The organism is Stenotrophomonas rhizophila (assembly GCF_003751305.1).
Taxonomy (GTDB): Bacteria; Pseudomonadota; Gammaproteobacteria; order Xanthomonadales; family Xanthomonadaceae; genus Stenotrophomonas; species Stenotrophomonas rhizophila_B.
Genome location: NZ_RJKV01000002.1, coordinates 1,140,236 through 1,255,171 on the forward strand (window position 1 = coordinate 1,140,236; position 114,936 = coordinate 1,255,171).

Consider the following 114,936-nt stretch of genomic DNA (forward strand, 5'->3'; position numbering starts at 1 on the left):
GGTTGGCGCCCTGCGCGGCCAGCACGTCGAGCACCTTGCCCAGCTTGGCGATGTCGCGCACCTTCAGGCTGACCGTGTTGCTGGCCTGGTAGCCGGTGATCTTCGGCGCTTCGTTGTCGGCGTAGCGGTACTGCGGGCTCAGGTTGACGCCGCTGGTCTGCACATCGCGCTCGGCGATACCGGCAGCCTTGATCGCGGCGAGCACTTTGGTCATCTGCGTGGCGTTCTCACGCATGGCGCTGTTGCCGTCCACGGCCTGGGTAACCACACCGGCCGAAAGCGTGGCCACATCCGGCACGCGCTTGGCGTCGGCATTGGCCGAGATGTTGAGCAGCGTGCCATCGGCCGGTGCGGCGATGGCGGGCAGCGACTGGGCGTGGGCGGTCATCGAAGCTCCCAGGGCAAGGGACAGGGCGAGCAGCAACGGGGACAGGGACGGGCGGCGCATGTACATCTCCTTGTGAAGACGTTGAGGTTGGTGTCGGGGCGATGAACGCGTCGTGAGGTTTGACGGGGTTGATCACGATTCGGCGGTGTTGCTCGCGATTCAGACAGTAGGCTCAGGTTATGCTTCCTCGATGCTTTATCTCGCCTCTCGATCCCCCCGACGAAATGAACTGCTGACGCGCCTGGACCGACCGTTCCGGGCGCTCGACCTTCACGTGCCCGAAGTCCGTGCACCCCACGAGTCCGCCGCCGATTACGTGCAGCGGGTGGCCGCCGACAAAGCGCGCGCCGGCCTGGCCCTGGTCGCGGAGGATCCGGAGGCGGTCGTACTGGGTTCGGACACCGAAGTGGTGCTCGATGGCCGCGTGTTCGGCAAGCCGGTGGATGCCGCCGACGCCTGCGCGATGCTGCGCACCCTGGCCGGGCGCACCCACCAGGTGATGACCGCCGTGGCGCTGGTCGCTGCGGGCCGGGAGCAGGGCGTGCTGGTGGTCTCGGAGGTGACGTTCGCGGCGATTGATGAGGATCGGATCGCGGCCTACGTGGCCAGCGGCGAGCCGATGGACAAAGCCGGTGCCTATGCGATCCAAGGGGGCGCTGAACGATATATCCGCCATCTGGCGGGAAGCTATTCGGGTGTGATGGGTTTGCCCCTGCAACAGACCGAGCAGTTGCTGCAGACGTTTGAACTGAAGGGAGTCGCCCATGTCTGAAGAAATCCTGGTCAATGTCACCCCGCGGGAAACCCGCGTCGCCGTCATCGAAAACGGCATGCTGCAGGAACTGCACATCGAACGTGGCTGGCGCCGCGGCGTGGTCGGCAACATCTACAAGGGCAAGGTGCAGCGGGTCATGCCGGGCATGCAGGCGGCCTTTGTCGAGGTCGGGCTGGAGCGCGCGGCGTTCCTGCACGCCAACGATGTGATCCGCCCGGCGCCGGTGGCCAGCCCGGATACCGAAGGCACCACGTTGCCGCCGCCGTCGTCGGTGCCGATCGTCGAGCTGCTGCGCGACGGCCAGGACATCGTGGTGCAGGTGGTCAAGGACCCGATCGGGACCAAGGGCGCCCGCCTGACCACCCAGATCAGCATTCCCTCGCGCTACATGGTGCTGCTGCCGCAGTCCAAGGTGGTCGGCGTGTCGGCCCGGATCGAGGACGAGGCCGAGCGCGCCCGCCTGAAGACCCTGGTGACCGAGCTGTCGGCCCAGCACGGGGGCTACGGCTACATCGTGCGCACCAATGCCGAAGGCCAGCCGGCCGAGGCGATCGCCGAAGACGTGGCCTACCTGTCGCGGGTCTGGAACGTGGTGGAGCGCCGTGGCCGCGATGCCGCCCCGCTCAGCGTGATCTATGAAGACCTCAGCCTGCCGCTGCGCTCGGTGCGCGATCTGATCCGCAAGGACGTGGACAAGGTCAAGGTCGATTCCAAGGAGACCTTCAACCAATTGCAGGCGTTCGTGGCCAAGTACATGCCGGTGCTGGCCGAGAAGCTGGAGCTGTACAGCGGTGATCGCCCGATCTTCGACATGTTCGGGGTCGAGGACGAGATCGGCCGCGCGCTGGACAAGCAGGTCCCGCTGAAGTCCGGTGGCTATCTGGTGATCGACCAGACCGAGGCGATGACCACGATCGATGTGAACACCGGTTCGTTCCTGGGCCAGCGCAACCTCGAAGAGACCGTGTTCCGCACCAATCTGGAGGCCGCGCAGGCGGTGGCGCGCCAGCTGCGGCTGCGCAACCTGGGCGGCATCATCATCATCGACTTCATCGACATGGACGATGCCGAGCACCGCCGCCAGGTACTGCGCACGCTGGAGAAGGCGCTGGCCCGCGACCACGCCAAGACCACCGTCTACGACTTCTCGCCGCTGGGCCTGGTCGAGATGACCCGCAAGCGCACCGTGGAAAGCCTGGAGCGCCAGCTCTCCGAACCGTGCCCGGAGTGCAGCGGCCGCGGCTCGATCAAGACCGCCGAAACCGTCACCTACGAGATCTTCCGCGAGATCACCCGCGCGGTGCGCCAGTTCGATGCGGCGCGTCTGCTGGTGATCGCCTCGTCCAAGGTCGTGGCCCGCATCACCGACGAGGAATCCTCGGCGGTAGCCGAACTGGAGGAATTCCTCGGCAAGAGCATCCGCTTCCAGGCGGATGAGCAGTACCTGCAGGAGCAGTTCGATGTCGTACTGCTCTGATCGCGGCCGGTCCGGCATTCCCACGTTCCGATGAGCACACCGCTGCGCCTGCGCCTGCGCCGGATCCGCCGCCATGCTGTGTATGCGGTGGCGATCCTGCTCGTGGGCGTGGCCCTGCTGGTCGGCACTGCCAGCCAGCTGCTGCCGCTGGCTGAGCGTCACCCGGACAAAGTGGCAGCGTGGTTGAGCGCGCGCGCGGGCCAGCCGGTGCGTTTCGATGCGCTGGATACCGCCTGGACCCGGCGCGGCCCGTTGCTGCAGCTCAAAGGGCTGCGCATTGGTGAAGGTCAGGGCCTGCGCATCGGCGAGGCCGAAGTGCTGGTGTCCATGTATGCCGGCCTGCTGCCGGGCCACTCGCTGACCGAGCTGCGGTTGCGGGGTCTGGCATTGGTGCTGCAGCGGGCAGACGATGGCCGCTGGTCTGTCCAGGGCCTGCCGCAGCCCAGTGCGGGTGACCCGCTGGAAACACTGCGCCGCTTGGGCGAACTGCAGGTGATCGGTGGGCGCTTGAGCGTCGATGCCCCCTCGCTGGGCGTGAAGGCCGATCTGCCGCGGATCGATCTGCGCCTGCGCGTCAATGGCCAGCGCCTGCGCGTCGGTGCGCGGGCCTGGGCCGACCCGGCCGCACAACCGCTGACGGCGGTACTGGAGTTCGAGCGCAAGCGCGGTGATGGGCAGGCGTGGCTGTCGGCCGACCCGGCGGATTTCCGTGCGTGGTCCTCGCTGCTGCAGTTCGGCGGCATCGGGCTGCAAAAGGGCACCGGTGAGTTCAATGCCTGGGTGGACCTGCGCGATCACCGGGTGGTGATGGTCACCACCGATGCGGATCTCCAGGACGTCCAGGTGCGCGGCGTGAAACTCGCTGACGGCACCCACCCGCAGCTGGCGCTGGACACGCTGGAGCTGCGCGCGCGCTGGCGCTGGGTGCAGGGTGGCTGGCGCGCCGATGCGCCACGCCTGCGGATCGGCATGGAAGGCAGCACCCAGCAACTGGATGGGCTGCTGCTGGCCGGCGGGCAGCACTTCGCGCTGGCCGGCGACAACATCGATGCCACCGCGCTGCTGCGCGGCCTGGCGCTGACCGACCGGATCGATCCCGGCCTGCGCGAGTGGCTGCACGAGGCCGCACCGCAGGTGCGCATGACCCGCGTGCGCGTGGCCGGCGAGCAGGGCGGGCCGCTCTCGGTGGAAGGGGATCTGGAAGACATCCGCTTCGCCGCCGTCGGCCGTTCACCCGGGCTCAGCGGTGTGGGCGGGCGCTTCAACGGCGATGCCGATGGCTTCACCCTGGATATGCAGCCGCAGCAGGTAATGCATTTTGATTGGCCGAGCGGCTTTGGCGAGCGCCACGACGTGCGTCTGGCCGGCCAGCTGGTGGGCTGGCGCGACGAGGCCGGTGGCTGGCGGATCGGCACCCCGGCGCTGCGCGTGCAGGGCACCGATTACGCGGCCGATGTGCGCGGCGGCATCTGGTTCCAGAACAACGGCACGCGCCCGTGGCTGGAGCTGGCGGCCAAGATCGACGATGTGCCGATGACCGCCGCCAAGCGGTTCTGGATTCATTCCAGGATGAGCAAGGGGGCCACCGATTGGCTGGATGCTGCCCTGGTCTCCGGGCAGGTGCGCGGTGGCGTGGGCCTGGTGACCGGTGATCTGGAAGACTGGCCGTTTGACAAGAACAACGGTCGCTTCGAAGCGACCGGGCACATCGACAGCGGCAGCATCCGCTTCCAGCACGACTGGCCGGCGATGGACAAGGTCGATGCCGATATCGCCTTCATCGGCCCGGGCTTCGAACTGCACGGCAAGGGCGACCTGGCGGGCGTCGCGGTGGACCACTTCGACGCCGGCATTCCGGATTTCGGTGTGACCGCGCTGTACGTCAAGGCGACCAGCCGCAGCGATGCCGGTGCGCTGCTGGCCATGCTCAAGCAGAGCCCGCTGCAGGGCACCTACGGCGAGACGTTGGACAACCTCACCGCGAAAGGACCCGCAGCCGTCAGCTTCGATCTGCTGCAGCCGCTGCATCGCGACGAAGGCGGCGGTCACCTGCAGGGCACGGTCGACCTCCATGGCGCGACCCTCACCGAGAAGCGCTTCGACCTGGTCTTCGAGAACATGCGCGGCAAGGCCCGTTATGGCCATGGCGGCTTCGATGCGGAGAACCTGGCGGTCCGTCACCAGGGCCAGGACGGGCTGCTCAGCCTGCGCGCCGGTGAGTTCGTGCGCGATCCGCGGCAGGCCTTCGAATCCGAACTGACCGCCTCGCTGGAGGCGGGGGCCCTGCTGGACCGCGCCCCGGAATTGAACTGGCTCAAGCCTTACATCCAGGGCACCTCGCGCTGGACCATCGGGGTGACCCTGCCCAAGGTCGCCGCCGGCAGCAAGGTCGAACCGCCGACGGTGCTCAAGCTGCATTCGGATCTGGTCGGCACCACGCTGGAACTGCCGGCGCCGCTGGACAAGCCTGCCGCTACGCCGTTGGCGACGGACGTCACCGCACAGCTGCCGATGGGCAGCGGCCGTGTGGATGTCGCCTTCGGCCAGCGTCTGGCCTTGGCCGCGCGCACGCATGACAACCAGACCGGCGTACAGGTCACCCTCGGCAGCGACCGCGTGGATCGCGATCCGCCGCCCAGCGGGCTGGTGGTGAACGGTCGCAGCGGCTCGCTGGATGCGCTGGAGTGGATCGCGCTGGCCCGCTCGCCGGACGGCGGCGACGGCAAGGACCCGATGCCGCTGCGGCAGGTGGACGTGCAGGTCGGCCAGCTGCTGCTCGCCGGCGGTGTATTCCCGCAGACCCGGCTGCAGCTGCGACCGACCGGCAACAGTGTGGACGTACGCATGGACGGCCCCTCGCTGGCGGGCAGCCTGAGCGTGCCCAACGCCGACGGCGGCACCATCGTCGGCAAGCTCAGCCGCGTGCACTGGCAATCGCTGCCGACGCCGGTGAAGCCGCCCAGCGATGGCGCCCCGATCCTGCTGCCGCCGGACGTGGCCCTGCCGGCGCGGGTCCAGGCCAGTGCCAATGACACCAATCCAGCCAAGATCCCGCCGCTGGCGCTGGATATCGACGACCTGCAGTTCGGCAAGGCCAAGCTCGGCCAGGCGGTATTGCGCACGCGGCCGATGGCCAACGGCCTGAGCGTGGATCAGCTGCAGTTCCGCGCGCCCAAGCAGGCGATCGACGTCAATGGCCGCTGGATGGGCATGGGCGAGGCCGCGCGCAGCCAGTTCAACGTGCAGGTCAAGAGCGAGGACCTGGGCGGGCTGATGCAGAATCTGGACTATGGCGGCCAGCTGCGTGGCGGCCAGGGCCAGCTGACCATGACAGCCGGCTGGCAGGGCGGCCCATCCGACTTCCAGCTCGGTGCGCTGCAGGGCCAGCTCGACGTGCAGGCCCGCAATGGCCAGTTGCTGGAACTCGAACCCGGTGCCGGGCGCGTGCTCGGCCTGCTCAGCGTGACCCAGCTGCCGCGCCGGTTGATGTTCGATTTCCGCGACTTCTTCTCCAAAGGCTTTGCCTTCAACCAGGTCGAGGGCAGCGTGGCGTTCGGCGACGGCTTGGCCACCACCGACAAGGTGCTGATCGAAGGCCCGGCGGCGAACATCACCATCCGAGGCAAGACCGATCTGCGCCAGCAGCGTTTCGACCAGACCATCGACGTCAATCCGCGCGCGGGCAACCTGCTGACGGTGGTCGGTGCGGTGGCAGGCGGCCCGGTGGGGGCGGCGGTCGGCGCGGCCGCCAATGCGGTGCTGTCCAAGCCGCTGGGTGAGATCGGCGCCAAAACCTACCGCGTGACCGGCCCCTGGGCCGAACCCAAGGTCGATGTGATCGACCGCGACGCAGCGCCCAGGCCGGCCCCGGCCGCACCGCCGGCGCGCTGATCCCTTTCCCGCGCCCGGGTTGCGATTGCGCCCGGCGCCCACAGATCAAAGAGCATGAACAACAACGCACTTTCGCTGGCCACCGACCGTCTGCTGCTGCCCGCCGGGCTGGATGCGAACGGTCTGGAACGCACGTTCGGCACCCTGTTGGGCCCGGGCATCGATTTCGGGGATCTCTATTTCCAGCACGCGCGCCGCGAGAGCTGGAGCGTGGAGGACGGCATCGTCAAGGACGGGGCGCATTCGATCGAGCAGGGCGTGGGCGTACGCGCCATCGCCGGTGAGAAGACCGGCTTCGCCTACTCCGACGACATCCACAGCGACGCGCTGCTGGCCGCGGCCAACTCGGCCCGCGCCATTTCCCGCGAGGGTGGGGCGCAGTCGGCCCGCTCGCTGGTGCGTGGCAGTGGCCGCGCGCTGTACCCGGCACTGGACCCCATCGATGGCATGGGCAACGAGGCCAAGGTCGAGATGCTCAAGCGGCTGGACCGCTACCTGCGCGCCGCCGATCCGCGCGTGCAGCAGGTCATGGTCAGCCTGTCCGGGGGCGTGGACACGGTATTGATCGCGCGCAGCGATGGCGTGCTCGCGGCCGACATCCGCCCGCTGGTGCGCTTGAATGTGCAGGTGATCGTCGAGCAGCAGGGCCGGCGCGAGTCGGGTTACTCCGGCGGCGGCGGTCGCTACAGCTATGAAGACCTGTTCGCCGATGGACGCCCGGAAGGTTTCGCACGCGAGGCCCTGCGCCAGGCGCTGGTGAACCTGGAGGCGATTCCGGCCCCGGCCGGGGTGATGACCGTGGTGCTGGGCCCGGGCTGGCCCGGCGTGCTGCTGCACGAAGCAGTCGGCCATGGCCTGGAAGGTGACTTCAACCGCAAGGGCACCAGCGTGTACGCCGGCCGGATCGGCGAGCGCGTGGCCGCACCGGGCGTGACCATCGTCGACGACGGCACCCTGGACGGACGCCGCGGCTCGCTGAACATCGATGACGAAGGTCACCCCACCCAGTGCACCACCCTGATCGAGGACGGCATCCTGGTCGGCTACATGCAGGATTCGCTCAATGCGCGCCTGATGGGCGTGGCCCCGACCGGCAACGGCCGCCGTGAATCGTTCGCGCACATGACCATGCCGCGCATGACCAACACCTACATGCGCGCCGGCCAGCACGATCCGGAAGAGATGATCCGCTCGGTCAAGCGTGGCCTGTACGCGGTCAACTTCGGTGGCGGCCAGGTCGACATCACCAGCGGCAAGTACGTGTTCTCGGCCACCGAGGCCTACCTGATCGAAGACGGAAAAATCACCGCGCCGGTGAAGGGCGCCACCCTGATCGGCAACGGGCCGGAAACCATGCAGAAAGTGCGCATGATCGGCAACGATCTGGCCCTGGACGAGGGCGTGGGCATCTGCGGCAAGGATGGCCAGAGCGTGCCGGTGGGCGTGGGCCAGCCGTCCCTGCTGATCGATGGCATCACCGTGGGCGGCACCCAGGCCTGAGCCGGGATGCATTCGCCTGCGCTGCCTGATCACGCGGCCGCCAGCGGGGCGCTGGCGCCGCCGCGTGAGCGCCGGGACTCAGTCCTCGGCGTTCTCGTCGCTGTCGCTGTCCGTGTCGACCGCGTCGTCCAGCGCCTCTTCGGAGGCGGCGTTCACGCCTTCCAGGCCGAGCGCGGCCGGCAGCAGCAGCGCACGCAGCAGTTGGAAAATCTCGCGGTAGGCGCGCGGTGGCTTGTTCTTGGCCTTTTCGGCCTGGGCGTTGCGCACCAGCGTACGCAGCTGCTGGCGGTCGGCATGCGGGTACTCGTCCAGCAGCGCGCCCAGCGCCTTGTCACCGTCCTTGAGCAGGCGTTCGCGCCAGTCTTCCACGCGGTGCATGGTCGCCACTTCACGGCGCGAGGTCTCGCTGTTGGCATCCAGCGCATCGCGGATCGCATCCAGCACGGCGTCGTCTTCGCGACGCATGTGCTTGGCCAGGAACGCCAGCTGGCGCTTGTGGGCGATATGCGCGGTGATGCGCTTGGCCTCGGCGATGTGCGGCAGCAGATCTTCGGGCACCGGCAGGCGCGCCAGCTGGGCCGGGGTCAGCGAGACCAGCTTCTCGCCCAGGGCCAGCACGTCCAGCGCAGCCCGGCGGTTCTGGCTGCGGCTGATATCAAGGAATTCACCGGTTTCTTCGTCGCGTCCGCGCATCGTCTTATTTCCACATCCGTAAACTGTGCCGGCGTCGCGCCGGGCACTCACCTGTACAGGATAAAGCATTGAACGTGATCTCCCCTGAAGTCTCCCCGGCCGACGACAGCCTGCAGCGCCTGGAGCAGCTGGCCGACATCTCCCAGCGCCTGCTGGAGCGGGCCAAGGCCCTGGGCGCCACCCAGGCCGAAGTCAGCTGCAGCGATGAGCGCGGCCTGGATGTGAACGTGCGCCTGGGCGAGGTCGAAACGGTCGAGTCCACCCGTGATCGCGGCATCGCCGTGACCGTCTACTTCGGCCAGCGCAAGGGCAGCGCCAGCACCGCCGACCTGCGCGAGAGCAGCCTGGAGTCGACCGTGGCCCAGGCCTGCGCGATCGCCCGCCACACCGAGGACGACGAAGCGGCCGGCCTGGCCGAGGCGGCGCTGATGGCCCATGAGTTCCCGGATCTGGACGGCTGGCACCCCTGGGAACTCAGTGCCGACGCGGCGCTGGATCTGGCGCTGGCCTGCGAAGCGGCCGGTCGTGAGGCCGATACCCGCATCAGCAATTCCGACGGGGCCTCGGCGGCGACCGCGCAGAGCCTGTCGGTGTATGCCAACTCGCATGGCTTCATCGGCCGCGAGCGCAGCAGCCACCACTCGATCGGCTGTGCGCTGATTGCCGGGCAGGGCGATGGCATGCAGCGCGACGGCTGGTACAGCAGCGCGCTGGCCCGCGAAGATCTAGACGATGCCGCGTCGATCGGCCGCCGTGCCGCCGAGCGCACCGTCGCCCGGCTGGACCCGCGCTCGATGACCACGGCGCAGATGCCGGTGCTGTATTCGCCGGAGGTGGCCCGCTCGCTGATCGGCCATCTGCTCGGTGCGGTGTCCGGCGGCGCGCTGTACCGTCGCGCCAGCTTCCTGCTCGACAGCGTCGGCACGCGTCTTTTCCCGGACTGGTTCGGCATCGAAGAGCTGCCGCTGCTGCGCCGCGGACTGCGCTCGGCCGCTTTCGATGGTGATGGCGTGGCCACGCGTAATTCGGCGCTGATCCGCGATGGCGTGCTGGAGCGCTACATCCTCGGCAGCTACTCGGCGCGCAAGCTTGGCCTGCCGACCACCGCCAATGCCGGTGGCGTGCACAACCTCAAGGTCACCGCCAACGCAGGTGATCTGGTCTCCATTGCCCGGCAGATGGGCAATGGACTGCTGGTCACCGAACTGATGGGGCAGGGCGTCAACAGTGTCACCGGTGACTACTCGCGCGGCGCCGGCGGCTTCCGCGTGGAGAACGGCGAGATCAGTTACCCGGTCGATGGCATCACCATCGCCGGCAATCTCAAGGACATGTTCGCCAGCATCGAAGCGGTGGGCACCGACATCGACACGCGCTCGCACGTGCATACCGGTTCGATCCTTGTAGGACGAATGACCGTTGCCGGTAACGATTGACGTATTCTATGGGGGCTGCCCTGGCAGGCGGGGAGCCTGCCGCGTGCAATACCCATTACCTCGAACAAGGAGTTTCACGTGAGCGATTTCGATAACGTCACCACCCCGCCGCCGCCGGTGAGCGCACCGGCCCCGGCCGAACAGCGCACCATGGCCCTGGTGGCCCACCTGCTGGGTATCTTCACCTGGTTCCTCGGCCCGCTGATCATCTGGCTGATCAACAAGGACGACAGCAGCAAGAGCTTCGTCACCGATCAGGCCAAGGAAGCGCTGAACTTCCAGATCACGATCACCATCGCGATGCTGATCTGCATCGTGCTGACCATCGTCATCATCGGTGGCCTGCTGGCACCGATCGTCGGCCTGCTCAACGTGATCTTCTGCATCATTGCAGCGGTCAAGGCCAACAACGGCGAAGCCTACCGCTACCCGTTCGCACTGCGCCTGATCAAGTAATCGATCCGCAGCGCTGGAACGAAAAAACGCCCGGGATTCCCGGGCGTTTTTTTGTGTCCTGGCATTGTAGGGCCACGCCCTGCGTGGCGGCCTGCGCGATCGCTCAGTGATCCCGCTCAACCGCCAGCCTGGCCAGCGCACGCAGTGCATCGGCCGCCTCGCCATAGCCGGCCAGACCGTCGAACATCTGCTCGCTCAGCGTGCGCAGATGTGCCTTGGCGCCGTCCATGCCCAGCAGCGCCGGGAAGGTCGACTTGGCCTGCGCCTCGTCCTTGCCCGCGGTCTTGCCGAGCTGTTCCGAACTGGCCTCGACATCGAGGATGTCATCACGCACCTGGAAGGCCAGGCCCAGCGCCGAGGCAACCGTATCCAGCGTCGCCAGATCAGCCGCGGGCGCCTGCCCACACAGCGCGCCCATGCGCACCGCAGCGCGGATCAGCGCGCCGGTCTTGAGCGCATGCATGCGTTCCAGGTCCTGCAACGGCTGCTGATGGCCAGTGGCGTCGATATCCAATGCCTGGCCGCCGCACATGCCGGCCGCGCCGGAGGCGTGCGCCAGGGTCTGCAGGCAATCCACGCGCAGCTGCGCCGGCAGCGCCGCATCGGCCAGCAGGCTGAACGCACGCGTCTGCAGGGCATCACCGGCGAGAATCGCGGTGGCTTCATCGAAAGCGATATGGGTGGTCGGGCGGCCGCGACGCAGGGCGTCATCGTCCATCGCCGGCAGATCGTCGTGCACCAGCGAATACGCATGGATCAGTTCCACCGACATCGCAGGCGCATCCAGCGCGGGCTCGTCAGCGGTGAAGATCCGGCCGCTGGCATACACCAGCAGCGGGCGCATCCGCTTGCCGCCCCCGAGCACCGCATAGCGCATCGCCTGATGCAGACCACGCGGGGCGTCGGATGGAGAGGGCAGGCTGGTGTCGAGCTGGTGTTCGATCCGGTCGCGCCACCGCGCGAACGTGGCCTCAACCGTCATGGCTGGGGCGGGTCGAAGGGTTCGGCGGTCTCGGGCTGGGCCGGATCGCTGAGCAGGCGCACGCGCAGTTCGGCCTGTTCCAGCGCCTGCTGGCACTGGCGGTACAGACCGACGCCACGTTCGTAGGCGCTGAGCGATTGTTCCAGGCTCATTTCGCCGGTTTCCATCTTCTCCACCAGTTGCTCCAGTTCTTCCAGCGACTGCTCGAAGTGGGCGACCGGGGAGGTTTCATTGGGGGACTTTTTTGCCATGCGACAAGTGTGGGCCGCTGGCCCGGCGGGGTCAATTCACGCCGCGCCCGGAGTCCACTGCAACTGCGCGTGATGGGCCAGCAGCCACGGCTGCAGGGCCGCACCGATCACCCGGTCGCCCGCGGCCAGTAGCGTGTCTTCGTCGAACAGCAGTGGCAGCTGGCGGCGCTGCCACGGTGGCAGACCCTGCTGCTGCAACAGATCCTTGAGTGCGTGGGAATGCGTGCGCCCCGGCAGCTGGATGCGCTCCCCGCCGCGACGCGCGCGGATCTGCACGGGGGTATCGAAACCGTCGGTGGTGCCGAGCAGCCGCAGCTCGCCGCCATCGGGCAGCGCCAGCGGCGCACGGCCATCCCAGTGCACGCTCCAGTCCGCCGGCAGCGCCAGGCTGGCCGAGAGCAGGTGCAGTTGCCCGCGCCAGCGGCGGATGCGGGCACCCTGCCAGGCAAACTGCGCGTCGGCATGGTGCGCGGCCGGGAGCAGTTCGCGTTCGACCGCCTCGACCCCGGCGGCAGGCAGTGGCGGCAGTCCACTGCCACGCACCCAATGACGCAGCAACCGCGCGCGCCGCTCGACCGGTTGGCGCATCAGGCGCGCGCAGTCGATCACGCCGGGGCCGACACTGCAGCGTTCCAGCGCGTCGCGATCGGCACTGTCGAGCAGATGCTGGGACTGCGCGGACAACGCTGCACTGCGTGCGAATGCAGCGTCGGCCTGGGGCCAGCGCTGGCGCAGTTGTGGCAGCACGTGCAGCCGCAGGAAATTACGGTCGGCGTCATCGCTCGCGTTGCTGGGGTCTTCGATCCACTCCAGACCTTCGGCCTGCGCGTGTGCACGCAGGGTGCTGCGCGGAACCTCCAGCAACGGCCGCCACACGGTGCCGGCGCCGAATGCGCTGGTGACCTGCATCGATGCCAGGCCATCCACGCCGGAGCCACGCAACGCCCGCAGCAGGAAGGTCTCGGCCTGGTCATCGCGGTGATGGGCCAGTGCCAGCCGCTCGCCAGGCAACAGCTGTGAAGCGAATGCGTCGCGCCGGGCATGCCGCGCGGCAGCTTCCAGCCCCTGGCCCTGGTGACGGGGCACCTGCACGCGGATCACCCGCAGCGGAATGTTCCAGCGTGCGCAGACCTGCGTGCAGTGGACGGTCCAGGCGTCGGCCTGCTCCTGCAGGCCGTGATGGATGTGCACAGCGCGCAGGCCGGCGGTGCGCTGAGCCGCCGAGGTGGCCAGCCAATGCAGCAGGACGGTGGAATCGAGCCCGCCGCTGAAGCCCACCAGCACGGGGTGGACGACAGAGGGCGGTGGCGGCAGCAGGGACGTCATGGGCAGTGCGATCTCAGGCAGACCGGCAGTATCGGTGCTGCGTGGCGACGATGCCACGCGCGGGGATCACGGCGCGTCGGCATCCATCGCCGGACGCCCCTGCCGATCGATGCGATACCAGGTGCCACCGACCATCGCGGTGTGGCCGTCCTCGTCCGGTGTCCCTGGTCGGCAGCCTTGGCAGACGCGGGCCACGCCGTCTTCGAATGCCCAGCCAAAATCGAACGTGGCCGGGAATGCCTGACGCAGCTGCGTATCGAAGTAGCCAATGCGCGCGCCCACGCGGCCGCGCACCAGCCCTTCCACCACGTAGTCCGGGCCGTTGTCGAAGGTGATCACCGGCAGCTTCCGACCGTCGGCACGGACATAGTGGAATCCGCCGCCGGCATAAACGGCGGCCAACCCGTCCTGGTCGTAGGGCAACGCCGCCAGGGCCGTGGCATCCAGCGCCAGACGCCCATCGCGCCACAGGCAACCGGCCAGCGGTTGCAGGCCATCTTCCTCGGTAAGCACGGTGCACGCGCTGCCGGTGCCCCATGCCATGGCGGAGGCCAGCAGGCCGGCTGCCAGCAGCAGGAGCCGCACGTAGCGGCCCCTGTTCGTCGTGTTGCAGGTCGGCAGACGCATTACTTGCTGGCGCCGGCCTGGCGCTCGAACGCGGTCGGCTTGGGCAGCTCGACCGGCACGCCCTTGGCGTCGCAGGTGCCTGCCTCGCACAGGCGCTGACGCAGGCGCGGAGTGGCCTGCACGATCATGTGGTAGATCGCGTTCTGCTCCATCGTGCCGCGGACCGCCCTGCTGCCCGGGCCACGTGCCCAGATGCCGACGTCTTCGCCGCCATGCGATTCGCTCTTGGCGGGTACCAGCGCTTCCTGCATGTAATCAGGATGCTCGGTATCCACCGCGGTCAGGTCCGGCCGACCCGTGCTCGGATCGAAGCTGCTCGGGTTGTGCGGGTACCGCTTCGGGCCGACCGGCTGCTGGTTGGTGGCACCGGTGTAACCCGGGCCGTTGGCGTAGGTCAGCGTGGTGTAGGGCAGGCCCAGGCCATCGCGGGCCAGGTCCAGCTTGCCGGCACCGTCTTCGCCGCCCTTGTCCTTGACCTTGCCCAGGATCGGATTGCCACGTGCCGGGTAACCGACGAAGTTCAGCGTGTGCGAATGATCAGCGGTGACGATGATCAGCGTGTCCTGCTCGGAGGTCGCCTCGACGGCCGCGCGGACCGCATCGGACATCGCCACCGTATCGGTCAGTGCGCGGTAGGCGTTGCCGCTGTGGTTGGCGTGATCGATGCGCGCGCCTTCCACCATCAGCACATAGCCTTCCTGGTGGCGCGACAGGTTGGCGATCGCCGCCTGGGTCAGCTCGGCCAGGCTTGGCTCACCGGCCGGATCGTCCTTGCGCTCGGCCTCGTAACGCATGTGGTCCGGTTCGAACAGGCCCAGGATGGCCGGTGCCTTCGACGCGGCCTGCAACTGTTTGGCATTCCACACGTAGGCACCCTGCGGGTGCGCCTGCTGCCACTCGGTCACCAGACTGCGCCCGTCCAGGCGCTGGCCGACCTTGTCGTCATATTCCGGATCGCGTTCTTCGACCGTGGTGAATTCACCACGACCACCGCCGAGGGCGACCAGCGGGCCGCGCCCGAAGCGCGAGGTCGACAACAGCTGCTGGGCGATATCGCGGCAGCCGGCGGTCTTCGCTTGTTCCGGCACGTCAGTATCGTTTTCCCAGTTGCGCTCCGGCGAGTGCGCGTAGGTCGCCGCCGGGGTGGCATGGGTCAGGCGTGCGGTGGAGACCACGCCGGTCGCCATGCCGGCGCTGTCGGCCAACTGCAGCCAGGTCAGCAGCCCCTTGTTCAGGCTGTCGGCGCAGTCGTTGCGGGTGCCCGCGCTGACGCCGATCGCGCCCATGTGGGTCTTCACGCCGGTGGTGATCGCCGTCATCGTGCCGGCCGAATCCGGCGTCTGCGAATCGGTGTTGTAGGTCTTGCTGAACGCCGTGGCCGGGAAGCGCTCCCAGGACAACAGGTTCTCCTCACCCGGATGCCCGTTGCGCTGCCCCTCGAAGATGCGCGCCGCCGCCACCGTGGTCAGGCTCATGCCATCGCCCAGGAACAGGATGACGTTCTTGGCCTTGCCGTCCATCGCTCCCGTGCTGGCCGCGCGCGCCGCACCGCTGCGGTACCACCACTGCGGGGTCTCCCCGGCGGGGTGGGCAATGGCCGGCACATCGACCTGGACCGCGCCGGCAGCGGCGCTGGAGGAGGGAGCGGTACTGGCGCAGGCGCCGAGCAGCAGGGTGGTGACGGCGGCCACCAGAGGCGTGAAACGGGACATGGACGGGCAAATCTCGCGTGTGAAACGGGCGTTCATTATGCAGAACGCCGCAAGGCACGCCGATGACACGCTGATTTTCCGTGTACGCCTCGTTCCAGCGCCCCGCTTGGGCTAAGGTGCCTAGCTGTCAAATTACCTCTGGAACGCGCATGAAGCTGGTCTCTGCCTGGTTGCGGATCCCCTTCTGGCAACGGGTCCTCGGCGGCTTCGTCCTCGGCGCACTGGCCGGCTGGCTGCTCGGGCCGGCGGCGGAAACCTGGTTCGGCCCCCTCGGCGATCTCTACGTCACCCTGATCAAGATGATCGCGGTGCCGCTGGTGTTCTTCGCCGTGATCAACGCCATCTCCTCGCTGCACGGGCAGAAGTCCGTCGCCGCCCTGGGCGGGCGCACCTTCCTGTGGTTCATCATCACCGCCGCCCTGGCGGTCTGCGTGGGCCTTGCCGTCGGCACCGTCATGCAGCCCGGCAGCGGCGCGCTCAGCCTGAGCATGGACCACGGCTACACCCCCCGCGAAGTACCCAGCGTGATCAAGGTGCTGATGGATGTCGTGCCCTCCAACGTGTTCTACGCGTTGACCGGCATCGGCACCCGCATCAACAGCGCCGGTGAAACCGTCCTGGCCGCCGGGCGCGGCTCGATCCTGCCGGTGATCTTCTTCGCCGGCCTGCTCGGTTTTGCCATGGTCAAGCTCGGCGACAAGGTCAGCGAAGCACGCAAGCTGACCGGGCAGATGAGCGAGATCATGATCCAGGTGACCCGCTTCGTGCTGGAGATCACCCCGCTGGGCACCTTCGGCCTGATCGCCGGCCTGGTCGGCAGCTACGGCTTTGAAAAGCTGCTGCCGCTCGGCAACTTCGTGCTCGCCCTGTACATCGCCTGTGCCGTGCACATCGTCGTGGTCTACGGCAGCCTGCTGCTCATGCACGGCCTGAACCCGCTCAAGTTCTTCCGCGGCGCCGCCCCCGGCATGCAGGTCGCTTTCGTCAGCTCCTCCAGCTTCGCCGCCATGCCCGCCGCGATGCGCTCGATCACCCACAACCTCGGCGTCAACAAGGACTACGCTTCCTTCGCCGTCCCGCTCGGCGCCAGCATCAAGATGGACGGCTGCGGCGCGATCTATCCCGCCCTGTGCGCGGTCTTCATCGCCCAGTACACCGGCGTGCCGCTCACCCCAGAGCAGTACATCGTGGTCCTGATCGCCTCGGTCCTCGGCAGCTTCGGCACCGCCGGCGTCCCCGGCACCGCCGTCGTGATGGCCACCGTTGTCCTCAGCGCCGCCAACCTCCCGCTGGAAACCATCGGTTACCTCTACGCCATCGACCGCATCCTCGACATGATGCGCACGATGACCAACGTCACCGGCCAGATGCTGGTCCCGGTCATCGTCGCCAAGGAAACCGGCCTGCTCGACCGTGAGATCTACGACAACCCATCCACCAACCTGGGCGTGGATGAAGGCGAAGAACGAACGTCCTGATGCAGGCACGAACGCAGCACCCAAAGACCGGCGAGAGCCGGTCTTTTTTTTGTTTGGGGGAACTGCTTTCGCATCTTCGCTTCTTCCTGCCGCACAGGCAGATGTCTGGCGGGCTGGCGATGCCAAGCCTCGCCGGGACCGTGAGCGACATGGATGTCGCGACACGAGCCCCCATGGATGGGTTCACGGCGTGTCCCGGCGAGGCTTGGCATCGCCGGCCCTCACGATAAAGCGACTGGCTTAAGCTGTACAAACAAACCCGGAGCTAGCCTGAACCCGCACCGTAACCCCGTGTATCACCCGGTGTAACACCTGTGATACACCCGCACCACGCCTGCCTCTCGGCGCAACCCCATCCACCGGCCAACCTATTCATCCACCCAACCGCTAACGCCGCTGTAACAGCAATGTTGCGTGCGATTAACCCCAACCGCACGAAAGCCCAGCAAACACGGGCATCCGGAACTTGGCACGAATGCTGCTCCAACCCCTCGCATGTAATCGGAGGTCGCCATGGACAGCGTTGCCGCACACCGCACACGACACACCACACTCTGGCTGCTCGCCGTTGCACTCATCGTGCCGGCGGCCGCCAACGCCTCCGGCGCACGCCAGGGCGTCAAACCCCAGCCCGGCGAAATCGTCCTCCTGCGTGACGTCTCCGCCCGGCCGGCTTACCGTCCGGCACCGCCCGGCATGGCGCTGATCGCCGACCCCTCACCGCGCCGCGAAATCGGCCAGGCCCTCGGTACCTCCACCGGCATGGACGAACTCAGCGACGATGACTACGCCTCGCTCGGTTCCAACACCGGTGCCGGCATCCCGCGCAGCGCCACCACCATCGAGCGCGTGACCGGCCACACGGTCAGCGGCACCCTCGGCAAGGTCACCGACAGCGGCATGCTCTCCAGCGGCCAGCTCAGCAACACCATTGGTGGCCCCATGGGCGCGGTCGGCAACGCCACACGCGGCATCGGCGACCAGGTCCGCGGCGCACTCGCCCAGTTCCCGCTCGGCCAGCCCGCAGGCGGACCCGGCAAATGAACAACACCCTGCGCACTGGGCTGCTGACCTGCCTGCTGCTCGCCCCACTGGCCGCACACGCACAGCAGGCCAACGACTACGCCGCGATGCTCTCCTACCTCAATCAGAGCCGCATCGACGGCCGCACCCTGGCCGGCGCCGACGGCGCCATGACCGTCAACATGGCTGCCGGTGATCTCAACCAGCAGGCCAACCTGATGGGCATCGCCAACGGCCGCAACGCTCACATCAATGTGGATGCGCGCCAGCAGCAGTCCAACAACCTCAGCCTCAGCGATACCGCCATGGACGCCAGCGCCACGCTCGGCGGCCAGGCACTCAACGGCGCCCGAGGCGTGGCATCGATCAACCAGGCCAGCGGCAACGGCAACGCGACGCTCAACGTCGTCACCGCCACGCTGGCGCAACAGGGCATACGCGAAACGAACGACGAGGCTTTGGCTGCGTCGGGCGCACTCGCGTCAGCAGGGGGGCAGGGGGCCGTCAACAGCGGTCGGTCGGCCGGAACTCGCAGGGTGGCGGTCGAAGCCTCCGCACTGCAGGGATTCGACGGCGTCCTGCAACTCAATCAGATCGCGGGATCCGGCAACGCCACCGCAAACCAACTGAGCATTTCGGTGCAGTCCACCCCGTGAGTAGTCACATCCACCCGATTGTCTGTGATGAGAGAGAGGGCACCATGAACACCAACATGAAACGGACCGTACTGGCCATCGCCGTCGCCGCTGCATCCGCCTCCGCCGGCGCCAATGGCTGGGGCAATGACCGCGACAACCAGAACCAGAGCGCCAACATCAACCACCTGCACAACGTGGCTGAAACGCGCACCAACACCAATACCGATACCAACACCGAAACCAATACCACCACCAACACAGATACCGATTCGCGCACCTGGAACCGGACCTGGAACAACACCCGCAACAACAACAGCACCACCAACACCACCATCAACGACAACGTGACGAGCAACACCAACGTCACCAGCAACCGCGACGTGACCAGCAACCGCAACGTCACCGAGAACGTCAACAAGACCAGCAACATCCAGGCCGACGAGCGTCAGGAAAAGAACAACCACGGCGTCGACGTGAACATCGAGAAGGACCTGCGCCTGAGCTCGGACATCAGCTTCTCGGGCGATCCGGAAATCACCGGCTCGATCGATATCGACTCGGCCGCCATCGCCATCATCGACAACCGCCAGTCGGTCACCAACAATCTGGCCGGCAACACCCTGGTGACCAACAGCGCCTCGATCGCCGACGACGTCGGTGCCGATGCCTCCGGCAACCTGGGCTTCAACGTCGCCGCCGGTGACAACAACGCGCAGGACAACGCCGCGTCGCTGTCCGCGGCCGATGCGTCCTTCAGCTTCGGCATGGCCGATGCGGAAGTCTTCGTCAACCAGTACGGCGGTGGCAACACCACCCTCAACTCGGGCGTGACCAACGCTGCGGGCCTGGGTGGCAATGCCTTCAGTGGCGCGTCCGGCAACATCGGTGCCAACGTCGCCTCGGGCAACAACAACGAGCAGAAGAACGCGCTCGCCGCCTCGGTCGCCACCAGCGCCTATGCGACCTCGAGCATCAGCTCCAACCAGGTGTCCTCCGGCAACACCGTCAGCAACGCCGGCTACCTGCAGTCGATGACCGACACCGTGGACGTGAACCTGAGCGGTCGCGTTGCCGGTGCCACGTTGGCCGTCGGTGCGGGCCGTTACAGCGGCTCGGGAAGTGCCTACCAGAAAGACAACTACTACCTGGATACCTGGAGTGGCGCGCTGGATCACCCGAGCGGCAGCGAAACCGGTCATATCGACATGGATAGCGATATCCAGAATGCCACCGCCAACCCGAATCGTCCGGGCGTGGGCGGCATTGCGTTCGACACCGAAGAGCGCGGCACCAGCCAGTTCGTTGAACTGGGCGTGGCCGACCTCTACGCGAGCCTGAGCGGCACCGTCTCCACCACCCGTTGGGTGAACGTGGATGCCACCAACACCGCGGCATTGTCCGGCAGTGCGTTCTCCGGCGCCTCCGGCAACATCGGGGTGAACGTGGCCTCCGGTACCGGCAACCTGCAGGCCAACAGTCTGGCCCTGGCGGTTGCGCAGCCCTCCACCGGCGGTGGTGGTGGCGGCGGTCCGGAACAGTAAGTCTGTCCGTTTTCGCAAGCAGTACGCGTTGAGCGCAACAAACCCGGTCATCCGCCAATGACCGGGCTCCCCGGGAGCCCCTGTCCCTTCTCCCCCTTGGGGCAGGGGCTCCTTCCTGAGCCGGAGTACTGCATGTCCAGTCGTATGCGCACGTGGATGCTGGTGTGGACACTGTCGATGCTGATGATGCCGATGGGCAGCGTACGCGCCGGCGATGTCGGCTTCAGTGGCGTACTGCCCAACGGGGCGGTGCTCACCCAGCGTGTGGAAAGCATGCAGGAACGGCGCTTCCGCAATGTCGTACGGCAGCACACCGATTACAGCTGTGGCGCAGCTGCCCTGGCCACGATCCTGCGCTACGCCTACCACCTGGAGGCCGATGAGAGCACGGTGATCGAAGGGATGATGGGGGTCTCGGATCCACAACTGGTCCACCAGCGCGGTTTCTCGCTGCTGGACATCAAGCGTTACGTCGAATCGATGGGCATGCGTGGACGCGGCTACCGCGTCAACGAAGAGCGCCTGCGCTCACTGCGCGTGCCCGGGCTGGTGCTGATGGATGTGCGGGGCTTCCGCCATTTCGTGGTCCTCAAACAGGTCCGTGGCGATGTGGTGGATGTGGCCGACCCGATCCTGGGAAACCGCAGCATTCCCGTCAGCGAATTTCTTCAGGCGTGGCCGTCGCGCGCCGTGTTTGTCGTGATCGGGAGTGACTTCGATCGCAACACGGCACTGCTGCAGCCCGGCGAACGGCCGAGTGCCCGTTCGCTATATGCCAGGCAGGGACCGATCACCGATGCGGAACTGGTCGATTTCGGATTCACCCATGCCGATCTGTTTTAAGGAGGCACCATGAACATTGCAACCTGGACGCCCGGCATCGTGTTGCTCGCCCTGCTGGGCATCGCGCCGGCACACGCCGACGACAGCCGGCCCGGCAAGGGATTGAGTGAAATCCCCGACCCGGAATTGAATCTCATGCGGGGTCGTTACACCGTCGGTGGCAACACCGTGGCGTGGTTCGGCGTCACCATGGTCTCGCAATGGCAGACCGCCGGCGGGCAGTCCGCACAGAGCGCGCTGAAGCTGGGCATGGACTTCAGCCACGGCGGCAGCGCACCGAAGATCAGCTTCGCACCGAGCGTGAGCGTGACCGCCGCCGATGCGCCGCTGCCGGTGACCCCAGGGCGCAGCGTGGACTCCAGCGGGCTGCAGAACGTGGCCGGCCTCAGCCAGAGCATCCAGGTGGCCGGTGACGGCAACCTGGCCAGCAACGCCACCCAGTTGACCGTGCGCGATGGCGTGGCACCCACGCCCACCGGCGAAGGCGTGAACCTGGCGAGCGTGCAGCAGGGCGGCGTCAGTGCGCTGGCCCAGCTGGAAGGCAACACGGCCAAGGTGCAGTTGCAGATCGAGGGTGTCGGTGCGGTCCAGCAATGGATCCGCAACGGCAGCGTCGGCCAGAGCATCGCGCTGGGCAGTGATGGACAGTCGGTCACCAACCGGCTGCAGATCGACCTCGTGAGGCAGTCGCTGGCCAACAACGTTCCGCTCAATCAGAACGTGGCGCAGGCGATGACGCTGGTACGCGGCGTAGGCATGGGGCCGGGCCAGTGATCCATCGGCCCGGCAGGGGGAGCGTCAACACAACAGTGGGCCAAGGCAATGCACACGATGATCCGCGCAACACCGCTGGCGCTGGCGGCGCTGGCACTCATGGCGGCTGCGTCCGCCCAGGCACAGGCGCAACAGCCTGCGCCCAATGACGAGGCCGACGTCAGGGCACTGATGGCGCAGCTGGAAAGCCTCAAGGCCAACTACGCGCAGGAAGTGCGACGTCTGCGCGAACTGGACATGCAGGTGCAGGCGATGCAGGCAAGACTGACCGGCAAGACCGCGCCGGTCGCCGGTGCTGCACCTCCACCTCAACAGGCCTTGCCGGCTGGCACGCCTGCAGCACCGGCCAGCGCCGACGGTTACGCCAGCTCGGCGGCCGAAGCGCAGCAGGCCAAACAGGAATCGCGACGCAGCGTGGATGACGTCAAACAGCAGCAGGCCGCGCTGTTCAGCCGCCGCTTCACGATCGAAAACAGCCTGTCCTACGCGCGCTATGACCGCAAGCAGCTCAGCCTCAACGGCTTCCTGGCGCTGGACGCGATCTTCCTGGGCAACATCGCCATCGAGAATGTCGAGTCGGACACGCTCACCTACAACCTGGCTGCGCGCTGGGGCGTCAGCCCGCGCCTGACCTTGAACCTGGATGTGCCCTACTTGGCCCGCAAGACGGTGTTCCAGAAGGGCGGTGCCGGCGGTTCTGCCGCGGCTATCGCGCAGGAAGAGACGACGGGTAATGGCATCGGCGATGTTGGCGTGAGCGCCAATTACCGGCTGTTCGCCGAGCGTGGGCGGCTGCCGGAAACCGTGCTGACCGTGGGCGCGACCGCGCCGACCGGGCGTGCGCCGTATGGGCTGGACTGGAAGGTGCTCGAACGCGATGACGATGACTTCATCCGTTTCGCGGTGCCCGAACAGCAGCCCACCGGCAATGGCGTCTGGCAGGCCAACGTCGGCCTGTCGGCGGTAAAGACCGCCGACCCCGCGATCCTGTTCGCCAACATCGGCTACATCCATTCCTTTCCGCGCAGCTTCGATGACATCGACGCCAACCCGGACACCACCAACCCGGGGGACGTGAAGCTGGGCGGCTCGTACTACTTCGGTGCCGGCGTGGCGTTCGCCTTCAACGAGCGCACCAGCCTGAGCATCTCCTTCAGCGACAAGCTCAGCGCGCGCGCGTCCACGCGCTACAAGAATGGCCAGTGGCTCAAGGTAATCGGCAGCGATGCCAATGCCGCCACGCTCAACCTGGGCATCACCTATGCCCTGAACCAGAAGACCACGTTGGTGAGCCTGCTGGGTATCGGCCTGACCCCCGATGCACCGGACTTCACCCTGGCCTTCAAGGTGCCGTACAGCCTGTGAGCCAACGGCAGGGTCGCGCAGTCCACGGGTTTGATGCGACGGTTCGCGGGTCAGCGCAGTTCGGGTAGCGCCAGTTGGTGCTTGCGGCAGAGCCGGTAGACGGTCACCCGGGAGACCTGCATCTGGCGGGCGCAGGCGGTGATGTTGAAATCCGCCTGGCGCAGGGCATGCAGCAGGGTCTCGCGTTCGGCCACCTGCTTTGCGCCTTGCAGGCCGCGCTCGGCGGTGGCCATCAGCGGTTGCGTCAATTCCAGGTCCGCTGCGGTGATCAGCTCGGCATCGCTGACGATCGCCGCACGCTGCACCCGGTTGAGCAGCTCGCGCACATTGCCCGGCCAGCCGAACCGCTCCAGTGCCTGCACCGCATCGGCGGTGAATCCGCGCGCACGGGTGACATGGCGGTGCCGGAAGCTGGCGAGGAAATGGTGGGCCAGCAACGCGATGTCGCTGCCGCGCTCGCGCAGCGGCGGCAGCGGCAGCCGCAGTACATTGAGGCGATAAAAGAGGTCGCGACGGAAGTGACCCTGCTCGACCGCTTTCTCCAGATCCACGTGGGTGGCCGCGAGCACGCGCACATCCACCTCCAGCGGCCGGTTGCTGCCGACGCGCTCCACCGTGCCTTCCTGCAGCACGCGCAGCAGATTGGTCTGCGCGTCCAGCGGCAGATCGCCGATCTCGTCCAGGAAGACGGTGCCACCACTGGCCGATTCGAACAGGCCCAGCCGACGGGTTGCTGCACCGGTGAACGCGCCCCGCTCGTGGCCGAACAGCTCGGACTGGACCAGCGCCGCGGGGATCGCGCCGCAGTTCACTGCCAGGAACGGACGCGCATGACGTGCGGACAGCGCGTGCAGGGCCTGGGCGGCCAGTTCCTTGCCGGTGCCGGTTTCGCCGGTGATCAGCACCGGCAGATCCACCGGCGCGTACTTGCGGATTGCCGCGCGGGTGACCTGCAGCACGGCGCTGTCGCCGATCAGGGACTGCGGACCGTGGGTGGCGGGCAGGGGCTCGGCACCGGCCAACTGCTGCAGGCGTTGGACGACGCGCGGCAGATCGATCGGCGCGGTGTAGGTATCCACGCAGGCAGCGAGCAGCGCATCCAGCACCGGCGAGGGACGCAGTGGGGCCGCCGGCAGCAAGGCCAGCAGGCTCATGTGACGGTGGTCCACCAGTAGCTGCTGCAGATGGGCCAGGTTGGCCGGGACCACGGTGCGCAGGTCCAGCAGGCCCACGACCTGGTCGCTGCCGCGCATGCCGATGCCCGCGCATTGTTCCGGGGCCACGCCCCGCACCTGCCAGCCGGCCGCAGCCAAGGTGGCCCGTTCAAGCGGGAGAGGTTGCCCAAACCAGATCACACACCGGGCAGGAAAATCGGGGACAGCCGCCATGCGTCACCTTGTCGACGAGAAGCTCGGGCGGTGTCTGCTGCCTGATCGGTTGCCGCGCACGTGCCGCCCCACGTCCGGGTCCGTCCCCCGCCGCAGCGCACAGGCGCCCGGCGTGTCGCCGGCCGGGAAATAGACGGTGACAGAGAAGGGAACGCGGATTGGGGGGGGCAGCGGCCATCGCCGGGCGGCCCAAAGAAAAAGGCCGCTGCAGGGCAGCGGCCTTCGATCTGTTGATTCAGCAGGGCGCGTCAGAGGTCGACGCGGCGGGCCTGCATGAACTTGCCGCCCCAGTACCCGCTGACCAGGCTGTCGACGCGGACGTCCTTGCCGGTGCTCGGGGCATGCAGGAAGCGACCTTCGCCGACATAGATGCCGACATGGTCGACCCGGCCCTTGCGGCCGAAGAACACCAGGTCGCCAGCTGCCAGGGCGTTGCGGTCATTGATCAGTTCGGCCGCGCCGTCATGGGCCATTTCGCGCGACACGCGCGGCAGCTCCACGCCCAGCGCGGTACGGAACACATAGCCGACCAGGCCGCTGCAGTCGAAACCACTGTCCGGCGAGGTGCCACCCCAGCGGTACGGGGTGCCGAGCAGGGTCATCGCACGGCGCAGCAGGGACTGGACCTTGCCGTTTTCGGCGGCGTCGCCGGCCACGGTAATGGCGCCGGTGCTGGCGTCGTAGTTGGCGAGCAGGCGGCTCAGATCACCGGCGAACATCGCCGAGCGGTCCATGAGCGGGATGGTGTCGTTGGCCGCCAGGTGCGGAAGCAGGGCGGCGAGGGTGGCGCTGGCAGCGGCATCGGCCTTGCTGCGGGCCGGCGCTTCAGCCTTGGACTTGGCCGGCGCGGGGGAATCAGGTGCAACAGTGACGGGGGTTGCAGCGACCTCGGAGCCGATCGTCGGCGCGGACTGGGCCCATGCCGGAAGGCTGGCCAGGCAGAGCGCTGCGGCGATGAAGGCGGGTCGGGCGCGACGCCGAAGGGCGGCTGTCTGGCCTTTGCAACTCAGGTCGTCTGTCGTCACGCGGCGGTCACTGAATAAAAACGATGGGTGATGATGCCGTGTAAGCGCAGTGATTAGGTACAAATTCCGTTAATTTTTCGTTTACAACTATGTGATCTAGGTCACAAATTTAGCCCTTACCCCTGTTCAGCTTAGTTAAGGACGCGTTTCGCCCCGGTGTAGTGGTCCTTCCAGTAAGGCCCGCCCAGCGAATCCAGCCGGACGGTGCCACCGGTGCTGGGGGCGTGCACGAAGCGGCCTTCACCCACATAGATGCCGACATGGAAGACGTTGCCCTTGTTGCCGAAAAACACCAGGTCGCCTGGTGCCAGGCGCTTGGGCTCGATCTTCGGTCCCTGCACGGCGGCCAGATCACGCGAGGTGCGGGGCAGGCGCAGATCCAGCATCTCGCGGTACACGTAGGCGACCAGGCCGCTGCAGTCGAAGCCGGATTCCGGGGTGTTGCCGCCGTAACGGTACGGCGTGCCCACCAGTCCGATCGCGCGCATCAGCACCGCGTTGGCCGCCTGCGGGTCATTCGGGGCCACGCTGGGCCAGACCTGGGTGGAGGCGGGCGGTGGGGCCGGGCGGGTGGTCTTGCCGCCGCCACAGGCACTCAGCAGGGCGATGATCGCCAGCAGGGCCAGGCGGCCGGGCAGGCGGGTCAGGCGCGAAACTGGCGTCATGTGCATGTTGTCCGGATAATGCGCGACCTTAGAAGGCCGTCATGATGGCGGCGTATCCGGCAGGCCACAACCCGCCTCACCCGTCTGCCCTCGGCAGTCTCCAGACCAGAGTTGCGCATGAAGATCGAAAAAGACCGCGTCGTCCGTTTCCATTACACCGTCGCCGAGCAGGGCCAGGAGCCGATCGAGAGCTCCAAGGACCGTGATCCGCTGGCGATCCTGATCGGCCACGGCAACATCATCCCGGGCCTGGAAAACGCCATGATGGACAAGGAAGCCGGCGCCACCTTCGAAGTGGACGTCAAGGCGACCGATGCCTACGGCGAGCGCCGCGAAGGCCTGACCCAGCGCGTGCCCAAGAAGCACTTCGGTACCAGCAAGCTGGTTCCGGGCCAGCAGGTCGTGCTGCAGACCAACTTCGGCCCGCGCGCGGTCACCGTGGAGAAGGTCGGCATGAGCGTGGTCGATGTTGACCTGAACCACCCGATGGCTGGCAAGGACCTGCACTTCAACGTCGAGATCGTCGACGTGCGCGAAGCCAGCAAGGAAGAAATCGAGCACGGCCACGTGCACGGCGACGGCGGCCACCAGCACTGAGTGCTGCAGCCCCTCGTCGATCCAACGGCCCGCTTCGGCGGGCCGTTTTCGTTTGTGCGGCAGGCTTCCACGCGCACGGCATAATGGCGGACCTGGTCAGCGGATTGCCTGTGAACGCAGCTTCTTCTCCTTTGCAGCCGGTGGGCGCCAACGAGCGCATCGCCGTCATCGACATCCTGCGCGGGTTCGCGCTGCTGGGCATCCTGCTGATGAACATGGAGGCGTTCAGCGGTCCGCTGGACCTGTCCTTCACCGGCATCGATCCGCATTGGCAGGGCGCGGACTACTGGGCCGATGCAGCCATCTACGTGCTGGTCCAAGGCAAGTTCTTCACCCTGTTCTCGCTGTTGTTCGGCGCGGGGTTCTCGGTCATGGCGCAGCGCGCTGCGGCGGCCGACCGCGCATTCGCGCCGTTCTATCTGCGCCGCAGTGCTGCGCTGCTGCTGATCGGCCTGTGCCATGCGCTGCTGGTATGGTCCGGCGACATCCTGGTGATCTATGCAGTGATCTCACTGCCGTTGCTCGCCTGTCGCGAGGCGCCGCGCAGTTGGCTGCCTGCGATGGGGGTGATCAGCTATCTGGGCGCAGCCGCCCTGGTGATGCTGCTGGGCGCGTTGATGAGCTGGATGGCCACCATGGACCACGCGCAGGACCCGCTGCGCGAGGCCATCGCGCAGGCCCAGCGGACGGTCGAACTGCAGCGCCAGGCATACGCGCATGGCAGCTGGGGGCAGGCGGTCGGACAGCGGCTGCGCGATCTCGGTGCGATGTTGTCGGGCATCTTCGTGATCGGTCCGGAAGTGCTGGGCATGTTCCTGATCGGCAGCTGGTTCGCCCGCAGTGGCGCGCTGGCCGAACCCGAGCGGTTTGCACGGCTGTATGCACGGCTGCGCTGGATCGCCTTGCCGGTGGGCCTGGTGCTGATGCTGGGCAGTGCGATCTGGCATCCCTATCAAGCGCCCGGCACGCTGGATCTGCGCGGCGGCGTGGCGTATGCGACCAGTGCGCTGGCCGGGCTGCTGATGTGCCTGGGCTACCTGGCCTGGATCGTGCACTGGCGCGCACGCCTGCAGGTGTTGGCACCGATGGGGCGGATGGCGCTGACCCATTACATCGGCCAGTCGCTGGTCTGTACCTGGGTGTTCTATGGCTATGGACTGGGCGCGTTCGAAACGCTGCCGCGCCTGTGGCAGATTCCGTTCGCGCTGGCCCTGTTCGCGCTGCAGGTGGCGATCAGCCATGCGTGGCTGCGGTGCTTCCGGTTCGGACCGCTGGAGTGGATCTGGCGCGCGATGACCTATCTGCAGTGGCCGCCGCTGCGCCGGGCCTGAACCGGGGGCCGCCGCGGGGCACGCTCACGTCTGGATCGCGGTGGCGCATGGCATGCTGGAAAGGAGCATGCGGGCCGTGCAACGGCGGCCGATCCTGCCCCCTTACCGAGTTGAGCGATACCAATGACGACGCAATACGACTATGACCTGATCGTGCTGGGCGGTGGTTCCGGCGGCCTCGCCGCGGCCTTCCGCGCGGCGCAGCACGGCCAGCGCGTGGCGATGCTGGAGCCGGGCGAACTTGGCGGCACCTGCGTCAATGTCGGCTGCGTGCCGAAGAAAGCGATGTGGCTGGCGGCCGATCTCTCCGGCCGTATTGGTCTGGCCGCCGCAATGGGCTTCGATGTACCCGTGCGCCCTTCGCTGGACTGGAAAGAACTGGTGGTGCATCGGCAGGCCTACATCGCCAACATCCATGCCAGCTATCTCAAGCGACTCAATGAGAACAAGGTGGTGCGTGTACCGCGCCGTGGTCGGCTGGTGGATGCGCACACCGTGGAGTGCAGCGATGGCGTCCGCATCAGTGCCGCTCACGTCCTGATCGCCACCGGTGCGTATCCGCAGCGTCCGGAGATTCCCGGTGCGGAACTGGGTCTGGTATCCGATGATTTCTTCAACCTGTGCGGCGCGCCCGAGCGGGTCGCGATCGTGGGCGGTGGCTACATCGCGGTGGAGCTGGCCGGGCTGCTGCAGGCGCTCGGTAGCCGCGTGACGCTGCTGGTACGTGGCGAGCGGCTGCTGGAGCGCTTCGATGCAGAACTGACCGCACAGCTTGCCGAGAACCTGCGCCACCAAGGCGTACAGATCCATTTCGGTTACCGCCTGCGCGAGCTGCAGCGTGACGGCGATGCCGTGGTCGCGCTCGGCCATGATGGCCCGGCCGACGGTCATTTCGATGCAGTGTTCTTTGCCACCGGGCGACGCGGCAACAGTGCCGATCTGGGGTTGGAAGCGCTCGGCGTGGTGATCGGTGACAAGGGCGAGGTCGAGGTCGACGCGTGGCAGACCACCGCCGTACCCAGCGTGCATGCGGTGGGCGACATCGCCGGCAAGGTTGGCCTGACCCCGGTGGCGATCGCCGCGGCGCGCAAGTTGATGGACCGCCTGTTCGGTGGCCAGCCCCAGGCGAAGATGGACTATGAAAACGTGGCCAGTGTGGTGTTCTCGCATCCGGCCTTGGGCGCGGTGGGGCTGAGCGAAGAAGAGGCCTGTGCGAGATATGGTGATGTGCGCGTGTATCGCAGCAACTTCCGCCCGATGCTGCAGGCCTTGGCCGATGGCACCCAGCGCAGCCTGTTCAAGCTGGTCTGCGTGGGCGAGGACGAGCGCGTGGTCGGCGTGCACCTGCTGGGCGAGTCTGCGGATGAAATCCTGCAGGGGTTCGCGCTGGCGGTGAAGATGGGTGTGACCAAGGCCCAGTTCGACGACACCGTGGCGATCCATCCGACCTCGGCAGAAGAAGTGGTACTGATGCGCTGAAAGCGCGTCAGCGGCGTGCACCTGCCGCAGCCGCAGCAGGCATCCGGTAGTGCCACGCCATGCGTGGCGGCCGCGCACCGCGCCTGCCAATCAAAGGCCCCTGCACCGCATGCGACAATGGCCCCCCCCCACCTGACCAGCCGCCCCCGCGCGGCTGTCCGCCGTCCTGATGACTTCACCCGCCTCCTCGCTGCCCACGTCCTCCAGCCGCATCGCCGCCGGCGGCATCGCACTGGCCGCGATTGGCGCGATCGCGGCCTCGGGCAAGGCGGTCATTGTCAAACTCGCGTATCGGCATGGCGTGGATGCCACCACACTGCTGGCGTTGCGGATGCTGATGGCGTTTCCGCTGTTCGCGGTGCTGGCGGTATGGTCGGCGCGGCGCGCGCCAGCATTGTCATGGGGCGACCGGGGGCGCGTGGTGTGGCTGGGCTTCACCGGCTACTACCTGTCCAGCCTGCTCGACTTCCAGGGCCTGCAGTACATCAGCGTCACCCTGGAACGCCTGATCCTGTACTTGAACCCGACCCTGGTGCTGCTGATCAGCCTGGTCCTGCTGAAGAAGCGCCCTGGTCGCTGGCAGGTGGCGGCATTGGTGCTCAGTTATCTGGGCGTACTGCTGGCCTTCGGCCATGACCTGCAGCTGGAAGGCGGGCGCATCGTGCTGGGCAGTGCACTGGTGTTCGCCAGTGCGCTGAGCTACGCGCTGTATCTGTTCGGCAGTGGCCAGGTGGTGGCGCGGATCGGTGCGATCCGCCTGACCGCCTATGCCAGCTGCGTGGCCTGCGTGCTATGCGTGCTGCACTTCGCGGTGCTCCACCCGATGTCCGCGCTGGGCCAGGCGCCCACGCCGGTGTACTGGCTGTCGCTGATCAATGCGACGGTCTGCACGGTGCTGCCGGTGATGGCGATCATGCTGGCGGTGAAGCGGATCGGCTCGTCGCTGGCCGCCCAGGTGGGTATGCTCGGTCCGGTCTCCACCATCGTGATGAGTCTATGGCTGCTCGACGAACCCATGGGGCCGTGGCAGATCCTCGGCACGGCCCTGGTCCTGCTCGGCGTGCTGCTGGTCAGCCGGGTGCGCGCGTGAATGCGGCCGCCGTGGGCGATGACCCGGCGGCGCTGGCGCGTGCACGGATTCTGGCGGTGATCCATGCGATCCCGCGCGGGCAGGTGATGGGCTACGGTCAGGTCGCCGCCAAGGCGGGGCTGCCGGGCAGGGCGCGGCTGACCGCGCGCGTGCTGGGCATGAATGACGACCCGGACCTGCCGTGGCACCGCGTGCTGCGTTCGGACGGGCGCATTGCAATGCCTGAAGGCTCGGCAGGGTGGAAGGAACAGAGCCAGCGGCTGCGCGCCGAGGGCGTGATGATCGAACGGGGGCGGGTGAAGGGCATGCCGGTAACCGGCGCCAACGATCTGGATGCCGCCCTGTGGGGACCGGGCTGACGCTGCCTGCCGGTTGAACGCGGCCGCCGCCGCGCAGATGGCGGCCGGGCGCTGCGGCTATGATGGGCGCAGTTCCAAAGGATGCCCCCATGTTTCCGCGACTGCCTACTGTCACCAAAGCGTTGTTGATCGCCAACGCCGTGCTGTTCCTGCTGCAGCAGCCGTTCCTGCTCGGCAATGCCACCTTCGAGCCCTTCATGCTGCAGCCTCTGGGTGGCGGCTTCGATCCGTTCTCGCCGGGCGGCAACTTCCAGCCCTGGCAGCTGCTGACCTATGGCTTCCTGCATGGCAGCTTCGGCCATCTGTTCTTCAACATGCTCGCGCTCTTCATGTTCGGCGCGCCGTTGGAGCAGACCTGGGGCGAGAAACGTTTCCTCATCTATTACCTGGTGTGCGTCGCCGGTGCCGGGCTGTGCCAGCTGCTGGTCGGCATGATACTGGCCGATCCGGCCACAGTGCTGGGTGCGTCGGGTGGCGTGTTCGGTCTGCTGCTGGCCTACGGCATGCTGTTCCCGAACCAGCGGGTGATGCTGCTGTTCCCGCCGATCCCGATGAAGGCCCGTACCTTCGTGATCGTGTTCGGCGCGATGGAACTGATGCTGGGCGCCACCGGCTGGCAGCCGGGCGTGGCCCACTTCGCGCATCTGGGCGGCATGCTGTTTGGCTGGCTGCTGATCCGCTACTGGCGCGGCCAACCGCCGTTCAACAACCGACGGCCGCCGGGCCCGCCCAAGCGCCCCAATCACCTGCGCAGCATCAAGTGAGGCAAATAACAGGGACGGAGGTAGTTAATAACCACCTCCGTCCCTGTTAAATGAAAAGGGCGCCCAATGGGCGCCCTTTCGTTTGCTACAGAGCCGGACTCAGCGCCAGACCTTGATCTGATCGTTGTCCACGCGCTGCATCGGCTGGCCGGGCTTGCAGGTGAAGGTGGCACCGAAGGCCGGCAGGTTGGACAGCGGGCCGTTGGTGCGCCAGCGGCCCGGGGCCAGGATGTCCGAGCTCAGGCGCTGGGCGGCGACGTTCGGCGACAACTGCTGCGGCCACAGGCTCGCCCAACCACGGAAGAAGCCCTGCTGGGCAGCCGGCTTGGCGGCCGGTTCGACCGCCTTGTAAGCTTCCCACGCCAGTTCGAGGCCAGCCAGGTCGGCCAGATTCTCTTCGCGGGTAAGTTCACCGTTGACCTTGGCACCCTTCACGCCCGGGTAGTCGTAGCCGCTGTACTGCGCGGCCACGCGGTTGCCGAACAGGGTCCAGGCTGTCTTGTCAGCCGGGGTCCACCAGCTGCGCAGTTCGCCCTTGGCATCGACCAGCGCGCCCTTGGCATCGATTGCACGGGTCAGCTCATGGGCGACCAGCGCACCGTAGCTGCCAAACAGCTCGGCGGTATCGCCCTTGGCGTTGAACACCGGGCTCTGCAGCACGGCGGCGGTGACGATCAGGCGGTTCTGCGCGATGTCATACGCCAGTGCCGGCTGCTGCGGCAGCACGTCCCAACGACGGTCGGCGTTGCCCTTGCCGATGCGCTTCATTTCTTCGCGGTGGCGCCAGGTCGAGGCGATCAGCATGTTGCCGCCGAAGCTGCCGCGGCCCATCGGCTGCACGGTGTAGTCCAGATCGCGCAACGGGGTGCCGATCTCGATCTTCAGCGCGGCCAGCTTGGCCTGTGCTTCGGTCTTGGCCTCATCGCTCATCCAGGTGCTGCGCTTGACCGCATCGATCTGCACTTCGCGGATCTTGTCGACCACCAGCGCCGCCTTGCGACGGTCATCGGCCGACAGGTGCTTGGCCGCGTACTCACGGCCCACCATCGGGCCGGCAGCGACGTTGATCGCGTCCAGCACCTGCTCCCAGCGTGCCGGCGGCAGGGTCTGGCCACGGATCACACGGCCGCGGAATTCGAATTCGGCATCGCGGTAGGCCTTGGACAGGTACGGGGCCATCGCATCACCCACGCGCCAGCGCAGGTAGACCTTCCACTGCTCCGGCTTGAGCCGGGTGACCATGCCGTCGAGCTGCTTGAACAGCGCCGGATCGGACAGCGAGACCAGGTCATCGTTGACGCCCTGTGCCTTCAGGAAGGCCTCCAGCTGCAGGTTGCGGTAGCGGCTGTTGAGCTCCTTGGTGGAGATCGGCGCGTAGTTGTTGAACGGGTTGTTGATGCCCGCAAGCGACTGCGCATTGCGCGCCAGTTCGGTTTCCAGGGCGATCACCGACTGCGACTCCGCATCGAGCTTGTCGGCCGGAGTGCCGGTCAGCGCCAGCACCTGCTTGACGTAGTTGCGGTAGCGACCCATCAGCGCGACGGTGTCGGCATCGGTCCGGGTGTAGAACGCCGGGTCCGGCAGACCCATGCCGCCCTGCATGAAGTAGCCGATGTGGCGGTCCAGCGCCTTCAGGTCCACGTCCGGGGCGAAGTTGAAGGCCACCGGGATGCCGACCTGGTGCAGCGCGGCGATCGACGCCGGCACATCCTTGGCCTTCTTGATCGCATTGATGCGGGTCAGCAGGGGGGCGATCGGGTTGGACCCGTCGGCTTCCACCGCAGCCTCGTCCAGGCCACTGGCCCAGAAGTCGCCCAGCAGCTTCTGCACGTTGCCCTGCGGCGCGGTCATCGCGCCATCCAGCAGTGCGCGCTGTTGCTGGCGGGTGCGGTCGGCCAGCTGGCCCAGCGCGGTGGTGGCGCCGGTCTGCGGCACCGGATTGGCCTTCAACCAGGTGGCGTTGGTGGCTTCGTAGAAGTCGCTGCACTGGGCGCTGACCGCCGGCGCGCGGGCGGCGGCCTTCTTCTTCGGCGCGGCGTGCGCATCGGGAGCAGCGACCAGGGTGAGCAGGCTGATGCCCAGGGCGATGGCAAGCGGACGGAGGTTGGACATGTAAAGCGAATCCGGCGGAATTGGGATCGCGCGAGTGTACCAAGCAAAGCGAAACGAGCGTGATGGGCAGCATGCGCCCCAAAAGCAAAGGCCCGGGAGATCCCGGGCCTTTGCATGCATCACCTCACGCGTGGGCGCGATGGCTTACCAGATCACGACCTGCTGGTCGCCGGCGCGCACCATCGGCGAACCGGCCTTGCACTGGAACGCAGCGGCGAAGGTCGGCAGGTTCGACGGGGCACCCATCGCACGGAACTGCGCCGGGGCATGCGGGTCGGTCGCCAGACGGACCTTCATGTTCTCCGGGGTGTACTTGGTGCGCCACACGGTGGCCCAGTTGAAGAAGAAGCGCTGGTCGCGGGTGAAGCCGTCGACCTTCGGGTCTTCCTTGCCGGCCGAGGCCTTCTGCAGGGCGTCGTAGGCGGTGGCCAGGCCACCCAGGTCGGCGATGTTCTCGCCCAGGGTCAGCTTGCCGTTGACCGGCTGGCCGTCCACCTTGTAGCCATCGAACTGCTTGATCAGCTTGCCGGTCAGGCCGCTGAAGTTCTTGGTGTCCGCCTCGGTCCACCAGTTCTCGAAGTTGCCGGTCGGCCCGAAACGGCTGCCCTGGTCGTCGTAACCGTGGGTCATTTCGTGGCCGATCACTGCACCGATGCCGCCGTAGTTCAGCGCGTCATCGGCCTTGGGATCGAAGAACGGCGGCTGCAGGATGGCGGCCGGGAACACGATCTCGTTCTGCAGCGGGTTGTAGTAGGCATTGACCGTCTGCGGGGTCATGCCCCACTCGGTCTTGTCCACCGGCTGGCCGATCTTGGACAGCGCGAACTTGTAATTGAATGCGTTCGCCGCGCGGACGTTGCCCAGGTAGCTGTCGCGACCGGTGGTCAGGCCACTCCAGTCACGCCACTTGTCCGGGTAGCCGATCTTCGGGGTGAAGGTCTCCCACTTGGCGATCGCCTTGGCCTTGGTCTCGTCGCTCATCCAGGTCAGGCCCTGGATGCGCTCCTTGAGCGAGGCGGCCAGGTTCTTGACCAGTTCTTCCATCTTGGCCTTGGCTTCTGGCGAGAAAGCGACCTTGACGTACAACTGGCCGAACGCATCACCGGCATCGTTTTCGATGGTGCCCAGCACGCGCTTCCAACGCGGCTTCTGCTCCTTCTGACCGTTCAGGGTCTTGCCGTAGAAGTTGTAGTTCTCGTTGACGAAGGCATCGGCCAGGTACGGCGAGGCGCCGTCCACGGTGTGGAAGCGCAGGTAGGCACGCCACACCGACGGATCGGTGTCGCCCAGCGCCTTGCTCACTTCCTGGTGGAAGCTCGGCATGGCCAGCGAGAACTTCTCCGGGGCGGCGATGCCCTGGGCCTTGAAGAACTCGGTCCAGCTGAAGTTCGGGGTCAGCTTGTCCGCATCGGCCACGGTGACCGGGTTGTAGAACAGCGAGACATCGCGCGAGAGCTCGACGCTGGACTTGGAGGCCTTGGCCAGGCGCGTTTCGAACTTGACCACATCGGCGGCCTGCTTCTCGGCATCGGCGGTCGCCACGCCGGCCAGTTCCAGCACCTTGGCCACATGGGCCTGGTAGGCCTTGAGCTTGTCGGCGTTCTTGGCGTCGGTGTAATAGGTGGTGTCCGGCAGGCCCAGGCCGCCCTGGCTGGCGTACGCCAGGTTCATGCTGGAATTCTTGAAGTCCGCTTCCGGACCGAAGCCGAACAGCACGTTCTCGCCCTTGGCCGCGCTGGTGCGCAGGTAGTTGGCGATCGCGTCCTTGTCCTGCAGGCCGTCGATGGCAGTCAGGTCGGCCTTGATCGGCTCGATGCCCTGGGCATTGATCTTGGCCTCGTCCATGCCGGTGGCCCAGAAGTCGCCAACGATCTTTTCGATGCCGACCGGGTTCTTGACCGCCGCGACCTGCTCGGCGAGCTGGTGCTGCACGGCGACCGAGCGCTCGTCCAGGATGGTGAAGGCGCCCCAGCTGGTGCGGTCGGCCGGGATCTCATTGGCGGCCAGCCACTTGCTGTTGACGTAGTCACCGAACGCACCGCAGGCGTCCATGCTGGTGTCCAGATCGGACGGGTGGAAGGCGTTGTAGGCCGGCAGCTTGCTCTCGTCGAGCTTGTACTCGGTGGCGGCGGGGGCCGCCGGCGCGGCGGTGGAGGCTGCGCTGTCCGTGGCCGGGGTTTCGTTCTTGCCGCAGCCGACCAGCGCGGCCGAAACGGCCAGGGTCAGCAGTACCAGTTTGGGTGTACGAGCGATCACGTGATTGGCCTCCAGGCCGGAAAGTCATGCAGGAATGGCCCGGAAGGGCCTGTGGGCCAGACGATACGCCGCTGGCCCGGCCTGCAAGGGTGTCGAAGGTCATGGCCGATGGCAAGAGGCCTGATCCGGTCAACCCTGGCGACCGGGCTTCCCGGGGAGCGGGCACGTAAAAGCCCCGCCTTTCGGCGGGGCTTCGTTGTCACCTCATCGCGCTGTATTACTCCGCGCCAAACTCATACTTGGCCTGCACATACACGGCGCGGCCGTAGATGTTGTAGAAGTAATTGTTGTAAGGCGTACCCGAGGTGCCCGGGTAGTTGCTTGCCTGGTTGTCGGGCATTTTGTTGAACACGTTGTTGACCATCACCGAGAAGGTCATGTTCTCGGCAGCACGGTAGTTCACGCTCAGGTTGTAGGTGGTGTAGGAGCCCCACTTGCCCGCCTTGGCGCCCGAGGAATGCACGTAGTCATAGCCGTTGCCGGCGTAGGCCAGGTAGTTCGGGGTTTTGCCGACATAGTTGAAGTACAGCGTGGTGGTCCACTTGTCCAACGCCCAGCCCACCGAGCCATCCGCACGCACCTTGGCGTAGGAATCGTAGATCCACATGTTGTACGGATCGCGCAGCAGATCCAGATACTCATCGCCCGGCTGCGGCTGCAGTTCGCGCTTGATCATGTTGGTGTAGTTGGTGGAGAACTGCAGTGCACCGAAGCGACCCAGCTCCTGCACGTACTTGGCGCTGGCGGTGATGGCCTGCAGGTTCTGGCTGGCCACGTTCATCTTCGGCGTGTAGATCTCATCCAGAACGCCGGAGGCATCGCGGGTGATCCACTCGTTGACGTTGTCGCAGCTGGCCGAGGTGTTGTTGACCTGGCCGTTGCGGCAGTAGTACTCGGCCAGCAGCAGCTGATCCGAGCTCAGCGTGTCCACTTCGTTCTTGATCTTCCAGTTGTAGTAGTCGACCGAGAAGGACAGGTTGTTCAGCGGTGCCCAGACCACGCCGGCATTCCACACATCGGCGGTGATCGGCTCCAGGTCCGGGTTGCCGGCACGCTGGCCGAACACCGAGACACTGTCATACGCACAGCCGGTGGTGTCGGTCGGTGCGTAGCCCAGCTGGCCGCAGCGGTAGTAGTCGGTGGCGCCGTTGGCGTAGTAACCGCTCAGGCCCTGGAAAGCATCGGACAGGCTCGGCGCGCGGAATGCGGTGCCGTACTTGCCGCGGAACAGCAGGCTTTCGATCGGGCGGAACTCGACGCCCACGCTGTAGGTCGCCTTGTCCACGGTGCTGTTGCCGATCTTGAAGGCGTCATAACGGCCCGAGCCGGTCACAGTGAGCGAGTCGAGCAGCGGCAGGCGCAGCTCGGAGGTCACCGCGTAATTGCTGCGATGGCCAGCACCGGCTACGGCGGTGGTGCCCCACACGCTGCCATCCATCAGACGCTCGTCCGGGGTGTAATCCCAGCCTTCGCTGCCGGCTTCAGCGACCACGGCGAAACCAGCATCACCGCCGGGCAGTGAGAACAGCGTGCCATTGGTGATCTGGAAGCGGCCCAGGTTCTGCCAGGTACGGCTCTGGCTCTCGGTGTAACCGGTGAAGGTAGCGAAATCGCCGGCCGGGATCGGTGCGTAGAAGGCGTCCCAGTTCGGCGAGAACACGGCATAGCCATTGCGCGTGCCCAACTGCGGGCCCAGCACGTTCTCTTCGAAATAGTTGTTGATCGGATCGGCCCAGCGCACGAAATTGCGCTCGGTCAGCTTGTACTCGCCGCGCGTGAAGCTGGCGCTGTAATCCCAGTTGCCCAGCGTGCCGCGGCCACCGAGGGTGACCTGGTAGGCCTTGTTGCGGTCGGTGTTGAGAATGTCCTTGTAGCCGTTGGCGCTGATGTCCTCCGGCGCGAACGCGCGCTGCAGGTTCATCCACTGGCCGCTGGTCTGATCCCAGAAGCGACCGTAGCCGGAAGCAGTGCCCCACCAGGTGTAGTTCGAGCCGGTGGCGTACTTCACGTCTTCATAGCTGTAGAGCACATCGCCGAACAGCTGCAGGCTGTCGTTGGCGTCGAAGGTGAACGAGCTGTAGATCTGTGCGCTGTCCTTGCCATTCTTGACGGTCTTGTAGCCCGGGCTGTAGATCGAGCCGCAGGACTGGCCGGCCGCACGGGTGCCAAGCACGGTGGTGCCGCCGAACTGACCGGCGACGTTGGCGCACAGGTTCGGGTCCATCATCAAGTAGGCATTGCCTGCCGCCGGATTGACCACCAGGAAGTCATTGGTCGGCACCTGGGCGGTGTAGCCGTTGCCGTTGGTGGTCCTGGTGACGTCGCGCTGGTAACCCCAGATCGGGTTGCTCGACTCGAACTGGGCATTGACCAGCACGTTGAGGCGGTCATCGGCACTGTTGAAACCCGTCGCTCCGCTGATGCGGAAGGTGCTGCCGCCGCCCTCGGTGTAAGTGCCGCCGCGCACGTTGAGCACGCTGCCGTCCATCCGCTCTTTCAGGATGATGTTGACCACGCCGGCGATCGCGTCCGAGCCGTACAGGGAGGACTGGCCACCCGGCAGGATCTCGATGCGCTCGACGATGTCGATCGGGATGCCGCTGATGTTGTTGAACGTGTCGCCGCCGTTGTACAGCGCGGGGTAGGACAGCATCGGCCGGCCGTTGATCAGGTACTTGGTGTAGCTCGGGCTCAGGCCGAACATGCCGGCTGCTTCAGCACCCTGGGTGAACGAGGCCGACGTCTGGCCGCCCTGCAGGCCGCCGGTGGTCAACGAGGACTGCTGCAGGACATCGGCCACGCTGGTGAATCCGCGGGTCTGGATGTCCTCGGCGGTGATGGTTACCACCGGCGTATGGGTTTCGATCTCGGTCTGCGGAATCAGCGAACCGGTAACAGTGACTTTGTCCAGGTTGGTGGTGCCGCTGTCCTGGGCGAAGGCAGTGACGGCGCTGGTCAGCAGCATGCCGGTCAGAACGGCAGCGGTCAGCGGGTGGCGAGACAGGGTGGAGCGATAGCGAGACATGGGCATCCCCGAGTGCAGTGTCGACGTGGGTGGGGGCCATCCGTGGGAACGTTTACATTCAATGGTGAAGCTTTCCTTGCTTCGTCATCGAACGTAACACAGCCTTAACAGTGCTTACACCGATCAGTCACATTGCGATCAGAATGAGGCCTGGAATATCTAGAAAAATGCTTTTAAATCAAATGCGTATGTTTTTGTATCAATTTGTAACACTGAAAACAATGAGCTGACACTGAATAATTGCATGTGAAACCGATTCCTGTTTTCGGGTTTTTGGCATGCAGTGCAGGGCTGCTTGCGAGCAGGGTCAGGCCCGGGTCGGGGAGGGCCTGGCGCAGGCCTGAAACGAAACAAGCCCGGCGTGAGCCGGGCTTGTTGGGTGTTGCCGTTCTGGATGGATCAGAACTTGTAGGACGCGCCCATGTAGAAGTAGCGGCCGACGTTGTCGTACATCGAGTGCCCGACATCGGCACCGAAGTAGTTGCGCGGCGGATCCTTGTCGAAGGCGTTGTCGATGCCCAGGTACACGTCGATCTTGTCACCCGGGAACTGATAGCCCAGCTGGAAGTTGTGGTACGTGTACGAGCCGTTGCGGATCGGGCTGGCCGAACCGGGGTTGCTGGCGTAGCTGCTCGGGGTCACGCGCAGGTTGCCGTCGATGTAGTTCAGGTCCCACGAAGCACGCCACTGGCCCAGCGAGTACTTGCTCTGCAGGGTCGCGCGCCAGCGCGGATCGGTCACGTAGGTGACGTACTCGTTGTACTCGTCCGGGAACTCCTGGAAGGCCCATTCGCGCGACTGGATCAGACGGCTGCCGACGAACCGGACCACGGCATCGCCGCCGGCCATGTTCCAGCGATAGTCCATTTCCACGTCAACGCCGATGCGACGCGAGCGTGCCAGGTTCTCGTTCAGTGCGCTCCAGCGAACGATCGAGTACTCGGGGAAGAAGCGGCCCTGTGCGTCAGTGAAGCCACCGACCGGTGCACGTACGACCTGGCCGCAGAACGAGTTGCCCACACCGCCGGGGGAATCCACGCAGCGGCTGGCGTTGGTCTGTGCGGACACGGCGCCGATGGCGTCTTCCAGGTTGATGTTCCAGTAGTCCACCGACATGCCGAAGCCTGGCAGGAAATCAGGCTGCCACACGAAACCGTAGGTGAAGCTGCGGGCACGTTCCGGCTTCAGATCCGGGTTGCCGCCGCTGACGCCCGGGCGATTGGCACTGTAGGTGTCGATCCAGCCCACCGGCACGCCCAGCGCGGAGCAGTTGGCCTGGCGCAGTGCCGGGTCCTTCGCGGTCGACGGACGATTGGTGTTGGTGACCAGGTAGTTGCAGGGATCGGCGATGGCGGCGAAGTTCTCGCTCTGCGGGTTGTACAGCTCGCCGATGCTCGGCGCGCGGACGGCCTGCGACAGCGTGCCGCGCACACGCAGCGACGGGATCACGGTCCAGTCCAGACCCACCTTCCAGGTGGTGGTCTCGCCGATGCTGCTGTAGTCCGAGTAACGGCCTGCGGCGTCCATGGTCAGCGAGTAGATGCCCGGGATGTCGGCCAGCAGCGGGACGCTGGTTTCGACGAAGACTTCCTTGACGTTGTACTGACCCATCCGGTTCGGGATGGCGTTAAGGAAGGTCAGGCCCTGGGCGGCCAGCGGATCGGTGATTTCGCGGCTCTTTTCCTTGCGGTATTCCACGCCGCCTGCGACGCCGACGTCGCCAGCCGGCAGGCTGAACAGCGACGGATTCGCCACGGAGGCGCTGAACACGGACTGCTGGATGCGCGAGAAGTTGAACGAATCCACGTTCATCCAGTCCTGCGCGGCCTGCGTCACACCGCCATTGCCGAGCACGCTGAACGGTACGCAGCCTTCGCGCGCGAAGCCGGAGTACACGCGGCCGGTGTGCGGATTGACCGCGTTCGGGTTGAGCGTGGTACGGCAGGCGACATTGCCGGTGGCCGGGTCGATGACCGCGTCCAGGCCCGCCTGCCAGCGTTCGTTGATGCGGTTGTTCAGATTCCAGCGCTTGACCTCGGTCTGGCCCCAGTTGCCGTAGGCATCGTAGGTCCAGTTCTCGCTCAGGTTGCCTTCAATGCCGAACACGAAGCGCTGGGTGGTGCGCTCGACGTGCTCGCCACGCTGGCCGGCGTCGACGTTGAAGCGGTTCAGCGTGAGCTGGGACACGCCGTTGGCCGCCATCAGGGCACGCAGCTCCGGGGTGACGAAGGCATTGTCGCGCTGGACGCGGATGGTGGTATCGAACGACGGCTGACCCAGGAAGTCGGACACCGTTTCGGTGTACTTGCCTTCGAAGTACAGGCGATGATTGTCGTTGAGATCGAAGTTGACGACCGTGTTGACGCTCTTGCGGTCAAAGCCCGGCTGCAGGTCGGCGACCGAGTTCAGGTCGGCGAAGTCGCAGTTGGTGCACGAGGTGTTGCTGACCATGGTGCCGTCGTAACGCTGCTTGCGGTACGAACCATCCGGATTGAACTGGTAACGGTTGCCCCAGGTCGATGGAGTGCGGAAGTCGAAGGCGCCCAGCGTGAAGGTGCCGCCGAAGGAGATCGAATGGTTACCGCCCGGGCCGCTCAGGATGGTCTGCGGGTTACGCTCGCTCGGTGCCTGGCTCGGGTCGAATGCGGGATTGGGCACGGACACCAGGAATTCGTTGCCGATCGCGCGATCGCTGCGGCGGAAACGGTCCTGCTTGCTGTACTCCAGCGCGATGGCGGCGTTACCGCGACCATCAGCGAAGTCGGTGCCGGTGGAGAAGCTGACGAACGAACGGTTGAAGCCGCCTTCGTCGGACATGCCGGTCTGGGCGCGCAACTCTGCGCCGTCGAACGACTTCTTCATGATGAAGTTGACCACGCCGGCGACCGCGTCGGCACCGTACACAGCGGATGCGCCGCCGGTGATGACTTCAACGCGCTCGATCCATTCAACCGGAATGGTGTTCACGTCCACCGAGGTGGAGCCGGAGGTGGCGCCAACGTGGCGGCGGCCATTGACCAGCACCAGGGTGCGCGAGGTGCCCATGCCACGCAGGTCCATCAGGCCAACGCCGGCAGTGCCGATGAAGCGCGTGGAGTTGCCCAGCGTGTAGGTCGGGGACAGGGCCGGCAGGCGCGACATCAGATCGCCGATATTGGTCGCGCCGGTGGCGCGGATCTCTTCGGCGGTGATGGCGGTGGTCGGCGACGGGGTGACGAAGCCGGTACGCGCGATGCGCGAGCCGGTAACGGTGACTTTATCCAGCTCGGTCGTGGCGCTGCCTGCTTCCTGTGCCATGACAGGAGCGGCGCCGACGGCCATCAGGCCAGCCATCAAGGCGCAGGTGAGCGGATGCCGCGAAGGCGCAAAACGTTGATTCATCTTTTGGATCCCCACTGAATAATGTACATGTCCCTCTTCCCTGAGTCCGTTACGGTGACGTTCATGAGCATTCCGTGCTCTCACTCGAACGTAACACAACGTTAACGATATTCACATGTTTGCGTCACACATCCGGCGGAACTGAGACATGTTGCCGTGCAACATCTCATTGATTACAGTCACTTACCAAGCGACAGCTTTGCTGAATTTGGTCGTATGAGCTGTAACTGAATGGGTGAGTCGGCTGGGAATGCGTGAAATCCGGTAGGGGTGAGTGCTGGCGGGACTGTCAGATACATGCACCGAAGGATGGCTTGTTCGTACCTTGTATAGTGACCGGTTCCCAGAACACCTTTTCGGAGCCCCTGCAGTGAGTGCCAGCCAGTCGCGTCGTCCCCACGCCAGCCAAGTGCAGAAGGGGTTGTCGCCGCATCCGCGCGTCCGCAACGTGATTGCCGTGGGTTCGGGCAAAGGCGGCGTCGGCAAGTCCACTACCGCGGTCAATCTGGCGGTCGCGCTGGCCAGGCTCGGCGCACGCGTGGGTCTGTTGGATGCTGATATCTATGGCCCCAGCGTGCCGGCCATGCTCGGCCTGAGTGGCCGTCCGGAAAGCCCGGACAACAAGTCGATCGAGCCGATGCGTGCGTTCGGGGTGGAGACCATGTCGATCGGTTACCTGATCGAGGACGAGACGCCGATGATCTGGCGCGGTCCGATGGCGACCTCGGCGATGACGCAGTTCTTCAACGACACCCTGTGGGACGACCTGGACTACCTGCTGATCGATCTGCCGCCGGGCACCGGCGACATCCAGCTGACGCTGACCCAGAAGATTCCGCTGGCCGGCGCGGTGATCGTCACCACGCCGCAGGACATCGCCACGCTGGATGCGAAGAAAGCGCTGAAGATGTTCGAGAAGGTCGAGGTGCCGGTGCTGGGCATCGTGGAGAACATGGCGGTGCACACCTGCAGCAACTGCGGCCAGGTCGAGCATCTGTTCGGCGAGGGCGGCGGCGAGCGTATGGCTGCGCAGTACGGCGTGCCGCTGCTGGGGTCGCTGCCGCTGGAAATCTGCATCCGCGAGCAGGGCGATGCCGGTACGCCGATCACCGCCGCCGCGCCCGAATCGCCGGCGGCCCAGGCCTATCTGCGCGCTGCAGAGCGCCTGATCGAGGAAGTGGCCAAGCGCCCGCGCGCCAGCATTCCGATCCTGTCCTCGCTGATCTGAGCCGGGGCGGCCGCCGCAGCGGCCCCACCTACGCGTGCCGGGGCAGGGGGGCTGCGGCATAATGGCGGGCCCGAACCGGCGCAGCCCAGGACCCCCTTACATGAGCATCAAGAGTGACCGCTGGATCCGTCAGATGGCCGAGCAGCAGGGCATGATCGAGCCGTTCGAAGCCGGCCAGGTCAAGCAGGCCAACGGCCAGCGCATCGTCAGCTATGGCACCTCCAGCTACGGCTACGACGTGCGTTGCTCGCGCGAGTTCAAGGTGTTCACCAACATCAACTCCACCATCGTGGACCCCAAGCACTTCGATCCGGGCAGCTTCGTGGATATCGTCGGTGATGAGTGCATCATCCCGCCCAACAGCTTCGCACTGGCGCGCACCGTGGAGTACTTCCGCATCCCGCGCGACACCCTGGTGGTGTGCCTGGGCAAGAGCACCTACGCGCGCTGCGGCATCATCGTCAACGTGACCCCGCTGGAGCCGGAGTGGGAAGGCCACGTCACCCTGGAATTCAGCAATACCACGCCGCTGCCGGCACGTATCTACGCCAACGAAGGCGTGGCACAGATGCTGTTCTTCCAGGCCGACAAGGACGATATCTGCGAGACCTCGTACAAGGATCGCGGTGGCAAGTACCAGGGCCAGACCGGCGTCACCCTGCCGCGCACCTGAGCCCACGTCCCGGTGGTGCCGGCAAACCTACCGGTAGTGCCAGCCCACCTACCGGTAGTGCCAGCCCACCTGCCGGTAGTGCCGGCCGCTGGCCGGCACCAGACAGCACACAAGAAAAAAGCGCGGATCGCTCCGCGCTTTTTTCGTTTCCGTCTTCCCGGCAGGCGTTATTTGCCGCGGCCGAACAGCAACCCGATACCAACGGCCACCAGCACAACCGGCCACCAGGTGAGGATCAGCTTCCCCAGGTTCATGTTGGTCCAGCCCAGGTTGCTGGCCAGCAGGAACAGGCCGACGAGGATCAGGACGATGGCGGCGACAAGGTTGGAACGCATCAGGGGCAGGGTCCGCTAGGGCTGGGGCGAATATCCTAGCCGTTCCTTCCAGTGCGCGACACGCTCGGCCAGCACCTGTGGATCAAAACGGTGCGCCTGCCCCTGGCCCCAGACCGGGCCCGGCCATGCCGGATCGCCGACATGGCGCCCGATCACGTGGAAATGCAGCTGGCGCACGATGTTGCCCAGCGAGCCGATGTTGATCTTCTCGACCCCATCGGTGCCTTTGAGCGCCTTGCACGCCCGGTTCAATTCGGTGCGCAGCTTGTCCTGCTGCTCGCCGTCCAGATCGATCCACTCGGTCACGCCAGTCAGGCGCGGGACCAGGATCAACCAGGGGTACCTTTCATCGTTCATCAATCGCACTTGCGATAAAGGCCCTTCTGCTACCAGTACGCTGTCGGTGGCCAGGCGTGAATCCAGTTCGAACTCGCTCATCCAAGATGCTCCGCAAAGAAGTCCAGGGTGCGTTCCAGCGCCAGGTGGGCGCTGTCTGGATCATACGCATGTCCGACGCTGCGGTTGAAGGCGTGATCGGCCGGGTAGACGAAGGTGGCCATCTGCGGCAGCTTCTCGCGGTGGGCCTTGATCGCCTCCGGCGGGATGCTCTTGTCCTGCGCGCCGAAGTGGAACATGACCGGCGCCTTGGGCGTCTCGTCCAGATAGTTCACGTTGCGGGCGCCGTAATAGCTGACCGAGGGCAGACCCAGGCGCAGCGCGGAGAGCAGGGCGATGCTGCCGCCCCAGCAATAGCCGACGGTGCCGACCTTGCCGGCCGGGGCCAGCCGCGACGCAGCGGCCCGCACGATCTCCAGCGCCTTTTCGACCCCGAGCTCGTCGACCATGGCCAGGCCGGCGGCGACACCATCACTGTCGTAAGGCAGTTCCGGCGGTTCGGTGCCGTCCGGGGCTGAGTCGGCCAGATCGAAGAACGACGGGGCCAGCACGGCATAACCCTTGGCGGCGTAATCGTCGGCCACCGCGCGGATGTGCGGGTTGGCGCCGAAGATCTCCTGGATCACCACCAGGCCCCCGCGCGGCTTGCCTTCCGGCGTCGCCTGCCAGGCGCGGACCGGTCCGTAATGCGTATCGAGTGTGATCCACTCACCCATGGTGCGAGACTCCCGTTGGTTCAGGCATTCATTATCGGCCCCGCGCGGGTTAGCGCGATGTCAGCGGGGATGCCGGATCTGGCGGGATCAACCCGATCCGGTTCAGGGGCGCGGACTGAACGCCGGTATACTTGCCGCCGTTTCCGGCCCCAGGTCCCCACGCCATTCCGGCATGGGCCCAGGCCCCCAGAGTCCTTGCGATCCATGTCCCAGCTGAACCCCAAAGTCGGCTTCGTCAGCCTTGGCTGCCCGAAGGCCCTTGTCGATTCCGAGCGCATCCTCACCCAGCTGCGGTCCGAGGGCTACGACATCGTTCCCTCCTACGATTCGGCCGACGTGGTGGTGGTCAACACCTGCGGCTTCATCGATTCGGCCGTGACCGAGTCGCTGGATGCGATCGGCGAGGCGATGAACGCCAACGGCAAGGTGATCGTCACCGGCTGCCTGGGCAAGCGCCCGGAGCAGATCCGCGAGGCCTACCCGAACGTGTTGGCGGTGTCGGGCCCGCAGGACTACATGAGCGTGATGGAGGCCGTGCACGCCGCGCTGCCGCCCAAGCACGATCCCTTCGTGGATCTGGTGCCCGACTACGGCATCAAGCTGACCCCGCGCCATTACGCCTATCTGAAGATTTCCGAAGGCTGCAACCACACGTGCAGCTTCTGCATCATTCCCTCGATGCGCGGCAAGCTGGTCTCGCGCCCGGTCGATGAGGTGCTGCGCGAAGCCGAGCGGCTGGTGCGTGGTGGCGTCAAGGAACTGCTGGTGGTCTCCCAGGACACCTCGGCCTATGGCGTGGATGTGAAGTACGCCGAGCGCATGTGGCGCGACAAGGCCTACCAGACCCGGTTGAAGGCGCTGTGCGAAGGTCTGTCCGAGCTCGATGCCTGGACCCGCATGCACTACGTGTACCCGTACCCGCACGTGGACGAGATCGTGCCGCTGATGGCCGAAAACCGGATCCTGCCGTACCTGGATATCCCGTTCCAGCACGCCAGCCCGCGCATCCTCAAGCTGATGAAGCGCCCGGGCGCTGTCGACAAGACCCTGGAACGCGTGCAGCGCTGGCGCCAGCTCTGCCCGGACATCACCGTGCGCTCGACCTTCATCGTCGGCTTCCCGGGCGAGACCGATGCCGAGTTCGAGGAGCTGCTCAGCTTCCTGGACGAGGCGCAATTGGATCGCGTCGGTGCGTTTGCCTACTCGCCGGTCACCGGCGCGACCGCCAACGATCTGCCCGGTGCGGTGCCCGAAGAAGTGAAGCAGGAGCGTCTGGCCCGCTTCATGGCACGTCAGGCGGAGATCTCCGCCGCGCGCCTGGAAGCCAAGATCGGCACCGTGCAGCAGTGCCTGGTCGATGCCATCGAAGACGGTATCGCAGTGGCGCGTTCGAAGGCCGATGCGCCGGAGATCGACGGCCTGGTGCATATCCAGAACGCCGATGACGCCAAGCTGCGTGTCGGTCAGTTCGTCGATGTCGAGATCACCGAGAGCGACGATCACGACCTGTTCGGTGACGCGATCATCGCGGCAGAAGCGCGCAAGCCGTTCGATCTGCAGGTGCTGTGATCGCAGTGGCGACGGCTGCCGATATCGGCGGTCGTCGCCGTTTCATCGCACCGCCGCGCGAAGCCGTGGATGCGGCCTGCTTCGCACAACCGATCTACGCCGGGCTGGGTGACGTGCAGGACCTGCTGATGGCGCCGAGCTGGCCCACCATTGCATCGCTCGATGCACGCCTCGCGCTGCCGGACGCGCATCTGGCCGAGCAGGACGAGACGCTGCTGGCCGACGGCCTGCACTATGAAACCCGCATTGCCGAGCGCGGCCAGATCGCCACGCGTGCGGACAACTGGCACGACCTGTTCAACGCCCTGATCTGGGCGCGTTACCCCCACATCAAGCGCGCGCTCAACCGGCAGCAGTGCCGGCACATCGCGGCGATGGCGCCAGGGCAGCGCAACCGCGCGCAGGCTGCGTTGACCCAGTTCGACGAGAGCGGCGTGATCGTGCGCGTGCGCGAATCGGCGCTGCTGCGCGCGTGGGATCAGCACGATTGGAGTGCGTTGTTGGTGAACGGGGCAGGGCAGTGGCGACGTGGCGACATCGCCGTCGCGGCGGTGATCGGGCATGCGCTGCTGGAGCAGGCCTTGGTGCCCGAGCGCCTGCTGGTCGGCAAGTGCGTGGTGGTGCACGGCAATGACGATGCCGCCGCGATTGCGGCGGTGGCGCAGGCAATCGCGGACGGTGTGCTGCTCAATGATCCCCTGGAACTGCGGCCATTGCCGTTGGCGGGGATTCCCGGGTGGCACGCGCGGCAGGACGCGGGCTTCCATGCGCGGGCCGACTACTTCCGCCCGTTGCGCGAGGGCCGCGCGTATCCCGCAGCGCTGGGGTGATGCGGCGGCTGCTCTACCCCCGCTGGTTTCCGGCGTCACGTGTAGATCCACGCCATGCGTGGATGCACCCTGTCAGCCGGGGTACGCCACCGACAGGATCGCGAACCCATGGCGACCGCTGGGCAGCTCCACCTCGAACTCATCGTCCACGCGTTTCTTCAACAACGCGCGCGCCAATGGCGAATCGATGCTGATCCAGCCCGCACCGGCATCGGTCTCGTCCGGGCCGACGATGCGATACACGTGGATGTCGCCAGAGTCGACGTTCTCCAACTCGATCGTCGCGCCGAAGAACACCGCGTTCGGATCGGTCGGCGCGGTATCGACAATGCGCAGTGCCTCCAGCCGTTTGGTCAGGTAGCGCACGCGCCGATCGATCTCACCGAGCTGCTTCTTGCGGTAGGTGTACTCGGCATTCTCTGAGCGGTCGCCCTCCGCGGCGGCGGCGGCCAGTGCCTTCACCACTTCGGGGCGCTTGTGCCGCCACAGTTCGTCCAGCTCGGTCTTCAACCGCTGGTGGCCCTGTGCGGTGATCAGGGCCGTGCTTTTTTCCGCGGGGGGACGCCAACGCGACATCTGGTCTGCTTGTGCTCGTCAAAAGGTGCCGCGCCACAGGGCGCGACACGAAGTATCAGCGCTTTCCGCCGAAAATACCGCCGAGCAGTCCGCGCACGATCTGGTTGCCCAGCTTGGTGCCCACGGTGCGCGTGGTCTGCTTGGCCATGGTTTCGATCATGCCTTGGCGGCGCTTGGTGCCGAAGATCGCATCCTTGATGCTCTGGCCGAAGCCGCCTTCCTGTGCCTCATCCTGCTGGCGTGTCCGGGCTTTCGGTGCATCGGTCTGCTCGACGGTCTTCTGCGCACGCTGTGCCAGCAGTTCTGCAGCGGATTCGCGGTTGATCGCGGTGTCGTAACGGGTGCCGACCGGGCTGCCGGCGCGTACCTGCGCACGTTCGGCCTCGGTGATGGCGCCCATCCGGCAACGCGGTGGCGCGATCTGGGTCTGCTGCACGGGCGAGGGAATGCCCTTGTCCTGCAGCGTGGACACCAGCGCTTCACCGGTACCCAGCTTGGCCAGCGTGGCGGCCACATCCAGCTTCGGGTTGGGCACGAAGGTTTCGGCGGCGACCTTCACCGCTTTCTGGTCGCGCGGCGTGAACGCACGCAGCGCATGCTGCACACGGTTGCCGAGCTGGCCGAGAATGTTGGCCGGCACGTCATCCGGGAACTGTGAGCAGAAGTACACGCCCACGCCTTTGGAGCGGATCAGCCGGACCACCTGCTCGATGCGCTGCACCAGTGCCGGCGGTGCGTCATCGAACAGCAGGTGCGCCTCATCGAAGATGAAGACCAGTTTGGGCTTTTCCAGATCGCCCACTTCCGGCAGCGTTTCGAACAGCTCCGAGAGCAGCCACAGCAGGAAGGTGGAATACAGCCGCGGCTTGAGCACCAGCTGGTCGGCGGCGAGGATGCCGATCACGCCGCGGCCATCGTGGTTGACGCGCATGAGGTCGGCCAGCTCCAGCGCAGGCTCGCCGAAGAACGCTTCGCCGCCGTCCTGCGACAGGCGCAGCAGCGAGCGCTGGATTGCCGCCACGGTCTGGGCACTGACCAGGCCATATTCGGTGGAGATGTCCTTGCGCTCCTCGGCGACCAGGCCGAGCAGGGCACGCAGATCATCCAGATCGAGCAGCAGCAGGCCGCGGTCGTCGGCGAGCTTGAACACGATGTCCAGCACGCCGGCCTGGGTATCGTTGAGTTCCAGGATGCGCGCAAGCAGGGTCGGGCCCATCTCGCTGACCGTGGTGCGTACCGGGTGGCCGAGCTTGCCGTACAGGTCCCAGAAAATGGTCGGGCTGGCAGCGGGGGCGTAGTCGGTCACGCCGAGGTCGGTCGCGCGCTGCAGCAGCGCCTCGGTCCCGGCGCCGGCCACGGCCAAGCCGGACACGTCACCCTTCACATCGGCCAGGAACACCGGCACGCCGATCCGTGAAAAGCCTTCGGCCAAGGTCATCAGAGTGACGGTCTTGCCGGTGCCGGTGGCGCCGGCCACCAGACCGTGGCGGTTGCCCAGCCGCGGCAACAGGGTCACGGGGATGTCGTCGGTGATGCCTTTGCCGAGCAGAATCGGATCCATGGTCAACTCGCAGTGTGAATAGGCGGGATTCTAAACGTCGGCATGGGCTGGCCGGCAGACGGGTTGCCCCGATGCAAGCGGCGCGGCTACTCTGCCCCATCGTTCGCACACAGTGCCAAAAATGCCCGTTCCTGTCTTGTTTGTCCGTGGTTGGCCGCTGTTGGCCGTTGCCGCGATGCTGTCGATCGTCCCCGAGGCCCATGCCCAGCGCGTCTCCGCCCGCGACAAGGCCAAGGTGGAGGCGCTCGACCAGCGCATGACAGCCGCCGAGAAGCGCTACAACGCGGCGCTGGTGCTGGTGAACAATGCCGACCCCAAGGGCACCAACGAGGCCGACGCCGCGCTGGAGGACATGGAGGATGTGATCAGCGCCTGCGTGGCCCAGAAGGGCTGTCTGGTGAGCAATCTGCTGCCGACCTACAAGCGCCTGCTCAAGAGCAACGCCGACAGCCAACAGGACAGCGAGGACGGCACGGCCATCGCCGACGGCACCCTGCTGGAGGCCGACCCGGACCATGTCGGCCCGCTGGCCGCCGATGTGCCCGAAGCCGCCCGTGCCGCCGCGCTGCTCAACGACAAGCGGCACGCCTTCGACACCATGGTCGAGTACAACCCGGCCGTGCAGGCCGGCATCCGCCGCTGGTTGACCGACATGCGCCCGGCGCTGCTCACCAGTTACGAGAACTACCAGAACCTGCGTGCGGTGATGTGGCCGGAGTGGGAAAAGCGCGGCCTGCCCGAGGCGCTGCTGTTCGGGATCATGGCCAAGGAATCCAACGGCCGCGTGCACGCCTCCTCGCGTGCCGGCGCCGCCGGGCTGATGCAGTTCATGCCCGCCACCGGGCGACGCTTTGGTCTCGGCCCGGACGGCACCGGTTTCGATACGCGCTTTGATGCCCGCAGCGCGGCCGAGGCCAGCGCGACCTACCTCAACGAACGCATGCGTGAGCTCAACAACAGCGTCGAGCTGTCGCTGGCCGGTTACAACGGCGGTGAAGGCCGCGCCATCCGCGTGTTCCGCCAGTACCCGGGGCAGGGCTTCTGGACCGACAGCGTCTACAACCAGTTCCCGGGCGAGACCAAGGACTACGTGCCGATGGTGATCGCCGCGGCGTGGATCTATCTGCACCCGCAGCAGTACGGCGTGGAGTTCCCGAAGATCAGCGCGCAGCCGGCCACCATCCGCCTGGCCAAGTCGACCACGATCTACGAGCTGACCATCTGCCTGGGCAGCGCCGGCACCCGTGACGGCTACATGCGCGCGCTGCGCAACCTCAACCCGCGCTATGAGGCCGACGGCTGGATTCCGGCCGGCACCACCATCAACGCGACCACCCGCATCGCCGGTCTGTACAACCGCTTCTGCGTCAGCGGCCCCCGCGCCGATCTGGCCCGCACCCTCATCACCGCCGACCTCAATGCGGCGATCGTGCGGCCTACAGCGGTCAGCTACACCGGCAACGTGGCGGTGGGCAGCGTGGTGCCGGTCGCGCAGGCGCAGGCCATGCCCGCGGTGACCCCGGCCGCGCCGGTAGCCGTCCCGGCCGCCAAGCCCAAGGCCAAGCCGGCCCGCAGTTACAAGGTCGGTAAGGGCGAGACCCTCGGCAGGATCGCGGCCAGGTTCCAGTGCGACGTGCCGACCCTGGCCCGGGCCAACGGCCTCAAGGCACCGGCCTATTCGCTCAGGCAGGGCCAGAGCATCAAGCTGCAGGGCTGCGACAAGTAAGCCATAACCGGGTAGGCTCGCCGGCATTACGCCTGCGGCCGCCCGGCCCAGCACATCCATCGCAGCGTCGGCCACGTGCCGGTGCTCACCGCAACACGCATACAGGACACCAAGATGGATATCACCGCAATCAACGAGATGTTCACCAACATCCGTGAAAACACCGATTGGGACCTCAACGGCCCGATGCTGTGGGGCTACTTCTTCGTCAACACCACCCCGGAGCCGCTGCACGGCCTGGGCGAGAAGCTGGTCGAACTGGGGTATACCCTGGTGGAAGTGTTCGAGCCGGACCTTGAAGAAGGCGAAGACCCGTACCACGTGCTGCACGTGGAGCGCGCCGAGGTGCATACGGAAGCCTCGCTGGATGCCCGCAACCATGAGCTGCAGGCCCTGGCCGAAGCGAACGGCGTGGAAGACTACGACGGCATGGACGTCGGCCCGGTCGAGATCTGATCGCAGCGCAACGCGCCACAAAAAAACGCCCCGGTGTCCCGGGGCGTTTTTTTGTGGGCATGAGCCCCAGGTAGTGCCGGCCGCTGGCCGGCTCCCCGTAATGCCTGCGATGCCGGCCAGCGGCCGGCACTACCGTCACTTCAGGGTGGCCAGCGCCTGCCCCAACTGGACCGCATGCTCGGCATCCAGATGCGGCGCGAACTCGGCCACGCCGGGCGGGAGCAGCACGATCACGGTCGAGCCGTAATTGAAGCGCGCCATCTCCGCGAAGCGCTCCAGGGTGATGCCCTTGCCGCGGTAATCCTTGCGCGTGATCGTATCGCCGTAGGCCGGAATCTCCTCGCCGCCCCACACCGTCTCCACGCCGGAGACCAGCAGCGCGCCGACCATCACCGAGACCATCGGGCCGAAGTCGGTATCGAAGTGACACACCAGGCGTTCGTTGCGGGCGAACAGCCCCGGCACCATGTTCACCGCAGCCGGGCCGACACTGAACAACCGTCCCGGCACATGCACGGTCTCGCGCAGGGTGCCGGTCCACGGCATGTGCACACGGTGGTAGTCCTTCGGCGACAGATACACCGTGGCGAACAGGCCCTGGTGGAACACCTCCGCATCATTGGCATCGCCCAGCAGCTCGGCGGCGGTGAAGGACTGGCCCTTGGCCTGGAAGATGCGCCCGTCTTCGATCTTGCCCAGCTGGCTGATCCGGCCATCGGCCGGCATCACCAGCGTACGCGGATCGGCATCGGCCACGCGGGCGCCCGGCTTCAACGCCCGGGTGAAGAACTGATTGAAGGTCGGGTAGCTGCGCGGATCCGGATTGGCCGCCTCGGCCAGATTCACGCCGAACTTGGCAGTCACCGTATCGATCAGCCAGCGCGAGACCCGCGGGTTGCTGGAGTACGCCAGTCTGCGCGCCATGGACGACAGCAGGCGGTGGGGCAGGGCGTAGCTCAGCGTGGTCATCAAACTCATGGGGCGGATTTCTCGGTCAGCAGTTGCAGGTCGCGGGCAATGGCCTGCGCTTGGAAAGGAGGGCGGATCAGACCGGCCAGGCGGCCTTCCGGGTCCAGCACGGCCAGGCTGGCCGAGTGTTCGAGGGTGTAATCCTCGGGATTCTCATCGAAGTGCTTGCCCGGCACCTTCTGGAACACGAAGCCCAGCGAGGTGGCAAAGCGTTCCAGCGAGGGCACATCGGCCGTCGCGGCCAGCGTGTCCTTATGGAACGCATGCACGTACTCGCCCAGCCGTGCCGGCGTGTCGCGCTCGGGATCGACCGAAATGAAGACCAGCCGCGGGCGCAGCGTCTCGGGCAAGGCTTCCCATTGTTTCTGGGCCTGCGCAAGATCGGCCAGCGTGGTCGGGCACACATCCGGGCAGAAGGTGAAGCCCAGGAACACCAAGGTCCAGTGGCCCTTCAGCTCGCCCGGGATCAGGCGAGTGCCATCGGACTGGCCCAGGTTGAAATCGGGCAGCGGGCGCGGCTGCGGATAGAACGTGATCGACTCGGTGGCGGGGCGGTCACCGCTTGGCTCGGGCGCGAAGACCTTCTGCGCCACGACCAGGCCCAGCCCGGCGGCCAGGGCGATCAGCAGGATGATGCCGACATTGCGATTGAACATAAGGGCCCCGTCCCGGAAGTGGCCACCATGATAGAGGGAGCCACGCCGGATTGTCGGGAGGGGCGTCGGCACGGGTGGGTTTCCGGGACCCGCCGTGAATCCATCCCTGGAGTCTCGTGAGCAGCATCCATGCTGCTCAACGGTCCCGGAACCCCACCCGTGCCGCCACCTCGACAGTTGGCCGGCGCGTCTGGGTAAGCAGAGCCAGGTGCACAGCCGAGCATCGAAACCTCAGCGTCTGGGGCAGGGCACGGATTGCTGTTGGCGAAATGCCGAGCATGGCTCGGCACTACAAAAACCGCATGCGATGCGTAATTCGTGCGCTATCGCCTTGGCCTTGGCTGTTCCCGAAAGAACCAACCCACTGTCAACGGCGTGGCGGGGGTGGGAGGGCGGGACCGTCAAGCGGCATGGATGCCGCTTGTCGAGCCCCCAGGGATGGGTTCACGGCGTGTCCCGCCCTCCCACCTCCGCCGCGCCAACCCACGAGCTGACAACCGCCGCATTGGCTTCTGTCTTGATCCTGGTCCTGGCCTGGCCTTGCCTGGCTCAGGCTCCGGCTCGTTTCGACTGCAACGGATGCCCCGGCCCGCCCCAGCGCCTATAATCGGGGGCCACATTGCCTGTTGCCCCGCCATGACCGCCGAAACGGCCGCCGAACTCCACACGATCATCGACCTGATCCGCTACGGCACCAGCCGTTTCAACGCCGCAGGGCTGACCTTCGGGCACAGCTACGACAACGCACTGGACGAAGCCACCCAGCTCGTCCTGCACAGCCTGCACCTCCCGCATGACCTCGGCCCCGCCTACGGCCAGGCCCGCCTGCTGCAGGACGAAAAGATCCGCGTGCTGGACCTGTTCCAGCGCCGCATCGACGAGCGCATCCCGGCTGCCTACCTCACCGGTGAAGCCTGGTTCGCCGGCCTGAGCTTCAAGAGCGACACGCGCGCCCTGGTGCCGCGCTCGCCGATCGCCGAACTGATCGAGTGCGGCTTCGAGCCGTGGTTGGCCGGCCGCGATGTCCATCGCGCCCTCGACCTGTGCACCGGCTCGGGCTGCATCGCCATCGCCATGGGCCACTACTACCCGAACTGGGACGTAGACGGCGTCGACCTCAGCGACGAGGCATTGTCGCTGGCCGAAGAGAACAAGGAACGTCTGCAGACGTCCAACGTCACCCTGCTCAAGTCCGACCTGTTCAACGGCCTGACCGGCCGTCACTACGACCTGATCGTCACCAATCCCCCGTACGTCACCAACGATGAGACCGATGCCCTGCCGCAGGAATACTCCTACGAGCCGGAGATGGGCCTGCGTGCCGGCGACGACGGCCTGGACCTGGTGCTGAAGATCCTGCGCGACGCCCCGCTGCACCTGAGCGAGGATGGCCTGCTGATCTGTGAAGTGGGCGAGTCCGAGCAGCACCTGTACAAGCTGCTGCCGGAAGTGGATTTCCGCTGGGTCGAGTTCAAGGTCGGCCAGATGGGCATCTTCGCCGTGGAGTGCCGCGAACTGATCGCGCACAACGCCCGCATCACCGAACTGGCAGCGCAGCGGCCGTGAGTTCCAACAGCTTCGGCAAACTGCTGACCGTCACCACCTTCGGCGAATCGCACGGTCCGGCGATCGGCTGCGTGGTGGACGGCTGTCCGCCGGGGCTGGAGATCAGCGCCGACGAATTCGCCCATGACCTGCAGCGGCGGGCCACCGGCAAGAGCCGGCACACCTCCGCGCGGCGTGAAGCGGATGAGATCGAGATCCTGTCCGGGGTGTACGAGGGCCGCACCACCGGCACCCCGATCGGACTGCTGATCCGCAACACGGATCAGCGCAGCAAGGATTACACCAACATCGCCCAGCAGTTCCGCCCGGGCCATGCCGACTACAGCTACTGGCAGAAGTACGGCATCCGCGATCCGCGCGGTGGTGGTCGTTCTTCCGCGCGCGAAACCACCATGCGCGTCGCCGCCGGTGTCATCGCCAAGAAGTGGCTGCTGCAGCGTCATGGCGTCACCGTGCGCGGCTATCTCTCGCAGCTGGGCGAGATCACCCCGACCGGGTTTGACTGGTCGGCGGTGGAAGACAACCCGTTCTTCTGGCCGGTCGCCGATCAGGTGCCTGCGCTGGAAAGCTACATGGATGCGCTGCGCAAGTCCGGCGATTCGGTCGGTGCGCGGGTCAACGTGGTGGCTGATGGCGTACCGCCGGGCTGGGGCGAGCCGATCTACGGCAAGCTCGATGGCGATCTGGCCGCGGCGCTGATGAGCATCAACGCGGTCAAGGGCGTGGAGATCGGCGACGGCTTTGCCAGTGCCGCGCAGAAGGGCACCGAACACCGTGACCTGCTCACCCCGCAGGGTTTTGCCAGCAACCATGCCGGCGGCATTCTCGGTGGCATCTCCACCGGCCAGCAGGTCACCGCCTCGATCGTGCTCAAGCCAACCTCCAGCCTGCGCCTGCCCGGTGCAACGGTGGACGCCAGCGGTGCCTCGGTCGAGGTGATCACCACCGGCCGTCACGATCCGTGCGTAGGCATCCGCGCCGCCCCGATCGCCGAGGCGATGATGGCGCTGGTGCTGATGGACCAGGCGCTGCGCCACCGCGCCCAGTGCGGCGATGTCGGCGAGATCACGCCACGTATTCCGGGCACGATCGATGGCTGATCGGCGCCCCAAGGTCTGGGTCAGCCAGCCCCTGTTCGACGATGTCGTGGAACAGCTCGGGCAGCATTTCGACCTGACCATGACCGGCGACGTCACCCGCTATACGCCGCAGAAACTGGCCGAACAGCTGGCCCACGTCGACGGCGCGCTGATCACCCTCAACGAACGCATCGGTGCGGCCGAGATCGCCAACGCGCCGCAGCTGCGCGCGATCGCCAACGTCGGTGTGGGCTACAACAACCTGGATATCGACGCGCTCAGCGCCGCCGGCATCCTGGCCAGCAATACGCCGGACGTGCTGACCGAAACCACCGCCGATCTCGGCTTCGCGCTGTTGATGGCCACCGCCCGCCGCATCACCGAATCCGAGCGCTGGCTGCGTGACGGACAGTGGGGGCAATGGTCGTTCCAGACCATGCTCGGTGCGGACATCCACGGCAGCACGCTGGGCATCCTCGGCATGGGCCGCATCGGCCAGGGCATCGCCCGTCGCGGTGCGCACGGCTTCGGCATGCGCGTGCTGTACCACAACCGTTCGCAGCTGCCCGAGGCCACCGAGGCCGAGGTCGGCGCGCAGTATGTGGACCTGGATACCCTGCTGGCGCAGGCCGATCACCTTGTGCTGGTACTGCCTTACAACGCCGCCTCGCACCACATCATCGATGCCGATGCACTGGCGAAGATGAAGCCAACCGCCACGCTGATCAACATCGCCCGCGGCGGCATCGTGGATGAGATCGCGCTCGCCGATGCCCTGGCCAACGGCCGCCTCGCCGCGGCCGGGCTGGATGTGTTCGAAGGCGAGCCGACGGTGCGCCCGGAGCTGCTGGCCCTGCGCAACATCGTGCTGACCCCGCATATCGGCAGCGCCAGCCAGGCCACACGCCGCGCGATGGTGCAGCTGGCCGTGGACAACCTGACCGCCGCACTGGGGCAGGGCCCGGATGCCGGCCACCCACCGAGTGCGATCAACGCCGACGCCGTCGCTGCCGTGAAAACCGGCGGCGCGAGCGTTGGCGGCAAAAAAATCGACGACGCAAAACGATAGGGAACCGCGCTGGCCAACAGGCGAGGTTCCCGAACCGGTAGGTACCGACCGATGGTCGGCACATATCTCCAAGGCACGGCAGGTACCGATCGTTGGTCGGTACACATCCCCAACGCACGTTACGTATCGGCCACGGGTCGGTACACCCAACAGAGGTTCTCATGAGCAATCCAGATCGTCGTTTCCACGTCGCCGTCGTCGGTGCCACCGGTGCTGTCGGCGAAACCATGCTGGCCATCCTGGCTGAGCGCAACTTTCCGATCGCCACGCTGAGCCTGCTCGCGTCCTCGCGTTCGGCCGGTGGCGAGATCGAGTACCAGGGCGAAAAGATCAAGGTCCAGGACCTGGGCACCTTCGATCCGAGCGGCGTGGACATCGCGCTGTTCTCCGCCGGTGGCAGCGTCTCCAAGGAGTTCGGCCCCAAGTTCGCCGCCGCCGGTGCGGTGGTGATCGACAACTCCTCGGCCTTCCGTTACGACGATGACGTGCCGCTGGTCGTCTCCGAAGTGAACCCGGAAGCGTTGAAGAACCGCCCGCGCGGCATCATCGCCAATCCGAACTGCTCGACCATGCAGATGCTGGTCGCACTCGCGCCGCTGCATCGCCAGTACGGCATCGAGCGCATCAACGTGGCCACCTACCAGTCGGTGTCCGGCGGCGGTCGCTCGGCGCTGGAAGAACTCGGCAAGCAGACCGGCCAGCTGCTCAGCTTCCAGGAAATCGATCCGCAGCGCTTCCCGGTGCAGATCGCGTTCAACCTGATCCCGCACATCGATGATTTCCTGGAGAACGGCTTCACCAAGGAAGAAATGAAGCTGGTCTGGGAAACCCGCAAGATCCTGGGCGATGACAGCATCCTGGTGAACCCGACCGCCGTGCGCGTGCCCGTGTTCTATGGTCACTCCGAAGCGGTCACCATCGAAACCCGCGACAAGGTCACCCCGGACGCCGCGCGTGAGCTGCTGGCACGTTCGCCGGGCGTGGAAGTGGTCGACAAGCATGAAGCCGGTGGCTATCCGACGCCGGTCACCCATGCCTCGGGTACCGATGCGGTGTATGTCGGCCGCATCCGCGAGGATCTGTCGCACCCGCGCGGCCTGAACCTGTGGATCGTCTCGGACAACATCCGCAAGGGTGCTGCCCTCAATGCCGTGCAGCTGGCCGAGCTGGTCGCCGCCGAAGGCTGATCGCGCGGTGGTCGGCGGCATGGGGATGCCGCCGACCACCCGCATCGAAACATCGCCGATCACGGGGGGAGCCGTTATATTGGCCGCCATGAAGAACCGGGTTCCGGGCGCAGTGCGTCCGCTGAAGTATGTGTCGACGCTGCTGCTGGCCCTGGCCAGCAGTTCCGCCATGGCCCTGGGCCTGGGCGATATCCGGGTGCTGTCCAAACCGGGCCAGCCGTTGCTGGCCGAGATTCCGGTCATTTCCGCCGATCCGTCCGAACTGGAAAACCTGCGCGTCGCGCTGGCCTCTCCGGCCACCTTCGCCCGGGTCGGGCTGGAGCCGCCGTCCGGGTTGGTCAGCGAGCTGCAGTTTGAATTGACCCGCAGTGCGCAGGGCCGCGCCGTGGTGCGCGTCAGCAGCCAAGCGCCGGTGGCGACGCCCTCGTTGAATTTCCTGATCGAAGCCGATTGGGGGCAGGGCCGTCTGGTCCGTGAATATTCCGCCCTGGTGGATGCGCCCAACAGCGCCGCTGCCGTGGCCGAGCCGGAGATTGTGGCTCCGGCAGGCGCGATGTCCAATGCCATCATCCGCGAGCCTGCGCCGGAGGCGGCAGCCGTCGCTGCGCCGTCGCGCCGTGCTGAAGCCGCTGCCGCACCGCGGCCGGCCACGCCGCGCCCTGTACAGAGCGCTCCTGCCGGGCCTGTCGCCGCCGATGGCAGCGTCACCGTCCAGCGCGGACAGACGCTCTCGCAGATCGCCGGTTCGCTGGCGCGCGAGCAGGGCATCAACCGCGACCAGGCGATGATCGCGCTGCTGCGGGCCAATCCCGAGGCCTTCATCCGTGGCAACGTGAACCTGCTCAAGCAGGGCGCGGTGCTGCGCACGCCGGGCGCCGAGGGCCTGGCCGGGATCGATGCACAGCAGGCCGCGGCGATCGTGCGCGAGCACACCGCGCAATGGCGGCAGTCGCGCGCTGCGATTCCGCAGCCCGCCGACAGCGGGGTGGCCGCCGTGCCGTCTCCTGCACCGGCCGCACCGACCGCTGCTGGCCAGGGCGCACGCCTGGAAATCGCGCCGGCCGTCGCCGCCGGCACCACCGCAGGCACAACCACCGGCACCGCTGCCGGCACCGAGGGCGACATGCTGGGTAACGAACAACTGCGTCAGGCCAAGGAAGACGTCGCCACGCGCGATGCCGAGATCCAGGAACTGCGCGAGCGCGTGGCCGAGCTGGAGAAGCTCAAGGCCCAGCAGCAGTCCCTGATCACGATGAAGGACAACGACCTGGCCGCTGCGCAACAGCGTCTGGAGCAGGCACCCGGGACGCGCGACAGCGCCAGCGGTGGCTGGTACTGGCTGGGCCTGATCGTATTGCTGCTGGTGGTAGGTGGTTGGGCGCTGGTGCGGCGGCGCAAGCCATCGCCGCTGCCGCCGCTGTCGCGCGATGGGCTCGATGGCACCGCATCGGCGGCTGCCGTGCCGGCCGCTGACTATGTGGACGAACTGGCCGAGCAGCGCGATGACACACACCGCGCACCCGACGAAGAGGCCATTGCAGAGGCCGACGTCTATGCCGGGCTGCGCCGCGAGCCGGTCTTCTCGCTCGCGCCTTCCCCGCACGATGCCGAACCGCACGATCCGCTCGATGATCCTCGCTGGAGTGCCACCGCGACCGACGACGCACCGGTGCTGCCGGAGGTCGAGGCGACGGCTGCCTCCGCTTACGGCATCGAGGCTGATGCGCAGCACGTGAACGTGGATGAGGCGCTGTTCCACGAGCCGGCGCCGCTGATCGAGCCGCCGGCCCATGCGCTGGAAGCCGCCGCGCAGCCGTCGTTCCGCGGCGTGTTCGAATTCCCCGATGAAACCGCGACTGCCGAACGCGCGGCAGACGCAAGCGATGACAGCATCGGTGCCGATGTTGAGCCGTTGATGGCCGTCCATGACGACACCACCGACGGTGCAGACCCGGTCGCCGACAACGCACCGGTCGCGCCGATCGGCAGCCCCGGTCGTGATCGACTGGAACTGGCCATCGCCTACCTGGACCTCGGCGATGCCGAGACCGCCCGCACCCTGCTGCAGGAAGTGGCGGTGGGCGCCGACCCGCACAGTCAGGCCGAAGCGCGCGAACTGCTGGCGCGACTGGGATGAGCGACGCCCGGCCGATAGCAGCGCGGGAACGCCGCCTGGACTATGTCGAGTTCGCCTCGCGTGATCCTGCCGTCAGCCGTCGTTTCTTCGAGCAGGTGTTCGGCTGGTCATTCGTGGATTACGGCCCGGATTACACCGCGTTCGACGATGGCCGTTTCCAGGGCGGTTTCTTCCGTGCGGAGCCGCAGACCGCTTCGGCGGGTGGCGCGCCGCTGCTGGTGATCTACGCCGATGATCTGCAGCCCATGCTCGAGGCCGTGGTGGCCCAGGGCGGACAGATCATCAAACCTGTGTTCGCCTTCCCCGGCGGCAGCCGGTTCCAGTTCGTGGAGCCTGGCGGCAACGAGCTGGCCGTCTGGTCCGAACGCGACGCTGCGTGATGCAATACCCGGCGCCTGCGCCGGTTTTCCCGACAACACAGAGGTTCACCATGCGCTACGCACTGGGCGTGGAATACGACGGCAGCGAATTCAAGGGCTGGCAGCAGCTGGGCGAGAGTGGCTGCCCGAGCGTGCAGGCCAGCCTGCAGGATGCGCTGTCCTCGGTGGCCAATGCGCCGATCCAGGTGGTGTGTGCCGGGCGTACCGATGCCGGCGTACACGGCGAGTGCCAGGTCGTGCATTTCGATACGGAGGTCGTGCGCGATCCGCGCAGCTGGATGCTGGGCACCACCACGCGCCTGCCGCGCTCGATCGCCGTGCGCTGGTGCGTACCGGTGGCCGACGAGTTCCATGCGCGCTTCGCCGCGCGCGCGCGCCGCTACCGCTATCGTCTGCTCAACCGTCAGGTCCGCCCGGCGCTGTACCGGCAGACCCTGAGCTGGGAGCGCCGGCCGCTGGATGCCGAACTGATGCACGCGGCCGGGCAGGCCCTGTTGGGCGAGAACGACTTCAGCGCCTTCCGCAGCGTGCAGTGCGAGGCCCTGCATGCGCGCCGGCATATGCAATCGCTCTCGGTGACCCGTCAGGGCGAGGTGGTGGAGGTTGCCGTTCAGGCCAATGCATTCCTTCATCACATGGTGCGCAATATCGTCGGTTCATTGATCCTGGTCGGTTGTGGTGAGCAGCCGGTCGCGTGGATGGGGCAACTGCTGGCCGGGCGCGACCGCACCGTGGCCGGCCCGACCGCTCCGCCGCAGGGATTGGTCTTCGTTGGTCCCCTGTACCCCGACAACTGGCAGCTGCCTGCCGAGGTCACCTTATGAGCCGCTCCTTCTACCGCACCCGTATCAAGTTCTGCGGCATGACCCGTGCCGGCGATGTGCGCCTGGCCGGCGAGCTCGGCGTGGACGCCGTCGGCTTCATCTTCGCCCGCGAGAGCAAGCGCCGGGTCGCCCCCGCCGAGGCGCGCGCCATGCGCCAGGCGATCGCACCGATGGTGGACGTGGTGGCCCTGTTCCGCGACAACACCAAGGAAGAGGTGCGCGAAGTGCTGCGCACCGTGCGGCCGACCCTGCTGCAGTTCCACGGTGACGAAGACGAATCGTTCTGCCGCAGCTTCAACATGCCGTACCTGAAGGCCGTGGCGATGGGGGGCAAGGACGAGGTCAACGCCCGCCAGCTGCAGCTGCGTTTTCCCAGCGCGGCCGGTTTCCTGTTCGACAGCCACGCCCCCGGTGGCGGCGGTGGCACCGGCGTGGCCTTCGACTGGACCCGCCTGCCCACCGGCCTGCACCGGCCGTTCCTGCTGGCCGGCGGGATCACCCCGGACAACGTGTTCGACGCGATCGTGGCCACGCTGCCGTGGGGTGTGGATGTGTCCAGTGGCATCGAATCAGAACCTGGCATCAAGGACGGCTACAAGATGCGCAAGTTCGTCGAAGAAGTGCGTCGCGCGGACTGCCACGAAGCGGATTGATCCGCAGGCCCCACGTGTAGGCCACGACCGTTGGTCGTGGCGGCGTCATCCCGCCAGCTGCGCCGTCAGCCACGCGGCCAGCGCATCGACCCGCGGATCGGCCGCACCCTCCGGCGTCGCCAGTACCCAGAACCCCCCGGTGGCCCCGAAGCCCCACGGGGCCAGCAGCCGGCCGGCGGCCAGCTCATCGGCCACCAGCGGCTCCGGTGCGATCGCCACGCCCAGTCCGGCTACCGCTGCTTCCAGCAGGTAATACAGATGCTCGAAGCCACTGCCCAGCTGCAGCTGGGCCGGCTCCAGCCCATGCGACAGTGCCCAGGCCGGCCACGCCTGCGGGCGTGAGGTCGTATGCAGCAGCGATTCGCCCAACAAGGAGGAGGGCGGCTGATGCGCCAGCCGCGCCGCGGCCGGGTGCTGCGGACTCACCACCACGCCCACCCGCTCTGGCGCCAGTTCGCGCACCTGCCAGCCGCGTGGCCACGGCGGCTGGGCGAGCAGCAGGACCGCATCCAGGCCCTGCTGCTCGGCGGTGAAGCTCCCGTCCTGGGCGGACCAATGCAGCGGCAGCTGGGGCAGGGCGCTCTGCAGCGCCTGCAGACGGGGAATCATCCAGCGCGCCAGGATGCTGCCGCTGCAGCCGAGCACCAACGCTTCGGGCCGCTGTTGCCGCTTGAGCGCCACCACCGCCTCGCGGATCTGGTCGAAGGCGCCTGTGCAGGCGGCCTGCAGATCCTCACCAGCGCGGGTCAGGCGCAGCCCACGCCCTTCGCGCTGGAACAGCACGACACCCAGGTGCTCCTCCAGCAGGCGCAGTTGGCGGCTGATCGCGCCATGGGTGACATGCAGTGCCTCCGCCGCACGGCCAACCCCGCCCAGCCGGGCCGCCGCTTCAAAGCTGCGCAGCGCATTGAGCGGGGGCAGCGGTCCGTCGGTCATGTGAGTTTTCCTGACAGGTCGTGGGAGATATTATCGATATTCCTGTCATGACAGGTGCGTTAAATTGGCAGCCTGTCTCCACCGGCTGTCGCGCTATGTCTGCTTCCCCCGTCTCCCCCATCGTCGATTTCCACGCCTACCCCGATGCCAACGGCCATTTCGGCCGCTACGGCGGGAGTTTCGTCGCCGAAACCCTGATCGGGCCGTTGCAGGAGCTGGCAGCGGCCTACGACGAGGCGCGCCGCGATCCGGCCTTCATCGCCGCCTACGACAAGGACCTGACCCACTACGTGGGCCGTCCCAGCCCGATCTATCACGCCGAGCGCCTCAGCCAGCAGGTGGGCGGCGCGCAGATCCTGCTCAAGCGCGAGGACCTGAACCACACCGGCGCGCACAAGATCAACAACACCATCGGCCAGGCGCTGCTCGCCGCGCGGATGGGCAAGACGCGCATCATCGCCGAGACCGGCGCCGGCCAGCACGGCGTGGCCAGTGCCACCGTGGCCGCCCGCCTGGGCCTGGAATGCGTGGTGTACATGGGCGCCACCGACATCGAACGGCAGAAGATCAACGTCTACCGCATGAAGCTGCTCGGGGCGACGGTGGTGCCGGTCACCTCCGGCTCGGCCACGCTCAAGGATGCACTCAACGAAGCGATGCGCGACTGGGTCACCAACGTGCGCGACACCTTCTACATCATCGGCACCGTCGCCGGCCCGGACCCGTACCCGCGCATGGTGCGTGACTTCAACGCCATCGTCGGCCGCGAAGCGCGCGCGCAGATGCTGACCGACTACGGCCGCCTGCCCGATGCGATCACCGCCTGCGTCGGTGGCGGCAGCAACGCAATCGGTCTGTTCCATGCCTTCCTCAACGACCGCGACGTGCGCATCGTCGGCGCCGAAGCCGCCGGCGACGGCATCGAGACCGGGCGCCATGCTGCTTCCATCGCGGCCGGTCGTCCGGGCGTGCTGCACGGCAACCGCACCTATGTGATCTGCGACGACGACGGCCAGATCACCGAGACCCATTCGGTCTCGGCCGGCCTGGATTATCCGGGCGTCGGCCCGGAGCATGCGTTCCTGGCCGATGCCGGCCGCGCCGAGTATGTCGGTATCACCGATGACGAAGCGCTGGCCGCGTTCCATCAACTGGCGCATAGCGAAGGCATCCTGGCCGCGCTGGAATCCAGTCATGCGGTGGCCCAGGCGATCAAGATCGCGCGCGATCTGCCGCGCGACAAGCTGGTGCTGTGCAACCTGTCCGGCCGTGGCGACAAGGACGTACACACCATCGCTGCCCGGGAGGGTCTGGTGCTGTGAATCCGCTGCTGCGCCAGGGAAGTGCGCTGCTGATGGTGGTCGGCCTGACCGGATGTACGCCTCCGGACCCGCCGGTGCTGCCCGCGCCGGCCGCACCGGTCGGTGCAGTGGCGCCGGCGCGCGAGTCGGCCAGCAATGACGATGACATCGCCAACCGCCCGATCGAGGACGCGCCGGAGCCGCCCAAGGCTGCCGATCTGCCCGCTGCGGATGACACTGCGCCGTCGGTGGTCTCGGTCGCGCTGGATCATGCCGGCGATGTGCTCATCGGGCAGCGCTTCACCGAGCTCGCCGCCGATGGCCCGTGGCATTCGGCCGGCCTGAGCGAAGGCGAGCCCAACGGCGCCTGCGAGTACTACGAGCGTGGCAACCTGCCCGAAGGCGTGTCGATGATGGTCGAGGACGACCACGTGCAGCGCTTCGAGCTGGCCCCGATCGAGGAGTCCTACGAGGCGATCACCCAGCCGGGGCCGTTCGGGCTGCGCCTCGGCATGACGTTGGATGAGGCGCTCAAGCGCCTGCCGACCGGCAGCACCCGCGCGCCGCATGCCTATGACCCGGAAACGGGCGAATACCTGACCTGGCAGGACCCCGGTTCGGATCTGGCGATCCGGCTGGAGATCTTCGACGGGGTGATATCGAAGCTGTACTGGGGCGCCAGTGGCGCCGTTGAACTGATTGAAGGATGTGCCTGAGATGTCCGTGGACCGTATCGATGCCTGTTTTGCCCGCCTGCGCGATGAACGTCGCAAGGCGCTGATCCCCTTCATCACCGCCGGCGATCCGGGCCTGGAGGCCACCGTGCCGGTCATGCATGCACTGGCCGCGGCCGGCGCGGACGTGATCGAGCTCGGGGTGCCGTTCTCCGACCCGATGGCCGACGGCCCGACCATCCAGCGCAGCTCCGAGCGTGCGCTGGCGCGTGGGGCAGGGCTGCGCTATGTGCTGGAGACCGTCGCTGCCTTCCGCAAGGACGACGCCATTACGCCGGTGGTGCTGATGGGCTACCTCAACCCGATCGAGATCCATGGCACGGCCCGCTTCGCACAGTCCGCCATTGCCGCGGGCGTTGACGGCATCCTGCTGGTCGATCTGCCGCCGGAAGAAGCGGCCGAAACCCGTGAGATCTTCACCGCGGCCGGCCTGGCGCTGATCCTGCTGGCCTCGCCGACGACCGCTGACGCGCGACTGGATACGCTGTCCGCGATGGCGCAGGGCTACCTGTATTACGTCAGCTTCGCCGGCGTGACCGGCGCATCCGATCGCCTGGACAGCAGTGCCGCCGGTGCCCGCCTGCGCGACCTGCGCCGCCGCTCCAGCGTACCGGTGGTGGCCGGCTTCGGGATCAAGGATGCGGCCAGTGCCGCGGCCATGGCCGTGGAGGCCGATGGCGTGGTGGTGGGCAGTGCGCTGGTGGCTGCACTGGGTGAGGCGCCCGACGCCACGGCTGCGGCAGCAACCGCGCAGGCATTCCTCACGCCGCTGCGACGCGCGCTCGACGCCGCCCGAGGCTCCTAAACGTACGTACCAGAATGGTTTACGCCAGCCCCCCGGCAACCGCCGGGGGGTGCCCGAGCATGGAAACGGTGAGCTAGACTGTCCGCCTTTGCGGCCCCCGGGCCGCCCTGAACGGAAGTAGCATCCCGCATGAGTTGGCTCAGCAAGTTGATGCCGTCTGGCATCCGCACCGACAACGTCCCCAGCAAAAAGCGCAGCGTCCCCGAGGGCCTGTGGGAGAAGTGCAGCAGCTGCGGCAGCGCGCTCTACCGTCCTGAGCTGGAAGAGAACCTGGAAGTCTGCCCCAAGTGTGGCCACCACATGGCCATCCGCGCGCGTGCGCGCCTGGCCGCGCTGTTCGATGCGGACAGCACCACCGAGATCGGTGCGCGCCTGGGGCCGACGGACCTGCTCAAGTTCAAGGACCAGAAGAAGTACAGCGAGCGCATCAAGGCCTCGCAGAAAAACACCGGCGAGTACGACGCGCTGATCGCCATGCAGGGCCTGATGAAGGGCCGCCCGCTGGTCGCCTCGGCCTTCGATTTCGCCTTCATGGGCGGCTCGATGGGCTCGGTGGTCGGTGAGCGTTTCTCGCTGGCCGCGGAAAAAGCGCTGGAGATCGGCGCGCCCTACGTGTGCTTCTCCGCCAGTGGCGGCGCGCGCATGCAGGAAGGCCTGTTCTCACTGATGCAGATGGCCAAGACCTCGGCCGCGCTGGGTCGCCTGCGCGATGCCGGCCTGCCGTACATCTCGGTGCTGACCCATCCGACCACCGGCGGCGTGTCGGCCTCGTTCGCGATGCTGGGCGATATCAACATCGCCGAGCCGCAGGCACTGATCGGCTTCGCCGGCCCGCGCGTGATCGAGCAGACCGTGCGCGAAAAGCTGCCCGAAGGCTTCCAGCGTTCGGAGTTCCTGCTCGAGCACGGTGCGATCGATCAGATCTGCGACCGCCGCCAGATGCGCGACCGCCTGTCGGAAATCCTCGCCATGCTGGCGCGTCAGCCCGCACCCGCACCGGATGCGGCGGCCTGATGGCGTCGCGCAAGTATTTCGGCACCGACGGCATCCGCGGCAAGGTCGGTGAGGGCGTCATCTCCGCCGATTTCGTGCTGCGCCTGGGCAATGCGCTCGGGCGTGCGCTGACCGAGCGCAACGGGCACCGCCCGGTGGTGGTGATCGGCAAGGACACCCGTATCTCCGGCTACATGTTCGAAGCCGCACTGGAAGCCGGGCTGGTCGCCGCCGGCGCCGATGTGCAGCTGCTCGGCCCGATGCCGACGCCGGCGGTGGCCTTCCTCACCCGCACCCTCGGTGCGGATGCGGGCATCGTCATCAGCGCCTCGCACAACCCGCACTACGACAACGGCATCAAGTTCTTCTCCGCCGATGGCGAGAAGCTCGATGACGCCACCGAGCTGGCGCTGGAAGCCGCGCTCGATGCGCCGTTCACCACGGTCGAGTCCGAGCGGCTGGGCAAGGCCATGCGTGCCCGCGATGCGGTCGGTCGCTACATCGAATTCTGCAAGGCCAGCGTGCCGCGCGGGTTCGATCTGCGTGGGCTGAAGATTGTGCTCGACTGCGCGCATGGCGCCACCTACCACGTCGCCCCGCTGCTGTTCCGCGAGATGGGCGCGGAGGTGATCAGCATCGGCGATGCGCCCAACGGTCTGAACATCAACGATGGCGTCGGCTCGATGCACATCGACAATCTCGCGGCGAAAGTGCGCGAGGTCGGCGCCGATTTCGGTATCGCCTTCGACGGCGATGGCGACCGCGTGCTGATGGCCGATGACCAGGGCAATCCGGTGGATGGCGATGACCTGCTGTTCGTGCTGGCCCAGGCCTGGCAGCGCAGCGGTCGCCTGCATGGCCCCGTGGTCGGTACGCTGATGACCAACTTCGGCCTGGAGCAGGCGCTGGAGCGGCTGAACATTCCGTTCCAGCGCAGCAACGTCGGCGACCGCTATGTGCATCAGGCCCTGGTCGAAAACAACGGCGTGCTCGGCGGCGAAGCCTCCGGCCACCTGCTGTGCCTGGATCGCGCCACCACCGGTGATGCGATCGTCAGTGCGCTGCAGGTGCTGGAAGTGCTGCGCCGTGATGGCACCTCCCTGCGCCAGGTGCTGTCGGTGCTCAACAAGGTGCCGCAGAAGACCGTCAACGTGCGCCTGCAGGGCGCGGCCAAGGCCACCGTGCAGGCCGGGAGCGTGCAGGCCGCGCTGGCGGCTGCGCAGCAGGCAGTGAAGGGTCGCGGTCGTGCGTTCCTGCGCCCGTCGGGCACTGAGCCGGTGGTACGTGTCACCGTCGAGGCGGACAGCGCCGAGCTGATGCAATCCACGCTGGACAGCCTCTCGGCGGCGGTGAAGGCGGCTGCCGCGGCCTGAGCCGGGTAGTGAGGCCAGAAACTGAAAACTGAAAACGCCCCGGGGAACCGGGGCGTTTTCGTTGCAGCGCGGGAGTCCGTTACGGCCCTGCCACCATCTTCTTTTTCTTTGCCTTGAAGCGGTTGAACAGCGGCGCGATCAGCGGGTGGTAGCTGTAGGCGATGCGCTTGCGCAGCCAGCTGGCCGGGCGGTCGCGGATCGCGAACCGGTAGATGTGTTCCGGGTCTCCCCCGACCACGTTGCGGCCGAACGGATGGGTGGTATGCAGGTACTTGAAGCCGTTGGCCCGTGCGATCTGCACGTAGTCCTCGTCGAAATCCCCGTACGGCCAGCACAGCGTGTCCGAGACTTCACCCAACTGCTGCTGCAGCACGTCGCGCGCCACCGAGAGGTCGCCGCTGATGCCCTGGCGCTTGTGCTCGCGGGAGATGTCCTGCTTGAGCCAGCGCGTATGCGTGTGCGTGTGGCAGTGCACCTCGAAGGTGCCGGCGGCGATCATCGCGCGCGCCTCGCTCCAGCGCATCATCACCTCGTCCGGGCGGTTCTCGCGCAGGATCGCCGCCTCGCAGCCGCGATGGTCCGGCGTCGCGGGCAGGGCGGCACCGGGCTGGCCCGCATGCGCGCGGACATCGCCTTCGCCCATCCAGCCGGTGACCACGAACACCACCGCGTGCATCCCGTACTTGGCCAGGATCGGGTGCGCGTACACCCAGTTGTCCAGATAGCCGTCATCGAAGGTGATCACGATCGATTTGGCCGGCGTCGGTTTGCCCGCCAGGAAATCCGCATACTGATCCAGCGTCAGCGAGGTCCAGCCGTTGGCGGCGAGCCAGGCGATCTGGCTTTCGAAGTTCGCCGGCGACACCGTGATCATTCCGGGAGACGGCGAGACGTGGTGGTGCATCAGCACCGGGACGGATCTAGCGGTGGCCATGGCCCAGTTCCTTCAACCACTGGTGATAATAGAATTCGGTCGCTTCAGTGTGACCGGTCGGGGTGAAGCGGTGTGCGCTGCGCATCCATTCCCAGCCGGCCAGGCCCATCTGCTGGCGGCGGTCAGGCTGCTCGATCAGGGTGCGCAGTGCGTTGGTCAACGCAGTCTGATCGCCCAGTGGTGCGAGCAGGGCATTGCTGCCTTCCACCACCATTTCCGGCACGCCACCGACGCGCGTGGCGACGATCGGCACGCCGACATAGGCCGCTTCCAGGAACACCGTGCCAGCGGCTTCCTTGTGCGTGGCGAGCGCGAAGATATCGAAGCCGGTCATCAGCCGGCAAGCACCCTGGCGGTAGCCCAGCAGATGCACCTGCGCGGCAATGCCGAGCTGCTCGCGAAGTCCGATCAGGCGATCCATCACCGGCTGCCCGTCGCCGACGATCACCAGCTGGACGCGCGGGTTGGCGCGGCACAGCGGTGCCATCGCCTGCAGCAGTTCCAGGTGACCCTTGGGCTCGCGCAGGACGGCGACGCAGCCGACCACGATCTGTTCGTCATCGAAGCCCAGCTCCGCGCGCACGTCCGCGCGGGTGTCCTGCAGGCACTGCCAGGGATCGCGCTTGGCGATCTGCGACCACTGCGGCGGCACCGCGATCGGTGGGACGATGCCGACGTGTGCCTCCTCGATGCCGCGGCTGACCATCAGCCTCTTGACGAAGCTGCTGACGGTCATCACCCGATGGGGCAGGCCGGTATAGGTCAGCAGCGAGTTGATCGGGCTCATCAGATGGCGAGAGCGCACCACCAGCGGCGTCCCGCCCAGCCGGGCACCGGCGGCGGCGATCAGGCTGTCGCGGCGGCTGGTGGTGTTGACCACATCGTAGCCATGGCGCCGCACCAGGCGCGAGACCGACCAGATGCCGCGCAGCATGCGCAACAGGCCGCCCATTTTCAGCGCGTGGACGGTGAAGCCGGCTTCGCGCGCCATCTCCCCCAGGCGGGCGCCGGGCTGGCAGAGCAGGGAGACCTCGTGGCCGCGGTCGCGCATGGCCAGCATGTGGCGGTAGATGTAAATCTCCTGCCCACCAAAACCCTTGGCGGCTTCCGTATGGAGAATTTTCAGTGGCGCGTTCATCGTTGGACGATCCATGTGTAAAAAAGCGCCCGCACTGCGCGAGCGGCTGTCGTTGTTGCCTGCGGGTCGCGCCAGCGCATCCGATGCGCTGTGCAGTGCCGTGGGTTTGGGGTAGTTCGGGTGGCCGGGCACGGTCTCACCATTGCTGGCGTGAGCCGGCACAACGCCATCGGCGATGAGGGGGAGAACAGGGGCATCCATGAGGCGGATCGGGCGACGCAAGGAGTAATGGGGGCGTCGCCTGGGCGTCGCCGGTGGCCCGTTCTGGCCGTCTGGGCGCGCGCATTGTATCGGTTTGTATCAATGTATCGGTGGCGGGGTTGGCCCGATCTGGCACAATGTTCAGCCGGGCCACAGCTGGCCCACCGACCACATGAACAAGCAGGAATCGCTGTGAGCCAGATCCCCACCCTCGACATCACCCGTTTTGACACCGACCGCGACGCGTTCGTGGCCGAGCTGGGTGCGGCCTACCGCGAATGGGGCTTTGCTGGCATCCGCAACCACGGCATCCCGCAGGCTGACATCGACGCCGCCTATGAGGTCTTCAAAGCCTTCTTCGCGCTGCCGGAAGAGACCAAGCGCCAGTACCACGTGCCCGGCAGCGGCGGCGCGCGCGGCTACACCGCCTTCGGCGTGGAGACGGCCAAGGGCTCGCAGCACTTCGATCTGAAGGAGTTCTGGCACATCGGTCGCGAGATTCCGGACGACTCCAAATACCGTGACGTGATGGCCCCGAACCTGTGGCCGAGCGAGGTCCCGGGCTTCCGCGAGCGTGGCTACGGCATCTACCAGGCCCTGGACACGCTGGGTTCGCGCGTCCTGTCGGCCCTGGCCCTGCACATTGGCCTGCCGGAGGATTTCTTCGCGGACAAGACCAACAACGGCAACTCGATCCTGCGTCCGATCCATTACCCGCCGATCACCGCGGACAACATCCCGAACGTGCGCGCCGGTGCCCATGGCGACATCAACTTCATCACGCTGCTGGTCGGCGCCAGCGCGGCCGGCCTGGAAGTGCAGTCGCATGAAGGCAAGTGGGTGCCGTTCACCTCGGACGCGGACACCATCGTGGTCAACATCGGCGACATGCTGCAGCGCCTGACCAACCACGTGTACCCGTCGACGATCCACCGTGTGGTCAATCCCCCGGGCGAGCAAGCGCGCCAGCCGCGTTATTCGGTGCCGTTCTTCCTGCACCCGAACCCGGATTTCCTGATCGACGTGCTGCCGACCTGCATCACCCCGGAAAACCCGAGCCGCTACCCGGAGCCGATCACCGCCCACGGCTTCCTCGAAGAGCGCCTGCGCGAGATCAAGCTGAAGTAAGCCACGAAGGCCGCCGAAAGGCGGCCTTCTTCATTCGGCGTAGTGCCGGCCGCTGGCCGGCTCCAGACAATGCTGGCCCGGCTGCATTCGGCTATTCGCTGCCCCGTGTAGGGCGAGCACTGCCATGCCCAACCGGGACGCGCCGTAAACCCGTCCCTGGGGGCTCGACGTGCGCCATCCATGGCGCCCGACGGTCCCGGCTGGGCATGGCAGCGCTCGCCCCCGACAGATTGCCTCGGCGGAGGGCGGGGCAGGGCAGCCTCAAATCCGATCCGGCGCTTTGTAGCTGTCCCATGCAAGCCGACACACTGTCAGAGGGTGGGCGTGGGTGGGTTGGCGGGACCGTTATGCGCCATGGATGGCGCATATCGAGCCCCCATGGACGGGTTTACGGCGTGTCCCGCCAACCCACCCACGCCCGCCCAGTCCGGGCACGTCCACCGGCCCCGTCGCCCTTGCTTTTGACTTGGGGCCGCAGCGAAAAATAAATATCCAATTGAAATGTAAGCGTTTTCCCGCCAACGCCATTTCGTTGCATCCGTTATCATGGCCGGCTGATACCCAAAGGAGCCCCCGCCATGCGCCGCAAGATCGTCGCCGGTAACTGGAAGCTGCACGGCAGCCGCCAATTCGCCACCGACCTGGTCAGTGACCTGGTTGCCGACCTCCCACTGCAGGGCGTCGAAGTCGTGGTCCTGCCGCCGCTCCCGTATCTGGGCGAACTGGTCGAAGCCTTCGAAGGGCGGGCCGTCGCCTTCGGCTCCCAGGACGTCAGCAGCAACGAAAAGGGCGCCTACACCGGCGAAGTGTCGGCCACCATGCTGGCTGAAGTCGGTGCCCGCTACGGCCTGGTCGGCCACTCCGAACGCCGCCAGTACCACGCCGAAAGCAGTGAACTGGTCGCCCGCAAGTTCGCCGCCGCCCTGCATGCCGGCCTGACCCCCATCCTGTGCGTGGGCGAAACCCTCGAGCAGCGTGAGGCCAATCAGACCGAGGCGGTCATCGCCGCCCAGCTCGGTCCGGTGCTGGAGCTGGTGGGCGCCGCCGGCTTCGCCCACGCCGTGGTCGCCTATGAGCCGGTCTGGGCCATCGGTACCGGCCGGACCGCCTCCAAGGAGCAGGCCCAGCAGGTCCACGCGTTCATCCGTGGCGAAGTGGCCAAGCTCGATGCTAGAATTGCGGATTCACTGTCGATCCTCTATGGCGGCAGCGTGAAGCCCGACAACGCCGCGGAACTGTTCGCACAGCCCGATGTCGATGGTGGGCTGGTGGGCGGCGCCTCCCTGGTGGCCGCGGACTTCCTTGCCATCGCTGCCGCGGCGGCGGGGCGCTAATTAGTTACGTTGTCGGCCCAACCGCCGGCACGACATGTCCGAGGACGGATTCGAAATGCTGATGTTGATCCTCAATGTGGTCTACGTGCTGGTCGCAGTGGCCATGATCGCGCTCATCCTGATGCAGCGTGGTTCCGGCGCGGCCGCAGGGTCGGGTTTCGGTGCCGGCGCCTCGGGCACTGTGTTCGGCGCGCGTGGCGCGTCCAACTTCCTGTCCAAGTCGACCAAGTGGCTGGCCGTGGTGTTCTTCGGCATCAGCCTCTTCATGGCCTGGTACGCCAGCCATGGCTCGCGCCCGGCGGCGCAGCAGGATCTGGGTCTGATGTCGGCGCCGGCCGCCACTGCGCCGGCCGCACCGGCAGGCGAGCTTCCGGCCGTGCCCAAGGCCCCGGAAACCCCGGTGCAGCAGCCTGTTCCGTCGGCCACTGTGCCGGCTCAGGCGGAAACTCCGAAATCTGGTGAAGAAAAGCCTTCGGAAGGCACCCAGACTCGCTGAAGACGGTTACAATATGCGGCGCACTGGAGAACAACCGGTGCGATCGTAAGCCCAGGTGGCGGAATTGGTAGACGCACTACCTTGAGGTGGTAGCGACGAGAGTCGTAGGGGTTCGAGTCCCCTCTTGGGCACCATTTGTTTGTAAGCGGGTTCGTCTGGCGCGCAAAGCGCCAGGTAGCGGTATCCGTCCACTCCCCCATGCCAAAGCGCCTGCAGGCGCAGCGGCAGAGGCAAGAGAGAATCGCTGTGCTGGCCGAATATTTGCCGTCTCTGCTGTTTCTGATCGTTGCCACCGGTATCGGCGTTGCGCTGATGCTGGTTGGCCGATTCCTCGGTCCCCGACGTCCTGATCTGAAAAAGCTCTCGCCGTACGAATGCGGCTTCGAGGCTTTCGAGGACGCGCGCATGAAGTTCGATGTGCGCTACTACCTGATCGCGATTCAGTTCATCGTATTTGATCTGGAAATCATCTTCATCGTGCCGTGGACCCAGGTCTTCATGGAACTGGGCGCACGTTCGCTGGTCACGATGGGCCTCTTCGTAGGCATGCTTTTCCTCGGTTTCATTTACGTCTGGAAGAAGGGAGCGCTGGAATGGGAGTAATTCAGACGCTCGACGGCCTGATGAACAACCCGGTCCCGGAAGGGCGGGTCGATGACATCCTGCGCCCCGAAGGCGACAACCCCCTGCTCGAAAAGGGCTACGTGACCACCAGCGTCGATGCGCTGTTGAATTGGGCGCGTACCGGTTCGATGTGGCCGATGACCTTTGGTCTGGCCTGCTGTGCAGTGGAAATGATGCACGCCGGTGCGGCGCGTCTGGATCTTGACCGTTACGGTGTGGTGTTCCGCCCGTCGCCGCGTCAGTCCGACGTGATGATCGTGGCCGGCACCCTGGTCAACAAGATGGCTCCGGCCCTGCGCAAGGTCTATGACCAGATGCCGGACCCGAAGTGGGTCATCTCGATGGGCAGCTGCGCCAATGGTGGCGGCTACTACCACTACTCCTATGCAGTAGTGCGTGGCTGTGACCGCGTGGTGCCGGTGGACATCTATGTCCCCGGCTGCCCACCTACCGCCGAAGCGCTGGTGTACGGGATCCTGCAGTTGCAGAAGAAGATCTGGCGTACGCAGACCATCGCCCGCTGACATATCCCTCCTGACAAGAGCACGCCAAGCCCCCATGGCAGAGCAAGCACATTCCTTCATCGACCGACTTTCCGCACGTTTCGCAGGTGCGCAGGTCTTCGTGGTCGAACCCCGCGGCGAAGTGACGCTGGAAGTGCCCGCCGCTGACTGGCATGCCACCGCTCTGGCGCTGCGCGACGAATTCGGTTTCGAGCAGGCGGTCGACCTGTGCGGCCTGGACTACCTCGGCTATGGCAGCGACGAATGGGATACGGCCGATGTGTCGTCCCAGGGTTTCAGCCGTGGCGTGGAGGGCAAGTCCGTCGGTCGTTTCGCCTGGGGTGAATTCCCCACCCGCGAAACCAGCGATGGCGCCCAGCCGCAGCCGATCCCGCTGCAGCGTTTCGCCGTGGTTACCCAGCTGCGTTCCTACCAGCACAACCTCACCATGCGCATCCGTTGCTTTGCGCCGAACGAGGAGCTGCCGGTGGTCGCGTCGCTGACCAACATCTGGCCGGGCCTGAACTGGTTCGAGCGCGAAGCGTTCGATCTGTTCGGCGTGATCTTCGAAGGTCACCCGGACCTGCGCCGGATCCTGACCGACTACGGTTTCGTCGGCCACCCGTTCCGCAAGGATTTCCCGCTGATCGGCAACGTCGAAGTGCGCTACGACGAAGAGAAGCAGCGCGTGATCTACGAGCCGGTGACCTCGGTCGAGCCGCGCGTCGGCGTGCCGCGTGTCATCCGTGACGACGCCCGTTTCCAGACCGCTGCCGGCGAAAGCGCGCAGACGGAGGCAAGCAAGTGAGTGAATTCCACCAGGCCAGCCAGGCCTTTGCGAGCAATCCAGCCGAACTCCGGCAGGAGATCCGCAACTACACGATGAACTTCGGCCCGCAGCATCCGGCCGCGCACGGTGTGCTGCGCCTGATCCTGGAAATGGACGGCGAAACCATCATGCGCGCGGACCCCCACGTGGGCCTGCTGCACCGTGGTACCGAAAAGCTGGCCGAGTCCAAGCCGTTCAATCAGTCGATCGGCTACATGGATCGCCTGGATTACGTGTCGATGATGTGCAACGAGCACGCCTACGTGCGCGCGATCGAGACCCTGATGGGAATCGAGGCGCCCGAGCGTGCGCAGTACATCCGCACCATGTTCGACGAAATCACCCGCATCCTGAATCACCTGATGTGGTTGGGGTCCAACGCGCTCGATCTGGGCGCGATGGCGGTCATGCTGTACGCCTTCCGCGAACGCGAAGAGCTGATGGACTGCTATGAAGCGGTCTCCGGCGCGCGCATGCACGCGGCGTACTACCGTCCGGGCGGCGTCTACCGCGACCTGCCGGACCACATGCCCAAGTACAAGGAATCGCGCTGGCACAAGGGCAAGGCCCTGAAGAACCTCAACGCCTCGCGCGAAGGTTCGCTGCTGGATTTCCTGGAGAACTTCACCGTCGAGTTCCCCAAGCGCGTGGACGAGTACGAAACCCTGCTGACCGACAACCGTATCTGGAAGCAGCGTACGGTCGGCATCGGCGTGGTCACCCCGGAACTGGCGCATGCCTGGGGCATGACCGGCGTGATGCTGCGCGGCTCGGGCATTGCCTGGGATCTGCGCAAGAAGCAGCCGTATGCCAAGTACGACGCGGTCGAGTTCGACATCCCGCTCGGCAAGGAAGGTGACTGCTACGACCGTTACCTGTGCCGCGTGGCCGAGATGCGCGAATCCAACCGCATCATCAAGCAGTGCGTGACCTGGCTGAAGGCCAACCCGGGTCCGGTCATGGTCAAGAACTTCAAGGTCGCGCCGCCCAGCCGCGAAGACATGAAGGACGACATGGAAGCGCTGATCCATCACTTCAAGCTGTTCAGTGAAGGCTACTGCGTCCCGGCCGGTGAAACCTACGCCGCCGTCGAAGCGCCCAAGGGCGAGTTCGGCTGCTACCTGATGTCCGATGGTGCCAACAAGCCGTTCCGCGTGCATCTGCGCGCGCCGGGCTTCGCCCATCTGTCTTCGATCGACTCGATCGTGCGCGGGCACATGCTCGCCGACGTGGTGGCCATGATCGGCACCTACGATCTGGTGTTCGGTGAGGTGGACCGGTGATCGCATCCGCTTGCACGACGCCTGACACCCGCCGGCTGCTGCCGGCGCTGCAGGTTCTGGTTTTTAACGATTTCGTATTCGCTGAGGTCGGCCGATGAAGGCGACAGGTAATTTCGAGGCGGCGCGCGACGTCGACCCGATGGTGGTCTTGAATGACAAGACCCGTGCGCACATCGATCACTGGCTGGCCAAGTTCCCGCCGGATCGCAAGCGCTCGGCTGTCCTGCAGGGCCTGCACGCCGCACAGGAACAGAATGCGGGCTGGCTGACCGACGAGCTGATCGCCGGCGTCGCCAAGTACCTGGATCTGCCGCCGGTGTGGGCCTACGAGGTCGCCAGCTTCTACTCGATGTTCGAACTGGAGAAGGTCGGCCGCCACAACGTCGCCTTCTGCACGAACATCAGCTGCTGGTTGAACGGTGCCGAAGACCTGGTCGCGCACGCCGAGAAGAAGCTCGGCTGCAAGACCGGTCAGTCCACCGCCGATGGCCGCATCTACCTCAAGCGCGAAGAAGAATGCCTGGCCGGTTGCGCCGGTGCGCCGATGATGGTCATCAATGGCCATTACCACGAGCGCCTGACCGTCGAGAAAGTCGACGAGCTGCTGGACGGGTTGGAGTAAGACATGGCACATCATCACGCACCCAGTGGTCCGGTCGGTCCCGCACCGTTGCCGCACCAGGTGGTCTACACCACCCTGCATTACGACACTCCGTGGTCGTATGAAAGCTACCTCAAGACCGGTGGCTACGCTGCCCTGCGCAAGATCCTCGAAGAGAAGATCTCGCCGGAGCAGGTCATCGAGATGGTCAAGCAGTCCAACCTGCGCGGCCGTGGCGGCGCGGGTTTCCCGACCGGCCTGAAGTGGTCCTTCATGCCCAAGGGCACCATGCAGAAGTACATCCTGTGCAACTCGGATGAATCCGAGCCGGGGACCTGCAAGGACCGCGACATCCTGCGTTACAACCCGCATTCGGTCGTGGAAGGCATGGCGATCGCCTGCTACGCCACCGGCTCGACCGTGGGTTACAACTATCTGCGTGGCGAGTTCCACCACGAGCCGTTCGAGAACTTCGAGCAGGCCCTGGCCGACGCGTACGCGAACGGCTGGCTGGGCAAGGACATCCTCGGCAGCGGCGTGGACATCGACATCTACGGTGCGCTGGGTGCCGGCGCGTACATCTGCGGCGAAGAAACCGCGCTGATGGAATCGCTGGAAGGCAAGAAGGGCCAGCCGCGCTACAAGCCGCCGTTCCCGGCCAACTTCGGCCTGTACGGCAAGCCGTCGACGATCAACAACACCGAGACCTATGCCTCGGTGCCGGCGATCATCCGCAACGGCCCGGAATGGTTCGCAGGCCTGAGCCTGACCAAGAACGGCGGTCCGAAGATTTTCTCGGTCTCCGGTTGCGTGCAGAAGGGCGGCAACTTCGAAGTGCCGCTGGGCACCACCTTCGACGACCTGCTGGAAATGGCCGGTGGTCTGAAGCCGGGCCGCACGCTCAAGGGCGCGGTCCCGGGCGGCGTTTCGATGCCGGTGCTGAAGGCCGAAGAGCTCAAGGGCCTGCAGATGGACTACGACACCCTGCGTGCCCTGGGCACCGGTCTGGGGTCGGGCGCCATCGTGGTGCTGGATGACAGCGTCTGCTGCGTCAAGTTCGCCTGCCGTATCAGCCAGTTCTTCCACAAGGAATCCTGCGGGCAGTGCACCCCGTGCCGTGAAGGCACCGGCTGGATGCACCGCGTGCTGGAGCGCATCGTCGCCGGCAAGGCCACGATGGAAGACCTGCATCAGTTGAAGACGGTGGCCGGCCAGATTGAAGGCCACACCATCTGCGCGTTCGGTGAAGCGGCGGCATGGCCCATCCAGGGCTTCCTGCGCCAGTTCTGGGACGAATTCGAGTACTACATCGTCAACGGTCATTCGATGGTTGACGGCAAGAAGGTGGAGGCAGCCGCCGCATGAGCGCGCAACCCGTTAACCCGAGCGTGCCACCGGATCATGTGACCGTCGAAATCGACGGCCAGTCCCTGGTCGTGCCCAAGGGCTCGATGATCATCCAGGCCGCCGACAAGGCGGGCATTCCGATCCCGCGCTTCTGCTACCACGAGAAGCTGCCGATCGCCGCCAACTGCCGCATGTGCCTGGTCGACGTGGAAAAGTCGCCCAAGCCGGCACCGGCCTGCGCGACGCCCGTCATGGATGGCATGAAGGTCGCCACCCGCAGTGAAAAGGCGCTGAAGTTCCAGCGCTCGGTGATGGAATTCCTGCTGATCAACCATCCGCTCGACTGCCCGATCTGCGATCAGGGCGGCGAGTGTGAGCTGCAGGACGTTTCGCTGGGCTATGGCCGTTCGGTCAGCCGCTTCAACGAGCGCAAGCGCGTGGTGCCCGACGAGGACATCGGTCCGCTGGTCGCCACCGAAATGACCCGCTGCATCCAGTGCACCCGCTGCGTCCGCTTCACCGCCGACGTTGCCGGTACCTATGAACTGGGTGGCATGTACCGCGGTGAAAACCTGCAGATCGGCACCTACGACGGCAAGCCGCTGACCACCGAGCTGTCCGGCAACGTGGTTGACGTCTGCCCGGTCGGTGCGCTGACCAACAAGGTGTTCCAGTTCCGCGCCCGTCCGTGGGAACTGACCGCACGCGAATCGCTGGGTTACCACGACGCGATGGGCTCGAACCTGTTCCTGCACGTGCGCCGCGGCGAAGTGCTGCGCGCGGTGCCGCGCGACAATGAGTCGGTCAACGAGTGCTGGCTGTCCGATCGTGACCGCTATTCGCACCAGGGCCTGTACAGCGAAGACCGTGCGGTCAAGCCGCTGCGCAAGGTCAATGGCGAGTGGAAGGAAGTGAGCTGGGCGGAAGGCCTGGCCGCGGCCAAGGAGATCTTCGCTGCCAACCAGGGCGACGACCTCGGCGTGCTGGTGCACCCGTCGGCCTCGAACGAGGAGGGCGCACTGCTGGCCCGTCTCGCCGCCGGCCTGGGCACCACGAACATCGATCACCGCATCAACAACCGCGACTTCTCCGACGCCGCCACCGCCGAAGTCTTCGGCCTGCCGCTGGCCGAGATCGAAGGCGCGGACAGCATCGTCGTGCTCGGCAGCAACATCCGCCACGAGCTTCCGCTGCTGCATGCCCGCCTGCGCAAGGCGCAGACCACGCGCAACGCCAAGATCCACGCCGTCAACCCGGTGGACTTCGATTTCGCGTTCAAGCTGGCCAGCAAGCAGATCGTTGCCCCGTCGGCCTTCATCGATGCACTGGGCAACGCCGAGCTGCGTGATGCGGTCAAGGGCGCCAGCAACGCCGTGCTGATCGTCGGTGGCATCGCCGAAAACCACCCGCAGGCTGCTGCGATCCGCGCCGCCGCGCGTGATTTCGCCGCTGCAACCGGGGCCAAGCTGTGCCGCATCCCGCAGGGCGCCAATGCCGTGGGTCTGACCCGCGCCGGCGTGCTGCCGGCCGGCAAGGACGTCAACGCCATGCTGGCCCAGCCGCGCAAGGCCTATGCCATCTACGGCATCGAGCCGGGCCTGGACTTCGCCGACGCCGCCGCTGCCCGCAAGGCACTGGCCGGTGCCCAGGTGGTGGCCTTCAGCCAGTTCGCCTGTGCCTCCACCCGCGACGTCGCCGATGTGATCCTGCCGATCGGCGCGCTGCCGGAAGTGGATGCCACCCTGACCAACCTTGATGGTCGCGAGCAGTCGGCCCGTGCCGGCGGCAAGCTGCCGGGCGAGGCGCGTGAAGGCTGGCGTGTGCTGCGTGCACTGGGCGGCGAACTGTCGTTGGCCGGTTTCGAGTTCACCGACCTGGCCGGCCTGCGCGCCAGCCTGGCACCGGTCAGCGTCACCGTCTCGTCCTCGGCGGCAACGCCGGTGGCAGGTGAGGGCCTGGAAGTGACCTCGACCGCCGCGATCTACCGCACCGATGCGGTGGTCCGTCGCGCCCAGGCACTGCAGTCGCATCCGCTCAACACCGCCCCGCGCATCGTGCTCAACGCCGACGACGCTGCCCGCCTGCAGTTGGTGGAAGGCCAGATGGCCAAGGTCGGCACCGATGCCGGCCGCGCCACCCTGCCGGTGGTGGTCGACGCCCGCGTCGCCGCGGGTTCGGTCTGGATTGAATCGGGCCACGGTGCAACCGCACCGCTGGGTGCCGCACGCGTAACGGTGGTGGCTGCATGAACGAATTGCTGTTGAACGCGGTCGACCCGCTGCACCAGTGGCTGCTGTCACTGGGCGATATCGGCGCGCTGCTCTGGATCATCCTGAAGATCCTGGTGATCGCCATGCCGGTGATCATCTCGGTGGCCTTCTACGTGGTCTGGGAGCGCAAGCTGATCGGCTGGATGCACGTGCGTCATGGCCCGATGTATGTCGGCATGGGCATCTTCCAGGCCTTCGCCGACGTCTTCAAACTGCTGTTCAAGGAAATCATCCAGCCGAGCAGCTCGCACAAGGCGATGTTCATCCTTGCGCCGCTGATCACGCTGGGCCCGGCCTTCGCGGCCTGGTCGGTGATTCCCTTCGACGCGCAGATTGTGCTGTCCAACGCCAACGCCGGCCTGCTGTATCTGCTGGCGATGACCTCGCTGGGCGTGTACGGCATCATCCTGGCCGGTTGGGCGTCCAACTCGAAGTACGCGTTCCTGGGTGCCATGCGCGCCTCGGCGCAGATGATCAGCTACGAAATCGCAATGGGCTTTGCCCTGGTCGGCGTGATGATCGCCTCGGGCAGCCTCAACCTGAGCAACATCGTGATGGCGCAGGCGGGCAACTCCGGTCTGTTCGACTGGTTCCTGCTGCCGCTGTTCCCGTTGTTCATCGTGTACTGGGTGTCCGGCGTTGCCGAAACCAACCGCGCGCCGTTCGACGTCGTGGAAGGTGAATCGGAAATCGTGGCCGGTCACATGGTCGAATACTCCGGCGGTGCCTTCGCGCTGTTCTTCCTGGCCGAATACGCCAACATGATCCTGATCAGCTTCCTGATCTCGATCTTCTTCCTCGGTGGTTGGCTGAGCCCGCTCCAGGGGTGGATCACGGCAGACATCTCGCCGTGGATCGACTGGATCTGGAAGGGCGGCTGGCCGTGGCTGCTGCTGAAGGTCTTCTTCTTCGCCAGCTCCTACATCTGGTTCCGTGCCAGCTTCCCGCGCTTCCGTTACGACCAGATCATGCGTCTGGGCTGGAAGGTCTTCATCCCGCTCACCATCTTCTGGATTGCAGTGACGGCGTTGATGGTGTTTTACGGCGTGATCCAGAAGGGCGTCTAAGCGATGAACCGAATTACCCATTACTTCAAAAGCCTGCTGCTCCTTGAGCTGCTCGGTGGTCTGTGGCTGACCCTGAAGTACGCCTTCAAGCCGAAGTACACGATGATGTACCCGATGGAGAAGTTCCCGCAGTCGCCGCGTTTCCGCGGTCTGCATGCACTTCGCCGCTACCCCAACGGTGAGGAACGCTGCATCGCATGCAAACTGTGCGAAGCGGTGTGCCCGGCGCTGGCGATCACCATCGATTCGGCCAAGCGCGAGGACGGCACCCGCCGTACCACCCGTTACGACATCGATCTGTTCAAGTGCATCTTCTGCGGCTTCTGTGAAGAAAGCTGCCCGGTGGACTCGATCGTCGAGACCCACATTCTCGAGTACCACTTCGAGAACCGTGGCGAGAACATCGTTACCAAGCCGCAGCTGCTGGCCATCGGTGATCGGCTTGAAGCCGAGATCGCCGAGCGTCGCGCCGCCGATGCCGCTTTCCGCTGAGGTCGAATGATGGATTGGGTAAATATCAGTTTCTGGGTCTTCTCCATCGTGGCGGGCATTTCCGCTGCGGCGGTGATCAGCGTGCGCAATCCGGTCTATGCCGTGTTGTGCCTGATCCTGACCTTCTTCTCCGTGGCCTGCATCTGGATCCTGGTCGGGGCCGAGTTCCTCGGTGTCGCGCTGGTGCTGGTCTACGTCGGCGCGGTCATGGTGCTGTTCCTGTTCGTGGTGATGATGCTGGACATCGATCCCTCCAACCTGCGTGAGGGCTGGGTGCGTTACCTGCCGCTCGGCCTGGTGGTGGCGGTGACGATGCTCGTGCAGATGCTGGTGCTGATCGGCGTGAAGGGCAGGGCGGTCAATCCGTTCCCGGCCGACAACGCTGCCGCGCTGGCGGCTGACACCTCCAACATCACCTGGCTGGCCCGCAGCCTGTTCACCGAGTACCTGCTGCCGTTCGAGTTCGCCGCCGTCATCCTGACCGTGGCCGTGGTTGCCGCCGTGATGCTGACCCTGCGTCGCCGCACCGGTCTGAAGACCCAGAACCCGTCCGAGCAGACCATGGTCAAGGGCAGCGATCGCCTGCGCATCGTCAAGATGGATGTGGAAAAGCCGGTCGTGCACACCAACATCAAGCCGTCCAGCAACGAGGAGGCGCAGCCATGATCACGCTTGGCCACATTCTGGCGCTGGGTGCGGTGCTGTTCTGCATCAGCCTTGCCGGCATCTTCCTCAACCGCAAGAACATCATCGTGCTGTTGATGTCCATCGAGTTGATGCTGCTGTCGGTCAACATCAATTTCGTCGGGTTCTCGCGTGAGATGGGTGATACGGCCGGACAGCTGTTCGTCTTCTTCATCCTGACCGTGGCCGCGGCCGAGGCCGCCATCGGCCTCGCGATCCTGGTAACCCTGTTCCGTACTCGCCGCACCATCAATGTCGGCGAAGTCGATTCGCTGAAGGGCTGATCCGTAGATGGAAATCACTCTCTCCAAGAGTCTGTTGATCGCAGTGGTGCTCGCACCGCTGTTCGGCAGCATCATCGCCGGCCTGTTCGGTCGTCAGGTCGGTCGCGCTGGCGCGCAGGCGGTCACCATCCTCGGCGTGGCGGTCAGCTGCGTGCTGTCCAGCTATGTGCTGTACATGCTGCTGTGGGGCGGCGCCCAGCCCTACAACCAGAACATCTATACGTTCTTCGAAGTGGGTCAGTACTCGGCGCACGTCGGCTTCATGGTCGACAAGCTCACCGCGATGATGATGGTCGTGGTGACCTTCGTGTCCTTCCTGGTGCACGTGTACACCATCGGCTACATGCAGGATGACCCGGGTTACCAGCGGTTCTTCAGCTACATCTCGCTGTTCACCTTCTCGATGCTCACCCTGGTGATGAGCAACAACTTCCTGCAGCTGTTCTTCGGCTGGGAAGCGGTGGGCCTGGTTTCGTACCTGCTGATCGGCTTCTGGTTCAAGCGCCCGACCGCCATCTTCGCCAACATGAAGGCCTTCCTGGTCAACCGTGTCGGTGACTTCGGCTTCATCCTCGGCATCGCCGGTGTGCTGTGGGTGTTCGGCTCGCTGGATTACGCCACCGTGTTCGCCAATGCCCAGGTGCTGGGCCATCCGGATGCGCTGATCCAGATCTGGTCGGGCACGATCAACCTGTTCGGCACCTCCATCCCGGTGATGAGCGAGCCGGTGATCTGGTCGGTCGCCACGGTGATCTGCATCTGCCTGTTCATCGGTGCGATGGGCAAGTCGGCCCAGGTGCCACTGCACGTCTGGCTGCCGGACTCGATGGAAGGCCCGACCCCGATCTCGGCCCTGATCCACGCCGCGACCATGGTCACTGCGGGCATCTTCATGGTCACCCGCATGTCGCCGCTGTTCGAGCTGTCGCAGACGGCGCTGAACTTCGTGCTGTTCATCGGTGCCACCACCGCGTTCTTCACCGGCCTGATCGGCATCGTGCAGAACGACATCAAGCGCGTCGTCGCGTACTCCACGCTGTCCCAGCTGGGTTACATGACCGTCGCCCTGGGTGTGTCGGCCTACTCGGCGGCCGTGTTCCACCTGATGACCCACGCCTTCTTCAAGGCGCTGCTGTTCCTCGGCGCGGGCTCGGTGATCATCGCCATGCACCACGAGCAGGACATGCGCAAGATGGGCGGCCTGCGCAAGTACATGCCGATCACCTTCATCACCATGTGGATCGGTACGCTGGCCCTGGTCGGTACCCCGTTCTTCTCCGGCTTCTACTCCAAGGACACCATCATCGAGGCCGCGCAGCACCACGCGCATGTGTCCTCGAGCTGGGTGGCGACCTACGGGTACTGGGCGGTGCTGGGTGGCGTGGTCGTGACCAGCTTCTACAGCTTCCGCCTGCTGTTCCTGACCTTCCATGGCAAGGAGCGCTTCCGCGATGCGCATGACGATCATGGCCATGGTCACGGCCATGACGATCACCACGCCGCTGACGCGCATGCCGCCGATGCCCACCATGGCGACGCGCATCATGACGATCATGGCCACGGCCATGGCGCGCATGAGCCGCACGAAACCCCGTGGGTGGTGACGCTGCCGCTGATCCTGCTGGCGATCCCCTCGATGGTCATCGGTTTCTTCAGCATCGGTCCGATGCTGTATGGCACCGACTGGGCCGGCCACCACGCCGAGACCGCCATCCCGGGCCAGACGCATTCGTTCTTCACCGGCATCGTTGATTTCTACGACCCGGCGCGCAACACCATCGGTGCGCTGGCCGAAGAGTTCCACGGCCCGGTGGCCTTCGCGATCCACGGCATGATGGCCCCGGCCTTCATCCTGACGGTGGTCGGCTTCCTGCTGGCGGCGCTGTTCTACCTGTGGAAGCCGGAACTGGCCGGCAAGGCCCGCAAGACCTTCGCGCCGATCGTGTCGGTGCTGGAGAACAAGTACGGCTTCGACAAGCTCTGGATCGGCGGTTTCGCCGGCGGCGGTATCAAGCTCGGCAAGGTTTCGCGCGCGATCGACACGAATGTGGTCGATGGTGTGGTGGTCAACGGTTCGGCGCGCCTGATCGATCTGGCGGCCAACCTGCTGCGTCGCACCCAATCCGGTTTCCTCTATCACTACGCCTTCGCGATGATCATCGGCCTGATTGCCCTTCTGGGCGTCCTGATGCATTACCTGCGTTGATGACCTGTACGGAATAAGAAGACGTGTCGAACTGGCCCCTACTTAGTGTTCTCATCTGGCTGCCGATCATCGGCGGTGCCTTGATCCTTGCCATCCGTGATGCCCAAACCGCCCGGTGGGCGTCCCTGGGCGTCGCGGTGCTGACCTTCCTGGCCAGCCTGTCGCTGCTCAGCGGCTACGACGTGGGGAACGACGCGCTGCAGTTCGTCGAGACCCGCGCCTGGATTCCTGCCTACGACATCGGCTACAACCTGGGCGTCGATGGCATCGCCATCGCGTTGATCCTGCTGACCACGCTGGTCTCGGTGCTGGCCCTGATCGGTGCCTGGAGCGCGATCGACAAGCGCGTGAACCAGTACGTGGCCGCCTTCCTGATCCTGGAAGGTGTCACGGTCGGCATCTTTGCTGCGACGGACGCGATGCTGTTCTACGTGTTCTTCGAAGCGATGCTGATCCCGATGTTCCTGATCATCGGTGTCTGGGGTGGCCCGCGCCGCATCTACGCCGCGCTGAAGTTCTTCCTGTACACCTTCCTCGGCTCGGTGCTGATGCTGGTGGCCCTGATCTACCTGTACCTGAAGGGCGGCAGCTTCCAGCTGGCCGACCTGTACCAGCTGCAGCTGTCGGGCAAGGAACAGACCTGGATATTCTTCGCGTTCCTGATCGCGTTTGCGGTCAAGGTGCCGATGTTCCCGGTCCACACCTGGCTGCCGGACGCCCACGTCGAAGCGCCTACCGCCGGTTCGGTGATCCTGGCCGCGATCGCGCTGAAGATCGGTGGCTACGGCTTCCTGCGCTTCAACCTGCCGATCGTCCCGGACGCCTCGCAGGAATGGGCATGGCTGGTGATCACGCTGTCGCTGATCGCGGTGATCTACGTCGGCCTGGTCGCTCTGGTGCAGGACGACATGAAGAAGCTGATCGCCTATTCGTCGATCGCGCACATGGGCTTCGTGACCCTCGGTACCTTCATCGCTCTGTGGCTGGTGCGTGACGCCGGCAATCCGGATGCGGCCCGCCTGGGCCTGCAGGGTGCAATGGTGCAGATGGTCTCGCACGGCTTCGTGTCCGGCGCGATGTTCTCCTGCGTCGGTGTGCTGTACGACCGCATGCACAGCCGCCGCATCGCCGATTACGGCGGCGTGGTCAACGTCATGCCCTGGTTCGCCACCTTCGCCATGCTGTTCTTCATGGCCAATGCCGGCCTGCCGGGTACCAGCGGTTTCGTCGGTGAGTTCATGATCATCATGGCCAGCTTCCAGCGCAATCCGTGGCTGGCACTCGGCGCGGCGAGCACCCTGGTTATCACCGCGGCGTATACGCTGTGGCTGTACAAGCGCGTGTTCTTCGGTGAGGTGGCCAACGCCCATGTCGCCGAACTGAAGGACATCAACGGTCGCGAGTGGCTGGTGTTGGGTGTATTCGCCGTGGGCACCCTTGCCCTGGGCCTGTACCCCAAGCCGCTGACCGACCTGATGGAGCCCTCGATCGCGAAGCTGGCGATGCAGATCGCATCCAGCAAGCTGCTGTAATCGGGCCGTCGAGAGTATTGATTCCAGGATTTGATGATGACCACCTCGCCGCTGTTGCCACTGACCGCCGCTGACCTCCCGCCGCTCGCTCCCGAGCTGGTGCTGGTCGGCAGTGCGTTCGCCCTGTTGATGCTTGATCTTTTCATCAGTGAAAAGAACAAGATCTGGACCCACCTGTTCTCGGTCGCTGCGCTGGCGGTCGTGTTCTTCATGCTCGCCACCGGAGTGGGCGGGCAGGGCGAGGTCTTCCACGGCATGTTCGTCCGCGACGCCGCGGCCGACGTGATGAAGACCGTGATCGTGCTGTGCAGCGGCCTGACCCTGATCTACGGCTGGAGCTACCTGCGCGAGCGCAAGCTCTACCAGGGCGAGATCCCGGTGCTGATCCTGTTCGCCACCGCGGGCATGATGATCCTGGTCTCGGCCGGCAGCCTGCTGATGGTCTACCTCGGCCTGGAACTGCTGGCGCTGTGCTCCTACGCCCTGGTCGCCAGCAACCGTGAAAACGGCCTGGCTTCGGAAGCGGCGATGAAGTACATCGTGCTCGGCTCGCTTGCGTCGGGCCTGCTGCTGTACGGCATGTCGCTGATCTACGGCGCCACCGGCTCGCTGCACCTGGACGCCATCAACGCTGCCATTCCGCATACCGAAGAGAAGATGCTGCTGTTGACCGGCGCGGTGTTCATGATCGCCGGCGTGGCCTTCAAGCTGGGTGCCGCCCCGTTCCACATGTGGCTGCCCGACGTCTACCAGGGTGCCCCGGCACCGGTCGCGCTGTTCATCAGCTCGGCCCCGAAGCTGGCGGCGTTCGGCATGGCCTACCGCCTGCTGGAAATGGGCGTGGGTCCGCTGGCCGACGAGTGGAAGTACCTGATCGGTGGTCTGGCCGCACTGTCGCTGGTGATCGGCAACCTGATGGCGATCGCGCAGACCAACCTCAAGCGCATGCTCGCGTACTCCACCGTGTCGCACATCGGCTTCCTGCTGATGGGCATCGCCGGTGGCGGCGAGCGGGGCTACTCGGCGGCGCTGTTCTACGCGCTCAGCTACGCGATCATGTCCACCGCCGGCTTCGGCGCGATCATCGCGCTGTCGCGCAACGGCTTTGAAGCGGAAAAGATCGAAGACTTCAAGGGTCTGAATGCCCGCAACCCGTGGATGGCCGGCCTCGTGCTGTGCATCATGGCGTCGATGGCAGGCATCCCGCCGTTCCTGGGTTTCTGGACCAAGCTGGCCGTGCTGGGCGCCGCGATCAACGGTGGCATGCTGTGGCTGGCCATCCTGGGCGTGCTCTGCGCCGTGGTGGGTTGCTTCTACTACCTGCGTGTCATCAAGGTCATGTACTTCGATGAGCCGGTGGGCGAGCCGCTGCCGGCCAACAACGACCGCGTGCTCGGCGTGGTGCTGGGCGTGAATGCCCTGGCGCTGCTGGCCCTGGGCGTGGCGTGGAACCCGATCATGGTGTGGTGCCAGCAGGCGTTTGCACATATTTCGTAAAAAACGATACAAACGTGCGCAACTCGTGTAATATTCATCTCCTGAGTTGTTGATGCAGCGGTTTCGCCAGAACATCGTTGCTAGGAAGTCCCCCGGGTCTTCCGCACTCATCCGCTTCTGCTGCGGGGTGGAGCAGTCTGGCAGCTCGTCGGGCTCATAACCCGAAGGTCGCAGGTTCAAATCCTGCCCCCGCTACCATATAGCTCCGGTGCAAACCGGAGGCAGTGGACGAATCAAGCGATACCGGAGACGGTGTCGCTTTTTTCGTTTCGGGGTCTGGCTCGCCTTGGTTGTTTGGCTTTGGCTTTGGCTCAAGGGCTGTTGCACAGCCGATGTTTCAAAGGGGTTGCACGGGAACTCAAACTCCCTTACAATTCCGCTTCTGCTGCGGGGTGGAGCAGTCTGGCAGCTCGTCGGGCTCATAACCCGAAGGTCGCAGGTTCAAATCCTGCCCCCGCTACCACAGAAAATCTGCAGTGCAGATGCAGTAGACGAAAAGGCGATCTCGGCAACGAGGTCGCTTTTTTCGTTATGGCATCGACGGGCACACGGCACACGGCACACGGCACACGGCACCACGGTGGAAGGTTGGCGGAGTGGTGGCGGCTGCGGGTCCAGCTGCGCCGACGATGATCGACAGGCACTCAGGGTCAATGACACGTCGTCGCCTCAAATGCTGCCCGCTTTGCTTGTGACCTCAGTGACTTGCCAGCCATTTCCGTAGGCAGCGGTGCAGGCAGGTTGGCGGGACCATTGGGCGACATGGATGTCGCCCATGAGCCCCCATGGACGGGTTCACGGCGCGTCCCGCGGACCTGCCTGCACCGATGCCCTGGACGAAAGCCCAAACAGCCGGCTTCGGCCGTTCAGCTTTCCGAATACAGGCACCACAAACCACCCCAGCCATTGCACCAGCGCGGTGCAACGGCTATCATCAGTGGCTTAGCGGACTGTCTACTCATATCCTGTCAACGGAAATGAACAGGCCCCGCAACCGGCTTCCAGGAACGGCAACCTGTACCCAGGCCGCCGTGACCCCCGGAACGCTGGGCTCGCAGGAACGCACCACGTGCGCATCTGCACCGGAATCCAGCATGACCGGAGTTGTACCGGACAGGGGCCCAACGGGCCCTTTGTTGTTTCCGGAAGGTGGTCCATGCCACGGACCAGACCCGTATCTCTTTCAACGAATCAAGGCCGACTGTGAGCGACAAGGCAACCGAAATCGCGAATCTGCTCGCCCCCACCGTTCAGTCGCTGGGTCTCGAGCTGCTGGGCGTGGAATACCTGACCGCCCCGGGTGGTGCCACGCTGCGTTTGTACATCGACGTGCCGCTGGCCGAACAGCCCGAGCGCATCGTCAACATCGACGACTGCGAACGCGTCAGCCGCGAAGTGTCCGCCCAGCTGGACGTCGAGGACCCGATCACGGCGAACTACACGCTGGAAGTGTCTTCGCCCGGCGTGGACCGCCCGCTGTTCACCGGCGACCAGTTCGAGCGCGCCATCGGCGAATCGGCCAAGGTGACGCTGAGCCTGCCGCAGGATGGCCGCCGCCGTCTGCAGGGCGAGATCCTCGCCGTGGATATCGAACAAGGCACGGTCACCTTCAAGGTCGACAATGCCCCGTTTACCGCCGACATCGACAACATCGACAAGGCACGCATCATGCCGGACTGGGCCGCCCTCGGCCTGGCTCCGACCAAACCGACTGGCCCGGCACCCAAACAGGGTGGCAAGGCGAACAAGAAACCATCCAACGAGCAGGCGGCCAAAAAGCCGCGGGCGGAGTGAGCCAATGAGCAAGGAACTTTTGCTGGTAGTGGATGCGGTCGCCAACGAAAAAGGCGTCCCGCGCGAAGTCATCTTCGATGCCATCGAGGCAGCGTTGGCTTCGGCTGCCAAAAAGCGTTACCCGGAAGAAGAAGTGCTGGCCCGTGTGTCGATCGACCACAAGGACGGCAACTACGAAACCTTCCGCCGCTGGGAAGTGGTGGCCGATGACGTGGTCATGGAGTCCCCGGACCGCCAGATCCGTCTGATGGACGCCATCGATGAAGCCGACGGCGTGGAAGTCGGCGACTACATCGAAGAGCAGATCGAAAACCCGGACTTCGGCCGCATCGCCGCACAGGCCGCCAAGCAGGTGATCGTCCAGCGCGTGCGCGAGGCCGAGCGTCAGCAGGTGGTCGATGCGTGGAAGGATCGCGTCGGCGAGCTGGTCACCGGTGTGGTCAAGCGCGCCGAGCGCGGCAACATCTATGTGGACCTGGGCGGCAACGCCGAGGCCTTCATTCCGAAGGACAAGGGCATTCCGCGCGACGTACTGCGCGCTGGCGACCGCGTGCGCGGTTACCTGGCCGAAGTCCGTTCGGAACCGCGTGGCCCGCAGCTGTTCATCAGCCGCGCCGCCCCGGAATTCATGATCGAACTGTTCAAGCTCGAAGTGCCGGAAGTCGGCCAGGGCCTGGTCGAGATCAAGGCCTGTGCACGTGATCCGGGCGACCGCGCCAAGATCGCCGTGCTGGCCCACGATTCGCGTACCGATCCGATCGGTGCCTGCATCGGCATGCGCGGTTCGCGCGTGCAGGCCGTGTCCAACGAGCTCAATGGCGAGCGCGTGGACATCGTGCTGTGGAACGAGAACCCCGCCAACTTCGTCATCAACGCGATGGCGCCGGCGGAAGTGCAGTCGATCATCGTCGATGAAGAAAAGCACTCGATGGACCTGGCCGTGGCGGAAGAGCGCCTGGCCCAGGCGATCGGCAAGGGCGGCCAGAACGTCCGTCTTGCCAGTCGCCTGACCGGTTGGCAGCTCAATGTGATGACCCAGGACCAGGTGACCGCCAAGTCCGAGGCAGAGCAGGGCGTTGCCCGTCAGCTGTTCATGGACAAGCTGGAAGTGGATGAAGAAATCGCCGCCATCCTGGTGACCGAAGGCTTCAACACCGTGGAAGAAATCGCCTACGTCCCGGTCGGCGAACTGCTGGCCGTGGAAGGCTTCGACGAAGACATCGTCGAAGAGCTGCGTGCCCGTGCCCGCGATGCGCTGCTCAACGAAGCGCTCGCGGTGGAAGAAGGTCTGGAAGACGGCTCGCCGTCGGAAGACCTGCTCGCCCTGGAAGGCATGGACGAGGCAACTGCCTACGCCCTGGCCGGTCACGGCGTGCGTACCAGTGAGGACCTGTCGGACCTGGCCGCCGACGAGATCCTCGAGTTCGGCATCGAGGACATGGATCAGGAGCGCGCCGCCGCCCTGATCCTTGCCGCCCGAGCCGAGGAGATCGCCCGCCTGGAGCGCGGCGAATGAGCCAGCGATGAACAGTGCCCTGACCCGCTCAGGGCTTAGACTCCGCGCTGCCTTCGCACGTTTCGAGGGAGCGCCAACCAGATCATAGGATCCGAATGTCGCAGCAAACCACCATCCGCAAGCTTGCCGAACTGGTCAACACCCCGGTCGATAAACTGCTCGTACAACTTGCCGAAGCCGGCATGAAGTTCAGCGGTCCCGACCAGGTCGTGACCAGTACCGAAAAGGTGAAGCTCCTGGGCTTCCTTCGTCGCTCGCACGGCAAGACCGAGCAGCCCGTCGAGAGCACCGACGAAGCCGCCAAGAAGATCACCCTGAACCGTCGCAAGTTGCAGGAAGTGACCGTCAGCGCCGGCCGCAGCAAGACCACCGTCAACGTGGAAGTGCGCCAGAAGCGTACCTACATGAAGGACGCCAGCGGCAAGCCGATGACCGCGGATGAGGAGCGCGCCGACATCCTGCGCAAGCTGGAGGAATCCCGCCAGCGCAATCTGGACGAGCAGCGCGCACTGGCCGAGAAGGACCGTGCGCGCGACGAAGAAATCGCCCGCAAGCGTCAGGAAGAAATCGACGCCAAGGAACGTGCCGAAGCCGAGCGCAAGGCGGCCGAAGCCGCTGCTGAAGCGGCCAAGAACGCACCGCCGGCCCCGACCCCGGCTGCGGCCAAGCCGGCTGCTGCCGATGCACCGGCCCGCAACGCGCGCCCGGCTGCACCGTCGGCTGCCCGTCCGGCACCGCGTTCGGACGATCGCAATTCGAACAACAACAACAACCGTCCGGGCGCCAAGCGCGATGACGATGGTGGCAACCGCTTTGCCGGTCAGCTGCATCTGTCGGCCGCCGATCGTGCCCGCCGCGGCAACAACAGCAACTCGCGCGGTCGTCCGACCGGGCGCGTGCAGCACGGCAGCCGCCGTGACAGCAACCAGTCGCGCAGCGGCGGTGGTGCCCATGGCTTCGAACGTCCGGTCGCTCCGATCGTGCGTGACGTCACCATCGGCGACACCATCACCGTCGCCGATCTGGCCCAGAAGCTGGCCGTCAAGGGCGGCGATGTGGTCAAGGCGCTGTTCAAGATGGGCGTCATGGCGACCATCACCCAGACCATCGACCATGACACTGCCGCGCTGGTGACCGAAGAACTCGGCCACAACGTGATCCGTGCCAACACCAACGACGCCGAAGACGCGCTGCTGGCGCTGGCCGGTGGCAACCAGGGCGAGCCGGTGGCACGTCCGCCGGTGGTCACCATCATGGGCCACGTCGACCACGGCAAGACCTCGCTGCTGGATTACATCCGCCGCACCAAGGTCGCCACGGGCGAAGCCGGTGGCATCACCCAGCACATCGGTGCGTACCATGTTGAAACGCCGAAGGGCGTGATCAGCTTCCTGGATACACCGGGCCACGCGGCGTTTACGTCCATGCGTGCCCGCGGTGCCAAGCTGACCGACATCGTGGTACTGGTGGTGGCTGCCGATGACGGCGTCATGCCGCAGACCAAGGAAGCCATCCAGCACGCCCGTTCGGCGGGTGTGCCGCTGATCGTGGCGATCAACAAGATCGACAAGTCCGGTGCCGATCCGATGCGCGTCAAGAACGAGCTGCTCACCGAGCAGGTCGTCTCCGAAGATTTCGGTGGTGACGTGCAGATGGTCGAGATCTCGGCCAAGGCCGGTCTGGGCATCGACGACCTGCTGGATGCGATCTCGATCCAGGCCGAACTGCTGGAACTGAAGGCCGTGGCCGACGGTCGCGCCACCGGCGTGGTCATCGAGTCCTCGCTGGACAAGGGCCGTGGCCCGATCGCCACCGTGCTGGTGCAGCAGGGTTCGCTGAAGAAGGGCGATTACCTGGTCTGCGGTATCCAGTACGGCCGCGTGCGCGCCCTGTTCGACGAAACCGGCGCACAGCCTGACCAGGCTGGCCCGTCGATTCCGGTGCAGGTGCTGGGTCTGTCCGGCGTGCCGGATGCCGGTGATGACTTCGTTGTGGTCGAAGACGAGCGTCTGGCCAAGGACGTTGCGCAGCAGCGCGAAACCAAGCGCCGTGAATCGCGCCTGGTGCAGTCCGCGGGCAGCCGCATGGAAGACATCATGGCGACCCTGGGCAAGGGCGATGGCCAGCAGGTGCTGAACCTGGTGATCAAGGCCGACGTGCAGGGTTCGGTGCAGGCGCTGAGCCAGGCACTGGTCGCGCTGTCCAACGACGACATCCGCATCAACGTGATCCACTCCGGCGTGGGCGGCATCACCGAATCGGACGCCAACTCGGCGGTTGCCTCCAAGGCCACCGTGATCGGCTTCAACGTGCGTGCCGACGCCTCCGCGCGTCGCATCATCGAGTCCAACGGTGTGGACCTGCGTTACTTCTCGATCATCTATGACGTGATCGATCAGGTGAAGCAGGTGGCCTCCGGTCTGCTCGGCGTGGAAATCCGCGAAGAGATCATCGGTATCGCCCAGGTCCGCGATGTGTTCCGCAGCTCGAAGTTCGGTGCGGTCGCAGGCTGCATGATCATCGAAGGTACGGTGAAGCGCAGCAAGCCGATCCGCGTCCTGCGCGACAGCGTCGTGGTCTTCGAAGGCGAGCTGGAATCGCTGCGTCGCTTCAAGGAGAACGTCGAAGAAGTCCGCAACGGTACCGAATGCGGTATCGGCGTGAAGGCTTACAACGACGTCAAGCCGGGTGATCAGATCGAGTGCTTCGAGCGTATCGAAGTGCCGCGCACCCTGTAATGTTCCAGGCCGGACCGCATCGCGCGGTCCGGCTTTTTCGCTTACGCATCACCCTTCAAGACGAGTCCGCCTACCGTGCCAAAGACCTTCCATCGAACCGACCGTGTTTCCGCCCAGATCCGCCGCGAACTGGGGACGCTCGTGCACAACGCCGTGCGTGTACACGGCCTGCCTTCGGTGAGCGTCTCCGACGTGGAAATCACCCGTGACATGGCGCATGCCAAGATCTTCGTCACCGCGCTGATGCCCGAACGTTCGGTGGAGGCCATGAAAGGCCTGAAGGAATTGGCCTGGGAGCTGCGGATGGAGCTGGCGCGTGCGATGAAGCTGCGCCACGTGCCCGAGCTGCACTTCCACTACGATGATTCGGTGGATCGCGGCGAGCGTATCGACAACATCCTGCGCGATCTGCCCGATACGCTGGCGGCAGAAAAAAGTCGGCAGGGCGATGACGGCGGCGAAGATGACGTCGACGAAGGCGAAGACGCCGACGAAGGCGACAAGAAAGCCTGATGGACCAACAGCCCGAAAGGGCTGTTGTCTTATGGGGCGGGGCCTGTCGCAGTGCGACCGCTCCGCCGGAGGCCGGATTGACCGGCAGCGCCACACGGCGCCGTTTTGAATTGAATGCATGGCACCCCGAATTTCATTCCGCCGCCTGGATGGCATCCTGCTGCTCGACAAGCCGACCGGCATGAGCTCCAACGCGGCCCTGCAGGTGGCCCGCCGCCTGTACCGCGCCGAGAAGGGCGGCCATACCGGCAGCCTGGATCCGCTGGCCACCGGTCTGCTGCCACTGTGCTTCGGTGAGGCCACCAAGATTGCCGGCCTGCTGCTCGGCTCGGCCAAGGCCTATGACGCCGAAGTGGTGCTGGGCCAGACCACCGATACCGATGATTCCGATGGCGCCGTGCTGCGCGAGCGGCCGGTCCCGGCCATCAGTGCGGCCGAACTGGAGGGGGCGCTGGCACCGCTGCGCGGTCGCATCCGCCAGCGCGCCCCGATCTACTCCGCGCTCAAGCAGGGCGGCGAGCCGCTGTACCTGAAGGCGCGCCGTGGCGAGGCGATCGACGCGCCGGAGCGCGATGTGGAGGTCCACGCCCTGGAGGTGCTGGCGCAGCAGCCGACCCGGCTGTCGCTGCGGGTGACCTGCGGTTCAGGCACCTATATCCGCAGCCTGGCCCGCGATCTTGGCGAGACGCTGGGCTGCGGCGCCCATATCGCCGGCCTGCGCCGACTCTGGGTGGATCCCTTCCGTGAGGCGCCGATGGTCACCCTGGACACCCTGCGCGCCTTGGCCGAGCAGGGCGATGAGGCCGGCATGGAGGCCCTGTTGCTGCCACTGGACGCAGGTCTGGCCCATTACCCCCGGGTGACGCTGGACGACGAGCAGACCCCTCGCTTCCGCGTGGGGCAGCGGATCCGGGACGCCAGCTGGCCGCAGGGTGGGGTGGTGGTCTTCGGCCCGGCGGAGGCAATCCAGGGCCTGGGCCAGGTCGACGAGACCGGTCTGCTGGCCCCGCAGCGCCTGTTCAACCTCTGAGCGAGCGGGCCGGACACCACCCCGGTCCTTGTTCCGGACGCCCGCGGACGTTACAATTCCGCGGCCTTTTCAGGCTTCCCGCGTTCTGCGGGTTCATCCTTTCGTTAACGGCGAGTCGCGCGGTACGTCACCAGGACGTTTCTGCGGGCCACGCATCCAAGAGAAAACAGATATGTCGATCGACACCCAGAAAGTCATTGAAGACAACAAGCGCAGCACGGCTGACACCGGCTCCCCGGAAGTCCAGGTCGCTCTGCTGACCGCCCGCATCGAACTGCTGACCGGCCACTTCAAGACCCACAAGAAGGATCACCACAGCCGTCGTGGTCTGCTGCAGATGGTCAACCGCCGCCGCAGCCTGCTGGACTACCTGAAGAAGAAAGACGCTCCGCGTTACAAGGCCCTGATCGAAAAGCTCGGCCTGCGTCGCTAAGCACGAACCCCCACCGCGGCGCAGGAATGCGCCGCGGTTTTGTTTTGGCAGTACCGCATCAAACGTATGGGCCGGACAACCGGTCACCCGTCGGCGGCAAGGGTCGCCCGCGGTCCATTGAAGAAAGCATCATCCAAGGAAACCCCCGTGGCAAAAATCACCAAAACCTTCCAGTACGGCAAGCACACCGTCACGCTTGAAACCGGCGAAATCGCCCGTCAGGCCGGCGGTGCCGTCATCGTCAAGTTCGACGACACCGTGCTGCTGGTCTCCGCCGTTGCCGCCAAGAGCGCGCGTGAGGGCCAGGACTTCTTCCCCCTGACCTGCGACTATCAGGAGAAGTTCTACGCAGGTGGCCGTATCCCGGGCGGTTTCTTCAAGCGCGAAGGCCGCGCGACCGAAAAAGAGACGCTGATTTCGCGCCTGATCGATCGCCCGATCCGTCCGCTGTTCCCGGAAGACTACAAGAACGAAGTTCAGATCATCGCCACGGTGATGTCGCTGAACCCGGACATCGATGGCGACATCGCTGCCCTGATCGGCGCCTCGGCTGCGCTGTCGCTGGCCGGCACCCCGTTCAAGGGTCCGATCGCCGCCGCCAAGGTGGGTTACAAGAACGGTGAGTACATCCTCAACCCGACCGTGACCGAACTGAAGGATTCGGAGCTGGAGCTGGTTGTCGCCGGTACCGCCAATGCTGTGCTGATGGTGGAATCCGAAGCCGCGCTGCTGTCCGAAGACGTGATGCTGGGCGCTGTGACCTTCGGTCACCGCGAAATGCAGAAGGTCATCAACGCGATCAACGAGCTGACCGTGGAAGCCGGCACCAAGCCGTCGACCTGGGAAGCCCCGGCCAAGAACGACGTGCTGATCAGCGCCCTGCAGGAAGCCATCGGCCCGCGCCTGGGCGAAGCCTTCCAGGTGCGCGACAAGCTGCAGCGCCGTGACGCCATCTCGGCGATCAAGAAGGATGTGGTCGAGTCGCTGGCTGGCCGTGTGGCCGCCGAAGGCTGGAACCCGGCCGAGCTGTCGAAGGAATTCGGCGAGCTGGAATACAGCACCATGCGCAACTCGGTGCTGGACACCAAGGTCCGCATCGACGGCCGTGCGCTGGACACCGTCCGCCCGATCTCGGTGAAGACCGGCATCCTGCCGCGTACCCACGGCTCCTCGCTGTTCACCCGCGGTGAAACGCAGGCCATCGTGACCATCACCCTGGGCACCGCCCGTGATGGCCAGGTCATCGATGCCGTCGCCGGTGAGTACAAGGAAAACTTCCTCTTCCATTACAACTTCCCCCCCTACTCGGTGGGTGAGACCGGCCGCATGATGGGCCCGAAGCGTCGCGAAATCGGTCACGGCCGTCTCGCCAAGCGCGGCGTGCTGGCAGTGATGCCGTCGCTGGAAGCCTTCCCGTACACCATCCGCGTGGTCTCGGAAATCACCGAATCCAACGGCTCCTCGTCGATGGCCTCGGTCTGCGGTTCCTCGCTGGCCCTGATGGACGCCGGTGTGCCGGTGAAGTCGCCGGTGGCCGGTATCGCCATGGGTCTGGTCAAGGAAGGCGAGCGCTTCGTCGTCCTGTCCGACATCCTGGGTGACGAAGATCACCTGGGCGACATGGACTTCAAGGTCGCCGGTACCGCTGAGGGCATCTCCGCCCTGCAGATGGACATCAAGATCGAAGGCATCACCGAAGAGATCATGAAGCAGGCACTGCAGCAGGCCAAGGCTGGCCGTCTGCACATCCTGGGTGAAATGGCCCACGGCCTGACCGCTCCGCGCGAAGAGCTGTCGGACTACGCGCCGCGCCTGCTGACCATCAAGATCCACCCGGACAAGATCCGCGAAGTGATCGGCAAGGGTGGTTCCACCATCCAGGCCATCACCAAGGAAACCGGCACCCAGATCGACATCCAGGATGACGGCACCATCGTCATCGCGTCGGTCAACGCCATCGCTGCGCAGGCTGCCAAGGCCCGCATCGAGCAGATCACCTCGGACGTCGAGCCGGGCCGCATCTACGAAGGCAAGGTCGCCAAGATCATGGACTTCGGTGCGTTCGTCACGATCCTGCCGGGCAAGGACGGTCTGGTCCACGTGTCGCAGATCTCCAGCGACCGCGTCGAGAAGGTCGGCGATGTGCTGAAGGAAGGCGATGTGGTCAAGGTCAAGGTGCTGGAAGTCGACAAGCAGGGCCGTATCCGCCTGTCGATGAAGGCCGTCGAAGAAGGCGAGGGCGCCCCGGCCGCCGAGTAATCGGCCCACGCCGATCTCGCGGTAGGTGAGGACCGTCGGTCCTCACGCCTACGCAGACAAGAAAAAGCGGGCTTCGGCCCGCTTTTTTTGTGCCCGCGTTTCGAGCCAACCGAACCACTCCGCCGTGCAGCGCTATGCCAGATAGCGCGACACCTCGATCAGATTCCGGTCCAGATCGCGGAAATACACCGACAGGATCGGTCCGGTCGCACCGGTCCGCTGTACGGGGCCTTCTTCGACGGTGACCCCCTGTGCCTGCAGATGCGCCAGGATCTCGTCCATCGTCGCGTAGGTGATCAGGCACAGGTCCGCCGAGCCCGGTGTGGGTCGCTCGGCCTTGGGCTCGAACTCGCGCCCGTGCGCATGCAGGTTGATCTTCTGCAGCCCGAAGCGCAGCGCCTTGCGGCCTTCGCCGAAGGTCTCCACCTCCATGCCCAGCACACGCTGGTAAAACGCGCAGGTCGCGGCGACATCCGCCACGGTCAGGACCAGATGGTCCAATCGGTCGATATGCAGGTCGGTCATCGGTGTCACGCAGCAGTGAGGGAATGCGGTGGAACTGTAAGGCCGTGCACGCAAGCCGCAGGTGAATGCCTTGCGCTGCCGGGCCTCCTCATCGAGCGCTTCCTGCCGCGCCTGCAGGCAGTGCCCTATGCTGGGCGGCATGGGCACTTGCACACTGCTGGATCTGCACATCGACCGCACCGCACAGCAGGTGCGGCGCGGCGATGAGGTGTTGCCGGTCAACGGGCTGAGTTGGCGGCTGTTGGAGTGTCTGCTGGCGCATGGCGACGCCGTCGTCGATTTCGACGCGCTGGCCGATCAGGTGTGGGCACCGGCGGTGGTCGGTGAGGATGCGATCAGCCAGCGGGTGAAGTTGCTCAGGCAGGCCTTGGGCGATGACAGCCGACGGCCACGGTATGTGCGCTCGGTGCGCGGCCGTGGCTACCAGCTGTGCGCATCGCCGAAGCCGGTAATGCACGACACCGTTGCCAACGTCACCGCCGAGGATGCCCGCGCGCCACGCAGACGCGGACGCGCACACCGGGTCTGGCTGGCAGCGGGAGTGACAGCGTCCGCAGCGGTTGCCGCGTTCATCGTGATCCGTTCCGGTACCGCGCCGACGTCGCCTGCCGATCCGGTGCTGCAGCGCGCTGCGTATTACGCGGGCATCGGGCAGGCCAGCAACAACGAGCGCGCGATGGCGTTGTACCGCCAGGCGCTGCAGATCGACCCCGAATCGTTGGCAGCGCGGCGCGGGCTTGCGCGGGCGCTGGCTGCCGATGCCTGCCTGTTCAATGGCGCCCGCGAGCGCGCGCAGGACGCATTGGTGCTGGCCGGCCAGGTGGTCCGCATGGCGCCCGACGATGCGGCCGGATGGGCGGCGCGGGGCTACGCCTACGATTGCCTCGGCGCGATGCCGCAGGCCATGGCCGACTATCAACAGGCCCTGCAGCGCGACCCGGATGACGAGCGCACCCGCGCCTCGCTGGCCTATCTGCATCAGGAGCGCGGGCACCTCGCGCAGGCACTGCAGGACAACCTGTCGCTGCGGGCTCCGGAGCGTGTCCGCTTCCGCGACGTGCAGGTCGCGCGCGAACTGGAGCTGCTCGGTTTCACCGATGCCGCCGCGCGCCGCCATGCACACAACTTCCAGCTCTATCCCGACAATGTGTTCACCAACATTGCCTGGCCGCACAGCCTGCTGGCGATGGGCGAGCCAGGCAAGGCGCAGCAGGCCCTCGATCAGGCGCTGGCGCGCGGCACGCCGCATCCGCAACTGCTGCGCCTGCAGGGCGAACTGCGGTTGTTGAACGGAAATCGCAAGGGGGCCGCTGACGCCTTCGAGCAGAGCCGGGCACTACGCCCACAGCAGTCGATGGGGCAGACCCTGGCTGGCCTGTATGGCGATCCAGCACCCACACCGGGATGGATTGCCGAGCGTCTGCGGCTGCTGAAAGGGCAGGGCGACGATGGCTGGTCCGACACCGCGCTGGAGCGTGCACTGTTGCTGCAGGCCCAAGGCGATGAAGCAGCTGCGCTGGCGGCCCTGCATCACGCAGTGGACGCCGGCTTCCGCGATGCGGCGTGGCTGCGCGCCACCTCCTTGTTTGCCCCGCTGCATGATGCGGCGGGCTGGCAGGGACTGCTCGACACGATCGAGGCGGACGTATCTGCCCAGCGTGCCCGGGTGTTGGCCGCCCCGTGGCGGCCAACAGACCTCGATGGCCTCAGCGCAGCGCGGGCAGCAGGAACTCGGTAAGGATGCGGCGCGACTGCGGGTGGGCGTAGCTGCGGTTGTAGGCCTGGCTGGTGATCACCGCCACCAGCTGTTTCTCCGGCATCACGAACACGTAGTTGCCACCGTTGCCGGACATCGTCCAGACCGTGGTTTCGTGCCCATCGACCGGAAGCTTCAGCCCCCACCACTGATAGCCGTAGTCGCTGCCATCACCGGCGGAGGCCTGCGCGCTGAGCATCGCGCGCACATAGCGGGTCGGGATCAGCTGCTTGCCCTGCCAGCGTCCCTCGGCCAGTACCAGTTCGCCCAACCGCGCCAGGTCCCGGCTGCGGTAGCGCGTTCCACCGCCGCCCATGCCGATGCCCTCCGGTGAGCGGTTCCATGTGCTCGTGGTGATGCCCAGCGGACGCTCCAGCACCTGCGCGGCGTAGTCGGCCAAGGGCCGCTTCGTGGCTTGCTCCAGCACCGCGCCGAGTACGAAGGAATTGGCCGTGCAGTAGGCATGCGCGCGGCCGTGCGGGCTGTCTTCCGGTCGCGTCATCCACGGTGCGAAGCCTTTGACCGGCAGCGACAGCGCGAAGTCCAGCCAGTGCTCGGTCACGTACATGCGCTCTTCGTTGCCGGCCGAGAACGCATTCTCGTCATCGCACTCCCACAGGGTGCTCATGGTGAGCAGGTCTTCCACCGTCATTGCGCGCAGCCGGGGATCGACGGAATGGCCGGCGGTGAACGCGGGAAAGTAGTCGTACACACGGGCCTGCACGCCGGGCAGGGACCCGTCGCCGATGGCCGCACCGACCAGCAGCGCGGTCACGCTCTTGCTGGCCGAGCGCACGTCATTGAGGGTCTCCGCCGTGCCACCGTTGAAGTAGCCCTCGTACGCCACCTGGCCGTCCACCAGCAGCAGCACGCTGGTGATCTGTTTGATGTCCTGGCTGGCGATCGCCGACTCCAGCGCGGTGATCCGGGCGCTGTCCAGCGCCGTGGGTGCGGCGGGAGCGGTCAGTGGCAGGGCGGCCGCCAGGGCGAAGGCCAGGGTGGCAAATGGGTGTCGGTAGTGGTGCATGGGCAAGGCTCCTCGAGATGAGGGCCGACTACGCCATGATGCGGTCTGAAGTGCTGGAAACGTGGCTGAAGAATTCTGAAAGCCCGCCGTAGCAGGCCTCCAGTGTAATCAGCGCGGTGCACTCCAGACGCTGTTCGGGTCGCCATGCCGCGCGCGGCGCAGGCTCGCGCGCGCCAGCGTGGCAAATCCGAATGCCAGTGCGAGTGCCACCGCATCCACCCAGAACAGCGGCCAGTAGCCGCGTGCCGCGCTCGTCCACGGCCAGTAGCCGGTCAGGCCGCCGTGCGCCACCGCCACCAGTGCGGTGCTGATGGCGGCCGCCCAGAGCAGCTCACGGGCGGCCTGGTCGGGGCGGCGCAGTGCCGCCCACAGTGCACACGCGGCCCAGGTGGTGAAACAGATCCAGCGGATGCCGTGATCGACCGCCTGTGGCGCGATCTGCTCCAGGATCTGGGCGCCCACGAAGCTCGCCGAGACCGCCACGCACAGCCCGATACAGACCCCCACCGTGGCCCGGGCCATGTTGATCTGCGCGCGCCCCTGTTCCACCTGGCGCCGCTTGCGCCGCGATTCGATCCACAGCAGGTTGCCCGAGTAGAACAGGAAGGCGCCGCCCAGGCCGAGCAGGAAGTACAGCCACACCACCACGCCATTGCCGAACTCGCCGAAGTGCAGCGCGTAGGCCGCGCTGAGGGTGGCGTGATTGGCATCGCGCTGGCCGGGCAGCTGGCTGCTCAGCAGGCGGCCGGTGGCGGCATCCAGGCCGACCGCGCCGAGCGGCCCCAGGGTGCCGCCGGATTCGCCGGTGATCTCGATCGTCGCGTTGGCATCGCCGGCATGGGCCAGCTTCAGGAAGGCCGGTTCGAAATCGGCCACGCCCTGCGCGCGCGCTACCTCGATGGCGCGTGCATGCAGCATGCGCAGCTGGGTTCCATCGCCGGGCTGGCCGCTGGGCTCGCGTACCGGGGCGGTGTCCATCGCCGCCGGCACCGCCTGCAGCAGCTTGCCGTCGAAGATCAGCGGATTCAGCGCCGCCATCTGCAGGAACACCAGGCACAGCAGGGCGCCGGTGACCGCGAACATCAGATGGAAGGGCAGGCTGAGCACGCCGATCACGTTGTGCGCGTCCTGCCACATCTGCTTGAGGTTGCGGCCCGGGCGCAGCGCGAACAGATCGCCCAGCAGTTTGGGCAGGTGGATGACCAGGCCACTGAGCAGGGCCACGCCATACAGCAGGCTGACGATGCCCATCAGGTAGGTGCCCGCGACCGGCAGGCCCAGACTGTAATGCAGCTCGTTGACCAGCTCGGCCAGCCCGGTCTGTGGCGGGGTCACGCTGCCGTCGTAATGGTCCAGCCAAGCGTACAGCCAGGTGCCCTTGGCATCCTGCCAATACGCGATCGGCTGCGGATGATCCGCCCCCGGGAAGGTCATGCCCACGTGGGCGCGTGCGGCCGGGTGGCGCTCGAGCACCCCCTCGAGCAGGCGCTGCGCGTCGTCCAGGCTCGCGGCCGGGGTGTCGACCGCATGCGGGGTCTGCCACAGCGGCAGATCGTGGTGGAACAGGGTCAGCGCACCGGCGTAGAACGCCACGAACAGCGCGAAACCGGCCACCAGGCCGACCCACGTATGCAGCGTGGTGAAGGTACGCAGGGTCTGGGAACTGAACTTCATCGTATCGCTCTCATTGCACCGCGCCGGTCAGGCGCAGCAGCCACAACAGGCCAAATCCGGCCAGGGCGGTCGCGCTCATCACGGCCCACGCCCGCAGCCCGGTGCGGAAGCTGAAGGCCCAGATCGCCGCCAGCATCCACAGCGGAATGAAGGCGATCAGGCTGGGTACCAGCGCGCTCTGCCACGGCCCCGGCGGCAGCCAGGCGACCAGGCCGGTGGCCGCGGCCGCGACGAAGAAGCCCGCCAGGAGGCCGGCGCCCGCGCGGGCCCACATCAGCGCATCACCTGTGCCGGGCGGTGCCAGGCAGCAAGCAGCGGCAGCAGGACCGCCGCCAGCATCCAGCTGCACAGCATCACCACCACGCCGGTGGCGATGCCCAGATTGGCGATCCACAGCCACAGCGCCGCCACCGCAGCCACCAGACTGATCTGCCGGCCAAGGCGGCCGGCACGGCGCAGGCGCGGCCAGCGGCAGTGCGGTGAGGCGGCATACAGCGCCAGCGCGGAAAACGCGGAGCCGACCAGCGCCAGGCTGCAGAAGCCGAGCGAGGTCAGGGCAACAGTGATCATCGGCAATCCAATCAGCAAACCTGTTCCGGGCAGGACAGTAATCCGCGCATGGTAATCATTGCGGTTTGTGGGCGCCACACGGGCGCATTCAGGCGGTCCTGTTGCTTGGCCGCAGTCGGAGCGGCGCATTCATCGGCGGATTGGTTTAAGATCAGGGCATCTCTATCGAGGCAACAAGGTGGCCCGCGCCCTGCGCCGGTCTAGCGTGTGACATGAGCACTACCACCGCCCACCGCTGAACGCCCCCGACGGCCCCTGACGCAGGCGCCCTCGTGGCGCTTTTTTATTGCCTCGCCCCCGGATTCTCCAGGCCCCCTTGCGGGCCACCAGACCAAAGCACTCTCATGATCGCGATCACGCTCCCCGACGGCAGCCGCCGTGAATTCGAAAACCCCGTCAGTGTCATGGACGTCGCCCAGTCCATCGGCGCCGGCCTGGCCAAGGCCACCATCGCCGGTGCCGTGGATGGCGTGCTGGTCGATGCCAGTGACGTTATCGACCACGATGCCAGCCTGCGCATCATCACCGCCAAGGACGAGGAGGGCGTTGAGATCATCCGCCACTCCGCCGCCCATCTGGTCGGTCATGCGGTCAAGCAGCTGTACCCGGACGTCAAGATGGTGATCGGCCCGGTCATCGCCGAAGGCTTCTACTACGACATCTACTCCGAGCGTCCGTTCACGCCCGACGACATGGCCGCCATCGAAAAGCGCATGGCCGAGCTGATCGCGCAGGACTACGACGTCATCAAGAAGGTTACCCCGCGTGCGGAGGTCATCGAGATCTTCAAGGCGCGTGGCGAAGACTACAAGCTGCGCCTGATCGACGACATGTCGCCGGATATCCAGGCCATGGGCATGTACTACCACCAGGAATACGTGGACATGTGCCGAGGCCCGCACGTGCCCAACACGCGCTTCCTGAAGGCCTTCAAGCTGACCCGCATTTCCGGGGCCTACTGGCGCGGCGATGCCAAGAACGAGCAGCTGCAGCGCATCTACGGCACCGCCTGGGCCGACAAGAAGCAGCTTGAGGCCTACATCAAGCGCATCGAAGAAGCCGAAATGCGCGATCACCGCCGCATCGGCAAGCAGCAGGAGCTGTTCCACCTGCAGGAAGAGGCCCCGGGCCTGGTGTTCTGGCACCCCAAGGGCTGGGCGCTGTGGCAGGTGGTCGAGCAGCACATGCGCCGTGTGTACCGCGACAGCGGCTACGGCGAAGTGCGCTGCCCGCAGATCCTGGATGTGTCGCTGTGGCAGAAGTCCGGCCACTGGGACAACTACCAGGAAAACATGTTCTTCACCGAATCGGAGAAGCGCACCTACGCGGTCAAGCCGATGAACTGCCCGGGCCACATCCAGGTGTTCAACCAGGGCCTGCACAGCTACCGCGATCTGCCGATCCGCTACGGCGAGTTCGGTTCGTGCCACCGCAACGAGCCCTCCGGCGCGCTGCACGGCATCCTGCGCGTGCGTGGTTTCACCCAGGACGACGGCCACGTGTTCTGCACCGAGTCGCAGATCGAAGCCGAAGTGACGGCCTTCCACCAGCAGGCGCTGGCGGTGTACACGACCTTCGGTTTCGACGAGATCCAGATCAAGATCGCGCTGCGCCCGGAAAAGCGCCTCGGCGATGACGCCACCTGGGACAAGGCCGAAGCCGCGCTGCGTTCGGCGCTGGGCAACTGTGGCGTGGAATGGCAGGAGCTGCCGGGCGAGGGCGCCTTCTACGGCCCGAAGATCGAGTACCACCTCAAGGACGCCATCGGCCGTACCTGGCAGCTGGGCACGATGCAGGTCGATTTCATGATGCCCGGCCGCCTCGGCGCCGAGTACGTGGACGAAAACAGCCAGAAAAAGCACCCGGTCATGCTGCACCGGGCGATCGTCGGCTCGATGGAGCGGTTCATCGGCATCCTGATCGAACACCACGCCGGGTCCTTCCCGTCCTGGCTGGCTCCGACCCAGGTGGTGGTGGCCAATATCACCGATGCGCAGGCTGAATACGTCAGCGAAGTACGGAAAACCCTTGCAGATCAAGGCTTCCGCGTGAACGCCGATTTGCGCAACGAGAAGATCGGATATAAGATTCGCGAGCATACGCTGCAGCGGGTCCCGTACCTGCTGGTGGTTGGCGACCGTGAGAAGGAAAATGGCGCCGTGGCCGTGCGTACGCGCTCTGGCGAAGATCTGGGCAGCATGTCCGTCCAGGCCTTCATCGAGCGGTTGCAGGCAGAACAGTCCGTGTAAGAAAGTCCCGGCCCTGCGGATGCTCCGCGATGGGCCGGTTTGATTCCTCTGGGAGATTGCAATATCAGTACCCCTGACAACAAACAGAACCGCAAGAATCAGGAAATCCGGGTGCCGCGCGTCCGCGTGATCGGCAGCGACGGAGAAATGATTGGTGTGTTGACGCGTGACGAAGCGCTGTCGATGGCCGAAGACGAAGGTCTGGACCTGGTCGAGATTCAGCCGCAGGCTGATCCGCCGGTGTGCAAGATCATGGACTTCGGCAAGTTCAAGTTCGAAGCGCAGAAGAAGGCCAACGAGGCCAAGAAGAAGACCAAGCAGGTCGAGATCAAGGAAGTGAAGTTCCGCCCGGTCACCGACGAAGGTGATTACCAGATCAAGCTGCGCAAGATGCGCGGTTTCCTGGAAGAGGGCGACAAGATCAAGGTCAACATCCGCTTCCGTGGCCGTGAAATGAGCCATCAGGAACTGGGTCGCGAGATGGCCAGCCGGATCGAAGGTGATCTGGGCGAGGACATCGTGATCGAGTCCCGTCCGCGCCTTGAAGGCCGGCAGATGGTGATGATGATCGCGCCGAAGAAGAAGTAACCGGCCATCGGCCCCAGCCCGGACGGGCGGGGCGTAGAGCCGGGCCATGCCCGGCTGCCGGCGCCGCCGGCGTCGAGTGCTTCAGATTCGCGTTACAAGGCACGGGCGCCTTTTCAGGCGCCTGCTGCCGTTTGCCGTGGCCGCAGCCTCTGCGTCCCGTCCGGCAGGCGTTCCACGCCTGCCGGCACCGGTAAACACCCGCCCAATCAAGCGTTTGCAACTGCCTGGATTCACGGGCATAATGGGCGGCCCCGTTTTGCGGGGGTGCTGTTTTGAACGGTTTCCCGCCCCATAAAGGCACGCTGTTTCAACGGCAAACAGGACCGGCCTGGTTCCCATAGGGGATCCCGGGCTTACAAGCAGGCAAGGGCACGGACGGAAAGTGTGGCAATGCCACCGCCCTGGTCAGTGACAAAACATCATCAAGGACATAGCAATGCCCAAGATCAAGACCAACCGGGCGGCGGCCAAGCGCTTCCGCAAGACCGCGTCCGGCAAGTTCAAGGCTGGCCACGCCAACCGTAGCCACATCCTCACGAAGAAGTCGACCAAGCGGAAGCGCAATCTGCGTCAGACGAACCATGTTCGTGCAGAAGACGCAGGCCGTTTGAACCGTATGCTTCCCTACCTCTGAGGACTGACCCATGGCACGAGTAAAGCGTGGCGTACAGGCGCGTCGCCGCCACAAGAAAATTCTGACCCTGGCGAAGGGTTACTACAACGCTCGCCGCAAGGTCTTCCGCGTTGCCAAGCAGGCCGTGATCAAGGCACAGCAGTACGCCTACATCGGTCGTAAGCAGAAGAAGCGCAACTTCCGTTCGCTGTGGATCACCCGCATCAACGCGGCTGCCCGCATCAACGGCCTGAGCTACAGCCGTTTCATGAACGGCCTGCTCAAGTCCGGCATCACCCTGGACCGTAAGGTTCTGGCTGACATCGCCGTGCACGACGCAGCTGGTTTTGCTGCACTGGCCGAAAAGGCCAAGGGCGCACTGGCGGCATAAGTCCATTCCCCTGCCGTTGCCGTTCACGCGCAACGGCTGTGGGTAAGGCAAATGCATGGGGAAGGGCGCAAGTCCTTCCCCATTCTTTTTTGTGTTGGCGGTGGCGCTCCCGGTGCCATCGATCGACAGCGGTGGCGACGGGGGTCGGCCCGACGCGCATCGCGATGGCATACCGACGCGAGGCTCCGGCTATCCATGAGTGACATCCAATCCCTGACCACGCAGGCACTGGCCGACGTGGCCGCTGCCCAGAGCCCCGATGCGCTGGAAGCCCTGCGCGTGGCCCTGCTGGGCAAGAACGGCAGCATCACCGCCCAGCTCAAGCAGCTCGGTGGCCTGCCAGCCGATGAGCGCAAAGCCGCCGGCGAAGCCATCAACCGTGCCCGTGACGCGCTGAGCAGCGCGCTGGGGGATCGCAAGGCCGTGCTGGAAGACGCTGCGCTGGACGCGCGCCTGGCCGCCGAAGCGATCGACATCACCCTGCCGGGCCGTCGCGATGAGCGCGGTGGCCTGCACCCGGTGACCCGTACCCTGGAGCGCATCACCGAGATCTTCGGCCGCCTCGGTTACGAGCTCTCCGAAGGCCCGGAAATCGAAGACGATTGGCACAACTTCGAAGCGCTGAACTTCCCGCCGCACCACCCGGCGCGCGCGATGCACGACACCTTCTATTTCGGCGATGGCCGCCTGCTGCGCACGCATACCTCCGGGGTGCAGGTGCGCTACATGGGCGAGCACGCCCCGCCGCTGCGCATGATCGCGGCCGGCAAGGTGTACCGCAGCGACAGCGACCAGACCCATTCGCCGATGTTCCACCAGGTCGAAGGCCTGCTGGTCGACGAGCACTCCACGTTCGCCGATCTCAAGGGCACGCTGTCCGAGTTCGTGCGCGCGTTCTTCGAGCGCGATTTCGAGATGCGTTTCCGTCCCAGCTACTTCCCCTTCGTGGAACCCGGCGCGGAAGTGGACATCGCCTGGCAGCAGCCCGACGGCAGCACCCGCTGGCTGGAAGTGCTCGGCTGCGGCATGGTCCACCCGAACGTGCTGCGCAGCGTCGGCATCGATCCGGAGCGCTATACCGGCTTCGCCTTCGGCCTGGGCGTGGAGCGCTTTGCGATGCTGCGTTACGGCGTCAACGACCTGCGCGCATTCTTCGAAAACGACGTGCGGTTCCTGAAGCAGTTCGCGTAAGCGCGTCAGCGTAGCGCCGGGCCATGCCCGGCTGGACAGGATTCAAGACCATCACGGCCCAGGCGCCTGCGCCGGGTCCACCAGGGTGACACCATGAAATTCTCTGAAAACTGGCTGCGCAGCCACGTCCCGACCACCGTCTCGCGCGATGAACTCAGCGCGGTGCTGACCGCGATCGGTCTGGAAGTGGAAGAGGTCGATGCGCTGGGCGATGGCCTGCAGCATGTGGTCGTGGCGAAGATCATTTCCGCCGAACGCCATCCCGAAGCCGACCGCCTGCAGATCTGCCAGGTCGATGCGGGGCAGGGCGAGCACCTGCAGATCGTCTGTGGCGCGCCGAACGCGCGCCCGGGTCTGGTCGCGCCGCTGGCGATGGTCGGCGCGCAGATCGGCGATCTGAAGATCAAGCCGGCCAAGCTGCGTGGCGTGGACTCCAACGGCATGCTGTGTTCGGCCAAGGAACTGGGCCTGGACACCGATGCCTCCGGCCTGTTCGAACTGCCGGACGATGCGCCGGTCGGCCAGACCCTGGTGGAGTACCTCGGCCTGCCCGACGCCAGTATCGAGATCAAGCTGACCCCGAACCGCGCCGATTGCTTCAGCATCCGCGGCATCGCCTTCGACGTGGCCGCCGCGTGCGCCAGTGAAGTGGTGCCGTTCGATGCCGCGCCGGTCGCCGCCGTGGGCACGCGCGAGCTGACGGTCCAGCTGGACGCCGGTGCCGAAGCCCCGCGTTACGTCGGCCGCGTGATCGAGGGCGTCAACGCCCGCGCCGCCACCCCGTTGTGGATGGCCGAGCGCCTGCGCCGCAGTGGCGTGCGCCCGGTGTCGCTGCTGGTGGACGTCACCCAGTACGTGATGCTGGAACTCGGCCAGCCGATGCATGCTTTCGATCTCGGCACCCTGCAGGGCAGCATCGGCGTGCGCCGTTCGCGCACGGGTGAAACCCTGAAACTGCTCGACGGTCGCGATGCCGCGCTGGACGACAGCTTCCTGCTCGTCACCGATGCGGACCGCCCGATTGCGCTGGCCGGCCTGATGGGCGGCTTCGATACGCGCGTCACCGACGACACCACGAACGTATTCCTGGAGGCCGCGCACTTCGCGCCCGCCGCGATCATGGGCCGTGGCCGCAAGCTGGGCCTGCACACCGATGCCGGCCACCGCTTCGAACGCGGTGTCGACCCGGTGCTGCCGCGCGCGGCGATCGAGTACGCCACCCGCCTGATTCTGGACCTGGCCGGCGGCACCCCCGCGCCGGTCACCGAGGCCGTGCGTGAGGCTGACCTGCCCGCGACCGCCACCATCGGCCTGCGCCGCGCCCGTATCGCGCGCGTGCTGGGCATCCAGATCGCCGATGCCGATGTGGAGCGCATCCTGCGCGCGCTGGGCATGGAGGTGGTCGCGACCGCCGATGGTTGGCAGGTCACCGCGCCCAGCCGCCGCTTCGACATCGCCATCGAAGAAGACCTGATCGAAGAGCTGGCCCGTATCCACGGCTACGAGCAGATTCCGACCACGCTGCCGGGCGGTGCCTCGCGCGTGGCGATGCCGACCGAGAGCCGCCTGGACGACCTGAGCGTCCGTCGCCAGCTGGTCGCTCGTGACCTGCAGGAAACCATCAACTACGCCTTCGTCGATGCCGCGCTGCTTGCACAGTGGCAGCTGGACGAGGGCCTGGTAGCGCTGGCCAATCCGCTCTCCGCAGAACTGGCGGTGATGCGCCCGTCGCTGCTGCCGGGCCTGGTCGCCACCCTGGGCCGCAATGCCGCCCGCCAGCTGGGCCGCGTGCGCCTGTTCGAACTGGGCCGCGTATTCCATCAGCAGGCCGGCGAAGGCCAGCCCGCGCCGCTGGAAACCCAGCGCGTGGCCGCCGCGATCTGTGGCGATGCCGACACCCAGCAGTGGGGTCTGCCGACCCGCAAGGTCGATTTCCACGACCTCAAGGGCGACCTGGAATCGCTGGCCGCAGCCAGTGGCGCCGAGCTGGCGTTCACGCCGTCGCAGCGTCCGTATGGTCACCCGGCACGGTCGGCCGAGGTCTCCCGTGACGGCGTCAGCCTGGGCTGGATCGGCCAGATCCACCCGCGCCTGGCCAAGTCCATGGATATCGACGTGGACGTGTTCGCCTTCGAGTTGGACCTGGCGCCGTTGGCCGCCCGCGCGCTGCCGCGCGCGACCGAGCTGTCGCGCTTCCCCTCGATGCGCCGCGATCTGGCCTTCCTGGTGCCCGAGGCCGCGGCCTGGGCCGACCTGGAAGCCACCCTGCGCCGCGCCGTCGGGCCGCTCCTGCGCGAGGTCACCCTGTTCGACCGGTACGTCGGCCAGGGGGTCGAGCCGGGGTTCAAGAGTCTCGCTATGGGCTTGATTTTGCAGGACAAGTCGCGCACTCTGACGGACCGCGACGTGGATGCGGTGGTGGCCGAGGCGGTCTCTGCCATGGAGCGTGAACATCACGCCCGGATCCGCGGTTGAGCGGGAAGCATGGGGGATAGCAGGCAATGGCATTGACCAAGGCGGAGATGGCCGAGAAGCTGTTCGACGAAGTCGGTCTGAACAAGCGCGAAGCCAAGGAATTTGTCGACGCGTTCTTCGATGTGCTGCGGGAAGCATTGGAACAGGGACGTCAGGTGAAGCTGTCCGGCTTCGGGAATTTCGACCTGCGGCGCAAGAACCAGCGCCCGGGTCGCAACCCCAAGACCGGTGAGGAAATTCCGATTTCCGCCCGTACGGTGGTCACCTTCCGTCCGGGCCAGAAGCTCAAGGAAAGGGTAGAGGCATATGCTGGATCCGGGCAGTAACCGAGAACTTCCGCCGATACCGGCCAAGCGCTACTTCACCATCGGTGAGGTCAGCGAACTGTGCGACGTCAAACCGCATGTGCTGCGTTACTGGGAAACCGAGTTCCCCAGTCTCGAGCCGGCCAAGCGCCGCGGCAACCGCCGCTACTACCAGCGCCACGATGTGCTGATGGTGCGCCAGATCCGCGGCCTGCTCTATGAGCAGGGCTACACCATCGGCGGCGCGCGCCTGCGCCTGGAAGGTGCCGATGCGCGCGAGGAATCGGCGCTGAGCAACCAGATCATCAAGCAGACGCGGATGGAACTGGAAGAAGTGCTGCAATTGCTGCGCCGCTGAACCATTTTTCACGCAAACCCGTTATACTCGTCGGCCCGCTGAGAGGCGGGGACATTGCCAGCATCATCGGGGCGTAGCGCAGCCTGGTAGCGCATCTGCCTGGGGGGCAGAGGGTCGTCGGTTCAAATCCGGCCGTCCCGACCATTGTTGGTATTGAGATCAAAGGCTTGCACGTAACCGTGCGAGCCTTTTTTCTTTGCTCACCCTATTACCACCCTGCTGCCACCCTATCGGTTGTAGTCAGTCTGCAGCGGCTGACCCATATTGCGGCGTGGGCAGTTGATCTTAACGTCTTGTAATTTGATACGCTGGCGCCGTTGGCAGCCAGTCAACTGGCCGTCTAACGGCATAGATGGAGAACTGCATTTCGCATGGATAGGGAAGTCGTCCAAATTGGTGGGGTCGGGCCGCCACTGCTTGTCCCCCCGCTCAAGTGGGCTGGGGGCAAGAGATGGTTTGTAGCGAGACATCTCGATCTTGTGCCAGATCGGTTCGAGCGGTACATCGAGCCGTTTTTGGGCTCGGGCGCTCTGTTTTTCGCTTTAAGGCCGGCTGCTGCGCTTTTGTCGGATCTCAATTCCGACCTGATTAATCTCTACAGTTGTATACGCGATTGTCCGATCGAGTTGTCGAAACTCTTGGCTCGCCATCAGCGTCTGCATTCGGCTGAGCACTACTACCGAGTTAGAGCGCAGCAACTTAGATCACCTCTCACTCAAGCGGCTCGGTTCTTGTATCTAAACCGGACATGTTGGAACGGCCTTTATCGAGTAAATCGTCAAGGAAAATTCAACGTGCCTATTGGAAGCAAGACATCGGTCGTTTTGGAGAGTGACGATTTTAGTGCGTTGTCATCGGCAATGAAAAACGTCGACTTCCGGACCTCTGACTTCGAAAAGGCAGTCGATGCCGCGAAATCGGGGGACTTCGTCTTCATCGATCCTCCGTACACTGTTGCCCACAATAACAATGGCTTCGTCAATTACAACGAGAGCCTTTTTAGCTGGGCAGACCAAGTCAGGTTGCGAAAGGCAGTCGATAGGGCAGTTTCCAGGGGGGCAAAGGTGCTGATTACGAATGCGGCGCATCAATCCATCTATAGCCT

At 65.8% G+C, this 114,936-nt stretch carries 101 protein-coding genes and 4 tRNA genes (2 of these 105 only partly in view); 76 read left to right on the forward strand and 29 right to left on the reverse strand.

All coding sequences use genetic code 11. The features are described from left to right. A protein-coding gene (locus tag EDF74_RS13535) for an SIMPL domain-containing protein (RefSeq protein WP_123730581.1) crosses the window boundary here: on the reverse strand, positions 1-448 show its 5' portion. Its footprint begins 290 nt before the window's first position; 448 of the gene's 738 nt are visible here — the first part of the coding sequence; the start codon lies at positions 446-448; its stop codon lies beyond the left edge, outside the window. Positions 449-578: 130 nt separating this feature from the next. Here EDF74_RS13535 and EDF74_RS13540 point away from each other — a divergent pair, with 130 nt between their 5' ends. The 4 genes from EDF74_RS13540 to tldD are packed head-to-tail and all read left to right on the forward strand — an operon-like array spanning position 579 to position 8,031. Beyond that, positions 579-1,160, forward strand: coding sequence for a Maf-like protein (locus EDF74_RS13540; RefSeq protein WP_123730582.1), 582 nt, complete (start codon positions 579-581; stop codon positions 1,158-1,160). Continuing rightward, positions 1,153-2,640, forward strand: a complete 1,488-nt coding sequence (gene rng, locus EDF74_RS13545) for a ribonuclease G (protein WP_123730583.1) — start codon at positions 1,153-1,155, stop codon at positions 2,638-2,640. Before EDF74_RS13540 ends, rng begins: the two co-directional genes overlap by 8 nt. A gap of 30 nt (positions 2,641-2,670) precedes the next feature. After that, entirely contained in the window at positions 2,671-6,531 is a 3,861-nt protein-coding gene (locus EDF74_RS13550; protein ID WP_123730584.1) for a YhdP family protein, read from the forward strand. Between the two features lie 54 nt (positions 6,532-6,585). Further along, the gene (tldD, locus tag EDF74_RS13555) at positions 6,586-8,031 is read left to right on the forward strand and encodes a metalloprotease TldD (RefSeq protein ID WP_123730585.1); all 1,446 of its coding nucleotides are present in this window, start codon (positions 6,586-6,588) and stop codon (positions 8,029-8,031) included. A 78-nt stretch (positions 8,032-8,109) separates the two neighbouring features. On the opposite strand, the gene yjgA is transcribed toward tldD, so the two are convergent. Then, entirely contained in the window at positions 8,110-8,724 is a 615-nt protein-coding gene (yjgA, locus tag EDF74_RS13560; protein ID WP_123730586.1) for a ribosome biogenesis factor YjgA, read from the reverse strand. 68 nt (positions 8,725-8,792) lie between these two features. Here yjgA and pmbA point away from each other — a divergent pair, with 68 nt between their 5' ends. Both pmbA and EDF74_RS13570 read left to right on the forward strand, forming a co-directional pair. Then, positions 8,793-10,160, forward strand: a complete 1,368-nt coding sequence (gene pmbA / locus EDF74_RS13565) for a metalloprotease PmbA (protein ID WP_123730587.1) — start codon at positions 8,793-8,795, stop codon at positions 10,158-10,160. Positions 10,161-10,238: 78 nt separating this feature from the next. Then, positions 10,239-10,616, forward strand: coding sequence for a DUF4870 domain-containing protein (locus EDF74_RS13570; protein WP_088434456.1), 378 nt, complete (start codon positions 10,239-10,241; stop codon positions 10,614-10,616). 103 nt (positions 10,617-10,719) lie between these two features. Here EDF74_RS13570 and EDF74_RS13575 read toward each other — a convergent pair whose 3' ends face one another. From EDF74_RS13575 to EDF74_RS13595, 5 genes are all read right to left on the reverse strand, one after another. Further along, the gene (locus tag EDF74_RS13575) at positions 10,720-11,598 is read right to left on the reverse strand and encodes a polyprenyl synthetase family protein (RefSeq protein ID WP_123730588.1); all 879 of its coding nucleotides are present in this window, start codon (positions 11,596-11,598) and stop codon (positions 10,720-10,722) included. Continuing rightward, a complete protein-coding gene (locus EDF74_RS13580) occupies positions 11,595-11,849 on the reverse strand; it encodes an exodeoxyribonuclease VII small subunit (RefSeq protein ID WP_123730589.1) in 255 nt (84 codons plus the stop codon). Before EDF74_RS13580 ends, EDF74_RS13575 begins: the two co-directional genes overlap by 4 nt. Positions 11,850-11,885: 36 nt before the next feature. Beyond that, positions 11,886-13,175 (reverse strand): tRNA lysidine(34) synthetase TilS, encoded by a 1,290-nt coding sequence (gene tilS, locus EDF74_RS13585; protein WP_123730885.1) that lies wholly within the window; start codon positions 13,173-13,175, stop codon positions 11,886-11,888. A 66-nt stretch (positions 13,176-13,241) separates the two neighbouring features. Continuing rightward, positions 13,242-13,760, reverse strand: a complete 519-nt coding sequence (locus EDF74_RS13590) for a WG repeat-containing protein (protein WP_428999164.1) — start codon at positions 13,758-13,760, stop codon at positions 13,242-13,244. Positions 13,761-13,801: 41 nt separating this feature from the next. Next, the gene (locus tag EDF74_RS13595) at positions 13,802-15,514 is read right to left on the reverse strand and encodes an alkaline phosphatase (protein ID WP_123730591.1); all 1,713 of its coding nucleotides are present in this window, start codon (positions 15,512-15,514) and stop codon (positions 13,802-13,804) included. A 149-nt stretch (positions 15,515-15,663) separates the two neighbouring features. Here EDF74_RS13595 and EDF74_RS13600 point away from each other — a divergent pair, with 149 nt between their 5' ends. The 7 genes from EDF74_RS13600 (at position 15,664) to EDF74_RS13630 (ending at position 23,176) form a co-directional block, all read left to right on the forward strand. Continuing rightward, on the forward strand, positions 15,664-16,992 hold the full coding sequence (locus EDF74_RS13600; RefSeq protein ID WP_123730592.1) for a dicarboxylate/amino acid:cation symporter: 1,329 nt from the start codon (positions 15,664-15,666) through the stop codon (positions 16,990-16,992). A 513-nt stretch (positions 16,993-17,505) separates the two neighbouring features. After that, complete coding sequence (locus EDF74_RS13605; protein WP_123730593.1) at positions 17,506-18,036, forward strand: hypothetical protein; 531 nt, start codon at positions 17,506-17,508, stop codon at positions 18,034-18,036. Further along, positions 18,033-18,671: a hypothetical protein gene (locus EDF74_RS13610; RefSeq protein ID WP_123730594.1), complete on the forward strand. Its 639-nt coding sequence runs from the start codon at positions 18,033-18,035 to the stop codon at positions 18,669-18,671. The genes EDF74_RS13605 and EDF74_RS13610 overlap by 4 nt, the downstream gene beginning before the upstream one ends. Positions 18,672-18,715: 44 nt before the next feature. Continuing rightward, complete coding sequence (locus EDF74_RS13615; RefSeq protein ID WP_123730595.1) at positions 18,716-20,194, forward strand: adhesin; 1,479 nt, start codon at positions 18,716-18,718, stop codon at positions 20,192-20,194. 144 nt (positions 20,195-20,338) lie between these two features. Next, on the forward strand, positions 20,339-21,037 hold the full coding sequence (locus EDF74_RS13620) for a C39 family peptidase (protein WP_123730596.1): 699 nt from the start codon (positions 20,339-20,341) through the stop codon (positions 21,035-21,037). Between the two features lie 9 nt (positions 21,038-21,046). Beyond that, positions 21,047-21,811, forward strand: a complete 765-nt coding sequence (locus EDF74_RS13625; protein ID WP_123730597.1) for a hypothetical protein — start codon at positions 21,047-21,049, stop codon at positions 21,809-21,811. 48 nt (positions 21,812-21,859) lie between these two features. Further along, positions 21,860-23,176: a hypothetical protein gene (locus EDF74_RS13630; RefSeq protein ID WP_123730598.1), complete on the forward strand. Its 1,317-nt coding sequence runs from the start codon at positions 21,860-21,862 to the stop codon at positions 23,174-23,176. A 50-nt stretch (positions 23,177-23,226) separates the two neighbouring features. Here EDF74_RS13630 and EDF74_RS13635 read toward each other — a convergent pair whose 3' ends face one another. The 3 genes from EDF74_RS13635 to EDF74_RS13645 all read right to left on the reverse strand — a co-directional run bounded on the left by EDF74_RS13635 (position 23,227) and on the right by EDF74_RS13645 (position 26,260). Then, positions 23,227-24,564 (reverse strand): sigma-54 interaction domain-containing protein, encoded by a 1,338-nt coding sequence (locus EDF74_RS13635; protein ID WP_123730599.1) that lies wholly within the window; start codon positions 24,562-24,564, stop codon positions 23,227-23,229. 248 nt (positions 24,565-24,812) lie between these two features. Further along, positions 24,813-25,589: a C40 family peptidase gene (locus tag EDF74_RS13640; protein ID WP_123730600.1), complete on the reverse strand. Its 777-nt coding sequence runs from the start codon at positions 25,587-25,589 to the stop codon at positions 24,813-24,815. A gap of 131 nt (positions 25,590-25,720) precedes the next feature. Further along, the gene (locus tag EDF74_RS13645) at positions 25,721-26,260 is read right to left on the reverse strand and encodes a C40 family peptidase (protein ID WP_123730601.1); all 540 of its coding nucleotides are present in this window, start codon (positions 26,258-26,260) and stop codon (positions 25,721-25,723) included. Between the two features lie 111 nt (positions 26,261-26,371). Here EDF74_RS13645 and EDF74_RS13650 point away from each other — a divergent pair, with 111 nt between their 5' ends. The 6 genes from EDF74_RS13650 (at position 26,372) to EDF74_RS13675 (ending at position 31,874) form a co-directional block, all read left to right on the forward strand. Next, entirely contained in the window at positions 26,372-26,851 is a 480-nt protein-coding gene (locus EDF74_RS13650) for an FKBP-type peptidyl-prolyl cis-trans isomerase (protein ID WP_088433264.1), read from the forward strand. An 83-nt stretch (positions 26,852-26,934) separates the two neighbouring features. Continuing rightward, positions 26,935-28,182 carry a DUF418 domain-containing protein gene (locus EDF74_RS13655; protein WP_123730602.1) on the forward strand — a complete coding sequence of 416 codons (1,248 nt, stop codon included), beginning with the start codon at positions 26,935-26,937 and terminating at the stop codon, positions 28,180-28,182. A gap of 123 nt (positions 28,183-28,305) precedes the next feature. After that, on the forward strand, positions 28,306-29,661 hold the full coding sequence (gene gorA, locus EDF74_RS13660; protein WP_123730603.1) for a glutathione-disulfide reductase: 1,356 nt from the start codon (positions 28,306-28,308) through the stop codon (positions 29,659-29,661). Positions 29,662-29,830: 169 nt separating this feature from the next. Further along, positions 29,831-30,751, forward strand: a complete 921-nt coding sequence (locus EDF74_RS13665; RefSeq protein WP_123730604.1) for a DMT family transporter — start codon at positions 29,831-29,833, stop codon at positions 30,749-30,751. Continuing rightward, positions 30,658-31,110, forward strand: a complete 453-nt coding sequence (locus tag EDF74_RS13670; RefSeq protein WP_428999165.1) for an MGMT family protein — start codon at positions 30,658-30,660, stop codon at positions 31,108-31,110. Before EDF74_RS13665 ends, EDF74_RS13670 begins: the two co-directional genes overlap by 94 nt. Before the next feature lie 89 nt (positions 31,111-31,199). Next, positions 31,200-31,874, forward strand: coding sequence for a rhomboid family intramembrane serine protease (locus EDF74_RS13675; protein ID WP_123730605.1), 675 nt, complete (start codon positions 31,200-31,202; stop codon positions 31,872-31,874). A gap of 99 nt (positions 31,875-31,973) precedes the next feature. Here EDF74_RS13675 and EDF74_RS13680 read toward each other — a convergent pair whose 3' ends face one another. From EDF74_RS13680 to EDF74_RS13695, 4 genes are all read right to left on the reverse strand, one after another. Further along, positions 31,974-33,986 carry a M13 family metallopeptidase gene (locus EDF74_RS13680; RefSeq protein ID WP_123730606.1) on the reverse strand — a complete coding sequence of 671 codons (2,013 nt, stop codon included), beginning with the start codon at positions 33,984-33,986 and terminating at the stop codon, positions 31,974-31,976. A 144-nt stretch (positions 33,987-34,130) separates the two neighbouring features. Next, positions 34,131-36,239 (reverse strand): M13 family metallopeptidase, encoded by a 2,109-nt coding sequence (locus tag EDF74_RS13685; RefSeq protein ID WP_184997309.1) that lies wholly within the window; start codon positions 36,237-36,239, stop codon positions 34,131-34,133. Between the two features lie 220 nt (positions 36,240-36,459). Beyond that, positions 36,460-39,267, reverse strand: a complete 2,808-nt coding sequence (locus EDF74_RS13690) for a TonB-dependent receptor domain-containing protein (protein ID WP_123730887.1) — start codon at positions 39,265-39,267, stop codon at positions 36,460-36,462. Between the two features lie 399 nt (positions 39,268-39,666). Beyond that, a complete protein-coding gene (locus tag EDF74_RS13695) occupies positions 39,667-42,648 on the reverse strand; it encodes a TonB-dependent receptor domain-containing protein (RefSeq protein ID WP_123730608.1) in 2,982 nt (993 codons plus the stop codon). 370 nt (positions 42,649-43,018) lie between these two features. On the opposite strand from EDF74_RS13695, the gene apbC reads away from it, so the two are divergent. Both apbC and dcd read left to right on the forward strand, forming a co-directional pair. Then, complete coding sequence (gene apbC / locus EDF74_RS13700; protein WP_184997240.1) at positions 43,019-43,876, forward strand: iron-sulfur cluster carrier protein ApbC; 858 nt, start codon at positions 43,019-43,021, stop codon at positions 43,874-43,876. 100 nt (positions 43,877-43,976) lie between these two features. Further along, positions 43,977-44,549 (forward strand): dCTP deaminase, encoded by a 573-nt coding sequence (gene dcd, locus EDF74_RS13705; protein ID WP_088433273.1) that lies wholly within the window; start codon positions 43,977-43,979, stop codon positions 44,547-44,549. Positions 44,550-44,716: 167 nt separating this feature from the next. Here the strand turns inward: dcd and EDF74_RS18255 are convergent, their stop codons facing one another. The 3 genes from EDF74_RS18255 to EDF74_RS13715 are packed head-to-tail and all read right to left on the reverse strand — an operon-like array spanning position 44,717 to position 45,996. Then, positions 44,717-44,884, reverse strand: a complete 168-nt coding sequence (locus EDF74_RS18255) for a LiaI-LiaF-like domain-containing protein (protein WP_184997242.1) — start codon at positions 44,882-44,884, stop codon at positions 44,717-44,719. Between the two features lie 15 nt (positions 44,885-44,899). Next, positions 44,900-45,322: an HIT domain-containing protein gene (locus tag EDF74_RS13710; RefSeq protein WP_123730610.1), complete on the reverse strand. Its 423-nt coding sequence runs from the start codon at positions 45,320-45,322 to the stop codon at positions 44,900-44,902. After that, complete coding sequence (locus EDF74_RS13715) at positions 45,319-45,996, reverse strand: dienelactone hydrolase family protein (protein ID WP_123730611.1); 678 nt, start codon at positions 45,994-45,996, stop codon at positions 45,319-45,321. The genes EDF74_RS13710 and EDF74_RS13715 overlap by 4 nt, the downstream gene beginning before the upstream one ends. 204 nt (positions 45,997-46,200) lie before the next feature. Here EDF74_RS13715 and rimO point away from each other — a divergent pair, with 204 nt between their 5' ends. Together rimO and EDF74_RS13725 are read left to right on the forward strand one after the other, a co-directional pair. Continuing rightward, on the forward strand, positions 46,201-47,565 hold the full coding sequence (gene rimO / locus EDF74_RS13720) for a 30S ribosomal protein S12 methylthiotransferase RimO (protein ID WP_123730612.1): 1,365 nt from the start codon (positions 46,201-46,203) through the stop codon (positions 47,563-47,565). Continuing rightward, a complete protein-coding gene (locus EDF74_RS13725; RefSeq protein WP_123730613.1) occupies positions 47,562-48,395 on the forward strand; it encodes a DUF3025 domain-containing protein in 834 nt (277 codons plus the stop codon). Before rimO ends, EDF74_RS13725 begins: the two co-directional genes overlap by 4 nt. Before the next feature lie 72 nt (positions 48,396-48,467). On the opposite strand, the gene greB is transcribed toward EDF74_RS13725, so the two are convergent. Continuing rightward, complete coding sequence (gene greB, locus EDF74_RS13730) at positions 48,468-48,971, reverse strand: transcription elongation factor GreB (RefSeq protein WP_121038490.1); 504 nt, start codon at positions 48,969-48,971, stop codon at positions 48,468-48,470. 55 nt (positions 48,972-49,026) lie between these two features. After that, positions 49,027-50,532: a helicase HerA-like domain-containing protein gene (locus EDF74_RS13735; protein ID WP_123730614.1), complete on the reverse strand. Its 1,506-nt coding sequence runs from the start codon at positions 50,530-50,532 to the stop codon at positions 49,027-49,029. Positions 50,533-50,653: 121 nt separating this feature from the next. On the opposite strand from EDF74_RS13735, the gene EDF74_RS13740 reads away from it, so the two are divergent. Then, positions 50,654-52,258, forward strand: coding sequence for a transglycosylase SLT domain-containing protein (locus EDF74_RS13740; protein ID WP_123730615.1), 1,605 nt, complete (start codon positions 50,654-50,656; stop codon positions 52,256-52,258). Positions 52,259-52,372: 114 nt separating this feature from the next. Next, positions 52,373-52,714, forward strand: a complete 342-nt coding sequence (locus EDF74_RS13745) for a ribonuclease E inhibitor RraB (protein ID WP_123730616.1) — start codon at positions 52,373-52,375, stop codon at positions 52,712-52,714. 135 nt (positions 52,715-52,849) lie between these two features. Here EDF74_RS13745 and asd read toward each other — a convergent pair whose 3' ends face one another. Both asd and EDF74_RS13755 read right to left on the reverse strand, forming a co-directional pair. Beyond that, on the reverse strand, positions 52,850-53,692 hold the full coding sequence (gene asd, locus EDF74_RS13750) for an archaetidylserine decarboxylase (protein ID WP_123730617.1): 843 nt from the start codon (positions 53,690-53,692) through the stop codon (positions 52,850-52,852). After that, the gene (locus EDF74_RS13755) at positions 53,689-54,339 is read right to left on the reverse strand and encodes an SCO family protein (RefSeq protein WP_123730618.1); all 651 of its coding nucleotides are present in this window, start codon (positions 54,337-54,339) and stop codon (positions 53,689-53,691) included. The genes asd and EDF74_RS13755 overlap by 4 nt, the downstream gene beginning before the upstream one ends. Before the next feature lie 636 nt (positions 54,340-54,975). Here EDF74_RS13755 and prmB point away from each other — a divergent pair. The 8 genes from prmB (at position 54,976) to EDF74_RS13795 (ending at position 63,234) form a co-directional block, all read left to right on the forward strand. Further along, positions 54,976-55,905 carry a 50S ribosomal protein L3 N(5)-glutamine methyltransferase gene (prmB, locus tag EDF74_RS13760; RefSeq protein WP_123730619.1) on the forward strand — a complete coding sequence of 310 codons (930 nt, stop codon included), beginning with the start codon at positions 54,976-54,978 and terminating at the stop codon, positions 55,903-55,905. Continuing rightward, positions 55,902-57,005 (forward strand): chorismate synthase, encoded by a 1,104-nt coding sequence (aroC, locus tag EDF74_RS13765; RefSeq protein ID WP_123730620.1) that lies wholly within the window; start codon positions 55,902-55,904, stop codon positions 57,003-57,005. Before prmB ends, aroC begins: the two co-directional genes overlap by 4 nt. Further along, the gene (locus tag EDF74_RS13770) at positions 56,998-58,053 is read left to right on the forward strand and encodes a 2-hydroxyacid dehydrogenase (RefSeq protein WP_123730621.1); all 1,056 of its coding nucleotides are present in this window, start codon (positions 56,998-57,000) and stop codon (positions 58,051-58,053) included. Before aroC ends, EDF74_RS13770 begins: the two co-directional genes overlap by 8 nt. Positions 58,054-58,214: 161 nt before the next feature. After that, complete coding sequence (locus EDF74_RS13775) at positions 58,215-59,240, forward strand: aspartate-semialdehyde dehydrogenase (RefSeq protein WP_123730622.1); 1,026 nt, start codon at positions 58,215-58,217, stop codon at positions 59,238-59,240. A gap of 88 nt (positions 59,241-59,328) precedes the next feature. Continuing rightward, entirely contained in the window at positions 59,329-61,377 is a 2,049-nt protein-coding gene (locus EDF74_RS13780) for a FimV/HubP family polar landmark protein (protein WP_123730888.1), read from the forward strand. Beyond that, the gene (locus EDF74_RS13785; RefSeq protein WP_123730623.1) at positions 61,374-61,757 is read left to right on the forward strand and encodes a VOC family protein; all 384 of its coding nucleotides are present in this window, start codon (positions 61,374-61,376) and stop codon (positions 61,755-61,757) included. The genes EDF74_RS13780 and EDF74_RS13785 overlap by 4 nt, the downstream gene beginning before the upstream one ends. A 50-nt stretch (positions 61,758-61,807) precedes the next feature. Then, complete coding sequence (gene truA / locus EDF74_RS13790) at positions 61,808-62,581, forward strand: tRNA pseudouridine(38-40) synthase TruA (protein ID WP_123730624.1); 774 nt, start codon at positions 61,808-61,810, stop codon at positions 62,579-62,581. Beyond that, a complete protein-coding gene (locus EDF74_RS13795) occupies positions 62,578-63,234 on the forward strand; it encodes a phosphoribosylanthranilate isomerase (protein WP_123730625.1) in 657 nt (218 codons plus the stop codon). Before truA ends, EDF74_RS13795 begins: the two co-directional genes overlap by 4 nt. 45 nt (positions 63,235-63,279) lie before the next feature. On the opposite strand, the gene EDF74_RS13800 is transcribed toward EDF74_RS13795, so the two are convergent. Further along, positions 63,280-64,170, reverse strand: a complete 891-nt coding sequence (locus tag EDF74_RS13800; protein WP_123730626.1) for a LysR family transcriptional regulator — start codon at positions 64,168-64,170, stop codon at positions 63,280-63,282. 95 nt (positions 64,171-64,265) lie between these two features. On the opposite strand from EDF74_RS13800, the gene trpB reads away from it, so the two are divergent. The 5 genes from trpB to glmM all read left to right on the forward strand — a co-directional run bounded on the left by trpB (position 64,266) and on the right by glmM (position 69,376). Next, on the forward strand, positions 64,266-65,492 hold the full coding sequence (trpB, locus tag EDF74_RS13805; RefSeq protein WP_123730627.1) for a tryptophan synthase subunit beta: 1,227 nt from the start codon (positions 64,266-64,268) through the stop codon (positions 65,490-65,492). Further along, positions 65,489-66,187, forward strand: a complete 699-nt coding sequence (locus tag EDF74_RS13810) for a hypothetical protein (RefSeq protein ID WP_123730628.1) — start codon at positions 65,489-65,491, stop codon at positions 66,185-66,187. Before trpB ends, EDF74_RS13810 begins: the two co-directional genes overlap by 4 nt. Position 66,188: 1 nt before the next feature. Further along, positions 66,189-67,010: a tryptophan synthase subunit alpha gene (gene trpA, locus EDF74_RS13815; RefSeq protein WP_123730629.1), complete on the forward strand. Its 822-nt coding sequence runs from the start codon at positions 66,189-66,191 to the stop codon at positions 67,008-67,010. A gap of 129 nt (positions 67,011-67,139) precedes the next feature. After that, entirely contained in the window at positions 67,140-68,024 is an 885-nt protein-coding gene (gene accD, locus EDF74_RS13820) for an acetyl-CoA carboxylase, carboxyltransferase subunit beta (RefSeq protein WP_123730630.1), read from the forward strand. After that, positions 68,024-69,376: a phosphoglucosamine mutase gene (gene glmM, locus EDF74_RS13825; RefSeq protein WP_123730631.1), complete on the forward strand. Its 1,353-nt coding sequence runs from the start codon at positions 68,024-68,026 to the stop codon at positions 69,374-69,376. Before accD ends, glmM begins: the two co-directional genes overlap by 1 nt. 79 nt (positions 69,377-69,455) lie before the next feature. Here glmM and EDF74_RS13830 read toward each other — a convergent pair whose 3' ends face one another. Together EDF74_RS13830 and EDF74_RS13835 are read right to left on the reverse strand one after the other, a co-directional pair. Continuing rightward, a complete protein-coding gene (locus EDF74_RS13830) occupies positions 69,456-70,310 on the reverse strand; it encodes a polysaccharide deacetylase family protein (RefSeq protein WP_123730632.1) in 855 nt (284 codons plus the stop codon). Then, positions 70,297-71,448: a glycosyltransferase family 4 protein gene (locus tag EDF74_RS13835; protein WP_123730633.1), complete on the reverse strand. Its 1,152-nt coding sequence runs from the start codon at positions 71,446-71,448 to the stop codon at positions 70,297-70,299. The genes EDF74_RS13830 and EDF74_RS13835 overlap by 14 nt, the downstream gene beginning before the upstream one ends. 393 nt (positions 71,449-71,841) lie before the next feature. On the opposite strand from EDF74_RS13835, the gene EDF74_RS13840 reads away from it, so the two are divergent. The 27 genes from EDF74_RS13840 (at position 71,842) to pnp (ending at position 100,109) form a co-directional block, all read left to right on the forward strand. Next, the gene (locus tag EDF74_RS13840; protein ID WP_123730634.1) at positions 71,842-72,777 is read left to right on the forward strand and encodes an isopenicillin N synthase family dioxygenase; all 936 of its coding nucleotides are present in this window, start codon (positions 71,842-71,844) and stop codon (positions 72,775-72,777) included. Between the two features lie 578 nt (positions 72,778-73,355). Continuing rightward, positions 73,356-74,111, forward strand: coding sequence for a triose-phosphate isomerase (gene tpiA, locus EDF74_RS13845; protein WP_123730635.1), 756 nt, complete (start codon positions 73,356-73,358; stop codon positions 74,109-74,111). 55 nt (positions 74,112-74,166) lie between these two features. Continuing rightward, a complete protein-coding gene (gene secG / locus EDF74_RS13850; RefSeq protein WP_123730889.1) occupies positions 74,167-74,607 on the forward strand; it encodes a preprotein translocase subunit SecG in 441 nt (146 codons plus the stop codon). A 49-nt stretch (positions 74,608-74,656) separates the two neighbouring features. Then, positions 74,657-74,741, forward strand: a tRNA-Leu gene (locus EDF74_RS13855). Between the two features lie 112 nt (positions 74,742-74,853). Continuing rightward, positions 74,854-75,210 carry an NADH-quinone oxidoreductase subunit A gene (locus EDF74_RS13860; RefSeq protein ID WP_026069699.1) on the forward strand — a complete coding sequence of 119 codons (357 nt, stop codon included), beginning with the start codon at positions 74,854-74,856 and terminating at the stop codon, positions 75,208-75,210. Continuing rightward, the gene (locus EDF74_RS13865; protein ID WP_019182677.1) at positions 75,201-75,755 is read left to right on the forward strand and encodes a NuoB/complex I 20 kDa subunit family protein; all 555 of its coding nucleotides are present in this window, start codon (positions 75,201-75,203) and stop codon (positions 75,753-75,755) included. Before EDF74_RS13860 ends, EDF74_RS13865 begins: the two co-directional genes overlap by 10 nt. A 34-nt stretch (positions 75,756-75,789) precedes the next feature. Beyond that, positions 75,790-76,542: an NADH-quinone oxidoreductase subunit C gene (locus EDF74_RS13870; RefSeq protein ID WP_121038427.1), complete on the forward strand. Its 753-nt coding sequence runs from the start codon at positions 75,790-75,792 to the stop codon at positions 76,540-76,542. Next, positions 76,539-77,846, forward strand: coding sequence for an NADH-quinone oxidoreductase subunit D (locus EDF74_RS13875; protein WP_121038424.1), 1,308 nt, complete (start codon positions 76,539-76,541; stop codon positions 77,844-77,846). Before EDF74_RS13870 ends, EDF74_RS13875 begins: the two co-directional genes overlap by 4 nt. A 94-nt stretch (positions 77,847-77,940) precedes the next feature. Then, positions 77,941-78,468 carry an NADH-quinone oxidoreductase subunit NuoE gene (nuoE, locus tag EDF74_RS13880; protein ID WP_121038421.1) on the forward strand — a complete coding sequence of 176 codons (528 nt, stop codon included), beginning with the start codon at positions 77,941-77,943 and terminating at the stop codon, positions 78,466-78,468. A 3-nt stretch (positions 78,469-78,471) separates the two neighbouring features. Then, the gene (gene nuoF / locus EDF74_RS13885; protein WP_123730636.1) at positions 78,472-79,812 is read left to right on the forward strand and encodes an NADH-quinone oxidoreductase subunit NuoF; all 1,341 of its coding nucleotides are present in this window, start codon (positions 78,472-78,474) and stop codon (positions 79,810-79,812) included. Beyond that, the gene (gene nuoG / locus EDF74_RS13890; RefSeq protein WP_123730637.1) at positions 79,809-82,043 is read left to right on the forward strand and encodes an NADH-quinone oxidoreductase subunit NuoG; all 2,235 of its coding nucleotides are present in this window, start codon (positions 79,809-79,811) and stop codon (positions 82,041-82,043) included. The genes nuoF and nuoG overlap by 4 nt, the downstream gene beginning before the upstream one ends. Continuing rightward, positions 82,040-83,131, forward strand: a complete 1,092-nt coding sequence (gene nuoH, locus EDF74_RS13895; RefSeq protein WP_102788058.1) for an NADH-quinone oxidoreductase subunit NuoH — start codon at positions 82,040-82,042, stop codon at positions 83,129-83,131. The genes nuoG and nuoH overlap by 4 nt, the downstream gene beginning before the upstream one ends. A 3-nt stretch (positions 83,132-83,134) precedes the next feature. Further along, entirely contained in the window at positions 83,135-83,623 is a 489-nt protein-coding gene (gene nuoI, locus EDF74_RS13900; RefSeq protein ID WP_121038409.1) for an NADH-quinone oxidoreductase subunit NuoI, read from the forward strand. Between the two features lie 9 nt (positions 83,624-83,632). Further along, positions 83,633-84,289 carry an NADH-quinone oxidoreductase subunit J gene (locus EDF74_RS13905; RefSeq protein WP_121041162.1) on the forward strand — a complete coding sequence of 219 codons (657 nt, stop codon included), beginning with the start codon at positions 83,633-83,635 and terminating at the stop codon, positions 84,287-84,289. Beyond that, the gene (gene nuoK, locus EDF74_RS13910; protein WP_019182685.1) at positions 84,286-84,591 is read left to right on the forward strand and encodes an NADH-quinone oxidoreductase subunit NuoK; all 306 of its coding nucleotides are present in this window, start codon (positions 84,286-84,288) and stop codon (positions 84,589-84,591) included. The genes EDF74_RS13905 and nuoK overlap by 4 nt, the downstream gene beginning before the upstream one ends. A gap of 7 nt (positions 84,592-84,598) precedes the next feature. Next, positions 84,599-86,797 carry an NADH-quinone oxidoreductase subunit L gene (gene nuoL / locus EDF74_RS13915; RefSeq protein WP_123730638.1) on the forward strand — a complete coding sequence of 733 codons (2,199 nt, stop codon included), beginning with the start codon at positions 84,599-84,601 and terminating at the stop codon, positions 86,795-86,797. Positions 86,798-86,820: 23 nt separating this feature from the next. Continuing rightward, positions 86,821-88,329 carry an NADH-quinone oxidoreductase subunit M gene (locus EDF74_RS13920; RefSeq protein WP_123730639.1) on the forward strand — a complete coding sequence of 503 codons (1,509 nt, stop codon included), beginning with the start codon at positions 86,821-86,823 and terminating at the stop codon, positions 88,327-88,329. Positions 88,330-88,365: 36 nt separating this feature from the next. Further along, the gene (gene nuoN, locus EDF74_RS13925; RefSeq protein WP_123730640.1) at positions 88,366-89,826 is read left to right on the forward strand and encodes an NADH-quinone oxidoreductase subunit NuoN; all 1,461 of its coding nucleotides are present in this window, start codon (positions 88,366-88,368) and stop codon (positions 89,824-89,826) included. A gap of 121 nt (positions 89,827-89,947) precedes the next feature. Continuing rightward, a tRNA-Met gene (locus EDF74_RS13930) sits at positions 89,948-90,024 on the forward strand. Positions 90,025-90,212: 188 nt separating this feature from the next. Continuing rightward, positions 90,213-90,289, forward strand: a tRNA-Met gene (locus tag EDF74_RS13935). Positions 90,290-91,029: 740 nt separating this feature from the next. Beyond that, positions 91,030-91,620, forward strand: a complete 591-nt coding sequence (rimP, locus tag EDF74_RS13940; protein WP_123730641.1) for a ribosome maturation factor RimP — start codon at positions 91,030-91,032, stop codon at positions 91,618-91,620. Positions 91,621-91,624: 4 nt separating this feature from the next. After that, a complete protein-coding gene (gene nusA, locus EDF74_RS13945; protein WP_121038394.1) occupies positions 91,625-93,136 on the forward strand; it encodes a transcription termination factor NusA in 1,512 nt (503 codons plus the stop codon). 95 nt (positions 93,137-93,231) lie between these two features. Further along, positions 93,232-95,874, forward strand: coding sequence for a translation initiation factor IF-2 (infB, locus tag EDF74_RS13950; RefSeq protein WP_123730642.1), 2,643 nt, complete (start codon positions 93,232-93,234; stop codon positions 95,872-95,874). A gap of 75 nt (positions 95,875-95,949) precedes the next feature. Continuing rightward, positions 95,950-96,387, forward strand: coding sequence for a 30S ribosome-binding factor RbfA (gene rbfA, locus EDF74_RS13955; protein ID WP_123730643.1), 438 nt, complete (start codon positions 95,950-95,952; stop codon positions 96,385-96,387). 118 nt (positions 96,388-96,505) lie between these two features. Next, complete coding sequence (gene truB, locus EDF74_RS13960; protein ID WP_123730644.1) at positions 96,506-97,417, forward strand: tRNA pseudouridine(55) synthase TruB; 912 nt, start codon at positions 96,506-96,508, stop codon at positions 97,415-97,417. Between the two features lie 172 nt (positions 97,418-97,589). Further along, a complete protein-coding gene (rpsO, locus tag EDF74_RS13965) occupies positions 97,590-97,850 on the forward strand; it encodes a 30S ribosomal protein S15 (RefSeq protein WP_123730645.1) in 261 nt (86 codons plus the stop codon). Positions 97,851-97,997: 147 nt separating this feature from the next. Further along, on the forward strand, positions 97,998-100,109 hold the full coding sequence (gene pnp / locus EDF74_RS13970) for a polyribonucleotide nucleotidyltransferase (protein WP_121038382.1): 2,112 nt from the start codon (positions 97,998-98,000) through the stop codon (positions 100,107-100,109). 132 nt (positions 100,110-100,241) lie between these two features. Here pnp and EDF74_RS13975 read toward each other — a convergent pair whose 3' ends face one another. After that, a complete protein-coding gene (locus EDF74_RS13975; protein ID WP_184997311.1) occupies positions 100,242-100,625 on the reverse strand; it encodes a VOC family protein in 384 nt (127 codons plus the stop codon). 148 nt (positions 100,626-100,773) lie between these two features. On the opposite strand from EDF74_RS13975, the gene EDF74_RS13980 reads away from it, so the two are divergent. After that, the gene (locus tag EDF74_RS13980) at positions 100,774-102,372 is read left to right on the forward strand and encodes a winged helix-turn-helix domain-containing protein (protein ID WP_123730890.1); all 1,599 of its coding nucleotides are present in this window, start codon (positions 100,774-100,776) and stop codon (positions 102,370-102,372) included. On the opposite strand, the gene EDF74_RS13985 is transcribed toward EDF74_RS13980, so the two are convergent. The 4 genes from EDF74_RS13985 to EDF74_RS14000 form a co-directional block, all read right to left on the reverse strand. Next, positions 102,341-103,417 (reverse strand): serine hydrolase domain-containing protein, encoded by a 1,077-nt coding sequence (locus tag EDF74_RS13985; protein ID WP_123730647.1) that lies wholly within the window; start codon positions 103,415-103,417, stop codon positions 102,341-102,343. The genes EDF74_RS13980 and EDF74_RS13985 overlap by 32 nt on opposite strands. Positions 103,418-103,525: 108 nt before the next feature. Then, positions 103,526-105,091: a PepSY-associated TM helix domain-containing protein gene (locus EDF74_RS13990; RefSeq protein WP_123730648.1), complete on the reverse strand. Its 1,566-nt coding sequence runs from the start codon at positions 105,089-105,091 to the stop codon at positions 103,526-103,528. A gap of 10 nt (positions 105,092-105,101) precedes the next feature. Beyond that, positions 105,102-105,365 (reverse strand): hypothetical protein, encoded by a 264-nt coding sequence (locus EDF74_RS13995; protein ID WP_123730649.1) that lies wholly within the window; start codon positions 105,363-105,365, stop codon positions 105,102-105,104. Then, complete coding sequence (locus EDF74_RS14000) at positions 105,365-105,661, reverse strand: hypothetical protein (RefSeq protein ID WP_123730650.1); 297 nt, start codon at positions 105,659-105,661, stop codon at positions 105,365-105,367. The genes EDF74_RS13995 and EDF74_RS14000 overlap by 1 nt, the downstream gene beginning before the upstream one ends. A gap of 344 nt (positions 105,662-106,005) precedes the next feature. Here EDF74_RS14000 and thrS point away from each other — a divergent pair, with 344 nt between their 5' ends. The 10 genes from thrS to EDF74_RS14050 all read left to right on the forward strand — a co-directional run. Next, complete coding sequence (gene thrS, locus EDF74_RS14005; protein WP_123730651.1) at positions 106,006-107,910, forward strand: threonine--tRNA ligase; 1,905 nt, start codon at positions 106,006-106,008, stop codon at positions 107,908-107,910. A gap of 48 nt (positions 107,911-107,958) precedes the next feature. After that, positions 107,959-108,498, forward strand: a complete 540-nt coding sequence (gene infC / locus EDF74_RS14010; RefSeq protein ID WP_172838068.1) for a translation initiation factor IF-3 — start codon at positions 107,959-107,961, stop codon at positions 108,496-108,498. Between the two features lie 436 nt (positions 108,499-108,934). Further along, a complete protein-coding gene (gene rpmI, locus EDF74_RS14015) occupies positions 108,935-109,132 on the forward strand; it encodes a 50S ribosomal protein L35 (protein ID WP_017355265.1) in 198 nt (65 codons plus the stop codon). A gap of 10 nt (positions 109,133-109,142) precedes the next feature. Next, positions 109,143-109,502 carry a 50S ribosomal protein L20 gene (gene rplT / locus EDF74_RS14020; RefSeq protein WP_017355264.1) on the forward strand — a complete coding sequence of 120 codons (360 nt, stop codon included), beginning with the start codon at positions 109,143-109,145 and terminating at the stop codon, positions 109,500-109,502. Positions 109,503-109,697: 195 nt separating this feature from the next. Beyond that, the gene (locus EDF74_RS14025; protein WP_123730652.1) at positions 109,698-110,693 is read left to right on the forward strand and encodes a phenylalanine--tRNA ligase subunit alpha; all 996 of its coding nucleotides are present in this window, start codon (positions 109,698-109,700) and stop codon (positions 110,691-110,693) included. A gap of 93 nt (positions 110,694-110,786) precedes the next feature. Next, positions 110,787-113,168, forward strand: coding sequence for a phenylalanine--tRNA ligase subunit beta (gene pheT, locus EDF74_RS14030; protein ID WP_123730653.1), 2,382 nt, complete (start codon positions 110,787-110,789; stop codon positions 113,166-113,168). A 26-nt stretch (positions 113,169-113,194) separates the two neighbouring features. Continuing rightward, positions 113,195-113,494: an integration host factor subunit alpha gene (locus EDF74_RS14035; protein WP_005410432.1), complete on the forward strand. Its 300-nt coding sequence runs from the start codon at positions 113,195-113,197 to the stop codon at positions 113,492-113,494. Beyond that, a complete protein-coding gene (locus EDF74_RS14040) occupies positions 113,475-113,831 on the forward strand; it encodes a MerR family transcriptional regulator (protein ID WP_019182707.1) in 357 nt (118 codons plus the stop codon). Before EDF74_RS14035 ends, EDF74_RS14040 begins: the two co-directional genes overlap by 20 nt. Positions 113,832-113,898: 67 nt before the next feature. Then, a tRNA-Pro gene (locus EDF74_RS14045) sits at positions 113,899-113,975 on the forward strand. Between the two features lie 227 nt (positions 113,976-114,202). Then, positions 114,203-114,936, forward strand: the 5' portion of a protein-coding gene (locus EDF74_RS14050; RefSeq protein WP_123730654.1) for a DNA adenine methylase. The gene runs 103 nt beyond the window's last position; the window shows 734 of its 837 coding nt (coding positions 1-734); the start codon lies at positions 114,203-114,205; its stop codon lies beyond the right edge, outside the window.

Excerpts from the sequence above, each read along its gene's own strand:
- EDF74_RS13610 (WP_123730594.1), top strand. The coding sequence starts at position 18,033 with ATGAACAACACCCTGCGCACTGGGCTGCTGACCTGCCTGCTGCTCGCC.
- EDF74_RS13595 (WP_123730591.1), bottom strand. The coding sequence starts at position 15,514 with ATGTCCCGTTTCACGCCTCTGGTGGCCGCCGTCACCACCCTGCTGCTC.
- EDF74_RS14035 (WP_005410432.1), top strand. The coding sequence starts at position 113,195 with ATGGCATTGACCAAGGCGGAGATGGCCGAGAAGCTGTTCGACGAAGTC.
- EDF74_RS13680 (WP_123730606.1), bottom strand. The coding sequence starts at position 33,986 with ATGTCCAACCTCCGTCCGCTTGCCATCGCCCTGGGCATCAGCCTGCTC.
- tldD (WP_123730585.1), top strand. The coding sequence starts at position 6,586 with ATGAACAACAACGCACTTTCGCTGGCCACCGACCGTCTGCTGCTGCCC.
- EDF74_RS13615 (WP_123730595.1), top strand. The coding sequence starts at position 18,716 with ATGAACACCAACATGAAACGGACCGTACTGGCCATCGCCGTCGCCGCT.
- EDF74_RS14025 (WP_123730652.1), top strand. The coding sequence starts at position 109,698 with ATGAGTGACATCCAATCCCTGACCACGCAGGCACTGGCCGACGTGGCC.
- EDF74_RS13575 (WP_123730588.1), bottom strand. The coding sequence starts at position 11,598 with ATGACGGTTGAGGCCACGTTCGCGCGGTGGCGCGACCGGATCGAACAC.
- EDF74_RS13795 (WP_123730625.1), top strand. The coding sequence starts at position 62,578 with ATGAGCCGCTCCTTCTACCGCACCCGTATCAAGTTCTGCGGCATGACC.
- nuoF (WP_123730636.1), top strand. The coding sequence starts at position 78,472 with ATGGCACATCATCACGCACCCAGTGGTCCGGTCGGTCCCGCACCGTTG.
- greB (WP_121038490.1), bottom strand. The coding sequence starts at position 48,971 with ATGTCGCGTTGGCGTCCCCCCGCGGAAAAAAGCACGGCCCTGATCACC.
- glmM (WP_123730631.1), top strand. The coding sequence starts at position 68,024 with ATGGCGTCGCGCAAGTATTTCGGCACCGACGGCATCCGCGGCAAGGTC.
- gorA (WP_123730603.1), top strand. The coding sequence starts at position 28,306 with ATGACGACGCAATACGACTATGACCTGATCGTGCTGGGCGGTGGTTCC.
- EDF74_RS13715 (WP_123730611.1), bottom strand. The coding sequence starts at position 45,996 with ATGGGTGAGTGGATCACACTCGATACGCATTACGGACCGGTCCGCGCC.
- nuoN (WP_123730640.1), top strand. The coding sequence starts at position 88,366 with ATGACCACCTCGCCGCTGTTGCCACTGACCGCCGCTGACCTCCCGCCG.
- nuoI (WP_121038409.1), top strand. The coding sequence starts at position 83,135 with ATGAACCGAATTACCCATTACTTCAAAAGCCTGCTGCTCCTTGAGCTG.
- dcd (WP_088433273.1), top strand. The coding sequence starts at position 43,977 with ATGAGCATCAAGAGTGACCGCTGGATCCGTCAGATGGCCGAGCAGCAG.
- EDF74_RS13830 (WP_123730632.1), bottom strand. The coding sequence starts at position 70,310 with ATGGCCACCGCTAGATCCGTCCCGGTGCTGATGCACCACCACGTCTCG.
- EDF74_RS13740 (WP_123730615.1), top strand. The coding sequence starts at position 50,654 with ATGCCCGTTCCTGTCTTGTTTGTCCGTGGTTGGCCGCTGTTGGCCGTT.
- EDF74_RS13990 (WP_123730648.1), bottom strand. The coding sequence starts at position 105,091 with ATGAAGTTCAGTTCCCAGACCCTGCGTACCTTCACCACGCTGCATACG.
- rimO (WP_123730612.1), top strand. The coding sequence starts at position 46,201 with ATGTCCCAGCTGAACCCCAAAGTCGGCTTCGTCAGCCTTGGCTGCCCG.
- thrS (WP_123730651.1), top strand. The coding sequence starts at position 106,006 with ATGATCGCGATCACGCTCCCCGACGGCAGCCGCCGTGAATTCGAAAAC.
- EDF74_RS13635 (WP_123730599.1), bottom strand. The coding sequence starts at position 24,564 with ATGGCGGCTGTCCCCGATTTTCCTGCCCGGTGTGTGATCTGGTTTGGG.
- EDF74_RS13755 (WP_123730618.1), bottom strand. The coding sequence starts at position 54,339 with ATGTTCAATCGCAATGTCGGCATCATCCTGCTGATCGCCCTGGCCGCC.
- EDF74_RS13980 (WP_123730890.1), top strand. The coding sequence starts at position 100,774 with ATGGGCACTTGCACACTGCTGGATCTGCACATCGACCGCACCGCACAG.
- EDF74_RS13870 (WP_121038427.1), top strand. The coding sequence starts at position 75,790 with ATGGCAGAGCAAGCACATTCCTTCATCGACCGACTTTCCGCACGTTTC.
- rplT (WP_017355264.1), top strand. The coding sequence starts at position 109,143 with ATGGCACGAGTAAAGCGTGGCGTACAGGCGCGTCGCCGCCACAAGAAA.
- EDF74_RS13995 (WP_123730649.1), bottom strand. The coding sequence starts at position 105,365 with ATGTGGGCCCGCGCGGGCGCCGGCCTCCTGGCGGGCTTCTTCGTCGCG.
- EDF74_RS13670 (WP_428999165.1), top strand. The coding sequence starts at position 30,658 with ATGGCTGCTCGACGAACCCATGGGGCCGTGGCAGATCCTCGGCACGGC.
- truB (WP_123730644.1), top strand. The coding sequence starts at position 96,506 with ATGGCACCCCGAATTTCATTCCGCCGCCTGGATGGCATCCTGCTGCTC.
- accD (WP_123730630.1), top strand. The coding sequence starts at position 67,140 with ATGAGTTGGCTCAGCAAGTTGATGCCGTCTGGCATCCGCACCGACAAC.
- EDF74_RS13650 (WP_088433264.1), top strand. The coding sequence starts at position 26,372 with ATGAAGATCGAAAAAGACCGCGTCGTCCGTTTCCATTACACCGTCGCC.
- EDF74_RS13745 (WP_123730616.1), top strand. The coding sequence starts at position 52,373 with ATGGATATCACCGCAATCAACGAGATGTTCACCAACATCCGTGAAAAC.
- EDF74_RS13675 (WP_123730605.1), top strand. The coding sequence starts at position 31,200 with ATGTTTCCGCGACTGCCTACTGTCACCAAAGCGTTGTTGATCGCCAAC.
- EDF74_RS13800 (WP_123730626.1), bottom strand. The coding sequence starts at position 64,170 with ATGACCGACGGACCGCTGCCCCCGCTCAATGCGCTGCGCAGCTTTGAA.
- EDF74_RS14040 (WP_019182707.1), top strand. The coding sequence starts at position 113,475 with ATGCTGGATCCGGGCAGTAACCGAGAACTTCCGCCGATACCGGCCAAG.
- EDF74_RS13620 (WP_123730596.1), top strand. The coding sequence starts at position 20,339 with ATGCGCACGTGGATGCTGGTGTGGACACTGTCGATGCTGATGATGCCG.
- EDF74_RS13710 (WP_123730610.1), bottom strand. The coding sequence starts at position 45,322 with ATGAGCGAGTTCGAACTGGATTCACGCCTGGCCACCGACAGCGTACTG.
- EDF74_RS13835 (WP_123730633.1), bottom strand. The coding sequence starts at position 71,448 with ATGAACGCGCCACTGAAAATTCTCCATACGGAAGCCGCCAAGGGTTTT.
- EDF74_RS13600 (WP_123730592.1), top strand. The coding sequence starts at position 15,664 with ATGAAGCTGGTCTCTGCCTGGTTGCGGATCCCCTTCTGGCAACGGGTC.
- EDF74_RS13630 (WP_123730598.1), top strand. The coding sequence starts at position 21,860 with ATGCACACGATGATCCGCGCAACACCGCTGGCGCTGGCGGCGCTGGCA.
- EDF74_RS13665 (WP_123730604.1), top strand. The coding sequence starts at position 29,831 with ATGACTTCACCCGCCTCCTCGCTGCCCACGTCCTCCAGCCGCATCGCC.
- EDF74_RS13645 (WP_123730601.1), bottom strand. The coding sequence starts at position 26,260 with ATGCACATGACGCCAGTTTCGCGCCTGACCCGCCTGCCCGGCCGCCTG.
- EDF74_RS13780 (WP_123730888.1), top strand. The coding sequence starts at position 59,329 with ATGAAGAACCGGGTTCCGGGCGCAGTGCGTCCGCTGAAGTATGTGTCG.
- EDF74_RS14000 (WP_123730650.1), bottom strand. The coding sequence starts at position 105,661 with ATGATCACTGTTGCCCTGACCTCGCTCGGCTTCTGCAGCCTGGCGCTG.
- nuoL (WP_123730638.1), top strand. The coding sequence starts at position 84,599 with ATGGAAATCACTCTCTCCAAGAGTCTGTTGATCGCAGTGGTGCTCGCA.
- EDF74_RS13695 (WP_123730608.1), bottom strand. The coding sequence starts at position 42,648 with ATGAATCAACGTTTTGCGCCTTCGCGGCATCCGCTCACCTGCGCCTTG.
- rpsO (WP_123730645.1), top strand. The coding sequence starts at position 97,590 with ATGTCGATCGACACCCAGAAAGTCATTGAAGACAACAAGCGCAGCACG.
- EDF74_RS13735 (WP_123730614.1), bottom strand. The coding sequence starts at position 50,532 with ATGGATCCGATTCTGCTCGGCAAAGGCATCACCGACGACATCCCCGTG.
- pheT (WP_123730653.1), top strand. The coding sequence starts at position 110,787 with ATGAAATTCTCTGAAAACTGGCTGCGCAGCCACGTCCCGACCACCGTC.
- rpmI (WP_017355265.1), top strand. The coding sequence starts at position 108,935 with ATGCCCAAGATCAAGACCAACCGGGCGGCGGCCAAGCGCTTCCGCAAG.
- EDF74_RS13580 (WP_123730589.1), bottom strand. The coding sequence starts at position 11,849 with ATGGCAAAAAAGTCCCCCAATGAAACCTCCCCGGTCGCCCACTTCGAG.
- tpiA (WP_123730635.1), top strand. The coding sequence starts at position 73,356 with ATGCGCCGCAAGATCGTCGCCGGTAACTGGAAGCTGCACGGCAGCCGC.
- EDF74_RS13690 (WP_123730887.1), bottom strand. The coding sequence starts at position 39,267 with ATGTCTCGCTATCGCTCCACCCTGTCTCGCCACCCGCTGACCGCTGCC.
- nuoG (WP_123730637.1), top strand. The coding sequence starts at position 79,809 with ATGAGCGCGCAACCCGTTAACCCGAGCGTGCCACCGGATCATGTGACC.
- EDF74_RS13605 (WP_123730593.1), top strand. The coding sequence starts at position 17,506 with ATGGACAGCGTTGCCGCACACCGCACACGACACACCACACTCTGGCTG.
- tilS (WP_123730885.1), bottom strand. The coding sequence starts at position 13,175 with ATGACGTCCCTGCTGCCGCCACCGCCCTCTGTCGTCCACCCCGTGCTG.
- EDF74_RS18255 (WP_184997242.1), bottom strand. The coding sequence starts at position 44,884 with ATGCGTTCCAACCTTGTCGCCGCCATCGTCCTGATCCTCGTCGGCCTG.
- EDF74_RS13540 (WP_123730582.1), top strand. The coding sequence starts at position 579 with ATGCTTTATCTCGCCTCTCGATCCCCCCGACGAAATGAACTGCTGACG.
- EDF74_RS13985 (WP_123730647.1), bottom strand. The coding sequence starts at position 103,417 with ATGCACCACTACCGACACCCATTTGCCACCCTGGCCTTCGCCCTGGCG.
- rng (WP_123730583.1), top strand. The coding sequence starts at position 1,153 with ATGTCTGAAGAAATCCTGGTCAATGTCACCCCGCGGGAAACCCGCGTC.
- yjgA (WP_123730586.1), bottom strand. The coding sequence starts at position 8,724 with ATGCGCGGACGCGACGAAGAAACCGGTGAATTCCTTGATATCAGCCGC.
- EDF74_RS13905 (WP_121041162.1), top strand. The coding sequence starts at position 83,633 with ATGGATTGGGTAAATATCAGTTTCTGGGTCTTCTCCATCGTGGCGGGC.
- nuoE (WP_121038421.1), top strand. The coding sequence starts at position 77,941 with ATGAAGGCGACAGGTAATTTCGAGGCGGCGCGCGACGTCGACCCGATG.
- EDF74_RS13770 (WP_123730621.1), top strand. The coding sequence starts at position 56,998 with ATGGCTGATCGGCGCCCCAAGGTCTGGGTCAGCCAGCCCCTGTTCGAC.
- EDF74_RS13775 (WP_123730622.1), top strand. The coding sequence starts at position 58,215 with ATGAGCAATCCAGATCGTCGTTTCCACGTCGCCGTCGTCGGTGCCACC.
- prmB (WP_123730619.1), top strand. The coding sequence starts at position 54,976 with ATGACCGCCGAAACGGCCGCCGAACTCCACACGATCATCGACCTGATC.
- secG (WP_123730889.1), top strand. The coding sequence starts at position 74,167 with ATGCTGATGTTGATCCTCAATGTGGTCTACGTGCTGGTCGCAGTGGCC.
- trpB (WP_123730627.1), top strand. The coding sequence starts at position 64,266 with ATGTCTGCTTCCCCCGTCTCCCCCATCGTCGATTTCCACGCCTACCCC.
- trpA (WP_123730629.1), top strand. The coding sequence starts at position 66,189 with ATGTCCGTGGACCGTATCGATGCCTGTTTTGCCCGCCTGCGCGATGAA.
- EDF74_RS13785 (WP_123730623.1), top strand. The coding sequence starts at position 61,374 with ATGAGCGACGCCCGGCCGATAGCAGCGCGGGAACGCCGCCTGGACTAT.
- EDF74_RS13550 (WP_123730584.1), top strand. The coding sequence starts at position 2,671 with ATGAGCACACCGCTGCGCCTGCGCCTGCGCCGGATCCGCCGCCATGCT.
- EDF74_RS13865 (WP_019182677.1), top strand. The coding sequence starts at position 75,201 with ATGGGAGTAATTCAGACGCTCGACGGCCTGATGAACAACCCGGTCCCG.
- nuoK (WP_019182685.1), top strand. The coding sequence starts at position 84,286 with ATGATCACGCTTGGCCACATTCTGGCGCTGGGTGCGGTGCTGTTCTGC.
- nusA (WP_121038394.1), top strand. The coding sequence starts at position 91,625 with ATGAGCAAGGAACTTTTGCTGGTAGTGGATGCGGTCGCCAACGAAAAA.
- nuoH (WP_102788058.1), top strand. The coding sequence starts at position 82,040 with ATGAACGAATTGCTGTTGAACGCGGTCGACCCGCTGCACCAGTGGCTG.
- EDF74_RS13655 (WP_123730602.1), top strand. The coding sequence starts at position 26,935 with ATGGCGGACCTGGTCAGCGGATTGCCTGTGAACGCAGCTTCTTCTCCT.
- truA (WP_123730624.1), top strand. The coding sequence starts at position 61,808 with ATGCGCTACGCACTGGGCGTGGAATACGACGGCAGCGAATTCAAGGGC.
- asd (WP_123730617.1), bottom strand. The coding sequence starts at position 53,692 with ATGAGTTTGATGACCACGCTGAGCTACGCCCTGCCCCACCGCCTGCTG.
- EDF74_RS13625 (WP_123730597.1), top strand. The coding sequence starts at position 21,047 with ATGAACATTGCAACCTGGACGCCCGGCATCGTGTTGCTCGCCCTGCTG.
- infB (WP_123730642.1), top strand. The coding sequence starts at position 93,232 with ATGTCGCAGCAAACCACCATCCGCAAGCTTGCCGAACTGGTCAACACC.